Source organism: Amycolatopsis japonica (assembly GCF_000732925.1).
Classification (GTDB): domain Bacteria; phylum Actinomycetota; class Actinomycetes; order Mycobacteriales; family Pseudonocardiaceae; genus Amycolatopsis; species Amycolatopsis japonica.
In genome coordinates this window covers 6,702,830-6,812,704 of record NZ_CP008953.1, presented here as the reverse complement: position 1 = coordinate 6,812,704, position 109,875 = coordinate 6,702,830, and the positions used below count along the sequence as shown (strand labels likewise).

Below are 109,875 nucleotides of genomic sequence, written 5' to 3'. Positions count from 1 at the left end.
CCAGAGCAGATCGCCGCGCTGGCCAAGAAGGTCGGCGGGCTCAAGGAGGGCTACACCGGCACGGGCAAGGACCTGGGCGACGGTGATCCCGGAGCGGCGTTCGGCGACCTGAAGAACGCGGCCAGCACGGGGACCACGATGAAGGGTTTCCACCGCGGTGTGAACGCCGAACTGGCGGCCGCCGCGAAGCTCGTCGACGCCGCGTCGAACGCGCTGGCCAACGCCGCGCAGCGGATGCGCAACGACGAGGCCGCGGGTGTCGACACCCTCCGCGGCCACGCTCGCGAGCGGGACTGATCGGACTGAAGACGGGAACCAGGGGGATTTACCGATGACCACCGCGGAGCGGAATCCGAGCACGCTCGACGACCCGTCGCACGACCGCCCGAAGTCGCTGGACGCCATCGACAAGCACGCCCAGCAGACGCAGAAGCTCAACTCGGGCGCGGTCAACGACCAGGCCAGGAAGGTCGGCGGAGCCGCCACCCGGGCCAACGACCTCGGCGACGACCTCAAGGTCTTCCGTGACGACGTCCTGCGCCACTGGGAGGGCAAGGACGCCGACGCCGTCGCCGACCATCTCGAAAAGCTCGGCAAGGCCAGCTACAAGGTGAGTGACAAGGCCGAGGCGGCCAAGAACATCCTCCAGCGGGTCTCCGAGATCATGGACGAGGTCAAGAAGAAGGTCGCACAACTCGCCCAGGAAGCCAACGACAAGGACGCGGACAACCGCAAGCTGATCGACTCGGCCCGCCGCCGGAAGAACAGCTCCGAAGACGACAACGAGATCGCCGCGGCCGCGTCGGACATCGAGCGGCTCCGGCAGCTCAACGAAAAAGACTCGAACGGCAAGAAGGACGAGATCGAGAAGGCGCTGGACGACGCCGAGAAACAGATCGACGATCTCCTCAAGCCGCTCGGCCTGGAGATCGAAGGCGGTTTCCTCGAGCTGATCCCCGCCGACGACGGCCAGACCACGGCGTCGAGCGTCCACGCCAAGCCGGTCAACCAGCAGCTGAGCGGCACACCCAGCTACGGCGGTGGAGACGGCGGCGGTGGCGGAGGCGGCGGTGGCGGCGGCGGAGGCGGAGGCGTGCCGGGCGACGGCAGGCCCGCCAAGCCGATCGACGCCCGAGGCGACAACCCGGCGAAGATCGCGGAGAAGTTCCTCGGCCGCAACGCCGGCGACCTCAAGGGCAGCGGTGAGCTTCCCGCCATGCAGTCGTGGGTGCCCAACAACGTCAACTGCGCGAACTTCGTCTCCGGCTGTCTCGAGGCGGCGGGCCTGATCGACAAGGGGCAGGCCAGTGCCTCGGTCGCGGGTCTGACGGCCAACCTCGAAGCGGACGGCTGGCGGTCGGTGCCGCTCTCCGAGGCGAAGCCCGGCGACGTGGTGATCTCGAACAACGGCGGGCACGTCGTGCTGTACGCGGGCGATGGCCAGTTCATCGGCTCGAACAACGTCAACCCCGACGGTTCGCAGAAGATCAGCATGGGCGGCGGTGGCGGCCTCGTGAAGATCCTCACCCCGCCGACCTGATCCGACAGAACGCCGTAGCAGCACCGGGCAGGCGGACGCGATCGCTCGCGTCGCCGCCCGCCAGTGGGAGGTAGCTTGATGTACACCCCGTCCGCACGACCGTTTCCGGTGGCGCTGAATCCCGGCGACCCGGTCCGGGAAGCGGTGCTCCAGGCCGCCACCGCCCGGCTCGACGAGGAGTTCGGCGATCAGGTCCGGGTGGCCGTGGAACAACTCGACCGGCTCGGTCCCTGGGTCTTCCTGCAGGGCACGATGCGCCCCGCCGAAGCAGGCCGTCCGTACTACGCCGGCACCATCTACGAGAACCGCCGGGCCGACGGCGTCATGTCCGACGTCTACGTCGCCCTGCTCAAGAAGAAGAGCGAAACGGGCGTCGACGACGACCCGCGGTCCTGGCGGGTGGCCAACTGCGCCATCGGCCCGACCGACGTCGCGTGGCTGACCTGGCCGGACGACTACGAAATCCCGCAGGAGCTGTTCGGGTTCTGACCACTCACGAGGCCTGTGTCCATTCCGGCAGGGTGCGGGCGACCTCGTCGGGCGAGGGCATCCGGGCGATCTCCTCGGCGATCGCCCGGGCGGCCTCGCGATGGGCGTTCCGCCCCAGCAGGGTCCGTGTGTGCGCGGCGACGGCTTCCGCGCTCAGCTCGCCGGGCTGAAGGCTCAGCGCGGCCCCCGCGGTGCACAGCGCTTCGGCGTTGGCGAAGTGGTCGGCTCCCTGGGGGAGGACCAGCTGCGGGACACCGGCGGCGAGCGCGCCGAGCGTCGTGCCGCTTCCGCCGTGGTGCACCACAGCGTCGACGTGCGGCATCAAATCCGTTTGCGATATCCAGGCCTGCAGCGTGACGTTGTCCGGGACTGCGCAGAGTTCCTCCGGGCGGATCCGTCCCGAGGCGACGACCACGTGCGCGCCGAGCGTGGCCAGCCCCCGGATCGCCGTGGTGAGCACTTCCGGCGTGCCGAACGCGGTGCCGAGCGTCAGGTAGATCAACGGTCGCGCGGTCGTTTCGAGCCGCGCCGCCGGTTCGGAGAACGGAACGGGACGCAGTTCGACGCGTTCGGCCGTCGCGAGGAAGTCCTTGTCCTGCAAGGAAGGCGGGCAGATGTCGAGATGCGGCCGGTCGGGTCGCGTCGGCGGCTGAAGCCCGATCCCGTCGGGGAACATGCGGCCGAAACCGTGCCAGAGTCCCGGTATCCCGGCGCGTTCCGCGGCGACGGCCACCCCCGGTTGTCCCCATTCGTGCACGACGAGGTCGGGCCGTAGCCGTGCCAGCTCCGGTTCGAGGTCTTCGGCGTAGATCTCGTAGAAGGCGTCCGCCGGCCGAAACGGTCGGAGGCCGTTCCTGAGCAGTGGCGGATGGACGTTCTCGCCGGCGGCGAAGAACACCTCGTGCCCGGCGTCCCTGGCGGCGATCGCGAGCGGGATCAGCGGATAGGTGTGACCGACCGACGCAAGGCTGGCAAAGAGGACGCGCATGGTCGAGATGTTAGCATCAGATGTTCTGGACATCTGAAAGCAGGCGACCGGGTGGCCCGGCCGCCTGCTGGTGGGTTCCCTGGTCAGGGGCGGTAGATCTCCTTGACCGTGGCGATCTGGTCGGCGCCGTTCACGCTCGATGGTGACCGACTCGCCGGGGCACAGGGTGGCCGCGCTGATCTACTCGACAGGCGCCTTCCCCGAGCCCGCGGGCCTGGTCTCCAGCTGCAGGGAGCTGTTCGGCACGCCGCAGACCACCTCGGTCCCGGATTCCGTCAGGCGGGCGCAGGTCCACTTGCCCTGGACGTCGAGCACCCGCTCGCCGGGGCCTTCGGCCTGCGGCAGTTTCTCGTAGTACTCGGTGATCACGTTGTACGCCTCGGTGCAGCCCGGAGTGGTGCCGTCCGTGGCGGCCACCGCGATCAGGTCCATCTTCGGCCGCCCGGGGGCGCCGACCTGGCCGCCGTGCTTACTGCAGTTGACGTCCCCGTTCGACGACTCTCCGGCAGCCGCCCCTTGGCCACCGCCCGGCTGAGCCTGCTCGACGGCCGCGTTCTTCACCGGAGAACCATTTCCCGCGACATTGTTCCCGGTGCACGCGGAAAGAAGTGCGGTGGCGGCGAGTGCACCGCCCACAATGGCGGTCTTGACGGTCTTCTTCGCGGTGAATTTCATTTCAGCGCCCCTCTCGCGTCCATTGTTGAAGCTTTGTCTCCGAAGACGCCGGAAGCGGAATGGGGTTGCGTCGAAATGGGGTCGCGGCGCAGGGCTGCCCGAAGGTCCGGACCGTCGTGTCCGCACGGGCACGACCGCGGCCGGCCACGCAACCCTTCCCGGCGCACCGGCCGGGAAGGGCCGCGGAGCGGGTTACGGGATGACGCGGTTGCGCAGGTTGTTCGGGTACGGGCCTTCGCCGTGGATGTTCAACTCGTTGGCCACTTCGAAGCTGTAGTACGGGTGCGAGCTGAAGTAGCTGTCCAGATTGGTGCCGCCGAAGCAGATCAGATCCGCGCCGCCCGCCGCGTTGGGGCCGTTGCAGAGGCTCAAGGTCGGGTAGCGGAACGAATCGACCGGCCGGAAACCGGCGCCACCGGGACCGGGAACGGGCAGATGCCCGATCAGCCCGCCGGGATCACCCGGCCAGTTCGACTCGACGGGCTGCCGCCGCCCGTCGGCGAACAGCACGCCCTGGATGTTCCGTCCGGGCGGCTCGGTCTCCAGCACCGTGCCCGCGACGAGCGCGCCGAGGCTGAACCCGACGATGTACACCTTCGTTTCGAGGTCGCAGCCATAGGTGACATAGAGGTTGTAGAGCGCGGTCCGGAGATTGGCGACACCGGCGTCGACGTCGGCGTACAGATTGACGTCCCCCGCGCTGTTCGGATACGGAATGCGCACCGGGTCGGCGCCGCCCGGCGCGAGTCCCCGGTCGAGAAGCTTTTGCGCGCCGCCGTCCTGATATCCCGGGACGACGAACATGACGGGCCCGCACGGACCGTCCGGGCGGGCGGGTGCCGCCTGAGCCGCTCCCGTGCCGGCGATCGCGCCGGCCAGGGTGACGACGGACAGGACGGCGGTCGCGAGCAAACGCGCTCCGGTTCTTTTCATCGGTTTCTCCCCACTGTCGTATTGCCGCGCCGAACGTTAATGAGCGCGGATGAAATACCGATGAAATGCGGAGCTGTACCCACTTTCGGGTGAAGTTTCGGTGAGAGGTAGTTTTCCGTCATGACGAAAAAGCGTGGGATTTCGATGCCGGCACTGGCCGCACTGTTCGCGTGCTTGGCCATCGCCGGTTGTGGTGGTGATCCGCAGCCGCCCGCTCCCGCGGCAGGTCCGGGATCGAGCCAAGCCTCGACCACGGGGTCGGCGTATCCGATGCCCGCGGGCTGGCCGTTGACGGAGTTTCCGCTGCCGCCGGGCGGTACGGCGCCCGCCTCGCGCGCGGATGACAGTGTCGTGTCGTTCCGGGTCGACGGTGTGGACACCGAGAGCGCGAAGACCTTCTACGCGGAGACGTTGCCGAATCTCGGCTACGCCGACACCCACAACGCGAACCTCGCCATCGCCCGCTATGAAGGCAACGGGCTGAAGATCCTGGTGCAGGACGAACAGACCGGCTCGGCGCGCGTCACCATCACGAAATCGGACGGCTGACGGGGGAGCACCCGCGGCGCCACGGGTGTCCTGCCGGATCCGGCGCTCAGGCCCTGGTGTTGACGCTGACCGGTCGCGAACCGGTCGGCGGGCTCCAGCCCTGCAGGGTGGAGCGGATGCTCACGCGGTTGGCGCAGTTGATCACCTGGTAGTGCAGGTGGTAGTCGGTGGCCGCCCCGGTCTTGCCCGACCAGCCGATGATCCGGCCCTGCGGGACCCAGGTGCCCGCGTTGTAGATGGCCCGGTTCAAGTGGATGTATTGCGTGCAGGTGCCGTTGGAGTGCCGGATGATCACCTCGATGCCGTTCGACGAGTACGGCGACCAGCCCGAGACGAGGATCTGGCCGCCCTGTGCGGCGGACACCTCGTAGTTGGCCGGGAGTGCGATGTCCCAGGCGTACTCGTTGTAGGGGCCGGTGTGGGAGAAGGTGCCTTCCGGTCCCTGCGAGATGGTGTAGGCCTCACCCGCCGGGTACGGCATTTCGTAGTAGTAGTCCACGGCCGAAGCCGTGGCGGAGCCGGTGATCGTGAGGCCTGCCGCCGTCAGTACGGCGGCCGCCATCGTGATCAGCTTGCGCGGTAACGCTTTTCCGCTCATGTGTCCCTCGCTTCCGTGCGTTCGACGCCCTGCCATCGGCTGGGCGTCCCTGACTAAACAGGCAGGCCACGGCTCGGACAATGGTTTGTTCAGGGCTTGCGCGAAGGCGAGGAACGGGTTATCCGGTCAGCGACGGCCCGCGGCCAGGATGACGAGGAACTGGCCTCCGCCCGGCTCGACGGCGGCGGTCACCGGCAATCCCGGCACCAGCCGGGAGAAGCGGTCCACCAGCCAGTCGGCGGCTTCTTGCGCGTCCTGTTTCGTCGGGCACCGGGCCACCATTTCGCGGCCGCCCTTGCGCTCCAGCCGTCCGGCGACGGTGATCAGCGGCGCGGGCTCGACCACGTGCAGCCGATCCGGCCAGGCGATGACCACCTTGACCGCGCCCTTGCGGGTGTTGCAGCCGCGGTGCGCGAGCCGCTCGGCGATCTTGGCCTTCCGGTCCGCGGTCCGGCTGTCGACGCTCGGGCCCCGCGGGTCGTTCACCGACATGTCCGGGTCGACCGGTTCGTCGCACACCCAGCATCGCCAGCCGTCGCGTTCGGCCACGTCGTCGAGGAGACTCACCCGGCCAACCTAGCCTGAACGTCCGTGAAGGCCTCCTTAAGGGACCCAGAGTCCCTCAAGGAGGCCTTCACGGACCGCCTACTTCGTGCAGTGGATCCCGGCTTCACCCCGGTACATCACGAAGCTGATCTTCACCGAGTACAGGTGGATGATCACGCACTGGTCCTGCGTGTACCCGTAGGCGGAAGCGTGGTCGTAGGCCTGCTGCAACGCCGTCCGCTTGGCCGAGGCCGACGTCTTCTCCACCGTGGTCCCGAGGAACGCCCGGGTCTCCTCGGCGCTCGCCGTCGACGGCGCGAGTGTCATGAGTCCCGCGAGGACCACGGCGGCCCCCGTGGCGCGGGCGATCGTCCTGTTCATGCTTTCCCCTCCTGGTTTCAGCGCTGGCAGTAGAGCCAGACGCGCGCGCTGTAGTAGTCGAAGTGCGACCGGATGTCGGAGCCTCGGACGTAACACTGCGAGTCCTGCCAGCCCGTGTTGCGCGCGTACAAACGCGCGACCTTTTCCGCCGACGCGACGGCGGCCGACGGTCCCGGGCCGATGCCGGTGGCGTAGAAGTCCCCGGTCTCCACGGCGAGCGCGGGTTGCGCCGACATGGTCACCGCGGCCACCACCAGAGCGGCCGCGGTCAGCATCTTCTTCATGGGAGATCCCCCTTCTGGTTGTCAGCCAGGATCGACCGACTCCCCTTGGTCATTCATCTCAGCTAACGTGGAAACCGTAGAGCGACGGCCTCCGGGCTGTCAACCCACGTGAACGAAGCGCCACTACTCATTCATTTCAGCTAACGGAGGTGAAGATGACCGAACCACGGGCGACCACGCTCACCGACCGGATCGACCGCCTCTTCCAGGTGGTCCGGCGACCCAACGGCGAGCAGCACAGTCACGAGGAGGTGGCTCGGGCCTGCCGGGAGAGCACCGGCGAGTCGTTTTCCGCCGCCTACCTGTGGCAACTGCGGACCGGTCGCCGGGACAACCCGACCAAACGGCACCTCGAAGCGCTCGCGGCGTTCTTCCAGGTCCCGCCTGCGTACTTCTTCGACGACGAACAGGGGAGGGCCCTTGCCGAGGAGGTCGAATTGCTGGGAGCGTTGCGCAACAGCGCGGTGCGCGACCTGGCGTTGCGCGCGGTGACGCTGTCCGAGGAGGGGCTCGGCACCGTGACCGACATCGTCGAGGCGATCAAGCGGCGCGAGTCCAAGCGTGACCAGGGGGAGTAGCCATGCTGGGCAGGAAGAGTGCGCTCTGGCGCAGATGTGAGCGCATCGCCGGCGGTGTGCGGCTGCCGGAGCCGTTCGACGTCACCACGTTGTTCGGCGAGGTCGCGGCGATGCGGGGGCGGCCCATCGAACTGGTGCCGCTCGAGGCGCGGCCGGGGGCGCCGTGCGGGGTGCTCGCGGCCACCGATCGGGCGGACTACGTGTTCTACACGAGGGACACGTCCCCGTTGCACCAGCGGCACATCCTGCTGCACGAACTCGGTCACCTGCTCTGCGGGCACGTCGAAGGCGAGGTGCGGCCGGAGGCGATCGCGGAGCTCGTCGCGCCCAGCCTGTCGGTGGACCTGGTCCGCCGCGTCCTCGGCCGCACCACCTACGCGCGGGAACAGGAGAAGGAAGCCGAACTCGTCGCTTCGCTGCTCATGCGCCGCGCCGCGCGCACCGGGCCGGAGAACGATCGGCTGCGTCACGCCCTCGGTTCATGATCAGCTATCTGTCCGCCGCGCTGCTGGCGCTGATCGGCCTCACCCGGCTGATGACGGTCCGCACCGGGCCGAGGTATCTGGCCACGTTCTTCCTCAGCATGGCGGTGGCCCTCGCCGTCTCGGCCGAGGGCACGGTCCGGCTGCTCGGCGACGAACTGCTCCCGCGGCTGGTCACCAACGCGCTGCAACTGCTCGCGATGCGCGCGTTGCTGCAACTGGTCCGCAGCACCCGGTCGCCGAAGAAGCCGACGCCGTTCTGGCCGATCGCGGTGTGCTGGACCCTGATGGTGGTGTGCTACCTGGACTTCGCGCCGCATCGGTCCGAGGCCGGCACACCTGAGTTCCAATGGCGCTTCAGCATCGTGGCGTATCAGGTGATCCTCACGACGTACGCGGTCACGTGCCTGGTGCTGTTCATCCGCACGCTCGTCCGCAGCGCCGCGGGCCGTCCACGAGGCGCGTTCCGGACCGGGCTGCGGATCCTGATCTGCGCCGCGGTGGTCACCATCGGCTGGGCGCTGTTCTCCGGGCTTCCCTCGCTGTGGCTGGAGATCACCGACCTCGCGGACCTCGACTTCCTGCCCCGCGCCCGCCTGGTCGGGCTCTGCGCGATGGTGTTGTGGGTCCTCGGCGGACTGTGCACCACCTGGGACGGCGCGCTCCGGCTGGCGCGCGCGTGGCGAAGGATCCGGGCGGTGACACCGTTGTGGAAGGAACTGGTCGCCGCCCACCCGCAGATCGCGCTGCCCGTGCGGCACGATCTCGAATTCACCTTGTACCGCAGGGTGATCGAGATCCGTGACGGCCTGCTCGCCTTGCGGGCACACGTCCCGCCGCAGCTCGGGGACTGGCTGCGCACCCCGGTGGACGAACCCACGCGCGCCGCCGCCGAACTCGCGGCGGCGCTGGTGATGCGGGAGGCCGGCCGGAGCTGGCCGAACCACCCGGCGGGGCCGCATCCCAGCGCACGGGACGAAAGTGCCTGGCTGAGCGCGGTTTCGTCCGCGTTCACGCGGTCCGGGGTCGTGCGGGAGGTACGCGAACGCGCGCTGGCGGAGGTCAAGGCCTCTTGAGTTCCAGCGTGGCGTTGTGCAGCGACGAGTACAGCGGGTCGGAAGTGAAGTCCGGCCCGGTTTCTTCGCCGAGGTAGACGTCGATGTGCCGGTCTCCGCCGAGCCCCGGGGTGAACTCGTCCATGATCCGCCAGGAGGCGGACCGCAGCCGGTCGCAGACACCCCGGTCGATCGCCGTGCCGTCCTCCGCGGTGCCGCAGCCGGTGATCCGCAGTTCGCGGCCCGCGGCGAGGACGGCCGGATCCGCGGCGGCGGAGACGAAGGGTTCCAGCGGACGGCCGTGGCTGTCGCGGGGCGCGTCGTCCAGCCAGAAACCGGTGTCGTGCGACCAGTTCAGGTACCGGCCGGCGTGACGGCCGCTGACGATCCGGCCGGTGCCTTCGTCCTCGACGGCCTGCACGAAGTCTTCGGGATAGCTGCCCAGCGGGTCTTCGCCGCGTTCGCAGTCGAGCACCAAACAGCCGGTGACCGGCACCGGGGCGTCGTGGTGATGCGACTCGACGGCGGTGTAGTACACGGTCACGTACCACCCGGCGGACGACTCCTTCCCGGCACCGTCGCGGTCGATGGTGGAGGCCGCGGCGAGGGCCAGCCCGGCGGCCGCCAGGACGAGAACGATCCTGTTCCGTTTCCGGCGGCGCCGGTGCCGGCCTTCCATCACACCCGCTCCAGTCGTTGGGTCGGTTCGGTTTCGGCCAGCGGATGCGGGACCGGCCGGGTCGGCTCGGCGGCGGCCAGCGCCGCCGCGGGAATCGGCTGGGTGACGCTCGGGTCGACCGTCACCGGCGGCGCGGTGGGCCGCGGCAGCGGGAGCCGCACGGGGGCCGCCATCGGAACCGGCATCGGCGGCATCGGCGGTATCGGTGGCGTGGCTTGGCCGTCTTCGGTCAGCCGTTCGGTCTTCGCCCAGCCGTTGCGGCCGGACATCAGCCGGAACAGCGCGCGCCACGTCGCGATGATGCCCAGCGCCAGGAACCATGGATAGAGCAACCCGGCGAACAGGCACCGCAGGATGTTCTCGTCGCGGAGCCGGACCCAGTAGACCAAGCCCCAGAGCAGGCTCGGCAGCATGGCCAGCCCGACCAGCATCGCGGCCGACGTCGGCAGAGTGTCCACAGTGGCCACCAGCCCGCCGAGCGTGCTCCCGGTGACCAGCGCGATCGCGGACGCCGCGACCAGGCCGACCAGCAGCAGCGACATGGGCACGGTCAGCCACGGCGAGAGCAGGTAGATCAGGAAGTCGGTCAGGCCGAGACCGCTGACGAACCGCGACGTGGTCAGCTTGCGCAGGTGCCGGAAACATTGCAGGTTGCCCTGCGCCCACCGGGTTCGCTGACGCAGCAACCGTTTCACGTCGGTCAGGCCCTGCTGGGTGACCCACGCGGATTTCGTGTAGCGCACGCGGATCCCGGCAAGATGCAGGCGCAGACCGAGTTCCAGGTCTTCGACGAGACAGGCCGACCACGGTCCGGGATGGAACCGGGCGAGGACGGACAGCCGGGTGAACTGGCCGTTGCCGCCCAGGCCGACGCTGCCGACCAGATCGCGCAAGGATTGCGCGGAGTCCGCGATGGCGCCGAATTCCAGATCCTGCAATAGTGCCAACGTCTTGTGCCGGTTGTGGATGCGCACCCGGCACTGCACGGCGCCGACGTTCTTCTCCGCCATCAATTCGGCGATCTCGTCGAGCATCCCCTCACTGCACCGGCCGTCGCCGTCCACGATGCCGACGATCGTCTGCTCGACCGTGCCTTCCCGGCGAGCGATTTCGAGGATGTAGCGGTACGCCGTGTTGAGGCCTTCGCCCTTGCCTTGCCGGGCGATGGGCAGTTCGCGGCGCAGCACGTGCAGCCGCGGATCCCTGATACCGGCGAGGATATGCGGCGTCGCGTCGTCCGAGGCGTCGTCCACGACCACGACGCGGACCGGTGTGTACCGGGTCCCGGTGGCCAGCGCGTTGCGCACCGTGTTCGCGATGACGCGTTCCTCGTTCAGCGCCGGGATGACGATCCAGAACGGCACGGGATCCGGCGTCCGGCGCACACTGCGCGGCCGTTGCGGGGACCGCCAGGCGAACACCGCGAGGACGAGGTTCTGCAACGGCCACCAGATCAGCACGCCGACCATGATGGTGGCGATGACGGACAGGCTGGTTTCCATTTCGCTAATTCCCCCTTTCCGGCGCGGGTGCGATGCGCACGAGAATCGAGCGAATCGCGAAAAGCAACAGAATGAACGCGGCGAGTGACAAGAGCGGCCAGGCGCCCGCCCCCGCGGTGACCCCCAAGGTCGCGGTGGCGCCGACTGCCGGTCCGATTCGGATGACAGACATTTCTCCCCCAAAATGAGCGTGCTCAAACCCTTGTGTGTAAAGGATTGTGCGTGATGCGTCGGGCCCCCCGGCCGATCCCGCATCCTCGACTACGACGTGAAGAGTCACCTCGCGGTTCCCTCGATCGGGTGAGGAAATTCGACGGGAACCGGACAGAACCACTCTGCGTCGCATCGGGCACAGCGCGCCGCACAAATGATCATGAGAAGTGCGCGGAATCGCGAAAACATCATTCGAACCTTGGGGGAGTCATGGTTTGGAATCAACGCGAAAACGAAGCGACACGGCCGCGGGTGTGGCTCGTGATGGGTACCCGGCCGGAGGCGATCAAACTGGCGCCGGTCGCCGAAGCGATCGCCGAGGCCGGGCGGATGGAGCCATGCCTGGTCGCCACCGGGCAGCATCCGACGATGGTCGATCAGGCGCTGGAGACGTTCGGCGTCCGCGCGGACGTCACGTTGCCGCTGCATCGCCGCGACGGCGGCCAGCCCGAACTGCTCGGGCAGATGCTGACCGGCCTGGACGCGCTGGCCGAACGTGAACCGCCCGCGGCGGTGGTGGTCCAGGGCGACACCACGACCACACTGGCCGGCACGCTCGCCGCGTTCTGGCGGCGGGTTCCGGTGGTGCACCTGGAAGCGGGCCTGCGTTCGTTCGATCTGGCCGCGCCCTTCCCGGAAGAACTGAACCGGCGGCTGGTCACCCAGGCCGCCTCCTTGCATCTTCCGCCGACCTCGGCCGCGGCGGACAACCTGCTTCGTGAGCAGGTTCCCGCCGAGCAGATCTTGGTCACCGGCAACACATCGGTGGACGCGATCCGCGCGATCGCCGACCGCGGCGCGGTGGACTTCCAGGACGAGCGGGTCGCCGCGGCGGTGGAAGCGGCCGCCCGCGGTGAACGGCTGGTGCTGGTCACCGCGCACCGCCGCGAGTCCTGGGGCGAACCCCTGCGCCAGGTGCTGCGCGCGGTCACCGAACTGGTCGCCCGCCATTTCGACGTGTCCGTGGTGCTGCCCGCGCATCCGAACCCGGCCGTACGCGAGCTGGTCGACGAGGAGTTGGGCGGCCTGCCTCGCGTGGTGGTCACCGAGCCGCTGAGGTACGAGGAACTGGCCGGTGTGCTCGCGGCCGCCACGCTGGTGCTGTCTGACTCCGGCGGGATCCAGGAGGAGGCGCCCACGTTCGGGGTGCCGGTGCTGGTGTTGCGCGAGGTCACCGAACGGATGGAAGCGGTCCACGCGGGTTGTGCGCGGCTGGTCGGCACCGATCGCGAGCTGATCGTGCGGACGGCGTCGGAACTGCTCACCGACCCGCGGGCGAGGGCGGCGATGATGGGCGAGGGCAATCCCTTCGGCGACGGAAGGGCCGCGTCGCGCACCGAGCGCGCGCTGGCCAGGCTGCTCGGGCTGAGCGCCGAGCCGGTGGACGAGTTCGCCGCGGTGTCCGGGGGTGTGCTGGTATGACCCGGAAGCGCAAGGTGGACAGGCGACGGCGTACCCCGGCCGGGCTGCGGTTCGCGGTGCTGGCGGTCGTCGTCGCGACCGGTTTGGTGCTGCTGGTCGTGTACACGCGCCCGGCGAGCGCGATCCTCGCTTCGCCCGCGGCGGCACCGGTTTCGCTCGGCGACCGGCTGGCGATGAGCAGCGAAGTCGGCAGCCCCGGCCCCGGCGGGAACCGCGCCCACCGGACGCTGGTGGTCTACGACGCCGGTGAGCGGGACGCGCCGAATCCGCCCGCCGACGCGGACGAAGCCGGTATGGCCGAAGCGTTCGCGATGCAGACCGCGAACCTGGTCTCGCGGGCGGGCGGCTGGACGATGCGTGCCGCGGCGGACTACCGGCCGGGCGAGATCGGCGGATACCAGGCGCTGGTCTACGTCGGTTCGATCAGTGACGCCGTGTTGCCCGCCGCACTGCTCGCGGACGTGGTGACCGCGAAGGTGCCGGTGGTCTGGCTGGGGGAGAACGTCGACCGCCTGGTGGCGCACGACCCGGGTGTCACCGCGCGCTGGGGCTGGACACCGGCGGGGCGGACGCCGGCTTCGCCCACCGAGGTCCGCTACAAGAACGTGTCGCTCGAACGCAATCCCGAGATCGGCTCGGTTCCGTTGGTGCGGCGGGAAAACCCGGCGGTCAACGAGGTGCTCGCGGACAGCGTCACGGCCGGCGAGCACACGCCGTGGGCGGTGCGCTCGGGGAACTTCACCTACGTCGCGGAGGCGCCGTTCTCCTACGTCAACGAGGGTGACCGGTACCTCGCCGCCGCCGACATCCTGCTCGGCACGCTCGCGCCGAAGACCTCGGAACGGCACCGTGCGCTCGTGCGGATCGAGGACATCGGCCCGCGCACCGACGCGGGCCAGATCCGCCGGATCGCCGATCTCCTTGGCGGGCAAGGGATCCCGTTCTCCCTCGCGGTCTACCCGTATTACGCGGATCCGCACGGTGTGGCCAACGGCGGCAGGCCGACGTTCGCGCGGCTCGTGGACAGCCCGGCCTTGGTGGACGCGCTGCACCACGCGATCCGGCGCGGCGCGACGTTGATCATGCACGGCTACAGCCATCAGTTCGAGGAACTGGCGAACCCCTACGGCGGGGCGAGCGCGGCGGACTACGAGTTCTACACGGCGATCGTCGACAAGAACAACCACGTCGTGGAGACCGGCCCGGTCCCCGGCGATTCCGCGGAATGGTTCCGCGGGCGGATCGCCACCGGGCTCGGCGAGTTCCGCCGGGTCGGGCTGCTCGAGCCGGAAGTGTTCGAGTTCCCGCATTACGGTGGTTCCGCGGTGGACTACAAGGAAGTCAGTTCGCACTTCGCGGCGCGCTACGACCAGGGCAGCTATTTCGCGGGATACTGCCCGCGTGGTGCCTGCGGATCCACGTCGACGGTGTCCTATCAGAACAAGTACGGTCAGTATTTTCCTTACCCGGTAAGGGATGTCTATGGCGCCGTGGTGATCCCCGAGAATCTGGACCACGTCGCTCCGGAGCCGTTCAACCAGCATCCGGCCCGGCTGCCCGCCGACCTGCTCGCCGACGGCGCGAAGTCCAAGGTGGTCCGTGACAACGTGGCCAGCTTCTTCTTCCACCCGTTCCTGCCACTGGAGCACCTGAACACGGTGGTGCTCGGGCTGCGGGCGCAAGGATACGAGTTCACCACGGCGAGCGAGGTCGCTCGCGGCTGATCACCCTGCAGCCGATCGCCCGGCAGTTTCGTCATCTCGGCGGGGACGGCGTCCTCATTGCCGGAATTGGTTTCACGTTATTGGCTGGTGATACAGACCTTGTCGTGGTGCAGAGGCATTGCCGAAAATCGGCAATGCCTCTGCCGCTCGTGGGGCCGGGAATTGTCGGTGGTGGGTCGTATGTTCGTGGGGTGGATACTCATTCCGCGCCTGTGGCGCTCTTGGAAAGCCTCGTCGATCCCGAGGTGCTGGCCGCGGTGAACGCTGCCGCGATTGTGTTGGACGACAGGGATTCCGTGGCGTTGGCGCAGGCCGCGTCGGCGGGGATCGCGCGCTTGGAGGCGGTGCGGGTTCGTGCGTTGGCGCAGTTGAACCGGCATCGTGAGGGCGTGCGGAGTGTGGCGCAGGAGGTCGCGCTTGAATTGTCCCTTGTGGACAATCACGCGGGTTCGCTGGTCGCCGCCGCGGACGCGCTGACCACCCGGCTGCCTCGCACGTTGAATCTGATGGATGAGGGGAAGCTTGGCGGGTTCAGTGCGATGAAGGTCGCGACGGCCACCGCGTGGCTGTCCGATGAGGACGCTCTTGCGGTGGACGCCTTGTTGGAGGATCGGATCGGGGACAAGAATCCGGATCAGGTCCGGAAAGCGGCCAACCATGCGGCCAACACCATCGATCCCGAGGGCGCCGGTAAACGGGCTGAGCGGCATCGTGAGGGTCGTCGTCTGTCGTTGCGGCAGGGTGAGACCGGGGTGGCGTCGATCGAGGTCGAGGATGGGCCGGTGGAGAAGGTCGCTGCCGCGTATCAGCGGATCGATCGTGAAGCGCGGGCTCTCAGAACCGGTGGTGAAACCCGTACTCTCGACCAGTTACGGGCGGATGTCGCGCTCGATCTTTTGCTCGGCGGCCAAGGCGGCACGAGCGAACGCAGTGAAGTGTTCCTGTACATGGATTTGTTCACCTATCTCGGCCTGAATGACGATCCGGCGGAACTGGCGGGGCATGGCACGATCCCCGCCGCGCTGGCGAGGGAGATCGCCGAGGGCGGGAACAGTGTGTTGCGGCGGATCGTCACTGATCCGCTGTCCGGGCAGGTTCTCGATCTGGGCCGGGACCGGTACCGGCCGACGGTGGGTTTGGCCGAGTTCGTGCGAGTGCGGGATCGTGAGTGTCGAAGACCTGGCTGTCATCGTCCGGCGCAGGCGTGCGATCTCGATCATGTGGTGCCGTGGCAGCACGGCGGGCATACCGCCGACACCGATCTCATCGATCTCTGCCGCCGAGATCACCGGTTGAAGGACGAACCCGGCTGGATCTACTACCTCGCCTCCGATGGCACGCTGACGGTCACTACGCCCACGGGGCAGCGCTACGACAGCACACCACCGCCGCTGCACGAACCTCGCCCGGGAAGCGACGAGCCGCCACCGTTCTGAGTCCGTCGCCGGAAAGCGGCAACGGGGGCTTCGGCGTTCCGGTCTGTCGCCGGAAGGCGGCGGCAGGCGAGTTGTGCGTGACGGGGCTGGACCTAGTCGGAGCCGACAAGTCCCGCTGTTCCGGTCCGTCGCCGAAATGCGGCGACGGGCGGTCACGCCCGGAGGGCTGTGCTTCCGTCTGAAACCGTCGATAAGGCTCACTGTTCCGACCTGTCGCCGGAAAACGGCAACGGGCGGCCTTTGCCCAAGGGCCGACCCGTCGCCGGAAAGCGGCGAGCACCAGAACGGCACCTGCCGCCGCTCAAGCGCCGGTGACGTAGATCCGGGCGATACTCCCGTCAGCCCAGGTCAAGCCGAGCCGATTCCCGGCGAAGTCGTAGACGACCGTGGCTTCGCCGTTGGCACGGTTCACCCAGTTGTTGTGCGGAACGGCTCCATGCTCCCGCACGTAAGCATCGACGGACCCACGATGCCCGCCGAGGTCGAGCCCGGAGATCAGCCGGTCCGCGTCCGGGCAGACCCCGACATCGACACTGACCCTCGTCACCAGCCCGTCGAGCGCCTCGATGTAGACGCCGTCGGCGCTCGGCTCGTCGGGGACCAGTTCACTCCGCCGGACGGTCGAGCCGGGGAAGAGCCGCCGCAGTTCCGCGTAGGCCGGGGAGTCCTCGGGCGCGCCCAGTGCGGCGCACATCGTGACGATGACGCCGGTCAGCGGCGTCCCGGGCGCCGGAAGCGGATCGGTCTTCAGCGGTGCCGGCCGTGGGTCTCGCCCGCCGAACCCGGCCACCCGGTCCCAGATCCAGTCGGCCATCGACTCGGCGACCGGCTCGTCGGGAACTCCGGGACGGCGTTTGACCAGCGCCCCGAACGCGACGGCGACCAGGTACGCGCCGTCGTCGTCGGTCATCACCTGTTCCCAGAGTTCGTTCTCCGGCCACTCCGGATGGCCCGCCTGGTCGGCGTCGATCGCGGCGTCCATGGCGATGATCTCCGCGGCCGACATCAGGCGGAACGGCTCGTCCAGGCCCCACAGCGCACCGGAGCCGGGCCGCTGGCCGTCGTGCCAGCTCACCATGTCCTCCGCGACCATGGGGCCGACCTTGTCGCCCTCGGCCAGGTCGCCGACCGAGATTCCCGGCCGCAGCGCGGCACGCAGGTCGGCGGGCAGCACGGCGTCCAGGGCCGCCAGCGCGGAAGCCAGGTCGATACCGAGTTTCTGGTCGCGGAGCTGCCGCCACGCCAGCTCGATCGTCCCGGTGCCGCGGATGTCGTCCAGTGAAATGTCCTGGGCCTGGGCCTTGTCGACGATCCGCAGCATCTCCCGGGCGGACCCGACCAGGCTCTGCGCCAGGTCATCGGTCGGATCCTCGCGCAGCAGCCGCAGGCCGAGCTGTTCGGCGTCGTCGAACCGGTACTGCACCAGGTAGGACCAGCCGAGCATCATCGCGATCCAGGAGTCCGCCGCGTCCACCCGGATGGCCTCCTCGGCCGCGGCGATGAACCGCTCGGGTGGGGCGAGGCTCTCCATCAGGTACTCCGCACGCCTCCCCAGCGCCTTGGGGAGCGCGCCCGGCGCCGTCCGCGCGCACAGTGCGACCGCCTCGTCGAGCTGGCGCCACCCGTCCTCGTGCTCACCGGCGAGTGCCTGGGCGGAGCCCAGCTTCATCCAGTCGTCCCAGTCCTCGTGGGTCTCGGCGAGCACGATATGCGCCCACCGCAGGGCCTCGGCGTGATCGTGCTCGGCGAACGCGAGACGCCGCAGCGAACGAGCCGCCCAGATGAACTGGCTGTCGCGGCGGGCGGTGATCCCGACGTACAGACGCCGGGCCTCGTCCGGGTCCCCGCAGGACTCGCGGTGATAGGCGAGCACCATCGACGCGCTGCTCCGCTCCGGCTGGGCCGCGAGCACCTGCAGTGCCAGTTCGGGGATCTTGGGATGCGTCGGCTGGGCTTCGAGGAGTTCCCAGGCCAGGTCCAGGGTCCGTTCCACGGAATCGGTGTCGCTCATCGCATGCCTCGCTTGACCCGGTACGCCCGGAGCTGGTCGAAGGTGCCGTCGTCGACGCCGAACTCCAGCACCGGCGCCACCTGGTCGAACCAGGATGTCGTGGACGGGGTGATGCCGCGGACGGCGGCCAGCAGCGCGCCGGTCGTGACCGGTACCAGTTCGCCCTTGCTCATCGATTCGACCATCGCCTGCTGCAGCACGGTGGTCGTCAGGTGGCTGAGATCGGCACCGGAGAACCCCTCGGTCGCCGCCGCGACGGCCACGACGTCGACATCGTCGGCGGGCTTGCCGTCCAGCGCGCCCTGGACGATCGCCGCCCTGGCGACGGCGTCCGGTGGCAGCACCAGCACCGTCTTGTCGATCCGGCCCGGACGGCGCAGCGCGGAGTCGATGTCCCACGGCCGGTTCGTCGCGGCGAGGAAGTAGACCCCGTCGTTCGCGCCCGCCACGCCGTCGAGCTCCTCCAGGAGCTGGGTGACGAGCATCCGCATCGCCTGCGAACCGCCGCCACCGGAGGTGCGCCGTCCGCCGAGCGCGTCGAACTCGTCGAAGAAGATCACGCACGGTGCCGCCGCGCGGGCGTGGCGGAACACGCTCTGGATCGCTTTCTCGCTCTCACCGATCCATTTGCTGAGCAGGTCCGCGAGGGTCACGTGGATGAAGGACGCGCCGAGATCACCGGCGATCGCCCTGGCGATGAACGTCTTGCCGCAGCCGGGCGGGCCGTACATCAGCAGTGAGCCGCCCGGTTTCTGGCCGAACGCCGCCGCCAATTCGGGATTGCGCAGCGGAGTCAGGAACGCGGTGTTCAGATGCTGCTTGACCTCGGCGAGCCCCACGACGTCGGCCAGCGTCACCGCCGGACGCTCGGTGTCCCACAGCGACTCCGAAGCGGTGGCGCTCACGGCGTGACGGTCCTCATCGGACGGGGCAGCCACGGCCTCGGCGGGCGGTGGGGCCGAGGTCCGCAACCGCGCCGCCATCAGCCGGGCGCGCAGCAGGCGGATCCGCGCCTGATCGCCGCCGTGGGCCTCGAACGCCGTCAGTTCGGTGGCGGCGCGGTCCGGGTCCTTCTCCAGCAGCAGCGTGATGAAGTCCTCACGCAGCGCCAGATTACCGGGGTCGGCCTCCACTTCGCGGGCGATCACCTCGATGAAGCCGTCATCGCTCACCGCGCACCTCCTTCCGCGAATGGTCCAATGTCAGCTCAGAGACAATCATCCCGGCGATCGTGGCGGACAGGCGGTCCGGCGAAGATCCCTGTCAGGGGTGAATCGGGGACGGTCCCTGATGTGCGCCGGCCCCGCGCGATGGACCGTGATGGGGTGACAGCAAGGACAACGGAGTTACCCCAGTCTCTTGATCGTGGAATGTTCTTCGGTGGCAACGTGCCGATGGAAGGCGTGCTGAACGCGCTGGCCATGGAACCGTTCATCACCGGGGCGAAGCCGCATGCACGGGCCGCCGAAATCACCGAGGTCTCACCGGACGCGACACTGCTGCCCCCGGGAGTCACCGCGGATCTGACGTACGAACTGGACGGTCGGCACTCGCATCTCGCCTACGGTCCCGAGTGGACACTCGTCGCGATGCGCCGCCGTGCCGGTGCTGCGACCGTGTGCGTATGCGCCACTTCCGGCGACCTGGCGGAGGAGGTGCTCGCGGCCGCGGTCGGGACCGCGCGGACGGGGGTGCCCGGGGAATCGGCCGTACCGGTCGGTTTCTGGCACGTGCAGGGGTGCGGTGGCGCCGGCGTGCGCGCGCCCAGGACGATGGACTTGCCGCCGTGGCAGGCGATCCGCGGCAACTACCCGCGTTCGGCGGTGACCGCGCTCGACACGCTCATGGCGGCGCGTCCGGAGGACATCACCGGCAGGCTGATCCTTCTCCACGGCCCCGCGGGCACCGGCAAGACGACCGCCGTGCGCGCGCTCGCGCACGAATGGCGGGACTGGTGCCAGGTCGACAACGTCCTCGACCCCGAGGTCCTGTTCGCCGATCCGGGCTACCTGACCTCGGTGGTGCTCGGTGAGGAGCGAGCGGACAAGCGGAAATGGCGTCTGCTGATCCTCGAAGACTGCGACGAACTCGTCGGCGCGGACGCGAAACGCGACTCCGGGCAGGCACTGTCCCGCCTGCTCAATCTGACCGACGGGCTGCTCGGCCAGGGCCTGGACATCCTGGTGTGCCTGACCACGAACGAGAACGTCGCACGGCTGCATCCGGCGGTAGTCCGGCCAGGCCGCTGCCTCGCGGAGATCGAGGTCTGCCCGCTTCCGCGAGACGAGGCGGCCACGTGGCTGGGCACGGAGAACGGCGCGGACATCGGCGCCGAGGGCGCCACACTGGCCGAGCTGTATCGCCTGCGAGCCGCGGTCTAGCCGAGGGGTGGGTGGGATTCGGTCGTTCGGCCGGATCCCCGGGCGGCGGACTGTTAAGGTCCGCGCCATGCGGGTGTGGCTATGTGGGCTGGTCGTGGGCGTGGTGGCGCTGCTCGGCGCGTGTTCCGGGGGCGGGCAGGGGCGAGGCCAGGTGGTGCCCCCGGCGACGACTTCGCTGACGACCCCGACGACGGCTCCGGCGACGACCGGTCCGGTCACGACGGCCTCGCCGCACACCCCGGCGACCACCACGACCCGGATCACCCCCGAGACCACACGGACCACCACTTACCGCGCCCCGACGACCGCGAAGCGCCCGACGACCCCGCGTCGCTCCACTCCTACCCGCAGACGCTGACGACCCCAGGCGCTTTCACGCGGATGAAAGCCGCGTGAAAGCCGCGTTCCTAACCTCTTCGAAGGGGCAGGGACGAGAGGGGATCGCGTGGGGTACGAAGTCGATCCAGCGAAGTTGCTGGACGTGAGTGACGAGCTCGGGACCATCGGTACGGGGCTTCGGTCGGTGAGCGGGCAGGTGGCGCACACCGTGGTGGTGCAGCCGGACTTCGGCGGCGACCGCTACCGGGAACACGGTGCCGCGTACGTCGCCGCGAACGGGGAACTGGCGAGTGCCGCCGTCCGGCTGGTCGGCGACATCGACGAGATCGCCAGCTTGCTGCGGGAGTCCGCCGGTGTCTACGGGGACACCGAGTCGGACTTCGCGTCACGGCTCGACGCCCTGCGTGACAGGGGCGAGTGATGGCCTGGTGGGACGAGGCCAAGGCGAGGTACCGGCCGGCGGGGGAGAACGGCCAGGTCAGCCCGACCGACGAGGAGATCAGGGCGATCCTCGACGACCCCGACGTCTCCGACGAGACGAAACGGGAGCTCATCGCCGCGTGGAGCTACGACTACGCGACGGGGTACATCTGGGGTGACGTCCTCATCCAGGAACGGACCGGGTACGACCCGGACACCGTGCCGGAAGAGGTCAAGGAGTACATCGAGGAGTACGACGCCCAAGAGTACGTGGACAACTACGCCGCGAACGCCATCAACAACGGCGCGTTGAGTCAGGCGGTCAACGACGCCGCGACCATCGCGACGTACGGCGAGGAGCATCCCGGGGGCCCCGGCGCGCTGCCCGGATCCGGCAACCCGAGCGCGGACATGCGGGCCGCGATCGACCAGGCGGAGAACGAGCGCAGGTACGCGGACGATCTGGACGAGCAGCGAGAGAACGCCCATCGGCTCCAGTCCTATGCGGACAACCTGAAGGCGACCGGCGGTTCCGGCGCCGCGAGCTCGAAGGAGATCTTCGACTCCGGCGAGGTCGGCCTGGACTTCTTCAAGCTGTTCTGGGGGAAGTACTGCCGATACCGAAGCGGGGGAGGCGGATCGAGGGCGGCCTCTCGTGGTTCGGGCGATGGCGGCACGTCCTTGACCGGAAACCCGTTCGTGGACAAGTGGATCTTCAAGGCCCGGTACGGCGAGCAGCGTGAAGTGGAGTTCAAACGCATCCGCCTCCAGGCCGACCAGTACGTACAGGCGGCCGGCCGCCTCCAGCACCATGTCGACGAGCTGATCACGGCCCAGGGCGACTTGTTCGCCGAATGGGAGGGGGAGGCCGCGGACACCGCGTCGTCGCGCTACGACGACGCGGTGGACCGGGCCAAGGCCTTGATGAAGGAGCTCGACAACGCCGGCAAGGTGCTGACCGAGGTCCGCGGCGCATTGGAGCAGTTGTGCGTGACCAAGGCACAGACCGTGAACGGCCTGTTCTCGCCGGCCATCAACGGGATCGTGCCGGACATCGTCGACCGGCTGGTCACGGTCGCCAAGGGAGGGGCGAGCGACGAGGACATCCTTTATGTGGCCTCGCAGTTCGGCATTCCGGCCGACCAGGAGTGCCTGAACATCAGCGACGACGTCAAGGCCGAAGTCCGGCAGTCGGCGTCCGAGTGGTGCGACGGCAACCTGGTGCCGGTGGTGGAGACGAGGGTCGAGGCGTTCTGGGACGTCTGCGACGCCACCGACGAGGGGTTCGAGGAGATCCTCGGTGTGATGCGGGAAATGCTCGAACAGGGCGCGCGGGAAAGTGCCGGCGGGCGGCGGGAGGTGATGCCGCGATGACGGGGGAGGAGCGCATCGAGCGGATGCGCGAGCGGTTCGCCGACCGGATCGAGGGCAACCGGCACCGGATCGCGGCCAGGGCCGAGCGGTGCTACGCGGCGGAGAGGGCCGGCGCGGAGCGATCCGCGGCCCTGACACAACGCTGGCACAAGCGCGTCGCCGCGATCCGGCGCAGGGCGGAAGACCGTCGCAACGCCTTCGCGCCGCCGAGTTCACGGAGGCCCCGGCAGTTCGATTTCGAGCCGGACTGGGACGACGATCCGGGCCCTCGGCGGTCTGGGATGTCCCGATAACGACCCACGGAACCCGTTCAGCCGTGGCCAAAACGGCTGAGCTTCGCCCGGATTTCGGCGGCCTGAGGGACGTCGAGGTCGCGGTAGAAGTCGAGTACTCGCAGCCAGTGACGGCGGGCCTCGTCGTGCTCGTCCCGTTCGGCGTGGACGTCACCGATACCGGCGTGGGCGTGCGCCAGTTGCTCGCGGTGGCCCGCCTCGGTGGCCACGGCCAGCGCATCGCCGTAACTGTGGAGGGCTTCGGCATGCCGTCCCGCGGCCGCGTGGGTGGCGCCGAGCGCGTTGAGGGCCTCGGTGATCAGTTCCGTGTCACCGATGGCACGAGCGAGTGCCGCCGCTTCCTCATGGTGGCGCAAGGCCTGTTCGCCGTCGCCCCGGCGCCGGTGCACCGCTCCCAGAACCCTCAGGCAGTCGGCTTCCTGAGTGCGAAAACTAGCGGCCCTGGCGAGGGCCAAACCGCGCTGAGCGTGGTCGAAGGCATCGTCGTCGTGTCCGCTGTGGAGATACATCTTGGCCAGGAGGTTGACCGCGTTGCATTCGATGTGTTCATCGTGATTTTCCTGGCACAGGGCGAAAGCCACGTCGAGGTGTTGCTTGGCTTCTTCGGGAAGGCCGAGGCTCAGCAGGTTCTGCGAATGGTTGATCCTGACCGCGCAGTGCAGATACCAGCTTTCGTCCGGGTCGGTCAGCGAGAGTGCTCGCTCGAATCTGCGATGGGCCTCCTCCAGCTCACCCCTCTTCCCGTACACACAGCCGAGAAAGCTCAGCGTCGCGGCCTCGAACCCCGCATCCCCGGTGCGCTGGAACGCGGCCATCGCCCACTCGAGATGGTCGATCGCTTCGCGGTCCCGGCCCCTGCGGGACATCGTGACACCGAGCGCGCGTCGCGCCTTCGCTTCCGCGCGTTCGTCTTCCAGCTCGCGGGCGGCGTCGACCGTACGAGTGTGCAGGGAATCGGCATCGTCGTAGAAGCCGCCGGTGTCGAGGTAACGCCACACGGTCTCCGACAGGTGGATCACCGACGCCGGTCCGCCGTGCCCGCAGACCTCCAGCAGGTTGGCCCGCTCGGCGTCGAGCCAGCGCCACGCGTGGTCGTAGGTCGAGAACGCCGGTGCTTCCCCGTGGGGTGCGGGCGCTTTCGGCCTCGGGGCGTAATCGTCTCGCGCGATGACGTCCATCGCGGCCGAGGCCGTGAACAGGTAGTGGTCGAGCAGCCTGCTCGACGCCGCTTGGCGTTCGTCCGCGCTGTCGGTGGATTCGGCGAGTTCGGCGGCGTACGCCCGCAGCAGGTCGTGGGAACGGTAGCGGCCGTCGGGAGACTGATCGACGAGATGGGCCCGCCGCAGCACGTCCAACGCGCGGCGAGTCTCCCGCGGCCCGATACCGGCGAGGGCCGCCGCGGCGTGATCGTCCGTGTCGTGCCCGGGGTGCAGGCCGAGCAGCCGGAACATCCTGGCCGCCACCGCGTCCAGCTTCCGGTACGACCACGAGAACACGGCGCGCACGGCGGTCTGCGGATCACCGTCGACGTCCAGCAGATCGAGAGCGTCCTGCTGACGGGAAAGCTCGTCGACGAATTCACCGAGGCCGCGCGCTGGCCGTGACCGGATCAGCTCGGCGGCGATCCGCAGGGCCAGGGGCAGCCGGGCGCACCGTTCCACCAGCGCGGCGGCGGCTTCGGGTTCGGCGTCCACCCGGTCGGTGAGCAGTTCGCGGAGCAGGACGCGGGCGTCCTCGCCCGGCAGCCGATCGAGATCGAGCCGGTGGGCGCCCTCGCGCGCGACGAGGCCGGCCAGCGCGTCGCGGCTGGTCGCCACCACGAAACAGGACGGGCTACCGGGCAACAAGGGGCGCACCTGCTCGACCGTGCGGGCGTTGTCCAGCACGATCAACATCCGGCGCCGGGCGACGAGGGTGCGGAACCGCGCGGCGCGCTCGGCGAGGTCCTGCGGAATCGCCGCACCGTCCAAATCCAGCGCGCGCAGGAAGCCCGCCAGCGCGTCTTCCGGCGAGACCGGCTGGTCGGGGCCGTAGCCACGCAGATCGACGTACAGCTGGCCGTCGGGGAACCGGTCCCGCACCCGGTGTGCCCAGCGCACGGCCAGCGCCGTCTTGCCCACTCCGGCGGTTCCGGCGACAGCCGAGACCACCGCGGTCTCCCCGGTGGCGAGGAGGCCGTCGAGCTCCGCGAGTTCGGCGTCCCTACCCACGAAACCGCGCACATCCACCGGCAGCTGAGCGGGAACGCTCGCGAGCGGGGCCTTCTCGTCCGGCCCCAGCGACTCTCCCGCGAGGATGCGCTGGTGCAGTTCACGCAACTCCGGCCCCGGGTCCACGCCGAGTTCTTCGACGAGCGTGTCCCGTGCCGTGCGATACGCCTGCAACGCTTCGGCCTGCTGCCCGGCGCGGTAGAGGGCGGTCATGAGCAGGCCGTGCAGCCGCTCGCGAACCGGATACCGGCGCACCAGCTCCGTCAGTTCGCCGATGATCGCCGCGTTCAGCCCGCAGGCGAGTTCGGCCTGGTAGAGCGTCTCCAGCGCGACCGACCTGAGCTCGGCGAGCCGCTGCGCCCAGTCGGCGAGCAGCGGGACGTCCACGTCGCGGAACGGGTCGCCCTGCCACAGGCCCAGCGCCCCGCGCAGGACGTCGACCGTCCTTTGCGGATCCTCGTCCGCGACTTCGCGCGCTTCCTCGAACAGCGAGGCGAACCGCTCCGAGTCCAGCTCACCCGGCAGCACCCGCAGCCGATAGCCCGCCTCGCCGAACGACAGCCGCTCCGGCTCCGCGAGCAGCCCACGGAGCCGATGAACGTGCAGTTGCAGCCTCTGCGCGTGCCGAGGATCTCGCCGGTCGCCCCACAACGCGCCGGTCAGCACGTCCACCGGCACCGGCTGGTTCGCCCGCGCGAGCAGCACCCCGAGCAGGATGCCCTGCAGCCTTCCCGCCGGCGCCTCGTCCCGCCCGTCGCGTCGGACCCGCAGGGGACCCAGCACCTGAAACTCCACCGCACCCTCCCCGCAGGCCGATCACCGTCACCAGTGTGGCGCACGGGCGCGGGCGAGGGCGGACCTACCCGTCGCGCCAGTGCCGCAGGGTTCCCATTTTGTATTCGCGGATACCGTCCCAGGCGAAGAAGATCACCGTTTTGAATCCGACGTATCCTTCGGGCCAATCGAAGTCGCACACCTTGGTGGTTCCACCACCCGAATGGTTGTAACACGTCCAAAGCCGCGGGGTTCCGTTGACGGTCATCTGCACCCGGGCCATGACCGGATTCCCGTCGGCACAGTGGTCTCGCACCGTGACGCGGTCCCCGTTCAGCGTGACCCACGCGTCACCCACGGATCTGCGTTCACCCCAGCAGTTCATCGAGGTGGCCATGCTGACAGGTCCGACATCGATGCTGTCGGCGCCCGCCGCCGCGGCACTGGCGTTCGTGGCGAAAACCTGCGACAAAAGAATCAGCGCTGTCGCCGCGACCGGCGTGACAAGGCGCGAAAAACGGGCCATGGTGTTCCCTTCGAATTCGGAAATCGCTTGCCCGACGGTAGATCGCGCCCGGCACTGGGCACAGGGGTCATTCGAACCACCGTTCGTGACCGCGGGATGCGGGCCCGCTACGGTTACCGTGCGGGGCCGACCTTCCAGGGGGACGAATGAGCGAGACGTTGGACGAGACCGTCGCGGGCATCATGGCCGGGGTCAGCACGACGATCGCCGAAGACGACAGCATGTTCGCGGGCAACAACACCGAGCACTACATGAGCGTGTCCAGGGACGCCTTGCGTGCGGTGCTCGCCGCGTTGCAGGTCACGGGGCGGCCGGTACCGAAGCGGGTCTTGGACTTCGGGTGTGGTTACGGCCGGGTGATGCGTTCGCTGCGGGCCGCTTTCCCGGCGGCGGAGCTGATCGGGTGCGACATGGACCAGGCGGCGCTGGCCGGTTGCGCGGAGGCGTTCGGCGCGCGGCCGGTGATCGGCGCCCCTGATGTCGACGACATCGAGCAGGTGACCGATGTGGACCTGCTGTGGTGCGGTTCGGTGCTGACTCATCTCGATGCTCCGAACTGGGGTCCGCTGCTGCGCTACTTCTCGCGCGCGCTGGCTCCCGGCGGCGTCGCGGTGGTCACCACGCACGGCCGCCGGGTGGCGATGCGCGCCGAGGCGGGCAAGGACTACGGGCTGGACGCTCGTGCCACCGACCGCGTGCTCGCCGCGTACAAGGCGTGCGGGTTCGGCTACAACGACTACGCGGGCAACGACGGTTACGGCATCTCGCTCAGCTCGCCCGGCTGGGCGGTGCAGCGCGCCCTGGAGGCTCCCGGCCTGCGTCTCGCCGGGTACGACGAGGCGGCGTGGGATCGCCATCAGGACGTGATGGTGCTGGTGAAGGACGCCGACGAGCTCCTGAAGTCCGACCTGTAAACCCCTACCCCGTATCAGCTGTCCGTGAAGGCCTCCTTGAGGGACCCTGAGTCCCTTAAGGAGGCCTTCACGGACTTTGCCGCGTCCGCACCCTGTGAGATACCCTACGGGGGTAAAGTAACTCGAACCGGAGGGTGAAGGCGGATGGACACCACCGTGTACACGGTCAAGGGCATGACCTGCTCGGGCTGCATGAACAAGGTGACGACGGCGGTGAACGGTGTGGCCGGGGTCAGCGACGTGGACGCGGACATCGCGACCGGTGAAGTGACCGTCGTGAGCGAGGGGCCGGTCGACGCGCAGCTGGTGCGATCCGCGGTCGAAGAGGCAGGCTACGAGGTGGTCGGCTGAAGGCGATGGCCGACAACGAAGTTGAGCCGGCCGTCGTCATCAAGGTCGTGGGCAACGGGCCGTATCAGGCGAAGAAGCCGTTCTGCGACGGAGCCCATGTCCGGACCGGGTTCACGGCGACCAGGGCGGAATGAGAAGCGGGCGGGTGCCGTGAGGTCACCCGCCCGCTCTTTTGTGCCTAAGGGTCAGGAGCGCACCAGGCGCGCGATCGCTTCGGAGGCTTCCCGGATCTTCCTGTCCGCCTCGGGGCCACCCTTCGCGGCGGCTTCGACGACGCAGCCCGCCATGTGCCGCTCGAGGAGTTCGAGCGAGAACGATTGCAAGGCGCGGGTCGCCGCGGAGACCTGGGTGAGGACGTCGATGCAGTACTTGTCCTCCTCGACCATCTTCTGCAGCCCCCGGATCTGCCCCTCGACGCGTCGCAGGCGTTTGAGCTGGCGCTCCTTGTCGTCGCCGTGATCGGCCACGCTCACTCCTCGAGTCGGGATTCGCGGACGTCCCAATCATGCCCGCCCGGGGGCGGTGCGTCGAAGGCGGCTGCCGTGCGAGCGCGTGGTGACATACGCCACCGGGGTATGCCTGTTGCCCTACCCCCCTAGGGTATGTAGAGTCCTCGTCAGGAGGTCGAGATGCACGGATACACGCAAGGCAAGGATGAATACCTGACCCGGCTGCGGCGGATCGAAGGACAGATCCGGGGCCTGCAGCGAATGGTCGAAGAGGACAAGTACTGCATCGACATCCTCACGCAGGTGTCCGCGGCCACGAAGGCGTTGCAGTCGGTGTCGCTCGGGTTGATGGACGAGCACCTCAGGCACTGCGTGTCCGACGCCATCGCCAAGGGCGGCGACGAGGCCGACGAGAAGATCAAAGAGGCGACCGACGTCATCGCCCGCCTCGTCCGTTCCTGAAGCACCGCAACGAATCCGGAGGAGAACAGAGATGAGCGAGACCACCTACACCGTCACCGGCATGACCTGCGACCACTGCGTCCGCTCCGTCACCGAAGAGGTCGGCAAGATCGACGGCGTCACCGGCGTCCGCGTGGATCTGCCCACCGGCGCGGTGACCGTGACCGGCTCCCGGGAGCCCGCTGTCGCGGATGTGCGCGCCGCCGTCGAAGAAGCCGGATACGAGCTGACCGCCTGAGCCGCGGTTCGCTCCCGATCGCGGGCCACGGCCCGCACTAAGGACTTCACGATGAACACAGTTGCGAAGCTCTCCGCCTACGGTGTGGCGCTTGCCCTGGTCGCCGGTGGCGCCTGGGCCGCAGGCACCGCTGTCGGTCCTTTCGCCGGCGCTGCCGGCCTTCCCGGCGGCGAGGACGCCGGGCATGGGGACGCTCACAGCGGCACCGTCGCGGAGGCGGCGCCGACCGACGAGCCCGGCGGGCTCGCGTCGTCCAGGGGCGGCTACACCCTCACGCCCACCACCACGACGCTCACGCCGGGGACGAACCAGCCCTTCTCCTTCAGGATTCTCGGCCCCGACGGCGCACCGGTCACCGCGTACGACGTCGAACACGAAAAGCGGATGCACCTGATCGTCGTCCGTCGCGACACGGCGGGATTCCAGCACGTGCATCCCGAACTCGCGCCCGACGGCGTGTGGAGTGTCCCGCTGGCCCTGCCCGAGGCAGGCAGCTACCGCGTCTTCGCGGACTTCAAGCCGACGGGCGGCTCGGCCTCGACACTCGGTGTCGACGTCGCTGCCGCGGGTGATTTCAAACCCGTCGAGTACCAGCCCTCACGTGTCGCGAACGTCGACGGCTACCAGGTCCGCCTGGACGGCGAGCTGGCGCCGGGCAAAGCGTCGAAGGTGACCTTGACGGTGACCAAGGACGGCCGTGACGTGACCGACCTGCAGCCGTATCTGGGCGCCTACGGGCATTTGGTGGCACTGCGCGGTGGCGACCTCGCCTACCTGCACGTCCACCCGGACGGCGAGCCCGGAGACGGCCGCACGAAACCCGGCCCCACGGTGACCTTCTTCGCCGAAGTCCCCTCGGGCGGGACCTACCGGCTGTTTCTGGACTTCCAGCACCAGGGCAAGGTCCGCACCGCCGAATTCACCGTCGCCACCGCGGGCACACCCGCCCCGGCCGCTTCGGCGCCCCAGAACCAGACCCCACCCCCGGCGGCCGGCGACGGCCACGGCGGACACGGCTGAGGCCGAGCCGGAAAGGAGTGACCACGATGACTTCCGATCTGGACCAGGCCACCACGGCCGAGGTCGAACTCGCGATCACCGGGATGACCTGCGCGTCGTGCGCGATGCGCATCGAGAAGAAGCTGAACAAGCTGGACGGCGTCACCGCCACGGTCAACTACGCCACGGAGAAGGCGAAAGTCACCTACAGCGGGGACATCGAACCCCAGCGGCTGATCGAGCAGGTGGAGGTGGCCGGTTACGCGGCCGCCCTGCCGGCTCCGCCGAAACAGGAGCAGCCGGACGGGCCCGCCGAAGAGGCCGACCCGATCGCGCCGTTGCGGCAGCGGCTCATCGGTTCCGCGGTGCTGTCGGTGCCGGTGATCCTGCTGGCGATGGTGCCGGCGTTCCAGTTCACCTACTGGCAGTGGATCTCGCTGACGCTGGCCGCGCCGGTGCTGGTGTGGGCGGCGTGGCCGTTCCACAAGGCTGCGTGGGCGAATCTGCGCCACGGCGCGGCCACCATGGACACCCTGATCTCGATGGGCACGCTCGCCGCGTTCCTGTGGTCGCTGTACGCGTTGCTGTTCGGCAGCGCGGGGACGCCGGGGATGACGCACGCCTTCGAGCTGACCGTCGAGCGGATGGCCGGGGACGGCAACATCTATCTCGAGGTCGCCGCCGGGGTGACGACGTTCATCCTCGCCGGACGGTACTTCGAGGCGCGGTCCAAGCGCCAGGCCGGTGCCGCGCTGCGCGCGTTGCTGGAGCTGGGCGCGAAGGACGTCGCCGTGCTCCGTGACGGCAAGGAAGAGCGGATCCCGGTCGACCGGCTCGTCGTCGGGGACCGGTTCGTGGTCCGGCCGGGGGAGAAGATCGCCACCGACGGCGTGATCGCCGAAGGCAGCTCCGCCGTCGACGCGAGCATGCTGACCGGTGAGAGCGTCCCCGTCGAGGTCGGGCCCGGCGATGCCGTGGTCGGCGCGACGGTCAACGCGGGCGGGCGGCTCGTCGTCCGTGCGACGCGGGTCGGCGCGGACACGCAGCTGGCGCAGATGGCGAAACTGGTGGAGGACGCGCAGACCGGCAAGGCCCAGGTCCAGCGGCTGGCCGACCGGGTTTCGGGTGTGTTCGTGCCGATCGTGATCGCGCTCGCCGTCGGCACGCTGATGTTCTGGCTCGGGGCCGGCGGTTCGGTCGCGGCGGCGTTCACCGCGGCGGTGGCCGTGCTGATCATCGCCTGCCCGTGCGCGCTGGGGCTGGCGACGCCGACGGCGCTGCTGGTGGGCACCGGACGGGGCGCACAGCTCGGGATCCTGATCAAGGGCCCGGAAGTGCTGGAGTCCACACGCTCGGTCGACACGGTCGTGCTCGACAAGACCGGCACCGTGACCACCGGGCAGATGTCGCTGGTGGCGGTCCACGTCGCCGAAGGTGTCGACGAGGAGACGACGCTGCGCTTGGCCGGTGCGCTGGAGAACGCTTCGGAGCACCCGATCGCGCAGGCCATCGCCCGTGCGGCGCGGGAGCGGGTGGGCGAGCTGCCCGCGGTCGAGGAGTTCACCAACGTCGAAGGCCTTGGCGTGCAAGGGATCGTCGACGGAAAGGCGGTGCTGGCCGGACGCAGCGCGCTGCTGGAGGAGTGGGCGCACCACCTGCCGGCGGACCTCGCGGAGATGAAGGCGTCCGAGGAGAAGGACGGCCGCACCGCGATCGCCGTCGGCTGGGACGGGAAGGCTCGCGCCGTCCTCGTCGTCGCCGACACGGTGAAGCCGACCTCCGCCGAAGCCATCACGCAGCTGCGGGCGCTCGGCCTGACCCCGGTCCTGCTCACCGGGGACAACGAGGCCGTGGCCCGTGCGGTGGCCGCGGAAGTCGGGATCACCGAGGTGATCGCGGAAGTCCTGCCCAAGGACAAGGTCGACGTGGTCAAGCGGCTGCAGGGCGAGGGCAAGGTGGTCGCGATGGTGGGCGACGGCGTCAACGACGCGGCCGCGCTGGCGCAGGCCGACCTCGGCCTCGCCATGGGCACCGGCACGGACGTCGCCATCGAGGCGTCGGATCTCACCCTCGTCCGCGGTGACCTGCGGGCGGCGGTGGACGCGATCCGGCTTTCGCGGCGGACGCTGCGCACCATCAAGGGCAACCTGTTCTGGGCCTTCGCCTACAACGTCGCGGCGCTGCCACTGGCCGCGGCCGGGCTGCTCAACCCGATGATCGCCGGTGCCGCGATGGCGTTCAGCTCGGTCTTCGTGGTGACGAACAGCCTGCGGCTCAAGGGATTCCGCAGCACGGCGAGCCTCCGCTGACGTTGCGAAAGCCACTTTCGCAACCTTCAACGTTGCGAAAGTGGCTTTCGCAACCGGCCCACCGTCGATCAGAACGCTGTGACGACAAAGGGCCGCCCCCGGTACCGAAGCACCAGGGGCGGCCTTTGTCCGTCGTGAATCAGTGGTGGTAAGCGTGCACGACCGCGTGTCCGGCGCCGCGGCCGATGAGCCACTTGTTGACCGGCGTGGTGAGCAGGAAGGCGACGAAGAGGGCGAAGGCGAGCGCGCCCCAGAACAGCCCGCTGGCGAGACCGGCCTCCATCGCGCCGGGGACGACGAGCATCACGCCGTTGTCGATGATCTCCATGACGATGATCGAGACGGTGTCGGCGGCGAGCGCGACCTTGAGGGCCTGCTTGAAACCGACGCCCGCGCGCAGGACACCGCGCATCGTCAGGGCGTAGCCGAAGACGAACGCCAGCGCGACGGCGAGCACGATGGTGGCGAGGTTGCCCCAGCCCAGCGCGGTGCCGATCACCATGCCGAGCACTTCGCCGATGGCGCAGCCGGTGAGGCAGTGCAGGGTGGCCGACGCCGCCATACCCCAGGAGACCTTGCCCGGCCGGTGGTCTTCATGGCCCGCATGTCCACTGTGGTCACCGTGGTGCTGGTGCTCGTGGTGCGAGTGGTCGTGCTCAGCCGACATGATCGTGTTTCTCCTTTGTGGACTGCTCGGCAGGCGCGGGTTCGAGTCCTGCGACGAGATTGAACGAACCGGTGAGCAGGTTGAGGGACACCAGCCCCACCGTGTCGGCGATGTGCTGGTCGCTCCAGCCGTGTCGCCGCAATTCGGCGACGTCCTCGTCGCCGATCGACGACGGTTCGGCGAGGACTCGCACGGCATACGCGATCAGCGCGGCCTCGCGCCGATCGGTGGAGGTGCCCTGGCGGGCCAGCGCGATGTCGTTGTCGCCGAGCCCGGCGGCCCGCGCGGCCCGGGTGTGCGCCTGCAGGCACAGAGCGCAACCGATCCATTCCTGCAGGGCGAGTGAGATCTTCTCGCCGAGCGCCCGGGGAAGCTTGGCCCGCTTCATGGCGCGCGAGAGGTCGAGGTAGCCCTGAAGAAGGGCGGGGGAGTTGGCCATCACGGAGACCATCGGGCCCACCGAGCCACGTCGTTCGATGATGTCGCCGAGCAACGCGGCGGACTTCGACGGCGCGTCGGCCGGATCAAGCGACTTGAGACGCTGCACGGCTCCTCCTCGTCTGTCGGTCGCCGGAACCTTATACCTGTAAGGGGTAACTGTCGACCTACTTGCTGCCGCGCAACGGTTTGCCGCCAAGAATCGTCTGTGACCACCGCTACATTAATACCCCCTGGGGGTACTTGTGCGACGACGTCGATCGGGTCTACCTTCAACTCCGCAATACCCCCTAGGGGTAACAAGATCCTGAAAGGACGGTCGTCATGGCGGAGACAACCCCGGACCCACGACGGTGGTGGGCACTGGGACTCATCGCGTTGGCCCAGTTCATGGTCATCATGGACACCTCGATCATCGGCGTCGCCCTCCCGGCGATGCAGCAGGACCTCGGGTTCTCCCCGGGTGACCTATCGTGGGTGTTCAACGCCTATGTCATCGCGCTCGCCGGGCTGCTCCTGCTCGGCGGACGTCTCTCGGACCTGTTCGGCGCGCGGAGGATGTTCACCGCCGGCTGGGTCGTCACCCTCGGCGGTTCCGTGGTCGCCGCGGTCGCGGGCACCGCCTGGGTCGAACTGCTCGGCCGGGTGCTGCAAGGCGCCGGAGCGGCACTGATCGCGCCGTCCGCGCTGACCCTGCTGATGATGCTGTTCGGCGCGCGTCCTCGCGAACTGACCAAGGCGCTCGCGCTCTACGGTGCGGCGGCTCCCGCGGGCGGCACCGCAGGCGTGTTCCTCGGCGGCGTGATCACCGAATGGTTGTCGTGGCCGTGGATCTTCTGGCTCTACGTCCCGATCTCACTGGTCGCGATCGTGGCGACCGGCAAGCTGATGCCGTCCGCCCCGGCCCGGCGTGGCTCGGTCGACATCGCCGGCGCCATCGCGGCGACCGCGGGCCTCGGCCTGACCGTGTTCGGCGTCGTCCGCGCACCGGAAGCGGGCTGGGCCTCGGCTGGTACGTGGGGCGCGCTGGCCGGCGGTATCGCCCTGCTCGTGGTGTTCGTCGCGATCCAGCGGAAGCGCGAAGTCCCGTTGGTGCGGCTGGGTATCTTCCGGACGCCGAACCTCGGCGGCGCGAACCTGGCGCAGTTCCTGCTCGGCGCGGCGTGGATCCCGATGTGGTACTTCCTCAACCTGTACCTGCAGCAGGTCCTTGGCTACGGCGCGTTCGCCAGTGGCGCGGCGCTGCTGCCGATGACGGTGCTGATCGTCGTGCTGATGGTCGCGGTCGCGCCGAAGCTGATCGGCCGGTTCGGGCCGAAGAAGATGATCATCGGTGGGCTGTGGGCGCTGGCCGCGGGCCTGGTGTGGCTGTCCTTCGTCAGTCCGACGGGGAACTTCGTCGTGGATGTCCTGCCCGCGTCGCTGGTCGCGGCCCTGGGTCAGGCGCTGGCGTTCATCCCGTCACTCGGCACCGCGATCTCCAGCGCGAAACCGGAGGAAGGCGGCCTCGCGTCCGGGATCGTGAACACCTCGTACCAGATCGGGTCGGCGCTCGGCCTGGCCGCGATGACCGCGGTCGCCGTGTCGGCCGGTGCGGGGCGGGCCGGCGACCCGGTCGCGCTGACCGGCGGCTACTCGGCCGCGTTCCTCGGCGCCGCCGGGATCGCGATCGCCGGTGGCTTCCTGGCCATGGCGACGCTGCGCACTCCCAGTGAGGTCGGCGGAGGTGAACCGGCGGTCCGGCGATGACCGGCTGTATCCCCGTGTGGAGGGCGAGACCGATCCCGGTCCGCCCTCCACACGGCGTTTCAGGCAGGGGGCTCCTCCTGGAGCGCACGGACCTCGACCCGGCTCCGCAACGCACGCGAGGCCTGCTTGGTCCATTCGATCGCGACGTCGTCGTTTTCGGCCTCGATGATCCAAAAGCCGCCCAGGTACTCCTTGGCCTCGACGAACGGACCCGGGGTGAGGACGGGGCTGTCGCCGGAGTAGTCCACCGTGGTCGCGGTCGACGGCGGCTGCAGACCACCGGCGGTCACGAACGCGCCCGCCTCCTCGAGGGCGGTGTTGAACGCGCCGACCTCGGCCATGATCTTTTGCAGCTCGGCGGGGTCCATGTCCGCCATCGTCGGCTCTTCGGCGGCGTCGTGGGGGAGGCTCAGGAAGTACTTCGTCATGGTCGTCTCCTCGTCGTCGGTGCTGTGCCGCAAAGCTATGCGGGAGACCCCGGTCGGCGAATCAGTCATCGTGACCGGTATCCGGGGACCGGATGATGCCTGCCAGCTCGGCACGACCGGTGACGCCGAGTTTCGGATACGCCTTGTAGAGGTGGTGGCCGACGGTCCGCGGGCTGAGGAAGAGCTGCGCGGCGATCTCCTTGTTCGTGTGACCGGTGGCGGCCAGCCGGACGACCTGAAGCTCCTGCGGGGTCAACAGGGTGAGCGGGCCGCTGCGCCGGGGCTCGTCGCCCCGCTCGCCGAAAGCGGCCAGCTCGCCGCGAGCGCGTTCGGCCCAGAGCTCCGCGCCGAGGTCCTCGAACGCGGACACCGCCGCCGCGAGATGGGCGCGGGCCTCGGTCCGGCGGCGCTGACGACGCAACCACTCGCCGTAGACCAGCTCGGTGCGGGCGTGCTCGTACGGACCGCCGTGCCGCTCCTGGATCCGCAGCGCTTCGGTGTACAGCGCGTCGGCGTCTTCCGCCAGGAGGGCCTGGCAACGCAACGCGAGTCCGGTGGCGACCGGGCGGTCGACGTGCCCGGCCCAGTGCAGGAAGGCCGCCAACGGTTCGCGGGCGCGATCCGGCTCGCCAGTGCGCACGGCGGCCTCCACCAGATCCGGCACCACGCGCATCAGGAGATCGCGGCTCGCGGGTCCCTGGAACACCTTCTCGAGCCGGTCGGCCGCTTCCTTGAACCGCCGGGCGGAAAGGTCGAGCACGCCGAGACCCCAGTCCGCGATCTCGGCGTTGACCCGGTGCCGGGCCCGGGCTCGCGGGAGCACCTCCTCGGCGAGCGCCCGGCAGCGCGGCTCGTCGCCCGAGACGGCGTGCAACCACACCTCGATCGACCGGTGCGCCAGGCGCTCGGTCGTGTTCCCGAGTTCGGCGGCCACGGACGCGCCTTCCGCCACACACGCGCGGGCGTCCGCGAACTCACCGCGGAACAGCCGCGCGACGGCGAGCACGTTCAGGGTGTACGGGACCCAGCCCAACGCCCCGGTGGCCCGCACCTCGGCCAGCATGTCCTCGGTCCCGGCGACGACGCCGTCGTCGTCCGCGATCATGAGCCCGCCGAACCCGGCCGTGACGCGATGCATCAGGTCGTTCCCGCCGCCGCCCGTGGTGGTGTAGAGGTCGCGCATCGGGCCGACGGCCGCTTCCGGGCGCCCGGCGAAGAGCTCGGCCCAGCCGAAAAGGGCGGTGACGACGGGTGCCCAATGCTCCGGTGGGGTGAACCCGCGCATCAGCTCCGTCGCACGCCGCAGCAGGTCGTGCGCCGCTCCGTGCCGGGCGGCGTGCACGGCCTCGAAGAAGTTGAGCGCGGCGCGCTCCGGATCGGTGTCGCGCACCAGCTCCGCGGCTCCGATCGCCAGCTCCGCGTCGGCCCGAGGGGAGGTGCGTTCGTACTCCACGGCACCACGTGTGTAGATGGCGTCGGCCCGGATGCCGGGCTCGGTGGTGAGCGAGAGCGCTTCGGCAGCCAGCCGGGCGGCGCGGTCGGCCTTGCCCGCGTCGAACGCGGCCTGGCTGGCGCGGGCGATACGCCGGGCCTTCAGTTCGCGGTCGGCGCTGAGCCGGCCGGCGCGGTCGTAGGCGACGGACACCGCCATCGCGCCGCCTCGGTGCCAGGCCCGCTCCGCCGCGCGTTCGAGTTCGGCGGCCACCGTCTCGTCGGGGCTCGTGGTGGCGGCGGCGAGATGCCACGCGCGGCGGTCCGCGTCGGCCTCCAGCGCGTCGGCGTACGCGCGATGTACTTCGATCCGCCGGTGCAGCGGCGCGTCCTGGTAGGCGGCCGCCCGGACCAGCGGATGGCGGAACGTGATCCGGCTGCCGATCCGGAGCAGCCGGTAGCGTTCGGCGGGCGCCAGGTCGCCGGGGACGCCACCGAGCGCTTCGATCACCCGCAGGATCGTCGCGAGCGGCGCCGCCGTGTCCGCCGCCGCTGCCAGAAGCGCGCGTTGGGTGGGTTCGGGAAGCTCGACGATCTGGCGGCGGAACGTTTCCTGAACGCGGCGGGTCACCGGCAACGGACCGACCTGCTCGGCCGGATCGGGCTCGTCGACGTCGCGTGCGGCGAGCCGCGACGATCCGAGTTCGATGATCGCCAGCGGATTGCCGCCGGACTCCGCGAGGACCCGGGCCCGCACCGGTTCGACGAGATCCGGCGCGTGGTCGTCCAGCAACCGGGCGGCATCGGGCGCTCCGAGGCCCGACAGATCCACGACCTCGATGCCGGCCATCTCGAACGGCGCCGACGTCTCGCGCACCGCGAACAGCATCGCGATCCGGTCGGCCACGAAACGCCGGGCCGCGAACAACAGCGCCTCCACGGAACCCTGGTCGAGCCATTGCAGGTCGTCTACGACGCACAGCAGCGGGGCATCCTCGGCCAGATCAGCGAGCAACGACAGGGTGCCGGCGGAGATCAGGAACCGGTTGGCCTCATCTCCTTCGGCCAAGCCGAAAGCACACCGCAGTGCCGTGGCTTGAGGAGCGGGCAGGGCGTCCAACCGAGTCAAATGCGGGAACAGGAGTTGGTGCAGACCGCCATACGCCAGCTCGGAATCGGACTCGACCCCCGCCCCGCGGACCACGCGCACGCCCTCGGCTTCGGCGATCGACACCGCGTGGTCGACAAGGACCGATTTCCCGATGCCCGCCGCGCCCCGCAACGCCAGTACACCGCTCCGTCCGTCGCGCGCGTTCGCCAGCAGACCGTGCACCCGCGCCAGCTCGACGTCTCTTCCCACCAGCGACATGCGGTCACCCTAAAGGGGCGGTCCGGTCGAGCGGCGCCGAATCTTTCAAGTCGAGCTGTGGACAGGAGTACCGCGGACATGTTGGGCTGAGACCGGGCCGAACCTGACGTGGTCGGCTTTTTTCTGCCCCTGCGACGTCGAGGAGCGGCGCCCTGAGCCTGTCGGAGTACCTCCGGGAGAACTGGATCGACGTCGTGAACGACGCGATCCTGCACGTGGATCTCACTCTGGCGGCGATGGCGCTGGCCGTGCTGATCGGGATGACGATCGGCCTGCTCACCTACCGGCGGCGGTGGCTCGGCGCGATGGCGACCACGACGACGGCGGCGTTCCTGACCATTCCGTCGATCGCGCTGCTGGGCATCCTGATCGGCCCGTTCGGGCTGGGGCTGACGAATGTCCTGTGCGCGCTGGTGCTCTACGCGCTTTTGCCGATCACGCGCAACACGATCGTCGGGCTGAGTGGTGTCGATCCGGCCGTGGTGGACGCGGCGCGCGGGATGGGATTCGGCCGCGCGCGGCTGCTGTTCCGCGTGCGCCTGCCGCTCGCCTGGCCGGTGATCCTTTCCGGTATCCGGGTCTCCACGCAGATCACGATCGGTATCGCGGCCATCGGCGCGTACGTCAAAGGTCCCGGCCTCGGCAACGAGATCTTCGACGGGCTCGGCCGGTTCGGTTCGGTCAACTCGCTGAACCAGGTCCTCACCGGAACGCTCGGGATCATGGTGCTGGCGTTGCTGTTCGACCTGGCCTTCGTGCTGGCCGGGAAGCTGACCACACGACGACGTCCCCGTGTCCGCGGAACGGCGGCCCCGGTGACTTCGGGGGCGGCGGCCGGAATGGGCGGCGAGACGATCGAGCTGCGGGGCGTCGGCAAGCACTACCCCGGACGAGCGGTACCGGCGGTCGAAAACCTGACGATGCGCATCCCCGCGGGCGAAATCGTCGTGCTGACCGGTCCGTCGGGATGCGGCAAGACGACGACCATGCGGATGATCAACCGGCTCGTCGAGCCGACTTCGGGCGCCGTCACGATCGGCGGCACCGACGTGTCGGCGCTCGACGTCGACGAACATCGGCGCAACACCGGCTACGTCATCCAGCAGATCGGGCTCTTCCCGCACCTGCGCGTGGACGCCAACATCGGCGTCGTGCCGCGGATGCTCGGCTGGACCCGGCGACGCGTCGCCGACCGCGTGCGCGAGTTGCTCGACGTCGTCGGCCTGACCCGCGAGCACGGTATCCGGTACCCGCGTGAGCTTTCCGGCGGTCAGCAGCAGCGCGTCGGGGTGGCGCGGGCGATGGCCGCGGACCCGCCGGTCCTGTTGATGGACGAGCCGTTCGGCTCCACCGACCCGATCACGCGCGCCCGGCTGCAGGACGAATTCCTTCGCCTGCAACGGGAAGTGCGCAAGACGATCGTGTTCGTCACGCACGATTTCGACGAGGCGCTGAAGGTCGGCGACCGGATCGCCGTGCTGCGGCCGCGGTCGGTGATCGCTCAATACGACACGCCCCAGGCGATCCTCGCCGCGCCGGCGGACGACTACGTCGCGAGTTTCGCCGGCTCGAAGCGGAACCTGAAGCGGCTCGCGCTGATCCGGGTGGCCGACCTGGACCTCTGGCAGGAAGAAGGGCCGGACGGTCTTCCGCCGGTCCGGCCCGACGCCACCTTGCGGGACGTGCTCGACGTGATGGTGCGGACCGGCAGCACCGCCGTCGTGATCACCGAAGGCGTCACCGCGCCGCCGCTGGGGGTGTGCGACGTGTCCATTCTGGTCGCGGCGCTGAGGTCCACCGACAAGGCGCCCGCGGTCCCGGATGTGGAGGAGGTGCCTCGGCCGGACACCACGGTGCCCGCGCGGCCTCGTCGGCGCCGGCTCGGGCTGCTGATACGCCCGGTTCTGCTGACGTTCGCGTTGCTGGCGCTCTTCATGATCGTGCGCGCGCATCCGATCGACTCGATCGAACAGCGTTTCCTCAACGCCGGCGCGATCTTCACCGAACTGGGCGAGCACCTGCGGCTCACCCTGATCTCGACGGCGTGCACGATCGCCATCGCCCTCCCGCTCGGCGTCCTGCTCACCCGCGCCGGTGCCCGCTGGGCCCGGCCCATCGGGCTGGGTCTGGGCAACCTCGGCCAGGCGATCCCGTCGATCGGCCTCGTCGTACTGCTCGCGCTCTGGATGGGCACGGGCACCGCGACCGCGGTGACGGCGCTCGTCGTCTACGCGACTTTGCCGGTGCTGCGCAACACGATCGTCGGGCTCGACGGCGTCGATCCGACCCTTGTCGACGCCGCGCGGGGGATGGGCATGGGCAAGACGGCCATCCTGTGGCGGATCGAACTGCCGCTGGCCGTCCCGGTGATTCTCGCCGGGATCCGGACCGCGCTGGTGCTCACCGTCGCGAGCGCGACGCTGGCGACGTTCATCGACGGCGGCGGTCTCGGCGGCGGGCTCGTCGCCGGGATCGGGCTGGACCGGCCGATCCTGAGCCTGACCTTCGGCATCATCGTCGCCGCACTGGCGCTTTTCGCCGACTGGCTGGGGCTGGTCGCCGAGGAGGTCCTGCGTCCGCGCGGAATGTAGCTCGACCGACTTCAAGGAGGACTCACCCATGCGGATGCTCCGGCGCACGACCGCCGCCGTACTCGCGCTCGTCGCGTCAGCGTCGCTCGCGGCGGGCTGCACCATCGGTAAGGAAGAGACCGGTGCCCAAGTGGGCGCGGGATCCATCAAGAAGATCGACGCGCTGAACGGCGCCCAGATCCGCGTCAGTTCCAAGGAGTTCGACGAGCAGCTGCTCCTCGGCCAGATCGCCATCGTCGCCCTGCAGGCGGCCGGGGCGAGCCCGGAGGACAAGACCAACATCACCGGTTCGAGCAACGTCCGACAGGCGCTGACCAGCGGCGCGGTCGACCTGTACTGGGAATACACCGGCACCGCCTGGATCAGCTACCTCAACCAGACCAAGCCGATCAGCGACCCGCAGGCGCAGTACGACGCGGTCAAACAGGCCGACGCCGCCAACGGCGTCACCTGGTGGGCACGCTCGCCGGCCAACGACACCTACGCCCTCGCCGGAAACCCGGCGACACTGACCCGGACCGGCGTGAAGACGCTGTCCGACTACGCGGCCCTGGTGAACCGGGACCCGGCCGCGGCCTCGACCTGTATGGGCCCGGAGTTCAAGAGCCGGGACGACGGGTTCCCAGGCCTGGCGAAGGCCTACGGGTTCAGCCTGCCCGACCCGCAGGTGCACCTGCTCAACGACGCCGTCGTCTACCCGAGCATCGGCAAGGGGGACCCGTGCGGCTTCGGCTCGGTCGCCTCCACCGACGGTCGCGTGGCCGCGCAGCACCTGACCGTGCTCGAGGACGACAAGCACTTCTTCCCGACGTACAACCCGGCCATCACGATCGCCACTCCGCTCGCCCGGAAATACCCGCAGCTGGAGCAGGTCTTCACGCCGATCGCCGCGAAGCTCGACACCGCGACGCTCACCGACCTGAACAAGAAGGTCAGTGTCGATGGGCAGAAAGCGGCTACGGTCGCCCGCGACTGGCTCAAGTCGGCGGGCTTCATCAGCTGAGTCGTTTGCGTGGTCGGCGAACGAAAAACCCTCCCTGGTCAGCGGAAGTACGAGCTCGGTGACCGGTTCGGCATCAACCTCGGCTGGTCCCTCGCGCGAGTCAGCGACCACCTGGGCGTCAACCACACCACGGTGCTGAACAAGCAGCGCGAACGAGGCATCCCCACCCGAGACCCGTTGTGCAGCGGTGTCGACGCGAACGGCTTCGGACGGGTCACCGTCGTGCAGGCCGTCACCGTGGTCATGGGCGTCGTCGTCGGCTGCTGATCTTCGCCAGCGTGGTCACGCTCGCACTGAACGTGGCAGAGCCCCTTGTCGCGAGCGAATTCGGTAAGGCGGCGTTCGACGCGGTAGGGCCGCTCCTGTTGATCGGATGGTCCGAGGTCCGCCCCGGCCTGTTGCGGCTGGATTCGCGGTGGTCACCAGTCGCCACCACGAACCGGTGCGTTCACCGGATCTTCTCGGGGATCTCTTCGAGCGTCCGCGGCAACCGGATCGCCAGCGCGGGCTTCTTCGGCGGACAGCGGCGAATTCTCCTTCACCGTGTGCTCGACGAGGTTCACTCGCTGCTCGTAACGGGACAAGCACTTCGTCCCGAAGGACCGATGTCACCGCCGGGCGCGGCCGGACGGGTCGTACGCCCGCTTGCCGGACGCAGCAGACCGGCGATGCGGAAAGCGTTCGCTCTCGTCTCCGGAAGCGGGGGCCGGGGTGCACACGGGCTGGCGGAACAAGCTCCCGTACCGGCTGTCCTGGGGTGTGGTGAGCGTTCCGGGGCTGGGTCGCTCCGCGATGGACCTACTACGCCGTCGACCACAGCCCGTCCTACCCGTGGAACTCCGCGACCTGGGAGATCAGCGAAGCCCTGCTGCCACACCTGCGGACAGTCCTTTCCAGACGGTCCACTTGGGACGGAGAGGCCGCAACGACCCGCCCGCCTCCGCGGCACGCTGCCGTCGCCCTGCGGACCCGGCCGAAGCGGCGGTCGCGCTGGTCGTCGACGGCCGTGGCCCCACCCTCGGTGTGGCGGCCCTGCTGCTCCAACAGCTCGTCGTCTCGGCCGAACACGAAGGCGTGCGGATGCTCGTCGCCGACACCGACGCGGAAAACGCGGAAATGCTCGGCGTTTTCGCGGCGCTGGACATTCCGTTCCGACCGGGACCGCAGCGTGAACAGCCCGCTGCCGCGGAACGAAACGCCCCTCCCCCGGAGTAGAATGGACATTGTCCGAGAGCATTTCGCACGCCGGCGATCAAGCCCGCGTCGTTCTCGGCCCCCAAGTCCGGCCGGTGCCCTCCGGCCGGGGACGGGAGCACCGGCATGAAGTCGGTCCCGCACACCACCCACGCCATGCGCTTCGCGCAAGCGGCCGACGAACTCCGCCACCACGCGCCGCGGCTGCGGCTGAAGCCGGAAGCACCCACCACGGGGTGGGTCGACGGCGCCTGGTGGCCCCGTTCCCTGGACCTGACCGTCGAACTGCCGTCGCTGCTCCCGGCACTGACCGCCCGGCTGGGCCGGATCGAACGGGTCACCTACCACCTCGCGGCCTGGCCACCCACCCCGCGCCGGCTGCGTTCCGGGGACGAGCACGGCGACGTCCGCCTCGAAGGCTTCCGGTCGCCGCACACCGCCACCCTGACCGTGATCGGGCTCGGCGCACGCCGCCGGCTGACGCTGCTGGTGATCCCGCCGGACGCCGATCCGGACCTCGCGCACCACGCGCTGCTGACCGCGACGCGCCGGGGCAACGCCGACACTGTCGATACCTTGCTCGCCGCCCTCGACGAGGACACGGCGGTGCAGCGCTGGGAGGTCGAAGGCGGCCGGATCCCCGCCCGGCCGGAACCGGTGGACGCGTAGCCGTCCTCAGTTCGCTTCGCCGCCGGATCCGGGCGGCGTGGCGTCGAGGCGGGCGTGCTGCCCGCGGGCCGCCGGCCGAACTGGTACGACCCGGGTCGTTTCTGGAGCGGCGACCACCTCGAGCTGGCGGGCGGTGCCACCCTGGGTGACGAGGTCGCCGTGCGCTTGCCGGGGGTGACCTCAGTCCATTGTGGACCTCACCGTGGGACCTCGGTCGGCAGGCGGGGATCGCGGTGCAGCAGTTCGAGCGCGTCAGTGTCGGCGACCGCCGGGAACTTCCGGTAGCTGTTGCGGACGGCGTGCAGCCAGGGCAGCGGGCGCAGGCAGACGAACTGGTCGACCTCGCGGGCGAGCCGGTCGAGGACGGGCGCCTGAGCGACCGGGACCGCGAGCACGATCCGGCGCACCTGGCAGGCGCGCAGGACGCGGATCGCCGTGTGCGCGGTCGTGCCGGTGGCGGCACCGTCGTCGGCGAGTACCACTGTGCGGCCGGCGATCGGCACCGGCGCGACGTCGCGCCGGTAGACGGCGACCTGCCGGGCCAAGCCGTCCCGTGCCCGGCCGGCGAGCCGGGTGAGCCCGTCCGCCGAGATGTCGAACCGGCGGATGGCGCCGTGGTCCCAGACGACCAGGCCGCCCTCCCCGACGGCACCGAGCAGCACCGGCGGCGGTCCGGCGGCCTCGATCCGTGAGGTGAGCAGGATGTCCAGCGGCGCCCCGAGGACGTCGGCGATCTCGGCGGCGACCACGAGCCCGCCCTCGGACAAGCCGAGGACCACGGCGCGGTCGCCGCGCAGCGGGCGCAGGCGGAGGGCCAGTCGTTCGCCCGCCTCCCGGCGATCACGGAACCGCATGGGCAACTCCTGCCGTCGGGAGCCGGTCGGCCGTCTCGCAGCATGACCGCGCCGCGTCCGCGGGCGCGAGGGCCGTTGGTCACACCAGCGGACCGTTCGGCACCTTTCGCTCGACAGTCCACAAAGGATTCAGTGCGGGCGGCTCACCGTCGACGGCGCCAGCACGAGCGCCGGCGCGAGGGTGCGGTCGGCCAGGGCGCGGGCCACGTCGCTGAGCCGGCGGTTGTTCCGCCGCGCGTAGCCGCGCAAGGCCGTGAACGCCGCGTCCATGCTCAGCTGCCCGCTGACGGCGAGCACGCCCTTGGCCTGCTCGATGATCACCCGGCTGTTCAACGCGGTCTGCAGCTGCTCGGAGAGGATCTCGCCCTGCCGGAAGGCCCGTTCGTGGAGGATCCCGATGGTCGCGGTGTCGGCCAGTCCCTGCGCCAGTGCGACGTCGTCGGCCGACAGCTCACCGGGGGAGTGACCGAAGAGATTCAGCGCCCCGATCGTCTGCCGGCGCAGCCGCAGGGGCACCGCGTGCACCGACGCGAACCCGTCCCTGGCCGCCTCGGCCGCGAACCGCGGCCACCGCCCCGCCGCCGCGGCGATGTCGGCCACCAGGACCGGGGTGCTGGTGGTGAAGCACTCGATGCACGGGCCTTCGTCGATGTCGAGCTGGAACAGCTCGAGCAGCCGCGCCTGTTCGGTGGACGAGGCCAGCACCTGCAGCCCGCCCCGCTCGTCGGCCAGCGTCAGCCCGGCCGCCGCGACGTCGAGCAGTTCCACGCACTGCACCACCAGCGTATGCAGCAAATCCGCGACGTCGTAGTCGTCGACCAGCGTGTCCGCCAGCGCGACGAACGCCTGGGTCACCTGTCGTTCACGGTCGGGCATGCCCACCATCTCCTGAATCCTCAGCCGCCTTCATGGTGCTCCTCACCGGAACTCCTCGTCCAATCGCAGCCGCCTGGCGACGATGTCGGCCGCGACCTCCAGCAGGGAACGCCCGTGGCCGAACGCGTAGGCCCGCAGCCGCGCCAACGCGGCCGAGGCGGGCAGGTCCAGGTGCGCGATCAGCATCCCGGTGGCCTGGTGCACCTCCCGGAACCGCATCCCCGCGCCGTCCATCCACTGCCCGTCGCCGTCGAGCCAGCGTTCGCCTCCGTCCGGTAGCCCCGACAGGGCGAGTGCCGCGATGTCGGCCACCTGCAATGCCGTCGACAGGTCGGTGGCGTCGAGCGAGCCCGGCGTCGACCGGTAGGTGTCGAGGGTCGCCACCCACACCGCCCCGATCTGCACCGGGAACGTGAACAACGCGGCCACCGGCTGCGCCGCGGCCTCCGCGGCGAACACCGGCCACGCCGGCGGCGGCCCGGCGGCCAGATCCGGCACCAGGACCGGCCCGCCCGCGGCCTGAGCCTCGAAACACGGACCTTCACCGAGGGAAAACTGCAGCTCCGCCAGCGCCGTGCTCACCGCGTCACTGGCGTAGACGATCTCGCGGTTCCCGGTACCGGCCACCACCGACACCGCCGCGCCGTCCACCGGCAGCAAGCGCACACACGCCCGGCACACGCGGCCGACGACGTCGACCCCGCTGCCGATTCCGTCCTCGCCCAGCGCGGCCAGCACGCTCGCGCGCAGGTTCTCGACCTCAGCCACCGCGCACCCACCACCGGCGAGCGCCGCGTTCCCGCATCGGGTTCCCTCCGGGTCGGTGTTCGAGAGCGCCCCACCAACGCGGACGCCACCGGGCCCGGATCAGCACCGCTACCGCGGCTGCGTCCACCGAGCGTACCCGCCCGGCCACCAGGGCACCCGGCGAGCGGCGACGCTTCACGTGGTCAGGGCCGGCCCGGGTGCGCCGCCGGCGGCGCACCCGGGCCGGCGAGAATGTCCTCGGCGCTGGTCGTGGTGTCCGGCGCCACCACGACCAGGATCAGGCGCCGCTGCTGCGTGCCGACGAGCGCGAGGGTGTCCGCTTGGTCGCGCACCGCCGCGAGCACGCCGGGGAACTCGACCCCGGCGTCGCGGGAGCGCGGCCACCACGCGCCGTCGACGTACCCGCCGGCGGCGGCCGGTTTCAGCTGCAGGCGGACCTCGTCACCAACGGCGGTCATGACCGGCTCCCGTGCTGCCGGTCCGGGGTCTCGGTGAACAGGCCGCGCTCGAGCTTGCCGAACCCGCGGGGTGCCGCGAAGTAGCCGGGGTTGAGCTTGCGTGCCAGGCGTTCCGGCTTGGGCCAGCGGACGTCGGTGGCCCAGCCGAGCTTCTCGAACAGCCAGATGAAGCGCGCGGACATGTCGAGCTGGCCGCGGCGGACGCCGTGGCGGGCGCCGGTGGGGTCGGCGTGGTGGGAGTTGTGCCACGACTCACCCATGGAGGCGATGGCCAGGGGCCAGAAGTTCGCCGACTTGTCGCGGGCGGCGTAGGGCCGGTCACCGATCATGTGGCACAGGGAGTTCACCGACCAGGTGACGTGGTGCAGCACGGCCACCCGGACGAGGCTCGCCCAGAAGAACGCGGTCAGCGCGCCCCACCAGGACATCGTCACCAGCCCGCCGATCACGGCCGGGGCCAGCAAGGTGACCACGGTCAACGCCGGGAACCAGCGGTCGATCCGGGCGATGTCGCGATCGGCGAGCAGGTCGGGGGCGAACCGCTGCGCGTTGGTCTTCTCCCGGTCGAACAGCCAGCCCATGTGGGCGTGCCAGAAACCCTTCGCGAGCGCGGCGGCCGAAGTGCCGTAACGCCACGGGGAATGCGGATCACCCTCGCGGTCGGCGAAGGCGTGGTGACGGCGGTGGTCGGCGACCCAGCCGATCACCGGACCCTGCATGGCCATGCTGCCGGTGACGGCGAGCGCGATCCGCAGGCCGCGGTTCGCCTTGAACGCGCCGTGGGTGAAGTAGCGGTGGAAGCCGATGGTCACACCCAGGCCGGTCAGGAAGTAGAACCCGATGGTCAGGGCGACGTCGGTCCAGCCGAGGCCCCAGCCCCACGCGAAGGGGACCGCCGCGGCCAGTGCCAGCAGCGGAACGACGGCGAACAGCTTGACCAGGAAGGTTTCGGTGCCGGACTTTTCGCCCGCGAGCATCGGCTCCACGGTGTTGGGTGGCCGTTGCAGCGTTTGTGTCATGTCGATCGCTCTTTCCGTGACGTATCTGGCCGCCAGGGTCCGGGGCGATCAAATTCCGGGTAGCCCGCTGACGGCGGTCTAAACCGGGAGATGGTGGAGGTTGCCGGAACGTTCTCACGCTGAGAGCTCGCTGCATGTGCGAGAGCAACCAATTCCCCTAACGAACGGGCCTCCGGAATGGTTCCTCTTCGAAGGCGGATGGGCCCCGGGCCCATCCGGCACGCCGGTCGGAGGCCCTCTAGCGTGGCGGTCATGGAACACCCCGAACCCGACGCCCGAACGCTCGAGCGCGCCCTCGGCGCGTATGTGCGGGCGGTGGCGGCCGCGGTCGGTGTCCCGGACGAAAGCACCACGGTGGAGATCAGCGACACCGCCACCGCCTACCTCGGGCTGCCGCGGCGATGGCCCGGCCGGCCCGGTCACGACGTCATGCTGGTCTGGAACGAACGCCGGGGGTGGTCCCTCGCGGTGGAAACCGACCCCGGCGCGGCCCCGATCGTCCTCGCGCACCACGGCGACGACGTCGTACCCGCCCCGGACGCGGTGGCGCGGTTCGTCGCCGACACCGCCGTCGGGCGTCCCCCCGGCCATGCGCCTGCCGAACCGCCCGCCGCGGTGCCCCGCCGGGTGCTGGCCGAGCGGCTGCGGCCCTACCTCGGCGACACCCCGGACGGCTGCCGCGGCCCGGCTCCCGGGTGCTCCACCGGCCCGCGGGGGCACCCGCCCGGCGGTATGCTCGGGGAACAGCGCGCCCGGACCCCGCTCTCACCCGGCCGGCCTCGTGCCCGGCCACCGCCAGGAGCAGGATCTTCATGAATTCCCCCTCACCACAGCGCGCTGATCCGCCGGACGGCCCCGGGTCTTCTCCGGTGCCGTACGGGCTCCGCGTCGCCGCCGCGGTCTCGTGGCGCCTGCTGGTCGTGGCGGTGGCCCTGACCGTCCTCGGCTTCGTGGCCACCCGGCTGGCCTCGGTGGTCGTCCCGGTCGCGGTGGCACTGCTGCTCGCCGGGCTGTTCTCGCCCGCTGTCACCTGGCTCGCGGCCAGGAAGGTCCCGCGCGCACTGGCCACCGCGATCGTGCTGATCGTGGGCATCGCGCTGGCCGGCGGGGTCGTGACGTTCGTCGTCATCACCGTCACCGTGGGCATGCCCGCGCTGATCGACCAGATCACCGTGAGCCTGACCGACCTGCACACCTGGCTGCGGACCGGCCCGCCGCACCTGAGCCAGGGCCAGCTCGACCAGCTGCTCGGCAACTTGACCGCCATGCTCGGCCGGAACAAGTCCGTGATCGCCTCGGGCGCCCTCACGACCGCGGTCACCGTCGGGGAACTGCTCGCCGAGGCCCTGCTCACGGTGTTCTGCCTGATCTTCTTCCTCGCCCAGGGAAACACGATCTGGGCGTTCCTCATCCGGGGTGTGCCCGCCCGCCTGCGGGAGCGCGTCGACGCCGCCGGGCGCAGCGGGTTCACCACGCTGGCGCACTACATCCGCGGTACCGCCGCCGTCGCGTTCGCCGACGCCGCCGGCATCGGCCTCGGCCTGGTGATCCTCGGGGTCCCCTTGGCGGCTCCGCTGAGCACGCTGGTCTTCCTCGGCGCGTTCGTCCCCGTCATCGGCTCGGTGATCGCCGGCGGGATCGCCGTCCTCGTGGCCCTGGTGGCCAACGGCGTCTGGACGGCCGTCATCGTGCTCGCCGTCGTCGTCGGCGTCATGCAGGTGGAAAGCCATGTCCTGCAACCACTGCTGCTCGGCCGGGCCGTCCGGCTGCACCCCCTGGCCGTCGTCCTCGCCCTCGCCATCGGGCTCGTCACCGCCGGGATCGTCGGCGCGTTGCTCGCCGTGCCCCTGCTCGCCGTCTTCAACTCGGGTGTGCGCAGCCTGACCACCCGGCCGGAGAACCGCTCGCCTGCGGGAGCCGCTCCTCCTGCCGAGCCGGAAGACCGCGCCCCGGACCCCGGCGACCGATGACGTGCACGCCGCCGGGCCTGTGGTGGTCTGGTGAGGACAGTCAGGAGCCGGCGGCTCGGCCTGGTGCCGGACGGAGTCCCCGCCCTTGCGCAGCCGGGGCGATGCCCGTCCGCCGAGCCTCCCTTCGGGCACCGGGCGATGAGGTGGTGGCCCATCAGCAGCAGTGCTCGCCACGCCCGGTGTCGTTCACCAACCAACGCAGCGGAAAGAGCCGTCCGCCCGGTCGAAATCCGGCAAGGTCTCCTCGACTTCGCCGTCGTCCGGTCCGCTCTGGACACCGCGACCGGGGCCGAGACGAACGCCAGCTGAATAGCGTCGGCGGCCGCGCCGGCCGCCAGGCCGCGCAACCCGGCAGCTCTGTCCGGAGCTCGTCGAGGCCGGTGTGGACGACGGTGGCGGTTTCGATCCGGAAGCGCAGGAACTCCGCCATCACCGCGGATTCACCGTCGAGCAGTTCCAGGACGCGGGACGCCGCGAGCGCCACCGCGCCGGTCACGGGGTCGGCGAGGACGAATTCCTCCTCCACACCAAAGGTGAGTGCGTCACCCTCCAGCCGCAAGAGTCGCGCGTCCACGGCCCGGCTCCGTCCCTCGGCCGGACTGCCAATCCTCACGCCGGTCCGGCTCCGCCGGAGGCGCGAAACGCCATGGCCATGACGAAGCGGTGGGCAGCGGTGCCATCGACCTGACCCCGGTGGAGCTGACGGACTTCGCCGTCCGCACCTTCGGTACCTACAGCAAGTGGCAGCATCCCGCCGGCCCGCGTGCCGAGACGCCGGTGAGGGCTTAAGCTGTGGGTACCGCGCCGGGAGGGCCGAGACCACGCGCTCGCGACGATCACCGATCGACAGCTGGCCGTCTTCCGCGCCGCGGAGGTCAGCGTAGGAGCTGATCGTGAACCAGTCCGAACTTGGCTATGGCCTCAGACCACGCCTGGGCACCTCTGTTTCCCGGCCGCTGCTGCGGCTCACGTCGATGCGCCACGGAGACGTCCTCGTGCTCACCGCGGCCGGCGCAATCGACCTGTCCACCACCCCCGCCCTGAGTGAATCGCTGGCCGACGCCATCGCTCAGCGGCCAGTGGCGCTCGTCGTGGACCTCGCTCCGACCACGTTCCTCGCCTGCGCCGGCCTGTCGGTCCTCCTCACGGCGCATCAGCTGACGGGTGATCGGACCCGTTTCGCCGTGGTCGCCGGCTCACGGGCCTCTTGGCGGCCGATCCACCTCACCGGGGTGGACCGGTTCCTGACCGTGCACCGCCACCTGGCCGACGCGGTGGCCGACGCCATCCCGATGGTCGTGCGGACGGTCGTCGCGGATGCGACGATCCTGGTCACCGCCACCGGCGGAGCGCGGGCCGGTGCGGCTGAGTCGCTTACGGAAGAACTGCGGCGGGCGTCCGAACTCTGCCCCGGCGCCGTCCTGGTCGACGTGTCGGCCTGCACGCTCACGGCCGCGGATGTCGTCGGCAGCGTGCGGGCCGCCTTCACCCGGGACCGGCGTGGCATCCGGGTCCTGACCGCCGACGAGGACCTGAGGAAGGCGCTGGAAGCCGCGGGTATCGCCTGCTGCGTCCCAGCCGGGACGGGCCGGTGACCGGGGCGGGGGACCACCGCCCCGTCGAACCTCCGCGGGTCCGCAGCGCCGAGGCCAGCGACGTGGATCGCATCCTCGACATGGTGTACGTCCTCGCGCGCCGCACCGGCCGGTCGCCAGGTGCCGCCGCTCGGCTGTGCACCCGCCTGGTCCCCGAACTTGTGGTCTCGTCCGCCGGCGCTCCGGATTCCCACGGTCACCGCCTGGCCACGGCGCGGCATGGCCGGGTCGCCGTGGCGACCGCCCTGCGGGCCCGCAGCCGTCGGTGTGACCCGGCGGTGTTCGACGACGCCCTGGCCGACGCCGTGGTGCGGGACGAACTGGAGCTCCTGCCGCCCCGCCAGCGCTTCACCGTCTGGTCGGTGGCGGTCCGGCACCGGCCGATCGCCGAGGTCGCCGCGGAGACGGGCTGGTCCCGGGCCCAGGTCGTGCGCCTGCTCAACTCCGGGCTGGCCACCATGACCAAGTGGAGCCGGAAGTCCATCCCGTTCGCTTGAGACGCCGGTCCGGTTTGGTCGGCGGCGCGGCCGGGAATCCGGATCCGGTATTGAGGGGCCGCCCCAGTCCCCGGCGCCGCAGGACTCGGGAAGGACCCCCATGGACGTATCTTCGGTGCTCTCAGCCGCCTTGTGCGGCGTGAAGGCCTGCTTGACCGGCGCTACGGCTACTACGCGGCGGAGATCAGCCTGACCTTGCTGGCGTTCGCCGGCGGCTGTGCGGCGTTCGTGCTGCTGGGCGATTCTTGGTGGCAGCTGGTCACGGCGGTGTTCTTCGCGTGATGTTCGCGCAGATCGCGTTCCTCGGTCACGACGCCGGGCACAACCAGGTCTTCCGCACCGGGCGGGCCAACGACCGCGCCGGTTACGCGTTCGGTGGGATCGTCGGCATGAGCTATGGCTGGTGGATGGGCAAGCACACCCGCCACCACGCCAACCCCAACCACGAGGGCGACGATCCCGACATCGAGTAGCTGAGACGTTCCCCTGCCTCGCTTCACCGCGAGCCCCGCGCGCCCTCGGCCTGGCGCCTGCTGCTGGTCATCGAGCAGGCAGAGCAGCAAGATCGATCCTCCAGCAAAGGTTCCTGAATCGATCCGTAGTGGATCTTCAGGTGATCACCGAAGATCATCGATCAAACGAGAAAACCCTCCCTGATCTGCGGAAGTTTCCGCAGATCAGGGAGGGTTTCCGTACTGTGGAGCTAAGGGGACTCGAACCCCTGACCCCCTCACTGCCAGTGAGGTGCGCTACCAGCTGCGCCATAGCCCCGGAGCGGATTTGCACTCCGCATCTCGTGTGTCCATACATTACACCGCCCGCGGAGGCCGTTCACGCGGGGGTCACTCTATGCGTCCATGGGTCAGGCAAACGTCGTTGACCTGCATCTTTGCGACTTATTTTTAGCCGTGTATTGACTCCGCGTGTGACCGCCGTTACGTTTTCGGGCATCGTGACGCCGAGGTCCCCGCCCGCTACGCCGCGTCTCCACTGGGCTCCGCCTCAGCTCGCCCTGCCCGAATGACGCGGAGGAGATCCTGATGAGGGCCAGAGCAGCCCTGATAGCCCTGTTTTCCCTGGTCGGAGCACTGTTGGTGGTGGCTCCGGCAGCGCAGGCGGCCATCGTTCCCGACACCTGGTACACCGTGTCGACCACCGGCGGGAAATGCGTGGACGCGCGCGCCGCCGGGACGGCGAACGGGACGGTCGTCCAGCAGTACGCCTGCAACCAGACCTTTTCCCAGCAGTGGCAGTTCCAGCCGACCTCGGGCGGCTACTACCGGGTCAACACCCGTAATGCCCCGGCGCAGGTGTGGGACGTCGCCGAGGTGTCGACGGCCGACGGTGGGCTGATCCACCTGTGGGCCTACGGCGGCGGGAACAACCAGCAGTGGCAGCCGGTCGAGGAATCGGGCGGGACGTATCACTTCGTGAGCCGCAACAGCGGCAAGTGCTTGGACATCCCGGGCCTCTCGACCCAGGACAGCACCCAGCTCCAGCAGTACGCCTGCAACGGCACCGGCGCCCAGTCCTTCCGGCTCACCCCTGTCACCGGTACCGCGAATCCCGACCTCGGGCCGAACGTGCTCGTCTTCGATCCGGGGATGTCGCAGTCGGCGATCCAGTCGCAAGTGAACAGCGTGTTCTCGCAGCAGGAGACCAGTCAGTTCGGCTCGAACCGGAAGGCGCTGCTGTTCAAGCCGGGCTCGTACAACGTCGATGTGAACGTCGGGTTCTACACGCAGGTGCTGGGGCTCGGCTTGTCTCCCGACAACGTGACGATCAACGGCGCGGTGCACGCGGAGGCCGACTGGTTCCAGGGCAACGCGACGCAGAACTTCTGGCGTGGCGCGGAAAACCTGTCCGTCAACCCCAACGGCGGCACCGATCGGTGGGCCGTTTCGCAGGCTGCGCCGTACCGCCGCATGCATGTCCGCGGCAACCTGCAGCTCGACGACGGCGGCTGGTCCAGCGGTGGGTGGATGTCCGACGTGAAGGTCGACGGTCAGGTGCGGTCCGGCTCGCAGCAGCAGTGGATCTCGCGCAACTCGCAGTTCGGGAGCTGGAGCGGCTCCAACTGGAACATGGTGTTCGCCGGGGTCGGCGGCGCGCCGTCGACCAGTTTCCCCACTCCGCCGTACACCACGGTGAACACGACACCGGTCGTGCGGGAGAAGCCGTTCCTCTACGTCGACGCCGCGGGTGCGTACCAGGTCTTCGCGCCTTCCAAGCGCACCAACGCCTCCGGCATCACGTGGGGCGCCGGCCAGCCGGGATCCTCGCTGCCGATCAGCCGGTTCTTCATCGCGAAGCCCGGCACGACGGCGTCGCAGATCAACGCGGCCCTCGCCGAAGGCAAGGACCTCCTGATCACACCGGGCGTCTACCACCTCAACGAGACGCTGCGAGTCACCCGGCCGGACACCGTCGTGCTGGGCCTCGGCCTGGCGACGTTGATCCCGGACAACGGAATCACGGCGATGACGGTGGCCGACGTCGACGGCGTCAAGATCGCCGGGGTGCTGATCGACGCGGGCACCACGAACTCGACCACGCTGATGGAGGTCGGCCCGGCGAACTCCGCGCAGGACCACGCGGCCAACCCGACTTCGCTGCACGACGTGTTCTTCCGCATCGGCGGGGCGGGCGTCGGCAAGGCCACGAACAGCCTGGTGGTCAACAGCGACGACGTCATCGGCGACCACCTCTGGATCTGGCGCGCCGACCACGGCAGCGGGGTCGGGTGGAACACCAACACCGCCGACACGGGCCTGATCGTCAACGGCGACGACGTCACGATGTACGGCCTGTTCGTCGAGCATTACCAGAGGTACCAGACGATCTGGACCGGCGAACGCGGCCGGACGTACTTCTACCAGAACGAAATGCCTTACGACCCACCGAATCAGGCCGCCTGGATGAACGGCTCGACGCGGGGTTACGCGGCCTACAAGGTGACGGATTCGGTGACGAACCACGAGGCCTACGGGCTCGGCAGCTACTGCTTCTTCAACGTGAATCCGAGTGTGGTGGCGGATCGTGCGATCGAGGTGCCGAACAACGCGAACGTCCGGTTCCGCAGCATGGTCGCCGTCTCCCTCGGCGGGAACGGGACCATCGCCCGGGTGATCAACGACCGCGGTGGACCGGCCAATTCGGGATCGAACGTGGCCAATCTGGTCGCTTATCCCTGATGGCCCGGTGCGCGCCGTGATGGCGGTCGCGGCGCGCACCGGCCTCACCCCAACGGGTGGCGTGCCGCGCGCTCCCGCGCGGGCGCTCCGATACTCGGCACATGCCTCTCGTCGGTCTCACCGTCGTCGAACCCCGCCTGGCCTGGCCGCTCGCCGCCGTGCGCGGGGTTTTCGCCATCCTGTTCGGCATTCTCGCGTTGATCTGGCCGGGAACGACCGTGCTGGCCCTCGCGATCCTCTACGGCATTTACGCCATCTTCGACGGCATCGGCGGCATCATGCAGGCCTTCCGGCCGGGCGACGCCGCTCATCGCGCCGCCTACGGTGTCCTCGGCGCGTTCGGGATCATCGCCGGTGTCCTCGTCCTGATCTGGCCGGGGATCACGGTGCTGGTGCTGGCCCTTCTGGTCGGCTTCTGGGCGATCTTCACCGGCATCGTCGAGATCGTCGCGGCGATCCGGCTGCGCAAGCAGATCGAGGGCGAGGCGTTCCTCATCGCGGCGGGCGCGCTGTCCCTGATCGCGGGCATCGTGATCGTGTTCAACCCGATCGCCGGCGCGTACGGGATCGCCCTCCTGGTCGGGATCTACGCCCTGCTGTACGGCGTGATGCTGCTCGTCCTGGCCTTCCGGCTGCGGAAACTCACCCAAGCCTGAAGGCCCGCCGCGAGTGGACCCGGGCTCCGGCGCGGCGCAGATTCGACAGGCTCGGCGAACCTTCCACCGCGGTCGCGACGGCGAACCGGTGACCCTCGCGAGCGGCCGTCGCCAGGCCGTGGAGTAGCAGCCGAGCCTGCGCGCCCTTGCCGCGGTGGGCATGAACGCCGTCACCGTGTCTCCGCTTTCGTATCCGTCGAGCAGGACGCGGAGGAAGACCTCGAGGTCGGGAGAGTCGTCGACGTCCGATTCCGGCTCCGCCAAGGTGAGCGGGAGTGTCGCGATCGGACGGACACCGGCGGGCACGAGACCGGTGCCGTGGGGGACCAAGCCCTCCGGGAGCACGAGCGTCGGCGGGTCGCCGTCCCAGCACGACGCCCTGGCCAGCCGGACGGCCCGCGGCAGGTTCTCCTCGGTGACCCCGGAGATCGTGCGCAGGAACCGCAGGTCCGGCGCCGTGGCCAGGACCACCAGCAGGCCGTCTTCACCCCAAGCCTCGAAACGGCCGGGAAGCCCTGCGGCGGTGGCCGCCTCGCACGCGACGGCGGCACGGGCGTGAATCACTTTTTCGGCTTCGGTCTGCATGGACCGAACGTAATAGGCTGATCCGGTGAGCCAGCCGATCCTGTTGACCGTCGACGACGATCCCGCCGTATCCCGCTCGGTCGCCCGTGACCTGCGCCGAAGGTACGGAAAGGACTACCGGATCATCCGGGCCGATTCCGGCGCCGACGCCCTCGACGCGCTGCGCGAGATCAAGCTGCGCGGCGACGCCGTGGCCGCGATCCTCGCCGACTACCGGATGCCGCAGATGGACGGCATCGTCTTCCTCGAGAAGGCGATGGACCTGTTCCCGAACGCGCGCCGCGCGCTGCTGACCGCGTACGCCGACACCGACGCGGCGATCCAGGCGATCAACGTCGTCGACGTCGACCATTACCTGCTCAAGCCGTGGGACCCGCCGGAGGAGAAGCTCTATCCGGTCGTCGACGCGCTGGTGGAGACGTGGCGCGCGGTGGGGGAGCGGCCGGTCGACGAGATCAAGCTCATCGGCCACCGGTACTCCTCGCCGTCGTTCCACCTGCGCGACTTCCTGGCGCGCAACGCCGTGCCGTACCGCTGGTACTCCGTCGACGACGACGAGGGCCGCCGGATCCTCGAGGCGGCGGACGCGGCGCCGCACGACATCCCGGTGCTGGTCACCCCGGGTGGCACGGTGCTGCGCCAGCCGTCCGGTCCGGAACTCGCCGACGCCGTCGGCCTCTCCACCCGGCCCACCCAGGAGTTCTACGACCTGATCGTGATCGGCGGCGGACCCGCCGGGCTCGGGGCGGCCGTGTACGGCGCGTCGGAGGGCCTGCGCACCGTCATCGTCGAGCGCAAGGCGACCGGCGGGCAGGCGGGCACCAGCTCCCGCATCGAGAACTACCTCGGTTTCCCGGACGGCGTTTCCGGCGCACAGCTCACAGACCGCGCACGGCGGCAGGCGCTCAAGTTCGGCGCCGAAGTGCTCACCGCCCGCGACGTCGTGGGCCTGGAGGCACGCGGTTCCGCGCGCGTGGTCATGTTCGGCGACGGGACCGAGATCTCCGCGCATTCCGTGGTGCTGGCCAGCGGCGTCACCTACCGGGCGCTGGAGGCCCCCGGCGTCGCCGAGCTCGCCGGCCGCGGCGTGTACTACGGCTCGGCCGCGACCGAGGCGCCCGAGTGCAAGGGCGAGCACGTCTACATCGTCGGCGGCGCGAACTCGGCGGGGCAGGCGGCCGTGTTCTTCTCCAAACACGCCGCCGACGTCACCATCCTCGTCCGCGGCCAGTCGCTCGAAGCGTCGATGTCGCACTACCTGATCGAGCAGATCGCCGGGATCGGGAACATCCACGTCCGCACCCGGACCACCGTGGTCGAGGCGCACGGCGACGATCACCTCGAACGGCTGACCCTGTGCGAGAACGGCGGCGCGACCGAGACGGTGCCCACCGGACACCTGTTCATCTTCATCGGCGCCGCCCCGCGCACCGACTGGCTCGGCACCGAGATCCAGCGGGACGACCACGGTTTCGTCCGCACCGGGCCCGATCTGCTCACCGACGGCGGCCCGCCGCCGGGCTGGCCGCTGGACCGCGACCCGCACTACCTGGAGTCGTCCATTCCGGGCGTCTTCGTGGCGGGTGACGTCCGGGCGGCGTCGGTGAAGCGTGTCGCGTCGGCCGTCGGCGAAGGCGCCATGGCGGTCACCCTGGTCCACCGTTATCTGGAGGAGCAATGAGCGTTCTGCCCAGGGAAGAACTGCGCGGGCTCTTCCTCTTCGAGCACCTCAGCGAGGAGCAGCTCGACTGGATCGACGAGCACGCCGTGCTGGAGCAGTACACCGGCGGCACCACGGTCATGCGCGAGGGTGAACCGGCCACCTGCTTCTATCTCCTGCTGTCGGGCGCGCTGCGGATGACACGGCTCGTCGGCGGCACCGAGGTCGAGACGATCCGGTCCGACCAGCGCGGCGCGTACTGCGGCGCGACGCAGTTCTTCGTGCACCAGGAGACCGAGCACACCTACGGCGCTTCCGTACACGCGGTCAGCGACCTCACCTTCCTGACCCTGCCCGCGGCCGAGTTCGCCACCGAGTTCCGCCGCTGGTTCCCGATGGCGACGCATCTGCTGGAGGGTATGTACCTCGGCTGGCGCAACAGCGACACCGTCATCGGTTCGCGACGGCGGCTGCTGGCGCTCGGCGAACTGTCCGCCGGGCTGACCCACGAGCTCAACAATCCGGCGGCCGCCGCCGTCCGCGCGACGGCGTCGCTGCGGGAGCGGGTCGCCGGGATGCGGCACAAGCTCGCGATGCTGGCGAAGAAGAACGTCGACCCGACGCTGCTGGAGCAGCTGCTCGACATCCAAGAACAGCTGGTCAAACAGGTCGCGTCGGCGCCGAAGCTGACCGCCATGCAGCAGGCCGACCGCGAGGACGAGATCGGTGACTGGTTCGACGACCACGGTATCGACCAGGGCTGGGACCTCGCCGACATCTACGTCCGCGCCGGGCTGACGGTGCCGGATCTCGACCGGCTGCTCGACGCGGTCGGCGAGACCTTCCTCGACGGCGCAGTCCGCTGGCTCGCGTACGCGCTCGAGACCGAGATGCTGATGGGCGAGATCGAGGATTCGACCACCCGGATCTCGGTGCTGGTCGGCAAGGCCAAGCAGTACTCGCAGATGGACCGCGCCCCGCACCAGTGGATCGACGTCCACGAAGGCCTCGACTCGACCCTCGTGATGCTGGCGGGCAAGATCGCGCCGGGGATCCGCGTGGTGAAGGAGTACGACCACACGATCCCGAGGATCCCGGCGTACGCGGGCGAACTGAACCAGGTGTGGACGAACGTCATCGACAACGCGCTCGGCGCCATGGGAACCGAGGGCACGCTGACCCTGCGGACGTCCAGGGTGGACGATCACGTGCACGTCGAGATCGGCGACACCGGACCCGGTATCCCGGCGGAGGTGCGGCAGCGGATCTTCGAGCCGTTCTTCACCACGAAACCGGTGGGGCAGGGGACCGGCCTCGGCCTGGACATCTCCTGGCGCATCGTCGTCGAACGGCATCAGGGCGACCTGCGGGTCGATTCGGCGCCGGGTGACACGCGGTTCACCGTGTGCCTGCCGGTCTCGGAGCAGTCCGTGATCTGATTTTCCTTATCCCCCAAGGTTTCGACAGAAAGTACCGACGGCTTCCGTTCATCGATCGTTCACTTCGAAATGGCTCGCCCGCGCGTCAAAAGAGTCGTACGGGCTGAAAGATCGAGCCTGTGAACGAGGGGGTTGGCCGGTGAAACGCCGTCTGTCGATCGGTCTGGCCGTGGTGCTGCTGCTGGCCGTGGCCGCGGTGATCGTCTGGGGCCGGGACGGTGACGAGAACACCGCGCAGGGCACGGATCTGACCACGGTGCGCGGGGTCATCGGTTCGGAGAAGCTCGCCTTCTTCTCCGACAAACGGGTGGCGGACGCGTTCGCGAAGCACGGGCTGAAGGTCGAGGTCGACACCGCGGGCTCGCGGCAGATCGCGAGCATGGACCTCGGGAAGTACGAGTTCGCGTTCCCGTCCTCGTCGCCCGCCGCGCAGCGGATCCAGCGCGATCACCAAGTGACCGGCGTGCACACGCCGTTCCAGTCGCCGATGGCCGTCGCGACCTTCGAACCGATCGTGAACCTCCTGAGCGCCAACGGGATCGTGCGCAAGGGCGCCGGCGAGTATCAGGTGCTCGACATCGCGAAGTACCTCGAAGCCGCCCAGAAGGGCACGCGCTGGGACCAGCTTCCCGGCAACACCGCGTTCCCCGCGCGCAAGAACGTGCTGGTCACGACCACGGACCCGCGCGAATCGAACTCGGCGGCGATGTACCTGTCGATCGTCTCGTTCGTCGCCAACGGGAACAACGTCGTCAGCACGCCGGAAGCCGAGGCGAAGGTGCTGCCCGCGGTGTCGAAGCTGTTCATCGACCAGGGGTACACGCAGAACAGCACCGAAGGCCCGTTCGAGGACTACCTCGCGGCGGGGATGGGCAAGACGCCGATGGCGCTGATCTACGAGTCGCAGTTCGTCGACCGGCTGGTGCGCGCCGACGGGTCGATCCGGCCGGACATGCGGCTGCTCTACACCGCGCCGACGGTGTACTCCAAGCACACGCTCGTGCCGCTGAAACCGAACGGCGACCAGGTCGGCAGGCTGCTCGCGACCGACCCGGAGCTGGGGAAACTCGCCGCGACGTTCGGTTTCCGTACCGGGGATCCGCGGTTGTTCGCCGACGTCGTCGCCGCGGCCAAGGCGCCGGTGCCCGCGGACCTGGTGGACGCAGTCGAGCCGCCGTCGTACGAAACGCTGGAGCGTCTGCTCGACGCGGTGAAGAAGCAGTACTGATGGACGATTTCACGCTCACTCCACCCGAACCGGTGGAGGCGATCCCGGCCGAGCGGGCGGCCGGCCTGGTCACCCTCGCGCCGGAGGTCCACGCCGAAGTCACGAAGCGCGCGGAGGGGTTCGCCCGGCGTCTCGAAGCACTCGACGTCCGGTCGCCCGACTTCACACGCGTCCTGGACGAACTGCTCGCGGTCGGCGAGTCCGACATGCGCGCGGCGGCGACCGTCGCCGGTGCGCTGCTGGACCGGTCGACGCGGGCGCTCACGGAAATCGGGTCGCCACAACACCAGGCGACGGTGAGCCTGGCCGGGCTCCGGCGGGCCGTGGCGGAGATCGATCCTGCGAAACTGCCGATCACCGGCCGCAAGCTGATGGGGCTGATCCCGGTCGCGGGCAGCGCGAAGAAGGCTCTGGACCGCTATCGCGCGGCGAACGAGCCGGTGAACGCGCTCGTGCTGGACCTGCGGGCGCGACAAGACCATCTGCGACGGGACAACGCCGCGCTCAAGGGTGAACGAGAACGTCTGTGGGCGACGCTCGGCAAGCTGTCGGAAGCGGCCGCGTTCGCCGAAGCCGTCGACACGGCCGTCGACCGTCAAGCCGGGATCTTCGACTTCACCGACCCCGCGCGGGCCAAGGCCTTGCGGGCGGACGCGGTGCATCCGATCCGGCAGCGGCACCAGGATCTGCTGACCCAGCTCGCCGTCAGCGCGCAGGGCTATCTCGCGCTGGATCTGGTGCGGCGCAACAACGACGAGCTGATCCGCGGGATCGAGCGGGCGGTGTCGACCACGGTCGCGGCGCTGCGGGTCGCGCTGGTGGTGAGCGGGGCACTCGCCGGGCAACGCGACGTCCTCGACGAGATCCAGGCCGTGCAAGCCACGACCGACGGCCTGATCAGGGCCAACGCCGAAATGCTGGAACTGCGCAGCGCCGAGATCCAGCGTGCGGGCAGCGATCCGGCGGTGGCGGTGGCGACGATCCGTGAGTCGTTCGAGCGGATCTACCGGAGCATCGACGCGATCGACGAGTTCAAGGCGGGGGCCGTCTCGACGATGGCGGCGACCGTGGAGGCGCTGTCCGGGGAGATCCGGCGGGCCGAAGACCATCTGCGCCGGTCACACGAGACGGCGGCGGCCGAGGGGGCATCGTGAAACGCTGGGCTGTGCTCACGGTGGCGGCGATCTGCGCGCTGTCACTGGTTTCCTGCGATTCGAGCGAAGGCGGGACGGGGCTGGGAGAGGCCGAGGCAGGCACCCTGCGGGTGCTCGCGGGCAGCGAATTGGCCGATCTGCGGCCGCTGCTGGAACAGGAGGCGGCGGCGACCGGCGTCAAGGTCAAGTTCCAGTTCACCGGGACGTTGGAAGGCACCGAGTCGTTGGCGAACGGCAAGGTGGACGGTCAGTACGACGCCGTCTGGTTCTCGTCGAACCGGTATCCGGCGGCGGTTCCGGAGGCAGCCGAACGGTTGGGCGAGCAGGTGAAGATCATGAGCTCGCCGGTGGTGCTCGGCCTGTCCGCGTCGGCGGCGCAACGGCTCGGCTGGACCGGACGGCCGGTGGGCTGGGGTGAGATCGCCGAGCAGGCCGGGAAGAAGGCCTTCACCTATGGCATGACCGACCCGTCCGCGTCGAACTCCGGTTTCTCGGCGCTCGTCGGGGTGGCGTCGGCGCTCGCGGGGGCGGGCAACGCGATCGACGCTCAGCAGATCGCTTCCGTCACCCCGAAACTGACCGAGTTCTTCAGTGCGCAGGCGATGTCCGCGGGCTCGTCGGGCTGGCTTTCCGAGGCCTACCAACGACGGGCGAGCGGCCAGGATCCCGGCAAGAAGGTCGACGGCCTGATCAACTACGAGTCCGTCCTGTTGTCGATGAACGCGAGCGGGAAACTCCCCGAACCGCTGACGCTGGTGTATCCCTCCGACGGTGTCGTGACCGCGGACTATCCGCTGACTTTGTTACAGAGCGCGAATTCCGACGCGCGGGACGCGCACCGCAAGCTCGCCGAACGGCTGCGGACGCCGGACACCCAGCGCAAGATCATGGAGACCACGCAGCGTCGTCCGGTCGTGCCGGGAGTCCAGCTGGGGCAGCAGTTCGCGCGAAAGGATCTCGTCGAGCTGCCGTTCCCCGCGACGCAGCAAGCGGTCGACGCGTTGCTGGGCGCCTACTTCGACAAGATCCGGCGGCCGTCGCGGACGCTGTACGTGCTCGACACCTCCGGTTCCATGTCGGGCGACCGGATCGAGTCGCTGCGCGCCGCACTGATCGGGCTGACCGGCGCCGACGGTTCCCTGACCGGGCGGTACCGCCGGTTCCGCAGCCGTGAGGAGGTCACGATGCTGCCGTTCGACACCGTGCCAGGCAGTCCGGAGACGTTCACGGTGCCGGAAGGCGATCCACAACCCGCGTTGGACAAGATCAAGCGTTTCGCCGAAGGCCTCGACGCGAACGGTGGCACGGCGATCTACGACAGCCTTCAGCGCGCGTACGACATCATGGGACCTTTGGTCGCGCGGGACCCCGACCGCTTCAACTCGATCGTGCTGATGACCGACGGACAGAACGCGAACGGCGCCAAGTTCTCGGATTTCCAGCTCAGGTTCCCGTCGTTGCCGGAGGCGATGCGGCAGATCCCGGTGTTCACCGTGATCTTCGGCGAAGGCGACTCCGCCGAACTCGGCGAGGTCGCGAAACGCACCGGTGGCAACGTGTTCGACGCGCGAGGCGACGTGCTGCCCAAGGTGTTCCAGGAAATCCGCGGGTACCAGTGATCGGGTACCTCGGCTCCACGAAGAACCTCGCCGGTTGTGTCGGCGGGCTGATCGGGCTGGCCCTGTACCTGACCGGCGTCGTCGGCGGGTTGTGGCCGCTGGTCGTCGCGGGGCTGTACGCGGTGTTCGCCCTGCTCGCGCCGCCCGAGAGGGTCCGGCTCGTCTCGGTGGACGCCGTCGCCGAGGCCGGGCAGCTGCGGGCCGACCTCGAATCGCTGGTGGGCAAGGTGACCGAACGGGCGCAGCGGATGCCCGAGTCCTCTGTGGACGGTGTGCGGCGGATCGCCGAGGTGCTCGAAGATCTCCTATCGCGGCCGGAGCGGTGGTCGGCGAACCCGGACGTCCAGCACGCCGTCACCCGGTTGGCGCGAACGGATCTGCCGCTTTCGGTGGAGACGTATCTGAATCTGCCCTGGTGGTTCGCGGCCAAACGGCCTGCCGACGAGCTCCTCGCGCAGCTGGAACTGCTGGAGATCGAAGCGCACCGGATAGCGGAACGCTTCTACGCCGGCGACGTCCATCAGCAGGCCGATCACACGCGTTATCTGCGTGAGCGCGGCGAATCGGCCTAGCGGTCCCGTTCAGTGGTAAGCGAAAAACAGTCTGCCGGTCGTTCTGCATGGGCAAGCCGGTTTCCCCGTGGTGGACTCGTGACGCCGATCCGATCATGGTCGGTATTCCGTCTTCCCCAGGGAGTTCAGACGTGCACAAGTACAGACTCGGGGCGGCCTTCCTGGCCGCTGTGGCGATGTGTCTCGCCTGCGTCGTCCCGGCGAACGCCGCGGAACGTGACGAGCACTGCGTCGCCGACACGATCACCGGAGCTTTCCGGTGCTTCGACAGCGTGGGCGAGTCCCTCGCCGCGGCGTCGGCGGGCGAGGTCGGCGCGTCCGCGACAGTGATCAGCGTGCTCTACGAACACGCGAACTTCGGCGGCGCGAGCGTCGCCGTCACCGGATCGCCGTGCGTCGAGGGGACGAACCAGACCATCGGCTTCCTCGGCTCGATGAACGACAAGGTCTCCTCGTTCAAGACCTTCTACAACTGCTACATCACGATGTACGAGCACGCCGAATACCAGGGCGCCACCCAGGAGTGGTACGCCAACGACAGCGCCAACTACGGGTCGAACATGAACGACCTCGGCAGCTCCGTCGTGTACTCGCGCGGGCCGTCCCGCGCCGAACTGCTCAAGGACTGCGGCCGCGCCACCAAGACCTGCAACGCCCACGTCGACCAGCGTGGCCAGGACTTCTACGGCGAGTGGAACCGGGTGGACACGGTCTTCAACTGCAGTGCCAACAAGATCACCCAGGTGATCGGCAAGCGGGACACCCGCAGCGGGAAGAACACGGTGTCGAACGAGCTCAGCGTGAGCGCGGGCTTCGAGTTCCTCGTCCAGTGGACGGTGGCCTACAAGCGCACGTGGGGCCAGGAGTGGGGCTGGGAGACCAGCGAGAACGTCGAGACCCGGATCGAGGTGAATCCGGGCTACTGGGCGGGTCTGGACCGCTCTCCGGTGATGCGCGTGGGCTACGGCTCGTACGACATGTGGTACGACAAGCGCCGATGGGGTCACCACCAGTGGTACGTCTGGAACTTCAGCGGTGAGGGCCCCGCGCCCGGTGTCGTGGGCCAGACCAGGACCGTCGGCAAGAAGATGACGTCGGCCGAGAAGAAGAAGGCGTGCGGCACGAAGACCGGTCTCGTGCGGTCGTCCGCCCTCGCGGAGGCGGATACCGCCGCCGCGTCCGTCGCGAAGCCCGCCGCGCCCGCGGTGCGTGTCGCGCAGGGCGCGTTGCACAGCTGATCCGATGATGGCCCTCGTCACCGCGGCGAGGGCCATCGCCGGTCACCGTCCGCCGAGTCTCGGCAGGGTCAACGTGGTCACGGCCGTCGTCACCCAGCCCAGCAGGTCGCCGAGCGGGATGGTGGACAGCTTCTCCGGCCATTCCTCGGCCAGCGCGTGCAGGACCAGGTGGCCGTCGTGCGCCTCGACCGCGGTGAGCCGGATCCCTTGCGGGAGTTCGGGCAGCGGCAGCACGATCGGCTTCAGCCGGGCCGGCGGGCCGAACCGGCGGCGTCCGATGTGGACGGACATCGGCCGGAGGACGACGGCGTCGTGCTCCACAGTGGACTCCAAGGCGAGATGTCCCCAGCGGGGCCGCTTTTCCCAGCGGATGTGGAAATGCCCGTCGTCGCCGGGGGTCACGATGATGCCCGGCCGGACCTCGGCCACGCGCGCCTGGAGGACTTCCGGCGATACCCGGATCGCCATCTTCACCTGTTCGGGGATGGCGGCAGGGGAGGGGAGTGAGCGAAGGCGCACGTTCGACGCCAGGACGGTGATGCGTTCGAGCGGGGTTTCCGGCCAGTCGACGTCCTCGACGACGATGCGGACGTCGCCGACCCGGCCGGTGGCGGCCAGGCTGAGGCTGTCGGTCCGGTAGTCGAGGTCGGTCAGGGTGAGGCCGACGTCGTGCCCGTCCACCTTGGCCGTCAGCCTGCGCCCGACCAGCTGCTCGGTCACGGTCTTCAGGATCGCGGCCGGGGTCACGGGCACGTTCGGCAACAGCGCCCGCCCGGCGGCGGCCAGGCCGAACAGCTCGGGAAGCGGGTTCAGGTCGAACCATCTGCCGTCGCTCATCCGTCCAGTGTCGCCGAACGGGACGCCGATCGCCGCCGCAGGGGGTCAGCGGGCCGCGAAACGGGCGATGACGCCCGCCAGGATCACCCAGAACGCCGCGGCCAGACCGTAGTCGAGGATGACCGCGAGATTCGGGTCACTCACCGGGAAGAGACCCGGCCAGAACAACGCCAGCGGCCTGGCCAGCGCCTGGATGAAGATGAAGAAACCGTTGCCCGCGTTGGCACCCGCGAGCACCATCACCATGTACAGCAGCTCGATGAAAGCGAACAGCGCGCCGATGCCGGTGATGACGCGCACGGCGGTGTTGCTCCTACTGGTGGTTCGCCATCTGGACATGCCGGAAAAGTTCCCGCGCTCCGGCGTGACAAACGCGTCAAGGGCCAAGTTGCGCCGATCGGCCGTACCTCGCTTACTACCCGGAGACGGATCGTGACGCACTGGTTGATTGATGATATCGATTATCATTGCCGATATGAAGACTGGGGACTGGAGTGACAGCTGGGATCGCCTCATGGCGCGGTATCAGCCAGGACGTGAGCAGGCGATCGAGCGGATGATCGACCTGATCGCGGCGCGCTGCGACGGGCGGGCGCCGAGGGTGCTGGACGTGGGTGGCGGCACGGGCACTCTCTGTTCCCGTCTGCTTGCCCGTTTTCCCGAGTCGGAGGTCACGCTGGTCGATCTCGACCCGGTGATGCTGGCGATCGCTCGCGCGTCGCTGCCGTCTTCGGTGGAGGTGGTCCGGGCCGATCTGCGTGATCCGGGCTGGGCCGCCTTGTTGCCGTACGGCGGCTACGACGCCGTTCTGGCGATCATGGCGTTGCACTACCTGCCACCGGACCGCCTGACGGCGTTGTACGCCGAACTAGTCGGGCTGGTGCGGGCGGGCGGTTTCGTGGCGAATGTGGACGACATGCCGGAAGGGGAAGCCGCGGCGTCCGTGAGCGATGACGGCTCTTGGGGCGCCTGGTGGGCTCAGGTCGCGGCGGATCCCGTGCTGGGACCGGCCGTGGTGGAACGGGCTCGGCTGTTCGGCGATTCGTCTTCGGCGGAATGGCATCCGCCCGCCGAGTGGCATCTGCGGGCCGTGAAGGCCGGGCCGGTCGACGAGGCCGCCGTGGCGTGGCGGAACGGCGACCAGGCCGCTGTTGTGGCCTTCAGGCCTCGCTGAACGGTGGATCGTCGAGCGGGGTGCCTCGCCATTGCCACCCGGCGCGCGACGGCCGTCCCCGTAGCTCCGTCCGGTCCGTCGCCCACAGCAACGCCGTCCAGGGATCGACGCCGGTGACGTCGACATCCGGGAACATCCGGGCGAGCACTCGCGAGCAGACGTCGCGCGGCGGATCGAGGGTGACTTGGAGCCCCCTGGCCATGTCCTCGCCATGGACCAGGACTTCGACGCAGCCCATCCCGGCGAAACCTTCGAGGTCGGCGCGGCCGCTCGGGTGGTACGCGCGGACGTCCGGGGCCACCGTGCGGAGCGTGGCACCCAGGATGCCGCCGGCGACCGTGACGAACTCCAGCATCTCCGACGGAGTCGCGGCCTGGTCGGCGACGGATTCGAAGCAGACGAAACGCGGCGTCGACGGCCGCGCGATCAGCAGGCCCGCGTAGGAGATCAAGCAGTCGCCGAGGTGTTCGGCCGTGCGCCAGGCGTTCAGGTCGCCGGTGCCCGACGCCGCCGACCAGTCACGGCCCGACGCCTGGCGTAGTTCACCGACCACACTCGTGATCGCGGCGTCGAGGTCGCCGGGGGTGACTGTCATCGTGGCATCAACTCAGCGACCTCAACTCAGCGACCTCAACTCAGCGATCTCAACTCAACGGTGTCGGAAACGCGACCGGACCGCGGTGGCCGTTCTTCCCGACCGCGCGGACACCGAAGAACACGTTGTCCTTCGACAGATCCACTTTAGCCTCGGTCGTGTCGCCGACCCTGACGACGTGCGTCCAGTCGGCCGCCGTCGTCTCCCGCCAGACGACCTCGTAGCCGGCGAGGTCCGGGTCCGTTCCGCGCCGCCACACCAGATCCGTCTCGTTCGTCAGCCGGTTCGTCCGGATCCGGACGTCTTCGGGGGTACCGGGCGCGGTCGCCAGCGACCACATCGTCGCGGCGTTCACCCGCGCGACCCTGGCGATGAACGCGAAGTCGCAGAACTCGGGCAGATCGCCGAACCGCTTGCCGTTCTCCACCCGGACGTCCTGGTGCTGATGGGCGTAGTCCTCGTGCGGTTCGGTGAACCGCACGGCGGGATACCCCTGCTCCAGGAACGGGATGTGGTCGCCGCCGCGGAGGTAGCGGTCGCGCCGGTGGATCACCCGTACGGTCATGCCGGTCGCTTCGTTGTCCGCGACCGAGCGTACGAACCGCGCCAGCTGACGGGAGGGCGAATCGTTCTCCCCGCCGACCGCGCGCCGGATGTCGGCCTGTGCCGGGGTTTCCGACGTCGGCACGCCCTCGGCGAACAACCGGATCGTCCGCGGGTCCCGCGTTCCGTCGTCCGCCCGGCTCGAACCGACGATGTCGTTGGTGAACATCGCCTGCACGTTCGTTCCGGCCGTCTTGAACAGCGTGGCCATGTGCCGTGCGCCGAACAGGCCCTGTTCCTCACCGGCGACCGCGGCGAACACGATGGTCGCGGCCGGACGGCGAGTGGCGAGCACCCGGGCGAGTTCCATCGCGATGGCCACTCCGGAGGCGTCGTCGTCGGCGCCCGGCGCGTCGTTCGTCGCGTCGAGTGGATCCGAACACCGCGAGTCGTAGTGACCGGACACGACGTAGACCCGTTCCGGGGTGGTGGAGCCGCGCAAGGTGGCGACGACGTTGGTGATGGTGGTCGCCACCGGGATCCGCGGTGGAGCGGGCTGCTGGAGGTACGCCTGTGCCTCGACCGTCATCCGGCCGCCCGATCGCTCCGCGGATTTCGTCATCTCCGCGAGGATCCAGTCGCGGGCGGCGCCGATTCCCCGGACAGGGTCGGTCTGCGAGGACAACGTGTGGCGGGTTCCGAAGGCCGCGAGTCTGCGTACGGTGGCTTCGATGCGGTGTTCGTCTATCTCCCGGAGTATCGCTCGGAGTTCCGCGTCCGGTCGTTGTGGGGTGAGGCGTTCGCCGGATTCCTCGGCGCCGGCGCTCGGTGCGAGAGTTGCGGATGACAGGGCGGCCGCCGAGAGTGCGGCCGACGTGGACAGGAAAACTCGTCTGGACCTTTCCTCAGCCATTCTCTTGTTCCTACGCGTTCCGTGATCGGGCGTCTACCCGCGAAAAGGATGAGCGCGGTGGGCGGTGGATCGGGGAAGATCGCCGAGTGATCTTCGGAAGAAGCAAGACCGTGGCCGAGGCACTCCAGGAAACCTTGGAGAGCAGGGGACAGCGCGTCGGCGTACTCATCGATGCGCTCATGCGTGTCGACAGTTCCGGTGACGCCTCCGAAATCAAGGCCGCCTTCGAGACGATCACCGAGACACCGGCGCTCGTCGCGACTCTCGATGTGTACTGCCGGTCTCAGCGGGCCTTGGCCGACGTCGATCTTCGACTCACGGGGCGTGGGGCCGGGCCGTTGACGACGGCGATCGCCGCTTCACACGGCAACGGTCGAGTCCGCGAGGTGGCGGTCACGAAGATGCTGGCGAGCCCGCGCGCGGAGATGCTTCCGTTCCTGCTGGTGCGCATGACGGATTGGGCGTCTCCGGTCCGCGACGCCGCCCGCATGGGTGTCGTCCGGCTGTTGCACGACAAGCCATCGACGTACCTCCGGCCCGCCGCCGAAACGATGCTTCACCTGCGGCGCCGTCGTCGCGGGGGCTTCGGCGTCCAGCAGTTGTACGCGGCTGCTCACGACGCCCCCGTGGCGGTGCTCGAGCAGCTGATGTGCTCGGCGACCTCCGCTGTGCCGAGGTTCGCGTTCGAGGTCAGAACCCGGCGTGGCGATCTCAAACTCGACGAGATGGTTCGGCTCGCCGTGACGAATTCCGACAAGGGTCTTCGCGCCCGAGCCGGTGAGGCCGCCGCCCGCGAGGCCGTGTGGACTGGTCGCGTGGACGTCCTGCGCAAGCTGGCCGCCTGCCGGCACGGCGAGGTACGGATCAGCGCGCTGACCGGACTCGCTCGCCTCGGCCACTGGAACGAAATCGCCGGTCTGCTGGACGACCGTTCCTCGCTGATCCGTGCGCTCGCGCGGGATGCTGCCCGGCGTACGGGCGTCGACGCTGTCGACTGGTACCGGTCGGCCGTTTCCGCTGCGAGCCCTTCCTTGGGCACCATCGCGGGACTTGCCGAGTCGGGGCGGCAAGAGGATGGGCAGCTGCTGCATCCGTTGCTGAGCCACCCTGCGGCCAGAGTGCGAGCTCAAGCCGTTGGGGCCCTTCGGATTCTGAACGCCGTTCCGGTCGATTCGGTGAGGCCGATGGTCGAGGATCCTTCCCGTCGGGTTGTCAGGGCGGTCTTGAAGGCTTTGGGGACACCGGCTCAGGTCTGAGTTTCATCGTCCTCGGGACCTGTGCGTGGTTCGTGGAACGGCTCTGGCGCTGACTCGTAGGTATGGCCGCTCGGCGTGGTGATGATCATGCCGCCGTCGCCGGTGGGTACGGCCGACCACCCGGGTTCCTCTTTGAGCAGGTTGTGGTTCTTGCAGTGGATATGGCAGTTGTGGTGATTGGTCTTTCCGTTGCGAGCCCGCGGGACGATATGGTCGATCTCGGAGACCTCGGCCGGCAGGTGACAGCCTGGTTGGGTGCACTCGCGATCCCTCGCCTTGATCAAGCGGGCCAAGGACGCCGGTGACCGGTACTTGTCGCCGCCCGCCTCGAGCAGTTGGCCCGTGGCGGAGTCGGTGATCAGCCGGGACCAGGTGGACCCGGGGTCGGAGGCGATTTCGCGGACCAGCCAGTCGGGGATGGGTCCGTACCCGGCCAGTGTCGCGGGATCGTCGCGTGCGCCGACGAGTGTCAAGAAGTCGACATAGACATGGATGTGGGCTCGCGGCTTGCCCCGGCCGTTCTCGGCCAGCAGTCGTTCGGCGAAGATGTCGGCGCGATGCTGGTCGAGCGTCCGGGATTTGTCCTTGTTCCGCCGGGAGCGCGCGGCACGGCTCATCGAGGCGTAGATGGAACTGGCGACTTCCGTGGGAAGGTGGCCGGAGAGTGTGGACATGGTCTCGTCGTCGTGTTCCAGCGAGATATGCCGCAACGCGCGTTTCTTGGCCGCTCGTTCGCGGTAGCCGTCGGGATCGAATTTCTGCACGGCATGTCTCACCGAACCCCGGATCGCTCCGGGATCACGGTCGGCGAGACGTTTGGTCAGCCAGGCGTCGACCTGTGCCGCGACTTCGTCCGACACCTCCCTGGTCAGTTGCATGACCTTGGAAGCCTTGTATAGGTCGATATCACCACGTTCCAATGCCGCCAGCGTGTTCGGCAGGCGGGCGACGAGGGCGCAGGAAGTCTCGACGAGCAGGAAAGCGTGATTGCGGGTGACCGAGAAGCGCAAGGCGACCTCCTCGGTCACGGATCTTCGTGATCCGCCGCGAGCGGCGAAATCGGCTAACGCTCGTACCTGACGTCCCTGCGTCCGCCGAAGCGAAAGCTCTTCGTCGAACGCGGCGTCAAGAAAGCGAGCGGCTTTCGGGTTATAAGCGAGAGTTGTGGTCATGCCCATGATCATACTCGAACTGACGTTCGAATGGCGGCGAGAGCGTGATCGAATTTACGCGGAGAGTGAACGGGCCAGTCATGGCTCTTCGTTCAGGCTGGGACACGAGCGTCGCCGCGGCTGATTGAATGGGAGGGTGAGCGACTACCCGAGGCTGCTGGAAGACCGAGAAGTGTCGGTGGCGCGTGCCGGTGAAGGGCGACGAGCGCGGCTGCGGGGCTGGCTGGACGGTTACGACGGGCCAAGGCCGCTCTATCGGATCGAGCTGTTCCTCGATGGTGACCGGTTTACGGCCACCGCCGAGGACATGTTCGAGTCGCTCGTCCGGCTGCGTCGTCAGCTGGAACCCGGGGGCTGGGCGATCGCCGTTCAAGGCGCCCGCCGCGACACCTACCCGAGCGGCATGTGCAGGGATATGGGCGGCGGAATGCAGATCTACGTGATGCGTACCGGCGAAAAGACCTCGGAAGCGGACCTCGTCGATACGCTGGCCGATGCGGATCTCGACCAGATCGTGAGTGTCGCGGAACAGGAGGCCTGGCACGCCGAATGGTGGGAAGCGGCCACGGGTCGCCGGCTCTGAGCGCACGTGAAGGGAACCGTCATGAGCCGGTCGCCAGCGCCTTGACCTCTTGGGCGATCTGCGACAGTTGCTCACCTGGCTCGATCGTCAAGTCACCGGTCGCGGGCCAGCCGTCGTTTCCCCAGTCAGGTTGAAACCTCTGGATGGTGACCCGTAGCTGCACGTGGCCGTACTGGTGGGACGCGTCGATTTTCAGGTCCCTTTCGAGCGACTCCCAGGTTCGGACTCCGTCCCATCCACGCCAGTCGTTCACATGCTGCTGGAAGAACTCCGCGAGATCGGCGAACCCGGTCGCATAGTGGTGCACGACCTGAACTGACGCGGACAAGCCCTGGAGTCGCAGCTCGGCCAGCAAGTACTGTGGCGCACCGTCGTCGAAGCCATCAGCCGTCAGCCGCAGAAAGTCATGGTCGGAGCCAATCCGTGCCTGGATCATGGTCGAAGCATGGCGTTTCGGGCGCGGAGACGGCAACCGGAATTCCCGTATAGCGCAATAAGGCGTGCCGTCAATAATGATAGGTGGTAGTCGTGCCGGGCGCTGTCGATATGGTCAGGTTCTTTCCGACTCGTTCCGTGTTCGGAAACGCCACGTCTTCCGGCCCTGTATCAGGTTCTCCTTCAACGCTGGATCGCGAACACCCGAACGTAAGAAGCCCCATGGTGAATGGCGCGGAAAGGGAGTACAACCGTCTCGTGGCGAATACGCATGACTCACCTCGCGGATCCGGCGAGCCGGACCCGCCGGAGCCGTCAGATCTGCCGCGGCTCCCCGGCGTGAGCCATACGTTCCTGACGCTCTCTACCGGTCTGCGGATGCACGTCGCCGAGGCCGGCCGACCAGAAGCCCCGACGGTCCTGCTCTTGCACGGCTTCCCGCAGCATTGGTGGGAGTGGCGCAAGGTCATCCTTCCGCTCGCCGAGCACTACCGGGTGATCGCGCCGGACCTGCGCGGCGCGGGCTGGACGGACGCCCCGGCTCAGGGGTACTCCGTGAAGGAAGTCCTCGCCGACGTGCTCGCGTTGCTGGACCGGCTCGGCCGGCGCCGGGTCGGCCTCGTCGCGCATGACTTCAGTGCCTTCGTCGGGTTCCGGCTCTGCTTCGACCACCCGGAACGGATCGCGGCTTTCCTCTGCCTCGGCCCGCACCCCTACCTGCGTTTCAAGCCGTACATGCTGGCTGGTATCCCGCAGTTGTGGTTCCAGCCGGTTGTCGCCACACCACGCCTGGGGCCGTGGGCCCTGGCCACCGACCGGCTCGCCCGCCACCTGCTGCGCGGTGGTTTTGCCACGGCCGAGTCGATCACCGACGAAGATCTGGCTGTCTTCACCACGCGCCTGCACGAACCGCGGCATCCTGAGGCCGGCTCGGCGCTGTATCGAAACCTCATCCTCCCCGAGATGGGGCGCTTCTCCTCGGGCGTCTACCGCAAGCGGCGGCTCACGGTCCCGACCGTGGCGCTCGTGGGCGGCGCCGATCGAGGGGTCCGGCCAGGGATGCTCGACGTCCACGGTGACCGGGCGGACGACCTGGCCGGCCATGTCGTCGACGGCGCGGGTCATTACCTCGCGGACGATCGGCCCGATGCCGTCACGGCTCATGCGCTGGAACTGTTCGGGCGTGTCCTCTGACCAACGCCGGCGCGCCTCTGCGACGGCGGCACGTGACAGTTCAGTGGGAAGAAGAAACCGGCCTGCGGCGAAGTGATGGTGAAAGCCGACTGCCGACGGGAAGGACCACATGTCAGAGGCGGACATATGACAGCGGGGACGGGCCAGCAGGTGACCGACGCCGACCTCGCCGCCCGGTTGCCGCAGGACCCGGAACTGTTCACCGAAGTGCATGATCGCTACTTCGCTGCCATCTATCGGTATGCGGCCGGTCGTCTGGACGCGCAGACCGCGGAGGACATCGCCGCGGAGACGTTCCTCGTCGCGTTCGACCGGCGCGGCACGTTCGACGCCGAACGCGGTGAGGTGCGGGTCTGGCTGTTCGGCATCGCCACGAATCTGGTGGCCAGGCATCGCCGCCGGGAGGCTCGCCACTATCGCGCGCTGGCGCGGGCGAGTGTCGCGCCAGTGGCCGAGGGACACGAGAGCAGGGTGGTCGCGTCGGTGGCCGCCCGGCGGCTGCTTCCTCAACTCGCGAAGGCGCTGTCCCGGCTGTCCGCCGGGGAACGCGACGTGCTCCTGCTCGTGGCGCTCGGCCAGCTCGGGTACGAGGAAGTGGCCGCGGCGCTCGGCATTTCTTCCGGCACGGTCGGTTCCCGGCTCAGCCGCGCACGCAAGAAGCTCAACTCCATCCTCACTCCGGAGGCACTCGATGAATGACCTGCAGACATTGCGCGCCGCGCTGGCCGTGGAGGAGCCGCACCAGGACGTGGTCGACCGCAGCCGTCACCGGCTCCAGAACCGGATCCGCGGCGGCCGGGTCTCCCGGCGGCGGACCGGCCGGCTGATCGCGGGGGCCGGGCTCACTGTGGCCGCTGCCGCTGTGGCGATCGCGGTCATGCCCGCCGCACCGGTCGACGGTCCCGCGGCGGTGCGAACGATCAGTGGTCAGGAGGTCCTGCTCGTGGCCGCCACCGCCGCTGAGCGATCCCCCGAGGGATCTGGCACCTACTGGCACGTGAAGGTGACTGTGGCGCACGGCGTTGCCGCTTCGAGTGAGTACGAGTACTGGATCAAGCCGGACGGTCAGTCGTGGATGCGGGGAGCGAAGACAGGTGGCAAGGTCACGCCGCTGAAGGCGCATTCAGCCAACCCGTTCTCGCTGGTCGCGGTCGATCTGACCCTCGAGCAGTTGCGTACCCTGCCGACGGCCCCGGATGCGTTGAAGGCTTGGATCGCCGAGGCCCTGGAGCGTAGCGACGCCAGGACGAGCGCGGGCGAGTTCACTGCGAGCGATCGGGAACAGGCAGGCTTCCAGTCGTTGATCTCACTGGTGTCCACACTGCCGGCCACGCCGGAGGTCCGGGCCACGGCCTTCCGCGCGATCGCCGGCTATCCAGGTGTCGAGAACCTCGGCACGGTACCGGGCGGGCTTGGCCTGTCGCTGCCCAACGGCGAGCGGCTCGTCGTCGATCCGGCGACCGGGCGGGTGAACAGGACGTCGGTGTTCGTCACCATGGACGGGGCGGTGGCCAAGGTGGCCGACCCCGCCGGCGCCACGATCAACGCCGAGTGGACCGACACTCTGCCCGCGTAGCAGATCAGTGGCCGGGAGTGTCTCCTGCTCCCGGCCAACTCCGGGCGCCACGTGCGAACGAGTCGGTGGTGCTGCTGTCCCAGAGCGCGTAGAACGTGGAACGGGAAACAGACGTGAGACCGGGGTCGAGTGCTTGATCGGTAAGCCCACCGGCGTCGTCCTCGATGTTCTGCCACCAGTAGCGACGAATGGCCCCGGACGAATCCAGCTCGATTTGCTTGACGGCCACTGTCTCGTGCTCGACCACGACCGCTTCCCACAGCCAGCGAGCGCCTTCGTCGACCAGGCCTTCATGGTCCACGTACTCGTAGTACTGGCGAGGCCCAGCGCCCTCGTCCAATGCCCGATACCTCGCGACGCTTGCCCGGAAGGCGGCTTCGGTCTCGTGCGGCCAGTGCCGTTGGGCTGCCAGACGGCGGTAGTGCGCCTCAACGTCCGGCGGGAAATCGGTCACTACCGGAGTATGCCGGTCGTTGCCCGAATGGCCCGCACCCGCGCACGGATGGCTGCCCCCCAGAGGTACCGACGCGGCGACCAAGCGGCTGTCACTCACCGACTCCGGAGCCGAGCCCTTGGCCACCCGCGCGGCCGCGGCGCGAACGCACCCGCCCGCGCTCCCCGGGCAACGCGGCGGTGGCCGGCAGCGTAGCGGCGCAACGGACGACGGTCGGCCCGATCCTCGACGAGTACTTCTCGCCGCTGTCGTCCCCGCGGGTGTGGGTCATGGAGGAGAGTGACCCTTACACGGTGCTCGTCCGCGGCTGGCAGCCGGTGATCGACGGCGAGGCGTGGCTCCTGAACCACCTCGAGCAGAACGCGGCGGAGTGGGACACCAGGCACCGCACGACGCCGAGCTGGAGCCCCGGCATGACGGGCCACGACCCCGCCGCGGCGTCGAACTCCGTACCCCACCCGCCGGGCACGGATCCGGCGACGTGCCGCAACGCGTTCATCCCGTACGTCGCCGGGGAGGTCGGGCGCGGCCTGGCGGGTCCCGTGGGGCCGCTCCTCCCGCGGATCGAGACATGGGAACTGCACACTTGCGCGATAGGCTCGTTCGTCCTGCGCGCGACGGTCGACGCGATCGACCAGACCGCCGGGACCGCGACGGTGAACATCTGGATGCAGAACGAGATGAGCCGGTCGTCGTTCGGGAGGTTCGCCAGCCGGGCCGTGGTGAGTGGTCAGGCGACCCAGTACATGTGGTGGCTGTGCTCCTCGCGGAGGACGGGTCGCTCGCAGGTCGGCTGCACGCGTCTGGGCGCGGCGAGTCGGAACCGGTCGACACCAACCGCACTCCGGCGGGCCGTCGGCGCAACCGGAGGGTCGAGCTCGACTCGACGCCGTGATCCCCGGTCGCGCTCAGGGGTTGGCAGCTGAGTCGTCGAAATCGAGCGGCGGCATCATCGCTACGTCCTGGGCCCAGGCGTCGCGAAATCCCGGCTGCACCGCGAGATCGACAGTTCGATCCGTGCTCCGATGCTGTCGAGCCGGTGGTAGGTGAAGGAGCGACCGTAGGGGCAGGAGTCGAACTCGATCGGCGCGCCTCGATCCGCCAGACGTTGTTTATCCGTCACGACGTCCTTGGACCAGTAGCCGATGTGGTCGAAGCGGGACCCGTCGGTCGCGTCCCACGGACTTCCGGCGGGACCATGGATCACCTCGAAGAACGGGGGCCCGCCGGTCGAGAACACGATGTCGTAGTCCCAGTCCCCGAGGGTGCCCGCACGGACCGGGCTCCAGGTCACGCCGAGGGTGCGGGTGAGGTCTTCGGTCGCCTGTCGGATATCTCGGACGACGAAGCACAAGTGGTAGAAGGCGTTCACCCGTCCTGTCTATCAACCCTAGGCGGACGAAGGGCGTTATCGTTGATCGATGTCGCACGCGGTCGTTCTCGGTGGGACCGGGCTGATCGGTCGCGCCGCGGCACGGCGGTTACTGGCCCGCGGCTGGGAGGTGACCGTTGCCGGCCGGGACTCCTCGCGTATGCCCGAGGACATCGCGGTCGCAGGTGGCCGGTTCGTCGCCGGGGACCGCGGCGAACCCGGCAGTCTCGCGGCCGCGCTCGGCGCGGGAGCGGATCTGGTGGTCGACTGCCTGTGCTTCACCGCCGCACACGCCCGTGATCTGCTGCCGCTGCTGGACGATGTGGGGTCCACGGTGATGATCTCCAGCAAGGCCGTGTACGTCGACGCGGCGGGCAACCACGTGAACTCGGCCGCCGCGCCGGCTTTCGACGGGCCGATCCACGAGTCGCAGCCCACCATGAGCCCACGCGAGGACATCGACTACCGCACTCGTGACGGCTACGGCGCCAACAAGGTGGCGGCGGAACATGCCCTGCTCGACAGCGGATACCCGGTCACCGTTCTGCGGCCGTCCAAAGTTCATGGAGAGGGCGCGGCCAAGCCCGGCGAATGGGTGTTCGTCAAACGCGTGGCCGACCGGCGCGAAGTCCTTCTCCTGTCCCGCGGTGGCCGTGGCGTCGACCAGCCGAGTGCGGCCGAAAACATTGCCGCGCTGATCGAAACCGCCGCGGGAAACCCGGGCAGGCGTGTCCTCAATGCCGCGGACCCGGACGCGCCCGACGCCCTGGGCATCTCGAGAATCGTCGCGAACCACCTCGGCCATCGGTGGGAGGAAGTGCTCCTCGACGACCATGCCCCAGCCGGACTCGGCCGGCACCCCTGGGACCGCCTGCCGGGTATCCGGCTGGACATGTCCGCGGCCGGGCGACTGGGCTACCTGCCGGTCGGCGACTATGTCACCACCGTGACCGCCGAGCTGGATTGGCTGGGCTCCACCGATCGGCTCCCGGCAGACTTCGACCACGACTATTTCGCGCCGATGTTCGACTACGCCGCGGAGGACGCCTACCTCGCGGAGCGGTAGCCAGGCCCCGAATCCATTACTCAACCCTCGCCCGCCGCAAGCAACTCCCGCAGCATCGCCAGCAGCTCCCGCCGGTCCCCGGCCCCGAGTTTCCCCCGGATCCGTGCCATGTGGTGTTCCACGGTCTTCCCCGAGATGAACAGTTCGCTCCCGGCCTGCTTGTACGTCAGCCCGCCGACGACGAGGCGGGCGACTTCCAGTTCCCGTTCGCTCAAGGCGTTCAGCCCGGTGGCCGCGACGGGTTCCGGTGCCCGGCCTTGGAACTGCCGGGCCGCTTCGAGCAACTGGACCATCGCCTTCCGGTCGGAGGTCCGGATCGCCGCCTGCCCGGCCAGCCGGGAGGCGTCCCAGCAGAGCCCGAGTTCGTGCAGTTCCGACGCGGACGCGGTGATCGATTCCGGATCGAAGCTGCCGGTCAGGACCGCGAGCCAGCCGGTCGCGGCGGCGGCGAGGGCGGCGGGATAGCGGCCGCAGGACGCGAAATCGTTCAACGCGGCCAGACGTTCCCCCGCCGACGTGTGGTCCTCGACGGTGATGGCGGCGTGCAGTTCGTGCCAGCGCAGGGTTGCTGTCCACAGTGGAGGGTTGCCGAGCGCGTCGAGTACGGCGTGTGCCCGCTCCAGCTGCCCGGCCAGTTTGGCGCTCGCGCCGCCCCGTGCGGCCGCGATCGCGAGTTCTCCCAGCGGCAGCAGCGAATACAGGTCCGGCTGCTGGCGCATCGAAGCCTGATACGCCCGGTCCCAAGAACGTTGCAGGCCGGGAAGATCGCTCGCCCGCCGCGCCAGGCCCAACTGCAGAGTGGCGGCGAAGAGTTCGTCACGCGCTTCGAGGCCGTCCGGCGGCATCAGGGCTTCGGCGGCGGTTTTGAGGTCGCCCGCGGTCATCGCCACCCAGCCGAGCAACAGCCGGTGCCGCTTCGCGAGCAGATCGCCGCCGATCCGGCCGTTCGCCGCACGGCTCAACACCGACTCGGCCAGCGCGAGTTCGCCGGAATGCAGGCCCACCAACGCCGCCAGGGCCGCCGGGCTGTCCGGCAGCGGCGCGGGCGCACCCGCCGATTCCAGCATCGACGCCGCGCCCAGCAAGGCTGACAGGGTTTCGGCACCGCAGCCCGACACCGAATCGGTGATCGCCCGCGCCATCCGCGAGGCGGCACCGGCGAACAACGTCGGGACTTCGGGAGTTTCCAGCACACCCCGGGCGGCTTCGAGTTTTCCGGTGCCCAGCAACGCGATCGCGGCGAACGCCTTCGACGCCGCCCGCCCGGACCATTGGTACAGCTCCGCGCTGTGCGCCAGTTCGCCGCGATGCGCCAGCACGGTCGCGGCCACTTCGGCGCCCGCGGCCCTGGCGTCCGTATCCGACGTGCTGCCGAGCATGCCGTCACCGAGCCGCAGTGCGGTGTCGAGGTCTCCGGCCAGCGCCGCGGCGTGCGCCCAGCCGACGGTGAGCGCCGCGCCGCGCCCACCGGCCTCGGACGCAGCTTCGTAGAATCGCGCCGCGAGTTTCGTGTCGTCGGGCATCGCCTCGCGGGCGGCGGCTTCGAAGGCCGCCGCCGCGCTCGCGCCCGAACTTCCCGTGCCCAGCAACGACTTGGCGAGGTCCAGCACCGGAAGCCCGTCCCGTAACTGGAGTTCCACCAGCCGCTGCAGCACCGTCAGCCGCCGCCCCGGCGAACCCCAGGTCCGGATGGCTTCGGCCGCGATCGGCAGCAGGACGTCGTCCTCGCCGAGGAGGCCGGTCGCCCTGGCACTGTCGAAGACCTCGGGGAGACCTTCGCGATCGCGGTTCAGAAGCGCGGCGAGAAGATCGAGATTCCGGCCCGCGCCCGCTTCCGCCGCGATCAGGTAGCGGTGCACGTCGTCGTCCAGCTGCTCCAGTTCGCCGCGGAAGTCCGCGAGCCGCCCGGTGACCGCGCGCACCACGAGCCCAGGCACACCACCGGTTCTGAGGTGGACTTCGGCCGCGGTGGCCGCGTCGCCGCCGGACTGCTCGACGAGCTTCCGGACGTCGTCGAGGCCGAAAGCGCCCAAGGACACCGATCTGCCGAAGGAATCGGCGAGCGTGCGCAACGCCTTCGTGCGCGCCGCCGTCCGGAAGGCCAGGACCACGGGTGCCGTCGTTTCCTCCGTCCGCGCCTTGATCTTCGCGAGCTCGTCGTCGTCGAGCTGGTCGGCGTCGTCGATCAGCAGTGCCTCGACGCCGGCGTCCGCGTAGCGACGTCCGAGCAGGCCGAGCAGATGGGTCTTGCCGTGCCCGCCGGGGGCGACGACGGTGACCCGCACCGGGACTTCCGGGGCGGTGGTCACCTCGTCGAGCAGGCGGCGGGCACCCGGATGGATGATGCCGGGCTGGTCGAGCAGTGCGTTCAACAGCGACCTTCGGGGGGCAGGGTGGCACCGGGGGTGGGCGGCGCGCACGAGCTCGAAGTGGTGGGAGGGGCTTCGGGACCCTTGTCGGCGGTGGCTTCTCGAGTGGTCAGGGTGAGCAGCAGGGTGGTCGCGGCCAGCACCACGACCGCGGCTCCGGCGACGAGGGGCTTGCGCCGGCTGAGCAGTTTCGCCGCCCCGGTGCGTTCTGGCAAGGGGAACGGGGTGATGTCCACCGGCGGCCGTTCGGGTCGCTCGGTGAGCTCTTCGGGGGTGTCGACCCGGGGGAGCAGGGTGGTTTCGACGGTCGCGACGGCGTGCGATCCCGCGCCGCCGGGTTGAGGAAGGTCACGTCGCGCGGCGATGTTGGCCGCGCCGGTCGCCACCGTCAGCACCGGGTCGCTCGACGCGAAGACGGGGCACGGTGTCCGGCCGGGAACCGGCGGTGCCTCGCCGCAGAGCACGATGCCCGCCAGCGCCTGGGGCGGGACCCCGGCGCCGTGCGCGAGTTCGAAGACCTTGCCGACGGCTTCTGCGGGGTCGACACCTTCCAGCGTTTTGATGGGTTGCCAGCCGTTGACGGCGGTGGCGGCGGCGATCGTGACGACCGCGCCGTCCGGGCCGAATTCGCAGACACCGGCGGTGACATCGCCGTGCGGGGCGAGGTACGCGTGCAGCGCGGCGACGGGCGCCGCCACCAGCGCGGCACGGGGGAATCCGGCCTCGGCCAGCGCCCGGCGCAGCAGGTCGCGACGGAACGAACCCCAGCCGACGGGATGCGTGAGCACGATGTGGTGCGGTTTCTCACCGAAGCGTTCGGCCGCTTGATCCACCGCCGCGTCGACGAGGACCGCGCTGAGGGATTCGGCGGGGAACCGTTCGCCACCGACGATCACGGGAACGTCGTCGCCGACCCGTTCGTGGAACCCGGTGAGCAGGCGGGCGGGCGCGGATCGACCGGCTTCGACCGCGGCGTCCCCGGTGAGCAGGTAGCCGTCGTCGTCGAGGAACACCGCCGACGCCGCCGCCGGGCCGCGCGCGCCGAGCCACGACGGCTCGGGCACGCTCCAGCCGTCGCCGGAGTTCACGCAGGTGGCGGCGGTGGTGCGGGTCGAGGCGATATCGATGCCGAGGACGTAGGGCAACGAGCATCCTCCTTCGCTTGACCAGCCCCTAAGGACCAAATAGGGCCACTCACCTGAATGGCTTGACCCATCCGGGTGAGGGTTGGCATTAAACCCAACCGAGTGCGTCTCGGTTAAGCCCCTAACGCCCTAACGATGTCATACCGATCCCCTATTGGCTGAGTGAGCGACGACCAGGAGTGATCCCCGATGTGCCCACGGGTACCGGCTCACTAGCTTCGGTGACCTGCGCTCAGCCGTGCCCTCCGGCCGCTGGGCGCGCCCCACCGACCTAGACCCCCAGGAGAGTCCTTTCATGGGTTCCGTCCAGACCCTGCACGACTTCACGCTGAACCTGCTGAACGACACCGCGGCCCGCGCGGCGTTCGCCAACGACCCGCAGCAGGTGCTGGCCGACGCCGGCCTCGGTGACATCAACGCCGCCGACGTGCACGAGGTCGTCCCGCTGGTGCTCGACTTCGTCCCGGTCGGCACCGCCACCGACCTCACCGGAACCACCGCCGCCACCGCCGACAACCTGGCCGGCTTCGGCGGCGTCACGAACGCCGTCAACGGCACCGACGGCGAGTGCGCCGACGGCGTCCAGGGCGCGATCGACCAGCTCACCGCGCTGACCGCCGGTCTGCCGGTCGCGGTCCCCGGTGCCGACGCCCTGCCGGGCCTGCCCGAGGCCGGTCTCCCGGCCGTGCCGGGTCTGCCGGAGCTCGGCGGCCTGCCGGAGCTGGGCGACCTGCCCGCCGTCCCGGCCGTGCCCGCCGTGGGCGACCTGCCGGTCGACGTCCCGGGCCTGTCCGCCGTCCCGGCCGTCTCCGACGTGACCGACGTGTCGAACGCGGCCGCCGGCGTGACCGCCCTCGCGCAGAACACGGTCGGCAGCTTCGGCCTGACCGACGACCTTTCGCGTGGCCTCGACGCCGCTTCCGTCGGCCAGGCCGGCGATCTCGCCACCGGCGCCGTCGACACCGCGACCGACCTGGCCCACGGCGTCCCGGCCGTGGACACCGCCGGTCTGCCCGCCGTCGACTCGGTCCCGGCCGTCGGCGACCTGGCCGGCGACCTGCCGCGCGCCGACGGTGTCGCGGGCGACGCCCCGAACTTCCTCTCCGAGGTCGGCGACCTGACCAGCACCATCGGTCACGTCGACGTCGCGGACGTCACCACCAAGGTGCACGACGTCGCGAACAACTACGGCAACGGTGACATCGCCAACAACGTCGGCCACCACGCCGGCGACGTGACCGGCAACGTGGCCAACGAGGTCGGCAACGTCGCGGGCGTCACCGAGGTCCACGACACGGTTTCCGAGGTCGGCAACGACATCGGCCACACCATCGGCAACATCGGCGACGTCAACATCGGCACCGGCGACATCGGTTCGGGCAACGACATCCACATCGGCTGATCCGAACATTCTTCATATCTGTGCCAGGGCCCCGCGACCGCCGCAGGTCGCGGGGCCCGCACGGCATGTTGGCCCATGCCACATTGATTCCGCGCTTGGTTAAGGGAACACTGCATCCCCGTGACAGCCCCCGCCTGGCTCGACGTGCTCAACGAGACCTTGGACGCCTGTGCCGCCCACGGTCGCGCCGACCTGGCCGAACGGCTCCGGCGCAGACGTGACCAACGGGCGCCGGGCACCCGGATCGCGGTGGTCGGTTTTCCCAAGCAGGGCAAGGGATACCTGCTCAACGCACTGCTGAACGCGCCGGTCTGCGCGGTCGGGGACGCGAGTACGCCCGCCGTTCCCACGGAGATCGGGTACGCCGCCGACCCCGCCGCCATCCTGGTCGGGCACGCGCGGGAGAACGTGCCGGTCGGCGACCTCGCCAAGGAACTCGAGGTCCGGCCGCCCGGTTCGCTGCGCAGGGTCGAAGTCGGCCTGCCGCGCGAACTCCTCGGCACGGGCCTGGTGCTCGTGGACACCCCGGCGATCGGGGATCCCCGGTCCCCGCGCACGGCGGCCACGCTCGACGTCCTCGCCGACGCGCACGCGGTGATCCTCGTCTCCGACGCGACACAGGAACTCCAGCCCGCCGAACTCGCGCTGGCGAGGCACATCCGGACCTGGTGCCCCGCTTTGGTGCTGGCACTGACCAAGATCGACGTGAGCCCGGACTGGCGCGAACTCGCCGCCCGCAATCGCGCCGCACTGTCGGAGACCGGTGTCGTCGCCGACGTCTTCCCCGTGTCCGCGACGGTGCGGCAAGCCGCCGCGAAGGCCGGTGACGCGGCCCTCAACGGGCGGTCCGGCTTCCCGGAACTCCTGAACTGGGTGGGAGAACAGGCCGCACGCCCGATCGAACGCACTCGCGCGCTCGCCGCCGCGGTGAGTGTGCGCGCGGCTGCGGTCGAACTGGTCGAGACGCTGCAGACCCGGCTGAACGCCGTCTCGCAGGACAACGGCGTCGACCAGGTCACCCTGCTGCACCAGGCACAACGGCGCACCGAGGAACTGCGGCGGCAGAACGTCCGCTGGCAGAACATGTTGTCCGACGAGATCACGGACCTGATCTCCGACGCCGAATACGATCTGCGCGAGCGGACCCGGGTGATCGTGCGGCATGTCGACCGCACCTTCGACGAAGGCGACCCGGTACAGATCTGGCCGGATTTCCAGACCTGGCTGGAAGAGAACCTCGCCGAGGCCGTCGAGACGAACTACAACTGGGTGTCCGACCGGTCGGAGTGGATCGCGCAAGCGGTGGCGTCGACCTTCGGGCCGCATTACGGCCACGCCCCGGAACTGCCGCTGACCGGGTCCGGAGTGGACTCGATCCCCGAGGTCGGCACGCCCAAGATCGAGCGGTTCAAGATCGGGCAGAAACTCTTCACCGGCTTGCGCGGTTCCTACGGCGGCGTGCTGATGTTCGGTCTGGTCACCAGTCTCGCCGGGCTGCCGTTGATCAACCCGGTGTCGCTCGGCGCCGGTGTCGCGTTCGCCACCAAGAGCGTGCGCGACGAAGGCGGGATGCGGTTGCAGCGCCGCCAGGCGTTGGCGAAGGCCGCGGCGCAGCGGCACGTCGACGACGTGTTCATCCGGTTCAGCAAGGAGATCAAGGACGAGGTCCGTCAGGTGCAGCGGCGCCTGCGCGACCATTTCGCCGCGCTGTCCGACCAGCTTTCGGAAGAGCTGACGCGGCAACGGGAGCTGATCATCGCGGGCTCCGCCGAACGGGACCGGCGTACCCAGCGGGTCAAGAAGGAGATCGACCGGCTGGCCGCCCTGCACCGGAAGGCGGGAGCTTTGGGCGCGACCGCCCGTGATATCCGGGAGCTGTCGGCGTGACCACGCTGGACGTCCGGGAACTGCTGAACGAGGCCGCCGCGCATTACCGGGATCGCCCGCACGCGGTGGCGATGCTGCGGGAATGCCTGGAGCGGCTGGACGAACCGCTGCGCGTCGGTTTCATCGGCACGCCGGGGACCGGGAAGTCCACTTTGGTCTCCGCGCTGGCGGAATGGCCGACGCGGGCCTTGCGCGAGATCGATCTGTTCGATACTCCGGCTTTCGCCGAACACGTCGACGCGACGGTGCGTTTGGTGCGCCATCTCGAACCCGACGAACTCGCCGGAACGCGGTCGGTGGGCGGTTCGGCGTTCGCGCGGCAGACCGCGGTGAACTCGGTTCTGGTGCTCGGCAGGGCGGACGAGGTCGGCGCGGGCCGGATCGACGCCCTGCTCACCGCGAAACAGCTGGCGCGCCGGGCCTGGCGCGAGGACCCGGATTGCGCGGGATTCCAAGGAGTCATCGCGGTCGCCGGTCAGCTGGGTTACGCGGGACGAGCGTTGCGGGACGACGAATTCGAGGTGCTGCGCGCGCTGGCGTCGATCTCCCGGCCGGAGCTGGAGCGGTATCTGCTGTCCGTGGATTCCTTTGTGGACGATCCGTTCCCGGTGCGGGTCTCGCCGGAGTCGCGGAGACATCTGGTGTCGCGGTTCGGGCTCTACGGGGTCCGGCTGGCGATCACCCTGATCCGCACCGGCTGCGACAGCAGGCTCAAACTTTCGGCGGAACTCGTGCACCGAAGCGGTCTCGGCGACCTGAGGGACACGCTCGCCGGATGTTTCGTCGCGCGGGCCGAAGCGTTGAAGGCGCGCACGGCGGTGTTGCGGTTGGAAGGCCTTCTCGCCGCGGAACCTCTCCCGCACGGTGACCGGCTGGCCGCCCGCGTGGAACGCTTCGCCGCGGCCGCGCACGACTTCCGGGAACTGCGGCTCATCGCGGGCATCCGCGGTGGCCGCACGGCGTTGTCCGGCGAGGACGCCGAGGAGGCCGTCCGGCTGCTCGGCGCGCAGGGACTCGCGCCCACCGAACGGCTCGGTCTCGAACCCGACGCGGATCCGGCCGAGATCCACGCGGGTGCCGAAAGCGCCCTGGTCCGCTGGCGGCACGAGGCGGAACGCGCCGACGCCGCGCACGCCGAACGCGCCGCCGCCCGGGTGATCGTGCGCTCGGCCGAGGGACTGCTCAGCCTGTTCGTGGCTTGACGCCTGCCGGTCACCGAGTCACCATAGAGCACTCTATGGCGGCTCTGACCAGGCGAAAGGGGTCCGGCATGCCCGACGACGCGCGTCCGGATGTGCGGCTTCTCGGTGAACTTTTCGCGCACTGGGCGAAGGCGATCCCCGAGCGGGAGGCCCTCTCGTTCCAGGGGCGGCGGCTCACCTGGGCCGAACTCGACGACCGGGCGAGGCGCGTCACCGGCGCGCTCGCGGCCGCCGGAATCGGCAGAGGCGACCGGGTCGTCTTCGTCGACAAGAACACGCCCGCCTGCCTGGAGGTGACTTTCGGCGCGTCCTCGCTCGGAGCGGCGAACGCGGTCGTCAACTGGCGTCTCGCCCCGGAGGAACTGGCGTACGTCCTCGGTGACAGCGGCGCACGGATCATCTTCGCCGGGCCGGAACTGCTGCCCGCCGTCGAGGCGCTGCGCGATCGGCTGCCGTCGGTCGAGCGCGTCATCGTCGTCGGGGGAGAAGACGACCAGTACGAGGACTTCCTGGCCGAGGCGACGCCCGCCGAGGTCTCGCCCGAGGTCGACGAACACGACGGCGCGCTGATCATCTACACCAGTGGTACCACCGGTTTTCCCAAGGGCGCCGTCCTGACGCACCGGAACCTGCTGGCGCACAGCCGCAACGCCGGTGCCGCGTTCCCGATGGGCGACGGCGACCGCAACCTGGTCGCGATGCCGCTGTTCCACGTCGGCGGGAGTTGTTACGCGATCATCGGTTTCCACTACGGGCAGCCGACGACGATGACGCGCGAGCCCGACGGCAAGTCGCTGCTGGGCGCGCTCGCCGAAGGGGTCACGCACGCGTTCCTGGTGCCCGCCGTGGTCGCCGGCATCATGCAGGCGGGGGAGCAGGCCGTCGCCGCGTTCGCGCGGTTGAAGTACCTGGGCTACGGCGCTTCACCGATGCCGCTCCCGTTGCTGCGCAAGGCGCTCGCGGCCTGGCCGGACACGAGGTTCGTGCAGGTCTACGGCATGACCGAGCTGTCCGGGGTGGTGACGACGCTCGATCCGGACGCGCATCGCGACCCCGCCCGGCCGGAGCGGCTGGCGTCGGCAGGCACGGTGCTCCCCGCGGTGGGGATGCGCGTCGTCGACCCGGCGACGCTCGAAGACGCCGAGCCGGGGACCCCCGGCGAGCTGTGGTTCCGCACCGATCAGGCGATGGCGGGCTATCTGGGCAAACCGGAGGCGACCGCCGAGACGATCGTCGACGGCTGGGTCCGCAGCGGTGACGTCGGCAGGGTCGACGACGGAGGTTTCGTCTTCATCGAAGACCGCGTGAAGGACATGATCATCACCGGTGGCGAGAACGTCTACTCGCCCGAGGTGGAGCGGGTCATCGCCGAACATCCCGCGGTCGGCGAGGTCGCCGTGATCGGGGTTCCCGACGATCGCTGGGGTGAGCAGGTCAAGGCCGTCGTCGCCCCGGCTCCGGGAGAGCGCGTCGACGCCGACGAACTCGTCGAGTACTGCCGGGAACGCCTGGCGCATTACAAATGCCCGCGCACGGTCGAGCTCGTGGAGGCGTTGCCGCGCAACGCGACCGGCAAGATCCTCAAGCGCACCCTGCGACGCCCGTACTGGGAGGGGCGGGAGCGCGCCGTCTGATGCCGTCGACCGTCAGCCGCGAGCAGTACTTCGACGCGGCGCTGGAGATCCTCGCCGAGTCCGGGTTCGCCGGGCTCAACGTCGGCGCGCTCGGCAGACGCCTCGGCGTCACCAGCGGATCGTTCTACCACCATTTCGGCGGCTGGCCCGGATTCGTCGGCGCCCTGCTCGACTTCTGGGCGCAGCGGCAGGTCCGGATCCTGCGGGAACTGGACTTCGGTTCCGGCGGTCCCGAGGCGGATTTCGCCGCGCTGATGAGCCTGACGCGCGGACTCCGCCATCGCGCCGAGGCGGCCATCCGCGCTTGGGCGGCGAACGACGAAACCGTTCGTGTGGCACAGAAACGCGTCGACGATGCCCGGGTCAAGACGGTTGGGAGGGTGGTGGCCGAGCTGATTCCCGACCGCCGTCGCGCGGAGGTCGTGACCTCACTCGGGCTGGCGATGCTGGTGGGCTACCAGCAGGTGGCCTCGGCGGGCGGATTCACCGACCTCGGCGAGATCCTGGACGAGTACACGCGGCTGGTGCTCGCCGGTTAGGCGTTGCCGAGCACCCGCGTCACGGTGATCTCGATGACCACCCGTTCCGGGTTCGGCTTGGGCTGCCGATAGCGTGCGGCGTAGCGATTCTCGGCGTCGTGCACGGACTCCGGGTCTTCGCGCAGTACCGCGCGTCCCTCCAAAGTGGACCACCGAGGCCCGTCGATCTGGCAGGCGGCGACCGGAATGCCGTTTTCGCCCGCTTCCTTGACCAGGCGTGCCTTCTTGGATGAGCGGAACGTGATCACCCGGGCGATCCCGGCCTCGAAGTCCACCGTGACGCCGACCGCGACGACGTGCGGGGTGCCGTCCGGGCGGACGGTGGTCAGGGTGGCGAGATGCCGTTCGGTCCAGAATTCCCGGAAGGCTTCGCCGCGTTCGCTCAGGTCGATCTTCATGGTGTCAACGCTAGGCCACTGTTCACGTAGGCGTCATTTGAGGTAATAGTAAGGAAACTTTCTTAACTCTCTTGTTTTTGCCCGATCCGGATGTCACTCTCGGAACGCGCCGCCGCCACCAACGACGTTTCCGGAGGAGCCATGAGAAAGACCGTTCGGACAGTGCTGGCCGCGGCCGCGCTGACCGCCGGGCTGGTCGCCACGACCGCCCCCGCCACCGCGGCGACCACTCAGGGGACCCCTTACCTGCCGGGCGTCCTGCGTCCGTCGGCGAGCCAGTCGGCGCAGGACGCGGCGCTGGCCAAGTACTACGACTTCTGGAAGAAGAACTTCCTGACCACCAAGTGCGGCACGGGCACCTACGCGGTCAAGGCGCCGGACGCCGACCACGCGTTCGTCGCCGAGGGTCAGGGCTACGGCATGACCATCGCGGCCATGATGGGCGCCAAGGACCCGCAGGCGCGCACGGTCTTCGACGGCATCCTCAAGTTCGTGAAGGCGCACCCGTCCGTCATCGACAAGGACCTGCACGCCGCCGAACAGGACCCGAACTGCAAGAGCGTCAACGGCGGCGACTCGGCGACCGACGGCGACCTCGAGATCGCCTACGGCCTGCTCATCGCCGACAAGGTCTGGGGAAGCGGGGGCTCGGTCAACTACAAGGCCGAGGCGCTGCGGATCATCAAGGCGATCAAGCGCAGCGAGGTCAACCCCGACACCAAGTTCATGCGGCTGGCGGACTGGGCCGACAGCGGCAAGTACATCAACGGCTCGCGCTCCTCGGACTGGATGCCGGGGCACCTTCGCGCGTTCGAGAAGGCCACTGGGGACTCGTTCTGGGGTCAGGTCCGGACCCGGCAGGAGAAGGCGGTCACGCAGCTGCAGCAGCAGTACGCGCCGAAGACCGGCCTCATCCCGGACTTCGTGGTCAACACCAACTCCACGCCGAAGCCCGCGCCGTCGGACTACATGGAGGACCACCCGCAGCACTTCAGCTGGAACGCCTGCCGTGACCCGTGGCGCCTCGGCGTCGACGGCATCACCGTGTCGGGCAGCCCGGCGCAGGGTCAGGTGCGGAAGATGAACACCTGGATCCAGCAGGCCACCGGCGGTGACCCCGCCAAGATCAACCAGGGTTACACGCTGTCGGGCTCCAAGATCTCGGGCGAGTCCGGCGAGCACCCCTGCTTCACCGCGTCGTTCGCCATCGCGGCGATGAACGACCCGGGCAGCCAGGCCTGGCTGGACAAGCTGTGGACCCGCGTCACGTCCTGGTCGCCGCAGGCCGACGACTACTACGGCACCGGCATCACCGTGCAGGTCCTGATCATCCTCTCGGGGAACTACATCGCGGTCTGATCCCGCGGCAACAGCCGCTCGCTGAAGTGTCATGAAAGGGTCGTTCAGGACATTTTTTGTCCTGAACGACCCTTTCATGACATCCGACAGGACAAGATTTCAACACGCAGTTGACCTCTTCAACACCCAGTTGTAGCGTCGGCGACCACCCGAAGCCCCCGTGGAGGTCCGTCATGCCGTCGACGCCGCTCACCCTGAACCGAACCTGGCGCCTGGCCGTGCTCACCGGCCTGGCCGCGCTCGTCACCGCGGCCTGCGGAGGCGGGCCCGACGGCGCCGGCGGCCAGGAACCCGCGGCCCCCGGCGCGCCCGCCGCGATCCCGGACACGACCGCGCTGATCGAGTCCGTCCAGAAGGACGCCGCCGTCGCCGGCACTCTGCCCGCGAAGTACACGCAGGCCGGGATGCTGCACCTGGCCTCGAACCTGCAGTCCGCGCCGAACAACTTCTACGCCGCCGACGGCAAGACCCCGATCGGCTACGAGGTCGACCTCGCCAAGGCCATCGGCAAGAAGCTGGGCGTCACCGTGCACCACCAGGACATGGCGTTCGGTTCGCTGATCACGAGCCTCCAGTCCGGCCGCGTCGACCTCACGATGGCCGCGATGAACGACACGAAGACCCGGCAGGCGCAGATCGATTTCGTCGACTACTTCTCGTCCGGCATCACGATCATGGTCCGCAAGGGCAACCCCGACCAGATCTCCGGCCCGGACACGTTGTGCGGCAAGAACGTCGCGGTGGTGCAGGGGACGAGTCACCAGAAGTTCGCCGAAGAACAGAACGGCAAATGCGCTCAAGCCGGCAAGCCCGCGCTGACCGTCACCGCGACCGATTCCGACACGCAGAACCAGAACCAGCTCCGCACCGGCCGGGTCGCCGCCATCCTCAACGACCTGCCCAGCGCGGTCTACATCTCGCGGACCGCGGGCGAGGGCAAGTTCTTCGAGGTCGTCCCCGGCGAGCCGATCAACGGCGGGCCGTACGGGATCGGCGTCAACAAGGAGAACAAGCCGCTCGCCGAGTCGATCCAGAAGGCACTGCAGTCGCTGATCGCCGACGGCGGTTACGGCAAGATCCTCCAGGCCTGGGGCGTCGAGCAGGGCGCGCTCAAGGAGGCGAAGCTCAATGGCGGAAGCTAGGGAGCCGTTGCCGATCGTCCGGCGTAAACACTGGGGCCGGTGGGTCAGCGCCGTCGTCATCCTGGCGCTGCTGATCCTGCTCGGGATCGCGCTCGGCAACGCGCAGATCCAGTGGGATTCGGTCCCCGAGTTCCTGTGGTACCGCGTGATGGCGGTCGGCCTGCTCAACACCGTGCTGCTCGCGGTGATCGCGCAGGGTTCGGCGATCGTCATCGGGATCGTGATCGCGCTGATGCGCCGCTCGGCGAATCCTGTGGCGCGCTGGTTCGCGGCGGGCTACATCTGGCTGTTCCGCGGGCTTCCGGTGCTGCTGCAGATCCTGATCTGGTACAACCTGGCGATGGTCTTCGAGTTCATCTCGATCCCGCTGCCGTTCGGCGGCCACCTGCTGCACGAGCAGACCAACGTGCTGATCACAGCGTTCACCGCCGCGCTGCTCGGTTTGGCGCTCAACGAAAGCGCGTACATGGCGGAGATCGTCCGCGCCGGGCTGAACAGTGTCGACAGTGGACAAACCGAGGCGGCGAAGTCGATCGGGATGTCGCCGGGCGCGACACTGCGCCGCGTGGTGCTGCCGCAGGCGATGCGGGTGATCATCCCGCCGACCGGCAACGACTTCATCAACATGCTCAAGGGCACGTCGATGGCGTCGGTGATCGGCGTGACCGAACTGATCCACGCCGCCAACAACATCTCGTCCAACAACCTGCTGGTGATGGAGACCCTGCTGGCCGCCGCCGTCTGGTACATGGTCGTGGTGACCGTCGCCGGGGTGGGGCAGCATTACCTGGAGCGCGCCTTCGACTCCGAAGACCGGTCGCGGAGCGCGTTCTCCCGCGCCGCCAAGGCCCTGCGCACCGCGCCACTGGTGAGGAGTGAACGTGTCTGAGCCACTGCTCAAGGCCGTCGGCGTCCGCAAGAGCTACGGCCACACCGAGGTGCTGGGCGGGATCGACCTCGAAGTCCACAAAGGACAGGTCGTCTGCCTGCTCGGCCCGTCCGGCGCGGGGAAGAGCACCTTCCTGCGCTGTGTCAACCATCTGGAGACGATCGACGCCGGGCAGGTCTGGGTCGACGGCGAGCCGATCGGGTTCCGGCTGCGCGACGGCAAACTGTACGAGCTGAAGGAACGCGAGGTCGCCCGGCAGCGGCGCGACATCGGCATGGTGTTCCAGCGCTTCAACCTGTTCGGGCACCGGACGGCGCTGCAGAACGTCGTCGAGGGGCCGGTGCGCGTGCTCGGCGTCCCCATGGAGGAAGCCCGGGAGCAGGCACTCGACCTGCTCGACAGGGTCGGCCTCGCGCACCGCGCCGACGCGTACCCGGCGCAGCTTTCGGGCGGGCAGCAGCAGCGGGTCGCGATCGCCCGGTCGCTCGCGATGAAACCGAAGCTGATGCTGTTCGACGAGCCGACGTCGGCGCTCGACCCGGAACTCGTGGGCGAGGTGCTGGCGGTGATGGGTACGTTGGCCGCGGAGGGGATGACGATGGTCGTGGTGACGCACGAGATGGGGTTCGCGGCCGAGGCCGCGGACGAGGTGGTGTTCATGGCCGACGGCACGGTCGTCGAGACCGGTCCGCCGGGGGAGCTCCTGAGCTCCCCGAAACACGAGCGGACCAAGCAGTTCCTGGCCAGGGTCCTCGCATGACGCGGATCTCGCCGCGGTACCTGCTGCAGTTCGGCGAGCCCGCCGGGTACCTCGATTTCGCCCGGTTCGGTCCGCCGTCGCACGCCGTGCTCGACACGACGGCGAGCCTGCTGGACGCCTCGACCAAGGCCGGTCCGTCCACTGTGGACGACCTGATGCGGCAGGAGACCAGGGCCAAGGCCGCCGCGGCGCGGCTTTCCGGCAGCGACACCGACCACACGGTGCTGTTGCCGCACACCAGTCTCGGCTTGTTCCAGGCCGCGTTCAACGCGCCGGGTGGCGAGGCGCTGGTGTCGGCGGCGGAGTTCCCGGCCAACACCTACCCGTGGGCCCGCGCGGAACAGGCGGGACGGCTGACCGTGCGGCGGCTGCCGCTGGGCAACGTCACCGCGGACGCGATCAAGGCGGCGCTGACCTCGGAGACGTCGCTGGTGAGCGTGAGCGCGGTCGACTTCCGCACCGGGTACCGCGCCGATCTGGCGGCCATCCGCGAGGTGGCAGGGGACCGGCTCCTCGTGGTCGACGGGATCCAGGGCTTCGGCGTGACCGAGGCGCCGTGGGACGTCGCGGACGTACTCGTCGTCGGCGGGCAGAAATGGCTGCGGGCGGGCTGGGGCACCGGTTTCGCCGTGCTGTCCGATCGGGCGCTGGAGCGGATGGAGCCGATCCTCTCCGGCTGGACCGGCGCCCGCGACCCCGGCCTGTTCGACGACGAGATCCATCCGGCCGACGACACCGCGGCCGCGTGGTCGATCTCGAACCTGAGCCCGATCACCTCGGGCGCGTTCGCGGCCGCGCTGGAACTGGTCGAGGAAGCGGGCGTCGGCGCCATCGCCGGGCGGATCGCCGAGCGGGTCGGCGAACTCGAAGACGTCGTGAAATCCGTTGGTGGCGAGGTGGTTTCGGCCGTCGAGCGACGGGCCGGGATCCTCGCTTTCACACTGCCGGGGCACGCGGCCGAACAGGTGGGTTCCGCGCTGGCGAACGCCGGGATCGCCGCGACCGTGCGGCCGGAACACGTCCGCCTGTCGCCGCACGCCTCCACGCCGGCGAGCGCGGCGGAACAGGTGCGTTCGGCGTTGGAGCGGCTGAAGAAGCCGGCTCGTGTCTTCGAGACGCCGGTCGTCGCGTCCGCGGCCTCCGGCGATCTGCTCACCGCGCTCGTCCCGGCGGTGCACGCGCTCGCGGCGATGCTGGGGCCGGGCAACGAAGTCCTGCTGCACGATCTGAGCAGGCTGCCGGACTCGATCGTCGCCATCGCGGGCGATCTCACCGGCCGGACGGTCGGCGGGCCGATGACGGATCTGCTGCTGGGGCTCGTCCGCCGGGGTACGACGCAGGATCTGACGAACTACGAGACCCACGGCCCCGACGGGCGCGCGATCCGCTCGTCGACGTTGTTCCTGCGGGACGCCGACGGGGTCGCGATCGGCTGCTTGTGCGTCAACCGGCTGTCCGACGGAGCGCCGAAGGCCAACGGGCACGAACCCGAGACGTTCCCGCCGGACGTCGACAGCCTGCAACGGTTCCTGGTCGGGCGCGCGGTGGCGAAGGCGGGAATCCCGGTGGACCTGATGAAGAAACGGCACAAGGCGGCCGTGGTGCGGGAACTGGACGAGGCGGGGTTCTTCCTCATCAAGGACTCGGTGGACCACCTCGCCGGGGAACTCGACGTCACGCGGTACACCATCTACAACTACCTGAACGAGATCCGGGGCACCTGACGCGCGTGCCATGAAAGGTCCTTTCCTTGCAAAATTTGCAAGGAAAGGACCTTTCATGGCGTTCTTGAGGGCTACGGGAGGGCTACGGGAGGAACGACTCCACGGCATCGGCGGCCCGCTCGATCCCGCCGTTCCCGCGGGTCTCGGCCCGCACCTCGGCCAGCCGCGCGGCCACCGAGGGCGAACCCGCCACCCGCTCGACGGCGGCACGCAGCGTCGAGGCCGTCACCTCGTCGGCCGGAAGCTGTTCACCGACGCCGAGTTCGGCCAGTTTCGCCGCGTTGCCGAAACCGTCGGTCGCCAGCGGGATCGCGACGGTCGGCACGCCGTACCACAGCGATTCCGTGCTGCCGCCCATACCGGCGTGCGTGATGAACGCCGACGCGGCCTCCAGCACCGCGAGTTGCGGCACGAACGACCGCACTTCGATGTGCTCCGGCAGCGGGCCGAGCGCGGCCGGATCGGTCTGGCCGATCGAGATGACCACGTGCCAGTCCGAGTCGCGGAACCCGTCGACGCACGCGCGGAACAGGTCGAGCTGATCGGTGAACGCCGTGCCGAGCGACATCAGGAGGACCTTCCGGCCGCTCGACGGCGGGGTCCAGCTCCGATCGGCCAGGCGCTCCGGGTCCAGCGCCGGGCCGACGAACCGGACCGACGACGGCACCCGTTCGACGTTGGGCTGCATCGCCTTCGGCAGCAGCGCGAGCACCTGCTCCGGATGGGAGATCCAGTCCCAGGCGTCGGCCTCGATGCCGTTCTCGTTCAGCCAGCGGGTGAAAGTGGCGAAATAGTCCTTTCCGGACGGTGAGGTCCGGATCGCGGTGACGATCTCACCCATGTCCTCCTCGTAGCCTTCCCAGGCGACATACGTCGGGGAAAGCTGCACCGCGGGAACGCCGTAACGCCTCGCCAGCACCGGCCCCGGAAGCCCGCCGATGTCGTACAGCACCAGGTCCGGGCGGTTCTCGTCGTAGAAGTCGGTGAGCACCGGCATCGCCTGGATGCCTTCGTCGAGGAAGACCCGCATCTGCGACGCCGGATCCTCCGGCCACGCCGACTGGTCGCCGAGCGGGAGGATCGAGGGGTGCGAGACGACCTCGGCCCCGGTCGGCGCGACCAACCCGGTGAGCGGCTCGCCCACGGCGTAGCTGACCCGATGCCCGCGAGCGACGAGCTCGCGGATGATCGCCAACGAGGGATAGATGTGACTCGGCGCGGTGGAGCCGATCATGGCGATGTGCTGGTTCTGCATGTGTCCTGTCCGGATCCGTGAAGTGGGGTCAGAGGGTGTGAACGCGGATGCGGCGGATCATGATCGACAGCCTAACGAGGCCCCCGAGGCCTCCCAACCGATTAACCGGTTGCCCGGTTTGCCGCGATCGGGACCCGCCGTTGGTAGGGACCTTCGCCGGAAGGCTTCCGCAGGTCATGGACGTGGATAGGGTTTCGGGGCTTTCACCTTTGGAGGGAAAGGGAGAAACCTTGAGACGTGTTCTCATCACCGCGCTGACCGCGGCCACGCTCGCCTCGGTCGCGGTGACCGCGCCCGCCGGCGCGGCGGAGGCGGCGCAGCCCGTCGAGACGATCACCTGGGGAGCGTGCACCGACCCGACGTTGATCAACGCCGGTGCCGAATGCGGTCACCTGTCCGTTCCGCTGGACTATTCGAGGCCGCGCGGCGAGAAGATCCAGCTCGCGCTCAGCCGCGTCAAGCACAAGACACCCGAGGCGCAGTACCAGGGCGTCATGCTCACCAACCCCGGCGGCCCCGGCGGTTCCGGGCTGCTGCTCGCCACCCGCGGCACCCGCGTGCCGAACCACGCGGGTGACGCCTACGACTGGGTCGGCTTCGACCCGCGCGGTGTCGGCTCCAGCAAACCCGCGCTTTCGTGCATCCCGGACTACATGGACTACAACCGGCCGAACTACGTGCCGACGACGCGGCAGCTGGAGAAGACCTGGCTGCAGCGCTCGAAGTCCTACGCCGACGCGTGCGCGGAGAAGAACAGCCGCGCGCTGCTGGAGAACATCAAGACGACCGACACGGTCAAGGACATGGACAGTATCCGCAAGGCGCTCCGCGTGGAGCAGCTGAACTTCTACGGGTACTCCTACGGCACTTACCTCGGCCAGGTCTACGGGACGCTGTTCCCGCAGCACGTCCGCCGGATGGTCCTCGATTCCACTGTGGACCCCCGCAACGTCTGGTACCAGGCGAACCTCAACCAGGACGTGGCCTTCGACGTCAACCTGAACATCTGGTTCGGCTGGGTCGCGCAGCACGACGACGTCTATCACCTCGGCAAGACGCAGGCCGCGGTGAAGCAGGTCTTCAACGAGCAGTTGAAGAAGGTGGCCGCCGTTCCGGCCGGTGGTTTCATCGGACCGGACGAGCTCCTCGACGTCTTCCAGCAGGCGTCGTACTACCAGCTGCGCTGGACGCTGCTCGGTGACGCGCTCGCGAAGTTCGTCAACAAGGGCGACTGGCAGACGATGAAGGGCCTGTTCGAGGCCTTCGGCGGACGTGGCGACGACAACGGGTACGCCGTCTACCTCGCCGTCCAGTGCACGGACGTGAAGTGGCCGCCGAGCTGGCAGCAGTGGAAGCGCGACAACTGGCGCACGTACGAGAAGGCGCCGTACTTCACGTGGCAGAACGCCTGGTTCAACGCGCCTTGCCTGTACTGGCCCGCGAAGCCCGCCAAGCCGGTGAAGGTCGACGGCTCGAAGGTGCCGAGCGTGCTGATGATCGGCGAGACGCTCGACGCGGCGACGCCGTACGAAGGCAGCCTCGAGGTGCGTAGCCGGTTCCCCGGCGCTCGCCTGATCGGTGAGCCGGGCGGCACGAGCCACGCCATCACCCCGCGCGGAAACGCTTGCGTCGACAACCGGATCGCCGACTACCTGGCGACAGGGGCTCTGCCCGACCGGAAGCCGGGACGCACCGCCGATGTCGAGTGCGCGCCGTTGCCGCTCCCGGTGCCGCCTCCGGCACCCGCTTCGGTCCCTGACGCGGCGCTCTCCCGGGTGCCCGCCTAACCCCAGTCCGTGAAGGCCTCCTTGAGGGACCCAGAGTCCCTCAAGGAGGCCTTCACGGACTTCTGGGGTTTTCAGGGCAGGGGACTTTGTGTTACAAAGTGCAAGTGAGCTTTGTAATTCAGAGTGCTCGAAGGGGGAGAGTCATGGCGGACGCGTTCAGCCTCGAAGGGCTGGTCAAGCGCTTCGGTGACGTCCTGGCCGTCGAAGACGTCAGTATGCGGGTCGCGCCAGGGGAGGTGGTGGCGCTGCTCGGGCCGAACGGCGCGGGCAAATCGACCACCATCGACATGCTGCTGGGGCTGAGCAGGCCGGACGACGGCCGGGTCCGGGTCGCCGGGCTCAGCGCGGCCGAGGCGATGGACCGGGGGATGGTCGGCGCGATGGCGCAGAACGGGACGCTGCTGCGGGACGCCACGGTCGCCGAACTCGTCGGCTTGTTCGCGTCGTTGCACCGGAATCCGCTGCCGGTCCGCGAGGTGCTCAAGCGGGCGGGTGTCACCGAGTACGCGAACCGCCGCTGCGGCAAGCTTTCCGGCGGCGAGCAGCAGCGGGTCCGGTTCGCGCTCGCGCTGGTCGGCGATCCGGATCTGCTGGTGCTCGACGAACCCACCGCGGCCATGGACGTCGACGGGCGGCGCCGGTTCTGGGCGTCGATGCGCGAGTACACCGAGACGGGCCGCACGGTCCTCTTCGCGACGCATTACCTCGCCGAGGCCGAGGATTACGCGGACCGCGTCGTGCTCATGCGGCACGGCCGGGTCGTCGCGGACGGTCCCGTCGGCGAGGTACGGGCCGCGGTCGCCGGGCGGGTGCTGCGCGCCGTCGTCCCGGATGCCACCCAAACCGCGCTCGCCGCGCTGCCCGGGGTCTCGCGAGCCGTGCTGCGCGCCGGCCACGCGGAACTGACCTGTGCCGACTCCGACGCCGCCATCCGCGGCCTGCTGCGCGAGTTCCCGCTCGCCGCGAACATCGAAATCACCGCTGTGGGACTGGAAGAAGCCTTCATCGCGCTGACCACGGACGCGCCTGAAGGGCAGAACACAGCTGAGGCCGAAGGAGCTTTGAGATGAACCCGGCCTACCTCGCGCTGGAGATCAAGCGCATCGTCCGCAGCCCGCAGTTCGCGTTGTTCACCATCGGCATGCCGTTGGCGATGTTCCTGTTGTTCGGTGGGATCTTCGGTGCCCAGGAGATCGCTCCGGGTATCTCGACCGCGACGGTGACCATGGTGAACATGGCCGCGTACGGCGCCATGACCGCCGCGCTGTTCACCGGCACCCGCGTCGCCACCGAGCGCACCGACGGCTGGCAGCGCACCCTGCGGCTGACACCGTTGCGGGCGCCCGGCTACCTGATGGTCAAGGTGGCGGCCGGACTGTTCGTCGCCTTGCCCGTCCTGCTGGTGATCTTCGCGGCCGGGATGATCCGCGGCATCCGGCTCGAAACCGGCCAGTGGCTCACGATCTTCGGCACGCTGTGGCTCGGGACGCTGCCGTTCGCCGTACTGGGCCTCATGATCGGCCTGTTCGGCAAGGGCGACACCGTCCAGGCCGTGACCGGCGCGCTGATGCTGCCGCTGGGCATGTTCGGCGGGTTGTGGATCCCGCTGCAGGTGCTGCCCGGCTGGATGAACACCGCCGGGCATCTCATGCCGACGTACTGGCTCGGCGAGATCGGCCGCGCGCCGGTGCTCGGCGGCTCGGGCACGGTGACCGCCGTCGGAGTGCTCGCGGCGTGGCTGGTGGTACCCGCGCTCGTGGTGATGGCGAGGTTCCGGCTCGACACGGCGAGACTGTGAACCCGTGTTAGTTTTCCCAAGTGGTGGAGGATGAACGGGACGGCGACGAGCGGCCGATGACGCCCGAGGAGTCGCTCGCGCTCATCGCCACGCAGTCGGAGCGGACCCGGCGCGAGATCGGGCCGAATCCGGCCGTACTGCTCGCCGTCTGGGGTCTGGTGTGGCTGTTCGGTTTCGGGCTGATCTACGTCTCCGCCCCGCCGACGGCGTTGCTGCCGCTGTGGGTCGCCGCCGTGATCACCGTCGTCGGTTTCGCCGGGGCCATGACGTACTCGGCGATCTACGGCATCCGCGCGGGCCGCGGCGTCCACGGCCCGTCCCGGCTCGTCGGGGCGATGTACGGGTGGAGCTGGATGATCGCGTTCGGCGGGCTGACGGTGGTGAACACCGCCCTGATCCGGCTCGGCCTCGACGCCGACCTGGTCCCGTTGCTGTGGTCCGGGACCTCGCTCATGCTGACCGGCCTGATGTACCTCGCCGGCGGCATGCTGTGGCAGAGCAAACTGCAGTACGGCCTCGGCGTGTGGATCATCGCGTGCGGCGCGGCGAGCGTGCTGGCCGGGGGACCGTACAACTTCCTCGTGCTGAGCGTCGCGGGCGGCGGTGGCTTCCTGGTGGCGTCCCTGGTCTTCCTGGTGCGGGCGCGATGAGCGAAGACGGGCTGCCCCAGCTGGATCCGGTGATCCACGCGCAGGCGCGGCTGCGGGTCACCGTGGCCCTGTCGAGCCTGGGGCCGGGGGACAGCATCACCTTCCCGCGGTTGCAGCAACTGCTGGACATGACGCCGGGCAACCTGTCGACGCATCTGCGCAAACTCGAGGACGCCGGCTACGTCGGGATCACCAAGGCCTTCGAACATCGCACGCCGGTGACACTGGTCGAGCTGACCACGCGTGGCCGGGCCGCGTTCGAGGAATATACGAAGGCCCTGCACCGTCTTCTTGAGGTACCGGGCGATGGGCGGGCATGACCGGTGGGTCATCCACCTCGACATGGACGCGTTCTACGCCTCCTGTGAACAGCTGACCCGGCCGACCCTGGCTCAGCGTCCGGTCCTGGTCGGCGGCGCGGGTCCGCGCGGAGTGGTCGCCGGGGCGAGTTACCAGGCGCGCGAACACGGGATCAAATCGGCGATGCCGATGTCGCAGGCGCGGAGGCTGTTGCCGCCCAACGGGGTCATCCTGCCGCCGCGGTTCAAACTGTACGAACTGCTGAGCACCCGGGTGTTCGACCTCGTCGCCACGTACGCGCCCGTGCTGGAACGGATCTCCCTCGACGAGGCCTTCGCGGAACCGCCGTCACTGGCCGGGGCGTCGTCGGAGGACGTGCGGGAGTTCGGTGCGCGCCTGCGGGAGCACATCCGGTCCGACATCGGCCTGGTCGCGTCGATCGGGGCGGCGTCGGGGAAACAGGTCGCGAAGGTCGCTTCGGATCTGGCGAAACCGGACGGGCTGCTCGTCGTCGACCAGGGCACCGAACGCGATTTCCTCGCGCCGCTGCCGACCAGGGTGCTGTGGGGGATCGGCCCGGTGGCGGAGGGGAAACTGCGCGCGATCGGCGTCCGGACGCTGGGGCAGCTGACCGCGCTCTCCGACGCCGACGCGGTGTCCACTTTGGGCAGTGTGGTCGGGCGGGATCTGCGGCGGCTGGCGACCGGCGTCGACGACCGGCCGGTGTCCGACCGCGCGGAACTCAAGCAGGTCAGCGCGGAGACGACGTTCGACCGGGACCTGATCGACCTGCCGAGCCTGCGGCGCGAGGTCCGCGACCTCGCCGTGCACGCGCACCGGCGGCTCGTCAACGCCGGCCGGGTCGCGCGGACGGTGGTGGTGAAACTGCGGCACACCGATTTCAGCACGGTGACGCGTTCGGAGACGATGGCCTCGCCCACCGACGAATTCGACCAGCTCGCCGCGATGGCGGAACGGCTGCTGATCGACCCGACCGAATTCGGCGGGGTGCGGCTGGCCGGTGTCGCGTTGTCCGGGCTTTCGGTGCCGCATCAGGATCCGCTGTTCACGCTTTCCGTTCCGGCGCCGGACGTGCCGGTGGTCGAGCGGGCGCCCGCGCCGGTGGCCGTGGTTTCGTCGAGCTGGCGGCCCGGCGACGACGTCGTGCACGACGAGTTCGGCACCGGCTGGGTGCAGGGCGCCGGGCACGGCCGGGTGACCGTCCGGTTCGAGACGCGATCCAGCGGGCCGGGGGTCGCGCGGACCTTCACCCAGGAGGATCCGGCGCTGCGCCGGGGAGAACCCGGCGACTGCCTGGCCTGATCACGCGAGATCGGCGTTCAAGCACGCGAGATCGCCGGGCGTGACGATGTCCAGTAAGTGCCGCGAAGCCGATTCCGCCCCATCGGCGTCCTTCCCGAGCACCGCCGCCAGGACGAGCGAATGCGCGGCCAGCACGTCGTCGCCGGGAACCTCGTCCAGCGCCGCGACGACCGGCACGTGCAAGCGCGCGATCAGGGGATTGCCGGACGCGCGAAGCAGGGCCGCGTGGAAGGCGCCGTCGGCCTCCCGGAAGGTCCGGACGTCGGCGGCGTCCTCCAGCAATCCGTACGCCGCGACGAGGACCGCGAGTTCGTCCGGGCGGCGATGCCACGCGGCCATCCTCGCGGCCTGCGGTTCGATCGCCCACCGCAGTTCGCGCAGTTCCGCCAGCTGCCGGGTGCGCTCGGGCCCCTCGACCCGCCAGGCGATGACGTCCGGATCGATCGCGTCCCAGTGCTCCGGCGGCCGCGTCCAGGTGCCGACCCGCGGCCGCGCCACGACCATGCCCTTGGACTCCAGCACTCGCAACGCTTCCCGCACCACCGTGCGCGACGCGGAGAACCGGCGTCCGAGGTCTTCGGGGACGATCGGCCGCCCCGCCCCGAAGGCACCGGAAACGATCAGCCTGCCCAGCTCGTCGACGATCCGGGCATGCCGGGTCATACCGGCAGACCGACCCGGCGTTCCCCGCCGCGGACCTGCTGGAGCACGACGGCGACGACGAGCAGGGTCCCGGTGGCCATGTTCTGCCAGAACGGGTTGACGCCGAGGCCGGACATCCCGTTGTTGAGCACGCCCAGGATGATCACCGCCAGCACCGTGCTGACGATGGATCCTTTGCCGCCCTTGAGCATCGTGCCGCCGAGCGCGGCGCCGGTGACGGCGAGCAGTTCGAGCCCTTCGGAACCGGACGTCGGCTGCCCGGAGCCGGTGCGCGCGGTGATCAGCAGTCCCGCGATCGCCGCGACGACACCGACGAGGGCGTAGACGCCGATGATGTAGCGGTTGATGTTGATCCCGGCCAGCCGCGCGGCGGTGTCGTTGCCGCCGATGGCGTAGATGTTGCGGCCGATGTCGGTGTAGCGCAACAGGAAGTGCAGCACCGCCGCGACGAGCAGGAACACCCACACGAGTGTCGGCAGCCCCGCGATCGAACCCTTGGCGAGGAAGATGAACAGGTCGTCGGCGCCGGTGTAGCCCTGCGCCTTGCCGTCCGAGATCACCTGCGCGATGCCCTTGTACGTCGCCAGCATCGCCAGCGTCGCGACCACCGGGTTCACCCGGCCGAAGATGATGATCATGCCGTTGACCAGGCCGCACACCACGCCGACGCCGATCGCGGCGAGCGTGCCGACCGCGGAACTCCCGGTCGAGGTGAACACCATCGCCGACACCACCGACGCGAGCCCGGCCATCGAGCCGACCGAGATGTCCAGCGCGCCGAGGATGATCACCAGCGTCTGCACCAGCGACAGCAGGCCCATGATGGTGATCGCGCTGCCGATCAGCAGCAGATTGTTGGTACGCAGGAAGTTCTCGTTCAGCGAGCTCATCAGGATCACGAGCGCGATCAGGGTGAGCAGCAGGCTCGAGTTCTGCACGCCGATCGCGGTCACCGTCCGGCGGAACGGGGACACCGGGTGGGCGATGGTGGTCACGAGGCGATCTCCTCGGTGTCTTCGGTGGCTGGGATGGCCAGGGTCAGCACGGCTTCTTCGGTCGCGCCGTCACGGTCGAGCGCACCGGCGACCCGGCCCGCGCGCAGGACGACGATCCGGTCGGCGAGGCTCAGCACCTCGGGCAGATCCGACGAGATCACCAGCAGCGCGATGCCTTCGGCGGCGAGCCCGTCGATGATCCGGTAGATCTCGGCCTTCGCGCCGACGTCGACACCGCGGGTGGGTTCGTCGAGGATCAGCAGTTTCGGACGCCGCGCGAGCCAGCGCGCGAGCACCGTCTTCTGCTGGTTGCCGCCGGAGAGCTTGCGGACCTCCTGCTCCATCGACGGCGTCCGCACGCGCAGTTCGCGCACGTATTCGGCGACGAGTTCGCGTTCCTTGGCCCGCCGCACCACGCGGAACCGGCGCAGGCGGTCCAGTACGGCGATGGACACGTTGTCCCGCACCGATCGCTGCATCAGCAACGCGTCGGTCTTGCGTTCCTCCGGCGCGAACCCGATCCCCGCCTTGACCGCGTCGCCCGGAGTGCGGGCACGCAACGGTTTCCCGTCGAGTTCGACGGTTCCCGAGCGCACCGGCAGGTCGCCGACGATCGCGTGCGCGAGTTCCGAACGTCCGGCGCCGACCAGCCCGGCGAGGCAGACGACCTCACCGGCGCGGACCTCCAGGGAGATGTCCGCGACGTCGTCGGTGGTGACCCGGTCGAGCCGCAGCACCACACGGCCGGTCTCCTGCGTGGCTCGTCGCTCCAAAGTGGACAGGTCGCGGCCGATCATCATGCGCACCAAACGGTTCTCGTCGGTGGAGGCAGCGTCCTCGACACCGATCAGGCTGCCGTCGCGCAGTACGGCGACCCGGTCGGCGAGCTGGAAGATCTCCTTCATCCGGTGGGAGACGTAGACGACCGCGACGCCGCTGTCGCGCAACCGCCGGATCAGCGCGAACAACGCGTCGACCTCGTGCTCGGACAGCGACGACGTCGGCTCGTCGAACGCGACCACCTTCGGCGGCGACTTGGCGGTGAGCACCCGCAGGATCTCGACCAGCTGCCGTTGCGCGGGCGACAGCCTGTTCCCGAGCGTCTCCGGCCGCAGCACCCCTTCGAATCCGTACTCCCGCAACGCTTCCTGCGTCATCCGGTGCAGGGTCCGGCGGTTGACCAGCCGTCCCCGCGCCGGCAGTTCGCCGACGAAGACGTTCTCCGCCACCGAAACGTGCGGGATGATCTCCGGCTCCTGGTAGATCACCCGGATCCCGGCGGCCATCGCGGCCCGCGGGCTGTCGAACGTCACCGGGGCGCCGTCGATCAGCAGCTGCCCGTCGTCGGGACCGTGGTCGCCGGAGAGCACCCGGAGCAGGGTGGACTTGCCGGCGCCGTTCTCGCCCATCAGCGCGAGGACCTCGCCGGGCCGGAAGTCCAGTGTGACGCCGTCGAGCGCGGTCACCCCGGAGAACCGTTTGCCGATTCCTTCGGCGGTCAGCACCGCCGCGGGTTCGGATGTGGCCATGGAACCGCCTCCACGCGGGATCAGATGCAGTTGACGCCGGCCTGCTTGTAGTTGTCCTTGGTGACGATCTGGGTCTTCGCGATCGTCTCCGGGGGAAGCTCCTTGGAGTTCTTCACCTTGTCCACGAGCAGCTGGATCGCGGTGCGGCCGACCTCGGCGCCGGAGATGAACAGCGCCGACTTGTTCCCGGTGTCCTTGCCCGCGGCCCAGTCCTTGCAGGTCAGGTAGGCGCCGAGGCCGACGCCGATGATGTCGGCCGCGGGGACGCCGGAGTTCGCGAGCGCGGTGACGGCACCGGTCTCGTTCTCGTCGTTGCAGCCCCAGACCACCCAATGCTTGACGCCCGGATTCGAGCCGATCACCGCGCCGGTGCGGTTCTGGGCGTCGACCGGGGTGTTGTCGGTGCCGACCTCGATCACCGGCACCTGGGCGCCGGCGTCCTTGTCGAATGCGGCTTTGGCGGCGGTGACGCGGTCGGAGCAGACCGTCAGATCCTGTTTGTAGGCGCTGATGATCTTGGTGTCCGCGGCGGCCCAGCCCGCCGCCTTGAACAGCTTCGCGGCCTCCTTGCCGACCGAATCGCCCATCTGCGAGCCGTTGAAGCCCACGAACGGCGACTTCGTCCCGGCGCCGTCCTTGATCACGTCGTCGGAGGCGATGATCGGGATGCCCGCGCTCTTCGCCTTGTCGAGCACCTGCGGGCCGATGGCCTGGTCCGGGACGACGATCGCGATGCCGTTGGCGCCCTGGGCGACCGCGGCGTCGAGTTCGGTGATCGCCTTGTTGGCGTCCTGCCCGAGGTTGACGACCTTGAGTTCGACGCCGAGTTCCTTCGCCTTCTCCTGCGCTCCCTGCGCCTGCTCGACGAAGTACTGCTGGTCACCCTGTTTCTGCAGGTAGAACAGGGTGATCTTGCCGCTCGCGGGAGCCTGCTGCTGGGGTGCGGCGGTCTCTTTTCCGGAGGAGCAGCCGGTCAGCACGACACCGGCAATCAAACAAGAACCAACAATGCGCCAGGGCAGGGACCTGTGCGAAGCTGTGGACATCGGATGCTCCCAAGACGAAGCGGAAGAGTGTGACTTGTATTACTAAACACTCTTCCGGGTGACGTCAAGGCGCGATCCGGTCACGACGACCGGCTCTGATCCGACTAATCGCCGGTCAGGAACGCGATCGATCCTGTGGAACTTGTCCGAAGTCTGTCCGATCGTTCTTGTTGACTTCGGTTGAGTGTCGCGCCTACAGGGCGTAAGGCAGGATGGAGGGACCGTCACCCGATCGAGGGAATCGATGTTCAGCTCCCGCGTCCGCCAGACCACCGCCCTCCTCGGCGCCGCCGTCCTGCTCGCCGCGTGCAGCGGCACCCCTGAGCACCAGCCGCCGCCCGCCGCGTCCGAAGCGCCGCAGTCGAGCCAGGCGCCGGACGGGTCCTTCACCGTGGTCGCCACCGGCGACGTGCTGATCCACCCCGCGCTGACCGAGCAGGCGAAGGAGGACGGCGGCGGCAAGATCGATTACCGGCCGCTGCTGGCCGGGATCAAGCCGCTGATCTCCGGGGCCGACCTCGGCATCTGCCACCTCGAAACGCCGCTCGCGCCGAAAGGCGGGCCGTACAGCGGCTACCCGTCGTTCAGCGCGCCGCCGGAAATCGTCGACGCGCTCAAGGACACCGGGTACGACAACTGCTCGACCGCGTCGAACCACACGATCGACCAGGGCGTGGACGGCGCGACCCGCACGCTCGACAAGCTCGACGAGGCGGGGATCAAGCACACCGGTTCGGCACGTTCGGCCGAAGAGGCGAAGAAGCCACTGATCGTCGACGTCAACGGCGTCAAGGTCGCCCAGATCTCCTTCGCCTACGGGTTCAACGGGATCAAGGTGCCCGCGGGCAAACCCTGGCTGGTCAACCAGATCGACGCCGAAGACGTGATCGCCCAGGCCAAGGCCGCGCGGAAGGCGGGCGCCCAGGTCGTCCTCGCGAGCCTGCACTGGGGCACCGAATACCAGCACGATCCGACCGCCGAACAGCGCACGCTGGCGAAGAAACTCCTCGGCGACGACTCGATCGACCTGATCATCGGCCACCACGCGCACGTCGTGCAGCCCTTCGAACAGATCAACGGCAAGTGGGTCGCCTACGGCCTCGGCAACAGCGTCGCCCGGCATTCGGAACCGAAGGGCTCGACCGAACAGGGCGCCGCGGCGCGGTTCCGGTTCGTGCGCGACGGAGACCGCTGGAAGGTCGACAAGGCCGAATACGTTCCGACGCTGGTCCAGCTCGGCCCGCCGATCCGGCTGCTCGACCTGACCGCGGGTCAGGCCGGGAACGCCGGCGCGGAAGCGCTCAAGGCCACCGACGAGGTCGTTCTCAGCCGTGGCGCCGCGGACAAGGGCCTGACCCGGCCCGGTCGCTGATCTGAGGGGACAGGGGTGGGCTCTTCCCCGCCCACCCCTGCCTTACCGCGCCCGACTTCAATACCGTCGCCGCACCACCAGTTTCGCGAGGGCCGCGAGCTCGGCGCCTGGGCGGGGCACCGGGTTCGCGACGGCGAGATGGTGCAGCGCGCCGGTCAGGAGCGCGTCGGCCTGCTCCTGGCTCCACGTCCGGCCGCCCGCCCGTTCCACCAGCTCCGCCGCGTGGGGCAACTCCGCGGCGTCGAGGTTTTCCTTGCGGTACAAGGCATCCAGCTCTCGCCCGGCGTCCGTCCCCGAGTGGAGCGCGGCCACCACCGGCAGAGACTTCTTCCGGTTGGAGAGATCCGAGTGGACCGGTTTCCCGGTCACCGCCGGATCGCCCCAGATCCCGAGGAGATCGTCGATGTGCTGGAACGCCAGCCCGAGTGCCCTCCCGTACTCGGTCAGCCGGTCGACCTGATCCTGCCTCCCTTCTCCGGCCAGCGCTCCGAGCGTGCACGACGCCCCGAGCAACGCGCCGGTCTTCCCCTCGGCCATGCGAACGCATTCGGCGGTGTCGACGTCACCGCGTTCCTCGAACTTCAGATCGGCGCTCTGCCCTTCCAGCAGGTCGATCACGGCGGTGCTGAGCACCCGCAGCGCGGTCTGCCCGAACGGCGCCAGGACCTCGAAGGCCCGGCACAGCAAGGCGTCCCCGGCGAGGATCGCCGCACCGGTGCCGAAAACGGTCCAGGCGGTCGGGCGATGCCGCCGCGTGGTGTCGGAGTCCATCACGTCGTCGTGCAGCAGGGAGAAGTTGTGCACCATCTCCACCGCGACGCCCACCGGGACGGCGATCTCGGCGTCCCCGCCGACCGCCTGTGCCGACAACAGCGCCAGTGCGGGCCGCAGCGCCTTCCCGCTGTCCGAAGTGGACGGACGGCCGTGTTCGTCCCACCAGCCGAAGTGGTAACCGGCGATGAGCCGCATCGACTCGGGCAATCCGTCGACGGCTTCACGCAAGGCCGGGTCGAGAAGATTCCGGCTCCAGGTCAGTACCTCACCGGCGGGCCGGGCGCCGGTATGGGTCTCGATGGTCGTCAACGGACTCCCTTTCAGTCGACCCGGTGAACCGCGGTTTTTCACAATTCGCGGATACCCATTCGAGTGGGTGGGCGCAAAGTCAACATAGCAAGGCGTAATGCCCGGTCAAACAGCTCGATCGGGTCTACGGAGAGGTTCACCTGTTTGCCGGATTGGGCCGGACGCGCGTTCTCCGGCGGCCGATCGGGTGCCGTCACTGCGCGAAATGCCCGTATGCGACCAGGTCGGTGACGTCTCGTGGTGGCCGCTCACTCGGTCGTGAAGCGGGGTTCTCCGACCGGTGACAGGCCTTTCCGGCGCGTGTCGGAAATTGTTTCGAGTCGTGGGAAATTGGGCCGAGCCGGTGATGATCGACTTGTCCCCGTCCGCCGCTGGTATGAATTGATTCAACCGGTCTTTTCCGTTCGTCGAAGGGTGAACTAGTTTCAGCAGTCTCCAGCCTGGAAGGACTCGAATGGGTATTTACCTGACCGGCATCGCCTGGGTCGTCGGCGCGGCGGCCCTCGCGGGACTCGTCGGCTACCTCGTCCGCAGGTTCGGCTGGGACGAAGGACGGCCCGACAACAACGACGCCGCCGGCCAGGTGTTCACCATCGTCGGCGGGCTGCACGCCGTCCTGGTCGCGTTCATCCTGATCTCCCTCTTCGATTCCGCGAGCGCGGCGCGCGAGGGCTCCTACCACGAGGCGGACAGCCTGGTCGCCGCCGTCTGGGCCGCCGATTCGCTGGGGACCGAGGTCAAGGACGAGGTGCGGAAACTGAGCACTGAGTACATCAGCACGGTCGAGCAGAAGGAATGGCCGCTGATGGCCGGAGGGCAGACGACCCTCCCGGACGCCGGCTGGACGCAGCTCGACCGGTTGCGCAAGGCCGTGGACAAGGCCCCAACGGACGACGACTGGCTGCGCGAGCGCAAGACCGAGGCGAACACGCAACTCTGGCAGGTCTACGAGGCCAGGCAGGAGCGGCTCAACGCGGTCGTGGGCGGCCGGGTCGGCGGTGTCGTGTGGTTCGCGCTCATTCTCGGCAGCCTCATCTCGGCCCTGCTGCCCAACCTGTTCGGCGGTACCCGGCTGGCCGCGCATCTGGTGATCGTGTCCACCCTGGCCGGCACGGTCACGTTGCTGCTGTTCGCGATCTACCAGCTGCAGAACCCGTTCGGCGGTGGGGTGCGGATCCCGCCGGACGCGTTCACCGCCGCGCTGGCGAGGATCTCTTGAGCCGGTGAGCACTGTGGACGGGGTGACCCGGGCGGCGGCGACGGTGGCCGTCGCCGGGCTGGTGGGGGCGTCGGCGCTCCTGGCGCCGATGGCCGCGCGGGCCGCCGAGTCCTGCTTGGTGGTGCAGGCGGAGACCGGGTCGTACGGGAAGTCGAAACTGCGCTGGCTCGATGTCGGCTCGGGCACGACG

At 69.3% G+C, this 109,875-nt stretch carries 116 protein-coding genes, 1 tRNA gene and 2 pseudogenes (2 of these 119 only partly in view); 75 read left to right on the top strand and 44 right to left on the bottom strand.

Annotated features, from left to right (window positions below; translation table 11 throughout):
- From AJAP_RS31495 to AJAP_RS31485, 3 genes are all read left to right on the top strand, one after another.
- On the top strand, positions 1–297 hold the 3' portion of the coding sequence (locus AJAP_RS31495; RefSeq protein ID WP_038518188.1) for a hypothetical protein. The gene continues 18 nt to the left of window position 1, outside the view; only the last 297 of its 315 coding nucleotides appear in the window; its start codon lies off the left edge, out of view; it ends in the stop codon at positions 295–297.
- A gap of 34 nt (positions 298–331) precedes the next feature.
- Positions 332–1,540 (top strand): NlpC/P60 family protein, encoded by a 1,209-nt coding sequence (locus AJAP_RS44295; RefSeq protein WP_038518185.1) that lies wholly within the window; start codon positions 332–334, stop codon positions 1,538–1,540.
- A 78-nt stretch (positions 1,541–1,618) separates the two neighbouring features.
- On the top strand, positions 1,619–2,029 hold the full coding sequence (locus tag AJAP_RS31485; protein ID WP_037346455.1) for a hypothetical protein: 411 nt from the start codon (positions 1,619–1,621) through the stop codon (positions 2,027–2,029).
- 4 nt (positions 2,030–2,033) lie between these two features.
- Here AJAP_RS31485 and AJAP_RS31480 read toward each other — a convergent pair whose 3' ends face one another.
- The 3 genes from AJAP_RS31480 to AJAP_RS31470 form a co-directional block, all read right to left on the bottom strand.
- On the bottom strand, positions 2,034–3,017 hold the full coding sequence (locus tag AJAP_RS31480) for a glycosyltransferase (protein ID WP_038518180.1): 984 nt from the start codon (positions 3,015–3,017) through the stop codon (positions 2,034–2,036).
- A gap of 180 nt (positions 3,018–3,197) precedes the next feature.
- Positions 3,198–3,692, bottom strand: coding sequence for a hypothetical protein (locus AJAP_RS31475; protein ID WP_228694656.1), 495 nt, complete (start codon positions 3,690–3,692; stop codon positions 3,198–3,200).
- A 192-nt stretch (positions 3,693–3,884) separates the two neighbouring features.
- Positions 3,885–4,625 (bottom strand): alpha/beta fold hydrolase, encoded by a 741-nt coding sequence (locus AJAP_RS31470; protein WP_038518176.1) that lies wholly within the window; start codon positions 4,623–4,625, stop codon positions 3,885–3,887.
- A 120-nt stretch (positions 4,626–4,745) separates the two neighbouring features.
- Between AJAP_RS31470 and AJAP_RS31465 the strand changes: the two genes are divergently transcribed.
- Complete coding sequence (locus tag AJAP_RS31465; RefSeq protein ID WP_148311603.1) at positions 4,746–5,174, top strand: hypothetical protein; 429 nt, start codon at positions 4,746–4,748, stop codon at positions 5,172–5,174.
- 46 nt (positions 5,175–5,220) lie between these two features.
- On the opposite strand, the gene AJAP_RS31460 is transcribed toward AJAP_RS31465, so the two are convergent.
- The 4 genes from AJAP_RS31460 to AJAP_RS31445 form a co-directional block, all read right to left on the bottom strand.
- Positions 5,221–5,772 (bottom strand): M23 family metallopeptidase, encoded by a 552-nt coding sequence (locus tag AJAP_RS31460; protein ID WP_038518170.1) that lies wholly within the window; start codon positions 5,770–5,772, stop codon positions 5,221–5,223.
- Between the two features lie 126 nt (positions 5,773–5,898).
- Entirely contained in the window at positions 5,899–6,339 is a 441-nt protein-coding gene (locus AJAP_RS31455) for a hypothetical protein (RefSeq protein WP_037346462.1), read from the bottom strand.
- A 78-nt stretch (positions 6,340–6,417) separates the two neighbouring features.
- Positions 6,418–6,699 (bottom strand): hypothetical protein, encoded by a 282-nt coding sequence (locus tag AJAP_RS31450; protein ID WP_037346464.1) that lies wholly within the window; start codon positions 6,697–6,699, stop codon positions 6,418–6,420.
- Positions 6,700–6,716: 17 nt separating this feature from the next.
- A complete protein-coding gene (locus AJAP_RS31445; protein ID WP_038518165.1) occupies positions 6,717–6,983 on the bottom strand; it encodes a hypothetical protein in 267 nt (88 codons plus the stop codon).
- A 155-nt stretch (positions 6,984–7,138) separates the two neighbouring features.
- Between AJAP_RS31445 and AJAP_RS31440 the strand changes: the two genes are divergently transcribed.
- From AJAP_RS31440 to AJAP_RS31430, 3 genes are read left to right on the top strand one after another with little or no spacing between them, the layout of a single operon-like run.
- A complete protein-coding gene (locus AJAP_RS31440) occupies positions 7,139–7,561 on the top strand; it encodes a helix-turn-helix domain-containing protein (RefSeq protein ID WP_038524247.1) in 423 nt (140 codons plus the stop codon).
- A gap of 2 nt (positions 7,562–7,563) precedes the next feature.
- Complete coding sequence (locus AJAP_RS31435; RefSeq protein ID WP_051972659.1) at positions 7,564–8,046, top strand: ImmA/IrrE family metallo-endopeptidase; 483 nt, start codon at positions 7,564–7,566, stop codon at positions 8,044–8,046.
- Positions 8,043–9,119: an MAB_1171c family putative transporter gene (locus tag AJAP_RS31430; protein ID WP_038518162.1), complete on the top strand. Its 1,077-nt coding sequence runs from the start codon at positions 8,043–8,045 to the stop codon at positions 9,117–9,119. The genes AJAP_RS31435 and AJAP_RS31430 overlap by 4 nt, the downstream gene beginning before the upstream one ends.
- Here AJAP_RS31430 and AJAP_RS31425 read toward each other — a convergent pair.
- Together AJAP_RS31425 and AJAP_RS31420 are read right to left on the bottom strand one after the other, a co-directional pair.
- Positions 9,106–9,777 carry a hypothetical protein gene (locus AJAP_RS31425; RefSeq protein WP_051972658.1) on the bottom strand — a complete coding sequence of 224 codons (672 nt, stop codon included), beginning with the start codon at positions 9,775–9,777 and terminating at the stop codon, positions 9,106–9,108. The genes AJAP_RS31430 and AJAP_RS31425 overlap by 14 nt on opposite strands.
- A complete protein-coding gene (locus AJAP_RS31420) occupies positions 9,777–11,279 on the bottom strand; it encodes a glycosyltransferase family 2 protein (RefSeq protein ID WP_051972657.1) in 1,503 nt (500 codons plus the stop codon). Before AJAP_RS31420 ends, AJAP_RS31425 begins: the two co-directional genes overlap by 1 nt.
- Positions 11,280–11,756: 477 nt before the next feature.
- Between AJAP_RS31420 and wecB the strand changes: the two genes are divergently transcribed.
- The 3 genes from wecB to AJAP_RS31405 all read left to right on the top strand — a co-directional run bounded on the left by wecB (position 11,757) and on the right by AJAP_RS31405 (position 16,074).
- On the top strand, positions 11,757–12,914 hold the full coding sequence (wecB, locus tag AJAP_RS31415) for a non-hydrolyzing UDP-N-acetylglucosamine 2-epimerase (protein WP_038524235.1): 1,158 nt from the start codon (positions 11,757–11,759) through the stop codon (positions 12,912–12,914).
- Positions 12,911–14,638, top strand: coding sequence for a DUF2334 domain-containing protein (locus AJAP_RS31410; protein ID WP_038518159.1), 1,728 nt, complete (start codon positions 12,911–12,913; stop codon positions 14,636–14,638). Before wecB ends, AJAP_RS31410 begins: the two co-directional genes overlap by 4 nt.
- Before the next feature lie 212 nt (positions 14,639–14,850).
- Positions 14,851–16,074, top strand: coding sequence for an HNH endonuclease signature motif containing protein (locus AJAP_RS31405; RefSeq protein WP_038518156.1), 1,224 nt, complete (start codon positions 14,851–14,853; stop codon positions 16,072–16,074).
- 301 nt (positions 16,075–16,375) lie between these two features.
- On the opposite strand, the gene AJAP_RS31400 is transcribed toward AJAP_RS31405, so the two are convergent.
- Both AJAP_RS31400 and AJAP_RS31395 read right to left on the bottom strand, forming a co-directional pair.
- Positions 16,376–18,085: a tetratricopeptide repeat protein gene (locus AJAP_RS31400; protein ID WP_038518154.1), complete on the bottom strand. Its 1,710-nt coding sequence runs from the start codon at positions 18,083–18,085 to the stop codon at positions 16,376–16,378.
- Positions 18,082–19,257: an ATP-binding protein gene (locus AJAP_RS31395; protein WP_038518151.1), complete on the bottom strand. Its 1,176-nt coding sequence runs from the start codon at positions 19,255–19,257 to the stop codon at positions 18,082–18,084. Before AJAP_RS31395 ends, AJAP_RS31400 begins: the two co-directional genes overlap by 4 nt.
- A gap of 222 nt (positions 19,258–19,479) precedes the next feature.
- On the opposite strand from AJAP_RS31395, the gene AJAP_RS31390 reads away from it, so the two are divergent.
- From AJAP_RS31390 to AJAP_RS31370, 5 genes are all read left to right on the top strand, one after another.
- Positions 19,480–20,466: a DUF5925 domain-containing protein gene (locus AJAP_RS31390; RefSeq protein ID WP_228695022.1), complete on the top strand. Its 987-nt coding sequence runs from the start codon at positions 19,480–19,482 to the stop codon at positions 20,464–20,466.
- Positions 20,467–20,533: 67 nt separating this feature from the next.
- A complete protein-coding gene (locus AJAP_RS31385; RefSeq protein WP_148311602.1) occupies positions 20,534–20,824 on the top strand; it encodes a hypothetical protein in 291 nt (96 codons plus the stop codon).
- An 87-nt stretch (positions 20,825–20,911) separates the two neighbouring features.
- Positions 20,912–21,226 carry a WXG100 family type VII secretion target gene (locus tag AJAP_RS31380; RefSeq protein ID WP_038518142.1) on the top strand — a complete coding sequence of 105 codons (315 nt, stop codon included), beginning with the start codon at positions 20,912–20,914 and terminating at the stop codon, positions 21,224–21,226.
- On the top strand, positions 21,226–22,599 hold the full coding sequence (locus tag AJAP_RS31375; protein ID WP_038518139.1) for a WXG100 family type VII secretion target: 1,374 nt from the start codon (positions 21,226–21,228) through the stop codon (positions 22,597–22,599). The genes AJAP_RS31380 and AJAP_RS31375 overlap by 1 nt, the downstream gene beginning before the upstream one ends.
- Positions 22,596–22,892: a hypothetical protein gene (locus AJAP_RS31370; protein WP_038518136.1), complete on the top strand. Its 297-nt coding sequence runs from the start codon at positions 22,596–22,598 to the stop codon at positions 22,890–22,892. Before AJAP_RS31375 ends, AJAP_RS31370 begins: the two co-directional genes overlap by 4 nt.
- Positions 22,893–22,909: 17 nt before the next feature.
- Here the strand turns inward: AJAP_RS31370 and AJAP_RS31365 are convergent, their stop codons facing one another.
- The gene (locus AJAP_RS31365; protein WP_038518133.1) at positions 22,910–25,897 is read right to left on the bottom strand and encodes an AfsR/SARP family transcriptional regulator; all 2,988 of its coding nucleotides are present in this window, start codon (positions 25,895–25,897) and stop codon (positions 22,910–22,912) included.
- A 64-nt stretch (positions 25,898–25,961) separates the two neighbouring features.
- Positions 25,962–26,402, bottom strand: coding sequence for a hypothetical protein (locus AJAP_RS31360; RefSeq protein ID WP_038518131.1), 441 nt, complete (start codon positions 26,400–26,402; stop codon positions 25,962–25,964).
- Between the two features lie 146 nt (positions 26,403–26,548).
- Here AJAP_RS31360 and AJAP_RS31355 point away from each other — a divergent pair, with 146 nt between their 5' ends.
- The 3 genes from AJAP_RS31355 (at position 26,549) to AJAP_RS45140 (ending at position 27,801) form a co-directional block, all read left to right on the top strand.
- Positions 26,549–27,316, top strand: a complete 768-nt coding sequence (locus AJAP_RS31355) for a class I SAM-dependent methyltransferase (protein ID WP_038518128.1) — start codon at positions 26,549–26,551, stop codon at positions 27,314–27,316.
- 144 nt (positions 27,317–27,460) lie between these two features.
- Complete coding sequence (locus AJAP_RS31350) at positions 27,461–27,667, top strand: heavy-metal-associated domain-containing protein (RefSeq protein ID WP_038518125.1); 207 nt, start codon at positions 27,461–27,463, stop codon at positions 27,665–27,667.
- Between the two features lie 5 nt (positions 27,668–27,672).
- The gene (locus tag AJAP_RS45140; RefSeq protein WP_267284105.1) at positions 27,673–27,801 is read left to right on the top strand and encodes a CDGSH iron-sulfur domain-containing protein; all 129 of its coding nucleotides are present in this window, start codon (positions 27,673–27,675) and stop codon (positions 27,799–27,801) included.
- Between the two features lie 51 nt (positions 27,802–27,852).
- Here AJAP_RS45140 and AJAP_RS31345 read toward each other — a convergent pair whose 3' ends face one another.
- On the bottom strand, positions 27,853–28,134 hold the full coding sequence (locus AJAP_RS31345) for a metal-sensitive transcriptional regulator (protein ID WP_016331924.1): 282 nt from the start codon (positions 28,132–28,134) through the stop codon (positions 27,853–27,855).
- Positions 28,135–28,296: 162 nt separating this feature from the next.
- Between AJAP_RS31345 and AJAP_RS31340 the strand changes: the two genes are divergently transcribed.
- Genes AJAP_RS31340 through AJAP_RS31325 form a run of 4 tightly spaced genes read left to right on the top strand, consistent with a single transcriptional unit; the run spans position 28,297 to position 32,124 of the window.
- Complete coding sequence (locus AJAP_RS31340) at positions 28,297–28,578, top strand: metal-sensitive transcriptional regulator (RefSeq protein ID WP_037346488.1); 282 nt, start codon at positions 28,297–28,299, stop codon at positions 28,576–28,578.
- Positions 28,579–28,609: 31 nt separating this feature from the next.
- Positions 28,610–28,816 carry a heavy-metal-associated domain-containing protein gene (locus tag AJAP_RS31335; RefSeq protein WP_037346490.1) on the top strand — a complete coding sequence of 69 codons (207 nt, stop codon included), beginning with the start codon at positions 28,610–28,612 and terminating at the stop codon, positions 28,814–28,816.
- Positions 28,817–28,867: 51 nt separating this feature from the next.
- The gene (locus tag AJAP_RS31330) at positions 28,868–29,836 is read left to right on the top strand and encodes a hypothetical protein (RefSeq protein WP_038518122.1); all 969 of its coding nucleotides are present in this window, start codon (positions 28,868–28,870) and stop codon (positions 29,834–29,836) included.
- 26 nt (positions 29,837–29,862) lie between these two features.
- Positions 29,863–32,124: a heavy metal translocating P-type ATPase gene (locus AJAP_RS31325; protein WP_038518119.1), complete on the top strand. Its 2,262-nt coding sequence runs from the start codon at positions 29,863–29,865 to the stop codon at positions 32,122–32,124.
- A 139-nt stretch (positions 32,125–32,263) separates the two neighbouring features.
- Here AJAP_RS31325 and AJAP_RS31320 read toward each other — a convergent pair whose 3' ends face one another.
- Together AJAP_RS31320 and AJAP_RS31315 are read right to left on the bottom strand one after the other, a co-directional pair.
- Positions 32,264–32,791, bottom strand: coding sequence for a DUF4396 domain-containing protein (locus AJAP_RS31320; protein WP_038518116.1), 528 nt, complete (start codon positions 32,789–32,791; stop codon positions 32,264–32,266).
- On the bottom strand, positions 32,781–33,338 hold the full coding sequence (locus AJAP_RS31315) for a carboxymuconolactone decarboxylase family protein (protein WP_038518113.1): 558 nt from the start codon (positions 33,336–33,338) through the stop codon (positions 32,781–32,783). The genes AJAP_RS31320 and AJAP_RS31315 overlap by 11 nt, the downstream gene beginning before the upstream one ends.
- A 215-nt stretch (positions 33,339–33,553) precedes the next feature.
- On the opposite strand from AJAP_RS31315, the gene AJAP_RS31310 reads away from it, so the two are divergent.
- On the top strand, positions 33,554–34,978 hold the full coding sequence (locus AJAP_RS31310; protein WP_038518110.1) for an MFS transporter: 1,425 nt from the start codon (positions 33,554–33,556) through the stop codon (positions 34,976–34,978).
- 59 nt (positions 34,979–35,037) lie between these two features.
- On the opposite strand, the gene AJAP_RS31305 is transcribed toward AJAP_RS31310, so the two are convergent.
- Together AJAP_RS31305 and AJAP_RS31300 are read right to left on the bottom strand one after the other, a co-directional pair.
- The gene (locus AJAP_RS31305; RefSeq protein WP_228694654.1) at positions 35,038–35,475 is read right to left on the bottom strand and encodes a YciI family protein; all 438 of its coding nucleotides are present in this window, start codon (positions 35,473–35,475) and stop codon (positions 35,038–35,040) included.
- On the bottom strand, positions 35,468–38,206 hold the full coding sequence (locus tag AJAP_RS31300; protein ID WP_038518109.1) for an ATP-binding protein: 2,739 nt from the start codon (positions 38,204–38,206) through the stop codon (positions 35,468–35,470). The genes AJAP_RS31305 and AJAP_RS31300 overlap by 8 nt, the downstream gene beginning before the upstream one ends.
- A 236-nt stretch (positions 38,207–38,442) precedes the next feature.
- Here AJAP_RS31300 and AJAP_RS44935 point away from each other — a divergent pair.
- The 5 genes and pseudogenes from AJAP_RS44935 to AJAP_RS44920 all read left to right on the top strand — a co-directional run.
- A pseudogene (locus AJAP_RS44935) lies at positions 38,443–38,904 on the top strand (ABC transporter permease); the annotation flags it as partial.
- Between the two features lie 141 nt (positions 38,905–39,045).
- Positions 39,046–39,837, top strand: a pseudogene (locus AJAP_RS44930) (ABC transporter ATP-binding protein); the annotation flags it as partial.
- Positions 39,838–39,900: 63 nt separating this feature from the next.
- Positions 39,901–40,797, top strand: a complete 897-nt coding sequence (locus tag AJAP_RS44925; protein ID WP_321167134.1) for an ABC transporter permease — start codon at positions 39,901–39,903, stop codon at positions 40,795–40,797.
- Between the two features lie 28 nt (positions 40,798–40,825).
- Positions 40,826–41,800, top strand: coding sequence for a glycine betaine ABC transporter substrate-binding protein (locus AJAP_RS31290; protein ID WP_038518103.1), 975 nt, complete (start codon positions 40,826–40,828; stop codon positions 41,798–41,800).
- Positions 41,801–41,809: 9 nt separating this feature from the next.
- Positions 41,810–42,067 carry a hypothetical protein gene (locus tag AJAP_RS44920; protein ID WP_038518100.1) on the top strand — a complete coding sequence of 86 codons (258 nt, stop codon included), beginning with the start codon at positions 41,810–41,812 and terminating at the stop codon, positions 42,065–42,067.
- 152 nt (positions 42,068–42,219) lie between these two features.
- Here AJAP_RS44920 and AJAP_RS44170 read toward each other — a convergent pair whose 3' ends face one another.
- A complete protein-coding gene (locus tag AJAP_RS44170; RefSeq protein WP_267284104.1) occupies positions 42,220–42,384 on the bottom strand; it encodes a DUF6307 family protein in 165 nt (54 codons plus the stop codon).
- A 322-nt stretch (positions 42,385–42,706) separates the two neighbouring features.
- On the opposite strand from AJAP_RS44170, the gene AJAP_RS31280 reads away from it, so the two are divergent.
- Positions 42,707–43,015, top strand: coding sequence for a GNAT family N-acetyltransferase (locus AJAP_RS31280; RefSeq protein ID WP_228694652.1), 309 nt, complete (start codon positions 42,707–42,709; stop codon positions 43,013–43,015).
- A 105-nt stretch (positions 43,016–43,120) separates the two neighbouring features.
- Positions 43,121–43,663, top strand: coding sequence for a DUF5994 family protein (locus AJAP_RS31275; protein WP_228694650.1), 543 nt, complete (start codon positions 43,121–43,123; stop codon positions 43,661–43,663).
- Between the two features lie 197 nt (positions 43,664–43,860).
- On the opposite strand, the gene AJAP_RS31270 is transcribed toward AJAP_RS31275, so the two are convergent.
- The 5 genes from AJAP_RS31270 to AJAP_RS31250 form a co-directional block, all read right to left on the bottom strand.
- A complete protein-coding gene (locus AJAP_RS31270; RefSeq protein WP_038518097.1) occupies positions 43,861–44,517 on the bottom strand; it encodes a phosphoribosyltransferase in 657 nt (218 codons plus the stop codon).
- Between the two features lie 129 nt (positions 44,518–44,646).
- Positions 44,647–45,393, bottom strand: coding sequence for a GAF and ANTAR domain-containing protein (locus AJAP_RS31265; protein WP_038524221.1), 747 nt, complete (start codon positions 45,391–45,393; stop codon positions 44,647–44,649).
- Between the two features lie 42 nt (positions 45,394–45,435).
- On the bottom strand, positions 45,436–46,161 hold the full coding sequence (locus AJAP_RS31260; protein ID WP_038518094.1) for a GAF domain-containing protein: 726 nt from the start codon (positions 46,159–46,161) through the stop codon (positions 45,436–45,438).
- A gap of 182 nt (positions 46,162–46,343) precedes the next feature.
- Positions 46,344–46,619 carry a DUF5994 family protein gene (locus AJAP_RS31255; RefSeq protein WP_038518092.1) on the bottom strand — a complete coding sequence of 92 codons (276 nt, stop codon included), beginning with the start codon at positions 46,617–46,619 and terminating at the stop codon, positions 46,344–46,346.
- A complete protein-coding gene (locus tag AJAP_RS31250) occupies positions 46,616–47,638 on the bottom strand; it encodes an acyl-CoA desaturase (RefSeq protein ID WP_174492057.1) in 1,023 nt (340 codons plus the stop codon). Before AJAP_RS31250 ends, AJAP_RS31255 begins: the two co-directional genes overlap by 4 nt.
- Before the next feature lie 252 nt (positions 47,639–47,890).
- On the opposite strand from AJAP_RS31250, the gene AJAP_RS44915 reads away from it, so the two are divergent.
- Entirely contained in the window at positions 47,891–48,454 is a 564-nt protein-coding gene (locus AJAP_RS44915; RefSeq protein ID WP_228694648.1) for a DUF6292 family protein, read from the top strand.
- A complete protein-coding gene (locus tag AJAP_RS31240) occupies positions 48,451–49,608 on the top strand; it encodes an AI-2E family transporter (protein WP_051972655.1) in 1,158 nt (385 codons plus the stop codon). The genes AJAP_RS44915 and AJAP_RS31240 overlap by 4 nt, the downstream gene beginning before the upstream one ends.
- A 154-nt stretch (positions 49,609–49,762) precedes the next feature.
- On the opposite strand, the gene AJAP_RS44910 is transcribed toward AJAP_RS31240, so the two are convergent.
- Entirely contained in the window at positions 49,763–50,182 is a 420-nt protein-coding gene (locus tag AJAP_RS44910; protein ID WP_038518085.1) for a hypothetical protein, read from the bottom strand.
- 89 nt (positions 50,183–50,271) lie between these two features.
- On the opposite strand from AJAP_RS44910, the gene AJAP_RS45135 reads away from it, so the two are divergent.
- The 5 genes from AJAP_RS45135 (at position 50,272) to AJAP_RS45385 (ending at position 52,173) form a co-directional block, all read left to right on the top strand.
- Positions 50,272–50,397, top strand: coding sequence for a hypothetical protein (locus AJAP_RS45135; RefSeq protein ID WP_267284103.1), 126 nt, complete (start codon positions 50,272–50,274; stop codon positions 50,395–50,397).
- A gap of 104 nt (positions 50,398–50,501) precedes the next feature.
- Positions 50,502–51,203 carry an STAS domain-containing protein gene (locus AJAP_RS42615; protein ID WP_051972654.1) on the top strand — a complete coding sequence of 234 codons (702 nt, stop codon included), beginning with the start codon at positions 50,502–50,504 and terminating at the stop codon, positions 51,201–51,203.
- Positions 51,200–51,700: a hypothetical protein gene (locus AJAP_RS31225; protein WP_038518082.1), complete on the top strand. Its 501-nt coding sequence runs from the start codon at positions 51,200–51,202 to the stop codon at positions 51,698–51,700. The genes AJAP_RS42615 and AJAP_RS31225 overlap by 4 nt, the downstream gene beginning before the upstream one ends.
- Positions 51,701–51,832: 132 nt before the next feature.
- A complete protein-coding gene (locus AJAP_RS45390) occupies positions 51,833–51,982 on the top strand; it encodes a hypothetical protein (protein WP_407639385.1) in 150 nt (49 codons plus the stop codon).
- Positions 51,982–52,173, top strand: a complete 192-nt coding sequence (locus AJAP_RS45385) for a fatty acid desaturase (protein WP_051972653.1) — start codon at positions 51,982–51,984, stop codon at positions 52,171–52,173. Before AJAP_RS45390 ends, AJAP_RS45385 begins: the two co-directional genes overlap by 1 nt.
- Positions 52,174–52,398: 225 nt before the next feature.
- Here AJAP_RS45385 and AJAP_RS31215 read toward each other — a convergent pair.
- Positions 52,399–52,471: transfer RNA gene (locus AJAP_RS31215), tRNA-Ala, on the bottom strand.
- Positions 52,472–52,740: 269 nt separating this feature from the next.
- On the opposite strand from AJAP_RS31215, the gene AJAP_RS31210 reads away from it, so the two are divergent.
- From AJAP_RS31210 to AJAP_RS31170, 10 genes are all read left to right on the top strand, one after another.
- A complete protein-coding gene (locus AJAP_RS31210) occupies positions 52,741–54,894 on the top strand; it encodes an RICIN domain-containing protein (RefSeq protein WP_038518079.1) in 2,154 nt (717 codons plus the stop codon).
- A gap of 101 nt (positions 54,895–54,995) precedes the next feature.
- Positions 54,996–55,550: an HdeD family acid-resistance protein gene (locus tag AJAP_RS31205; RefSeq protein ID WP_038518076.1), complete on the top strand. Its 555-nt coding sequence runs from the start codon at positions 54,996–54,998 to the stop codon at positions 55,548–55,550.
- A gap of 265 nt (positions 55,551–55,815) precedes the next feature.
- Positions 55,816–56,109 carry a hypothetical protein gene (locus tag AJAP_RS44165; RefSeq protein WP_158509810.1) on the top strand — a complete coding sequence of 98 codons (294 nt, stop codon included), beginning with the start codon at positions 55,816–55,818 and terminating at the stop codon, positions 56,107–56,109.
- Between the two features lie 51 nt (positions 56,110–56,160).
- Positions 56,161–57,816, top strand: coding sequence for an FAD-dependent oxidoreductase (locus tag AJAP_RS31200; protein ID WP_038518073.1), 1,656 nt, complete (start codon positions 56,161–56,163; stop codon positions 57,814–57,816).
- Positions 57,813–59,234: an ATP-binding protein gene (locus tag AJAP_RS31195; RefSeq protein WP_038518070.1), complete on the top strand. Its 1,422-nt coding sequence runs from the start codon at positions 57,813–57,815 to the stop codon at positions 59,232–59,234. The genes AJAP_RS31200 and AJAP_RS31195 overlap by 4 nt, the downstream gene beginning before the upstream one ends.
- 139 nt (positions 59,235–59,373) lie before the next feature.
- Positions 59,374–60,462, top strand: coding sequence for a hypothetical protein (locus AJAP_RS31190; protein ID WP_037346518.1), 1,089 nt, complete (start codon positions 59,374–59,376; stop codon positions 60,460–60,462).
- The gene (locus AJAP_RS31185; protein WP_038518067.1) at positions 60,462–61,616 is read left to right on the top strand and encodes a toxic anion resistance protein; all 1,155 of its coding nucleotides are present in this window, start codon (positions 60,462–60,464) and stop codon (positions 61,614–61,616) included. Before AJAP_RS31190 ends, AJAP_RS31185 begins: the two co-directional genes overlap by 1 nt.
- Positions 61,613–63,235 carry a VWA domain-containing protein gene (locus tag AJAP_RS31180; RefSeq protein ID WP_038518064.1) on the top strand — a complete coding sequence of 541 codons (1,623 nt, stop codon included), beginning with the start codon at positions 61,613–61,615 and terminating at the stop codon, positions 63,233–63,235. Before AJAP_RS31185 ends, AJAP_RS31180 begins: the two co-directional genes overlap by 4 nt.
- Entirely contained in the window at positions 63,232–63,807 is a 576-nt protein-coding gene (locus tag AJAP_RS31175; RefSeq protein ID WP_038518061.1) for a hypothetical protein, read from the top strand. Before AJAP_RS31180 ends, AJAP_RS31175 begins: the two co-directional genes overlap by 4 nt.
- A 131-nt stretch (positions 63,808–63,938) precedes the next feature.
- Positions 63,939–65,045, top strand: a complete 1,107-nt coding sequence (locus tag AJAP_RS31170; RefSeq protein ID WP_038518059.1) for a peptidase inhibitor family I36 protein — start codon at positions 63,939–63,941, stop codon at positions 65,043–65,045.
- 42 nt (positions 65,046–65,087) lie between these two features.
- Here the strand turns inward: AJAP_RS31170 and AJAP_RS31165 are convergent, their stop codons facing one another.
- On the bottom strand, positions 65,088–65,882 hold the full coding sequence (locus AJAP_RS31165; protein WP_038518057.1) for an LmeA family phospholipid-binding protein: 795 nt from the start codon (positions 65,880–65,882) through the stop codon (positions 65,088–65,090).
- Between the two features lie 45 nt (positions 65,883–65,927).
- Positions 65,928–66,182: a hypothetical protein gene (locus AJAP_RS31160; protein ID WP_016331969.1), complete on the bottom strand. Its 255-nt coding sequence runs from the start codon at positions 66,180–66,182 to the stop codon at positions 65,928–65,930.
- Positions 66,183–66,357: 175 nt separating this feature from the next.
- Here AJAP_RS31160 and AJAP_RS31155 point away from each other — a divergent pair, with 175 nt between their 5' ends.
- Positions 66,358–67,056 carry a class I SAM-dependent methyltransferase gene (locus AJAP_RS31155; RefSeq protein ID WP_038518053.1) on the top strand — a complete coding sequence of 233 codons (699 nt, stop codon included), beginning with the start codon at positions 66,358–66,360 and terminating at the stop codon, positions 67,054–67,056.
- Here AJAP_RS31155 and AJAP_RS31150 read toward each other — a convergent pair.
- Both AJAP_RS31150 and AJAP_RS31145 read right to left on the bottom strand, forming a co-directional pair.
- Positions 67,043–67,651 carry a maleylpyruvate isomerase mycothiol-dependent enzyme family protein gene (locus tag AJAP_RS31150; RefSeq protein WP_038518050.1) on the bottom strand — a complete coding sequence of 203 codons (609 nt, stop codon included), beginning with the start codon at positions 67,649–67,651 and terminating at the stop codon, positions 67,043–67,045. The genes AJAP_RS31155 and AJAP_RS31150 overlap by 14 nt on opposite strands.
- A 49-nt stretch (positions 67,652–67,700) precedes the next feature.
- Positions 67,701–68,816 carry a M28 family metallopeptidase gene (locus AJAP_RS31145; protein WP_228694646.1) on the bottom strand — a complete coding sequence of 372 codons (1,116 nt, stop codon included), beginning with the start codon at positions 68,814–68,816 and terminating at the stop codon, positions 67,701–67,703.
- A 66-nt stretch (positions 68,817–68,882) separates the two neighbouring features.
- Between AJAP_RS31145 and AJAP_RS44905 the strand changes: the two genes are divergently transcribed.
- Complete coding sequence (locus tag AJAP_RS44905) at positions 68,883–69,041, top strand: hypothetical protein (RefSeq protein WP_228694644.1); 159 nt, start codon at positions 68,883–68,885, stop codon at positions 69,039–69,041.
- A gap of 17 nt (positions 69,042–69,058) precedes the next feature.
- On the top strand, positions 69,059–70,363 hold the full coding sequence (locus AJAP_RS31140; protein ID WP_148311600.1) for a HEAT repeat domain-containing protein: 1,305 nt from the start codon (positions 69,059–69,061) through the stop codon (positions 70,361–70,363).
- Here the strand turns inward: AJAP_RS31140 and AJAP_RS31135 are convergent.
- Positions 70,354–71,535, bottom strand: a complete 1,182-nt coding sequence (locus AJAP_RS31135; RefSeq protein ID WP_084098735.1) for an HNH endonuclease signature motif containing protein — start codon at positions 71,533–71,535, stop codon at positions 70,354–70,356. The genes AJAP_RS31140 and AJAP_RS31135 overlap by 10 nt on opposite strands.
- Positions 71,536–71,671: 136 nt before the next feature.
- On the opposite strand from AJAP_RS31135, the gene AJAP_RS31130 reads away from it, so the two are divergent.
- Positions 71,672–72,118, top strand: a complete 447-nt coding sequence (locus AJAP_RS31130; RefSeq protein WP_038518041.1) for a hypothetical protein — start codon at positions 71,672–71,674, stop codon at positions 72,116–72,118.
- 19 nt (positions 72,119–72,137) lie between these two features.
- Here the strand turns inward: AJAP_RS31130 and AJAP_RS31125 are convergent, their stop codons facing one another.
- Positions 72,138–72,554, bottom strand: a complete 417-nt coding sequence (locus AJAP_RS31125) for a DUF6228 family protein (RefSeq protein WP_038518038.1) — start codon at positions 72,552–72,554, stop codon at positions 72,138–72,140.
- Positions 72,555–72,775: 221 nt separating this feature from the next.
- Here AJAP_RS31125 and AJAP_RS31120 point away from each other — a divergent pair, with 221 nt between their 5' ends.
- From AJAP_RS31120 to AJAP_RS31110, 3 genes are all read left to right on the top strand, one after another.
- Positions 72,776–73,747: an alpha/beta fold hydrolase gene (locus AJAP_RS31120; RefSeq protein ID WP_051972650.1), complete on the top strand. Its 972-nt coding sequence runs from the start codon at positions 72,776–72,778 to the stop codon at positions 73,745–73,747.
- Positions 73,748–73,873: 126 nt separating this feature from the next.
- On the top strand, positions 73,874–74,446 hold the full coding sequence (locus tag AJAP_RS31115) for an RNA polymerase sigma factor (RefSeq protein WP_038518035.1): 573 nt from the start codon (positions 73,874–73,876) through the stop codon (positions 74,444–74,446).
- Complete coding sequence (locus AJAP_RS31110) at positions 74,439–75,323, top strand: CU044_5270 family protein (RefSeq protein ID WP_038518032.1); 885 nt, start codon at positions 74,439–74,441, stop codon at positions 75,321–75,323. Before AJAP_RS31115 ends, AJAP_RS31110 begins: the two co-directional genes overlap by 8 nt.
- A gap of 4 nt (positions 75,324–75,327) precedes the next feature.
- Here the strand turns inward: AJAP_RS31110 and AJAP_RS31105 are convergent, their stop codons facing one another.
- A complete protein-coding gene (locus AJAP_RS31105) occupies positions 75,328–75,777 on the bottom strand; it encodes a hypothetical protein (RefSeq protein ID WP_051972649.1) in 450 nt (149 codons plus the stop codon).
- A gap of 91 nt (positions 75,778–75,868) precedes the next feature.
- The gene (locus AJAP_RS43820; RefSeq protein WP_148311599.1) at positions 75,869–76,048 is read right to left on the bottom strand and encodes a hypothetical protein; all 180 of its coding nucleotides are present in this window, start codon (positions 76,046–76,048) and stop codon (positions 75,869–75,871) included.
- Here AJAP_RS43820 and AJAP_RS31100 point away from each other — a divergent pair.
- On the top strand, positions 76,047–76,703 hold the full coding sequence (locus AJAP_RS31100) for a hypothetical protein (protein WP_148311598.1): 657 nt from the start codon (positions 76,047–76,049) through the stop codon (positions 76,701–76,703). The two genes, AJAP_RS43820 and AJAP_RS31100, sit on opposite strands and share 2 nt — an antisense overlap.
- 29 nt (positions 76,704–76,732) lie before the next feature.
- Here AJAP_RS31100 and AJAP_RS31095 read toward each other — a convergent pair whose 3' ends face one another.
- A complete protein-coding gene (locus tag AJAP_RS31095; RefSeq protein ID WP_228694642.1) occupies positions 76,733–77,149 on the bottom strand; it encodes a VOC family protein in 417 nt (138 codons plus the stop codon).
- 49 nt (positions 77,150–77,198) lie between these two features.
- Between AJAP_RS31095 and AJAP_RS31090 the strand changes: the two genes are divergently transcribed.
- A complete protein-coding gene (locus AJAP_RS31090) occupies positions 77,199–78,215 on the top strand; it encodes an NAD-dependent epimerase/dehydratase family protein (RefSeq protein WP_038518026.1) in 1,017 nt (338 codons plus the stop codon).
- A 20-nt stretch (positions 78,216–78,235) separates the two neighbouring features.
- Here the strand turns inward: AJAP_RS31090 and AJAP_RS31085 are convergent, their stop codons facing one another.
- Together AJAP_RS31085 and AJAP_RS31080 are read right to left on the bottom strand one after the other, a co-directional pair.
- Positions 78,236–80,587: a helix-turn-helix transcriptional regulator gene (locus AJAP_RS31085; protein ID WP_038518023.1), complete on the bottom strand. Its 2,352-nt coding sequence runs from the start codon at positions 80,585–80,587 to the stop codon at positions 78,236–78,238.
- Complete coding sequence (locus tag AJAP_RS31080) at positions 80,584–81,729, bottom strand: Hsp70 family protein (protein WP_038518020.1); 1,146 nt, start codon at positions 81,727–81,729, stop codon at positions 80,584–80,586. The genes AJAP_RS31085 and AJAP_RS31080 overlap by 4 nt, the downstream gene beginning before the upstream one ends.
- Before the next feature lie 295 nt (positions 81,730–82,024).
- Between AJAP_RS31080 and AJAP_RS31075 the strand changes: the two genes are divergently transcribed.
- The 5 genes from AJAP_RS31075 (at position 82,025) to AJAP_RS31055 (ending at position 88,393) form a co-directional block, all read left to right on the top strand.
- The gene (locus AJAP_RS31075; protein WP_038518017.1) at positions 82,025–83,131 is read left to right on the top strand and encodes an IniB N-terminal domain-containing protein; all 1,107 of its coding nucleotides are present in this window, start codon (positions 82,025–82,027) and stop codon (positions 83,129–83,131) included.
- 120 nt (positions 83,132–83,251) lie between these two features.
- On the top strand, positions 83,252–85,018 hold the full coding sequence (locus AJAP_RS31070; protein WP_038518014.1) for a dynamin family protein: 1,767 nt from the start codon (positions 83,252–83,254) through the stop codon (positions 85,016–85,018).
- Positions 85,015–86,220, top strand: a complete 1,206-nt coding sequence (locus AJAP_RS31065; RefSeq protein ID WP_038518012.1) for a GTPase — start codon at positions 85,015–85,017, stop codon at positions 86,218–86,220. The genes AJAP_RS31070 and AJAP_RS31065 overlap by 4 nt, the downstream gene beginning before the upstream one ends.
- A 68-nt stretch (positions 86,221–86,288) precedes the next feature.
- The gene (locus AJAP_RS31060; RefSeq protein WP_038518009.1) at positions 86,289–87,854 is read left to right on the top strand and encodes a long-chain-fatty-acid--CoA ligase; all 1,566 of its coding nucleotides are present in this window, start codon (positions 86,289–86,291) and stop codon (positions 87,852–87,854) included.
- Positions 87,854–88,393 carry a TetR/AcrR family transcriptional regulator gene (locus tag AJAP_RS31055; protein WP_037346548.1) on the top strand — a complete coding sequence of 180 codons (540 nt, stop codon included), beginning with the start codon at positions 87,854–87,856 and terminating at the stop codon, positions 88,391–88,393. Before AJAP_RS31060 ends, AJAP_RS31055 begins: the two co-directional genes overlap by 1 nt.
- On the opposite strand, the gene AJAP_RS31050 is transcribed toward AJAP_RS31055, so the two are convergent.
- Positions 88,390–88,791: a PPOX class F420-dependent oxidoreductase gene (locus AJAP_RS31050; RefSeq protein WP_037346550.1), complete on the bottom strand. Its 402-nt coding sequence runs from the start codon at positions 88,789–88,791 to the stop codon at positions 88,390–88,392. The genes AJAP_RS31055 and AJAP_RS31050 overlap by 4 nt on opposite strands.
- Before the next feature lie 141 nt (positions 88,792–88,932).
- Between AJAP_RS31050 and AJAP_RS31045 the strand changes: the two genes are divergently transcribed.
- From AJAP_RS31045 to AJAP_RS31025, 5 genes are all read left to right on the top strand, one after another.
- Positions 88,933–90,150: a glycosyl hydrolase family 8 gene (locus AJAP_RS31045; protein ID WP_038524200.1), complete on the top strand. Its 1,218-nt coding sequence runs from the start codon at positions 88,933–88,935 to the stop codon at positions 90,148–90,150.
- 173 nt (positions 90,151–90,323) lie between these two features.
- On the top strand, positions 90,324–91,292 hold the full coding sequence (locus AJAP_RS31040) for an ABC transporter substrate-binding protein (protein WP_038518006.1): 969 nt from the start codon (positions 90,324–90,326) through the stop codon (positions 91,290–91,292).
- On the top strand, positions 91,279–92,181 hold the full coding sequence (locus AJAP_RS31035) for an amino acid ABC transporter permease (protein ID WP_038518004.1): 903 nt from the start codon (positions 91,279–91,281) through the stop codon (positions 92,179–92,181). Before AJAP_RS31040 ends, AJAP_RS31035 begins: the two co-directional genes overlap by 14 nt.
- The gene (locus AJAP_RS31030; protein ID WP_038518001.1) at positions 92,174–92,941 is read left to right on the top strand and encodes an amino acid ABC transporter ATP-binding protein; all 768 of its coding nucleotides are present in this window, start codon (positions 92,174–92,176) and stop codon (positions 92,939–92,941) included. Before AJAP_RS31035 ends, AJAP_RS31030 begins: the two co-directional genes overlap by 8 nt.
- Complete coding sequence (locus tag AJAP_RS31025) at positions 92,938–94,665, top strand: aminotransferase class V-fold PLP-dependent enzyme (protein ID WP_038517998.1); 1,728 nt, start codon at positions 92,938–92,940, stop codon at positions 94,663–94,665. The genes AJAP_RS31030 and AJAP_RS31025 overlap by 4 nt, the downstream gene beginning before the upstream one ends.
- A gap of 82 nt (positions 94,666–94,747) precedes the next feature.
- On the opposite strand, the gene AJAP_RS31020 is transcribed toward AJAP_RS31025, so the two are convergent.
- Positions 94,748–95,920: a macrolide family glycosyltransferase gene (locus tag AJAP_RS31020; RefSeq protein ID WP_038517995.1), complete on the bottom strand. Its 1,173-nt coding sequence runs from the start codon at positions 95,918–95,920 to the stop codon at positions 94,748–94,750.
- 230 nt (positions 95,921–96,150) lie between these two features.
- Here AJAP_RS31020 and AJAP_RS31015 point away from each other — a divergent pair, with 230 nt between their 5' ends.
- The 6 genes from AJAP_RS31015 to AJAP_RS30990 all read left to right on the top strand — a co-directional run bounded on the left by AJAP_RS31015 (position 96,151) and on the right by AJAP_RS30990 (position 101,778).
- Entirely contained in the window at positions 96,151–97,707 is a 1,557-nt protein-coding gene (locus AJAP_RS31015; RefSeq protein ID WP_148311597.1) for an alpha/beta hydrolase, read from the top strand.
- A gap of 143 nt (positions 97,708–97,850) precedes the next feature.
- Positions 97,851–98,777 (top strand): ABC transporter ATP-binding protein, encoded by a 927-nt coding sequence (locus AJAP_RS31010; RefSeq protein ID WP_038517992.1) that lies wholly within the window; start codon positions 97,851–97,853, stop codon positions 98,775–98,777.
- Positions 98,774–99,505 carry an ABC transporter permease gene (locus AJAP_RS31005; protein ID WP_038517989.1) on the top strand — a complete coding sequence of 244 codons (732 nt, stop codon included), beginning with the start codon at positions 98,774–98,776 and terminating at the stop codon, positions 99,503–99,505. Before AJAP_RS31010 ends, AJAP_RS31005 begins: the two co-directional genes overlap by 4 nt.
- A gap of 20 nt (positions 99,506–99,525) precedes the next feature.
- Positions 99,526–100,155, top strand: a complete 630-nt coding sequence (locus AJAP_RS31000; protein ID WP_083650053.1) for a hypothetical protein — start codon at positions 99,526–99,528, stop codon at positions 100,153–100,155.
- Positions 100,152–100,475, top strand: coding sequence for a transcriptional regulator (locus tag AJAP_RS30995; RefSeq protein WP_016332004.1), 324 nt, complete (start codon positions 100,152–100,154; stop codon positions 100,473–100,475). Before AJAP_RS31000 ends, AJAP_RS30995 begins: the two co-directional genes overlap by 4 nt.
- Positions 100,462–101,778 carry a DNA polymerase IV gene (locus AJAP_RS30990; protein ID WP_038517986.1) on the top strand — a complete coding sequence of 439 codons (1,317 nt, stop codon included), beginning with the start codon at positions 100,462–100,464 and terminating at the stop codon, positions 101,776–101,778. Before AJAP_RS30995 ends, AJAP_RS30990 begins: the two co-directional genes overlap by 14 nt.
- Here AJAP_RS30990 and AJAP_RS30985 read toward each other — a convergent pair whose 3' ends face one another.
- Genes AJAP_RS30985 through AJAP_RS30970 form a run of 4 tightly spaced genes read right to left on the bottom strand, consistent with a single transcriptional unit; the run spans position 101,779 to position 105,960 of the window.
- Positions 101,779–102,441 carry a FadR/GntR family transcriptional regulator gene (locus tag AJAP_RS30985; RefSeq protein WP_051972648.1) on the bottom strand — a complete coding sequence of 221 codons (663 nt, stop codon included), beginning with the start codon at positions 102,439–102,441 and terminating at the stop codon, positions 101,779–101,781.
- Positions 102,438–103,436: an ABC transporter permease gene (locus tag AJAP_RS30980; protein ID WP_051972647.1), complete on the bottom strand. Its 999-nt coding sequence runs from the start codon at positions 103,434–103,436 to the stop codon at positions 102,438–102,440. Before AJAP_RS30980 ends, AJAP_RS30985 begins: the two co-directional genes overlap by 4 nt.
- Positions 103,433–104,965, bottom strand: coding sequence for a sugar ABC transporter ATP-binding protein (locus AJAP_RS30975; protein WP_038517984.1), 1,533 nt, complete (start codon positions 104,963–104,965; stop codon positions 103,433–103,435). The genes AJAP_RS30980 and AJAP_RS30975 overlap by 4 nt, the downstream gene beginning before the upstream one ends.
- Before the next feature lie 20 nt (positions 104,966–104,985).
- Positions 104,986–105,960: a substrate-binding domain-containing protein gene (locus AJAP_RS30970; RefSeq protein WP_038517981.1), complete on the bottom strand. Its 975-nt coding sequence runs from the start codon at positions 105,958–105,960 to the stop codon at positions 104,986–104,988.
- 295 nt (positions 105,961–106,255) lie between these two features.
- Here AJAP_RS30970 and AJAP_RS30965 point away from each other — a divergent pair, with 295 nt between their 5' ends.
- Positions 106,256–107,383, top strand: coding sequence for a CapA family protein (locus AJAP_RS30965; protein ID WP_038517978.1), 1,128 nt, complete (start codon positions 106,256–106,258; stop codon positions 107,381–107,383).
- 57 nt (positions 107,384–107,440) lie between these two features.
- Here AJAP_RS30965 and AJAP_RS30960 read toward each other — a convergent pair whose 3' ends face one another.
- A complete protein-coding gene (locus tag AJAP_RS30960) occupies positions 107,441–108,466 on the bottom strand; it encodes a family 2 encapsulin nanocompartment cargo protein polyprenyl transferase (RefSeq protein WP_038517975.1) in 1,026 nt (341 codons plus the stop codon).
- A 454-nt stretch (positions 108,467–108,920) separates the two neighbouring features.
- Here AJAP_RS30960 and AJAP_RS30955 point away from each other — a divergent pair, with 454 nt between their 5' ends.
- Together AJAP_RS30955 and AJAP_RS30950 are read left to right on the top strand one after the other, a co-directional pair.
- Complete coding sequence (locus tag AJAP_RS30955) at positions 108,921–109,685, top strand: bestrophin-like domain (RefSeq protein WP_038517973.1); 765 nt, start codon at positions 108,921–108,923, stop codon at positions 109,683–109,685.
- A 4-nt stretch (positions 109,686–109,689) separates the two neighbouring features.
- Positions 109,690–109,875: the 5' portion of a DUF6923 family protein gene (locus AJAP_RS30950; RefSeq protein WP_051972646.1), read on the top strand. The gene runs 1,032 nt beyond the window's last position; 186 of the gene's 1,218 nt are visible here — the first part of the coding sequence; the start codon lies at positions 109,690–109,692; its stop codon lies beyond the right edge, outside the window.

Excerpts from the sequence above, each read along its gene's own strand:
- AJAP_RS44295 (WP_038518185.1), top strand. The coding sequence starts at position 332 with ATGACCACCGCGGAGCGGAATCCGAGCACGCTCGACGACCCGTCGCAC.
- AJAP_RS31485 (WP_037346455.1), top strand. The coding sequence starts at position 1,619 with ATGTACACCCCGTCCGCACGACCGTTTCCGGTGGCGCTGAATCCCGGC.
- AJAP_RS31480 (WP_038518180.1), bottom strand. The coding sequence starts at position 3,017 with ATGCGCGTCCTCTTTGCCAGCCTTGCGTCGGTCGGTCACACCTATCCG.
- AJAP_RS31475 (WP_228694656.1), bottom strand. The coding sequence starts at position 3,692 with ATGAAATTCACCGCGAAGAAGACCGTCAAGACCGCCATTGTGGGCGGT.
- AJAP_RS31470 (WP_038518176.1), bottom strand. The coding sequence starts at position 4,625 with ATGAAAAGAACCGGAGCGCGTTTGCTCGCGACCGCCGTCCTGTCCGTC.
- AJAP_RS31465 (WP_148311603.1), top strand. The coding sequence starts at position 4,746 with ATGACGAAAAAGCGTGGGATTTCGATGCCGGCACTGGCCGCACTGTTC.
- AJAP_RS31460 (WP_038518170.1), bottom strand. The coding sequence starts at position 5,772 with ATGAGCGGAAAAGCGTTACCGCGCAAGCTGATCACGATGGCGGCCGCC.
- AJAP_RS31450 (WP_037346464.1), bottom strand. The coding sequence starts at position 6,699 with ATGAACAGGACGATCGCCCGCGCCACGGGGGCCGCCGTGGTCCTCGCG.
- AJAP_RS31445 (WP_038518165.1), bottom strand. The coding sequence starts at position 6,983 with ATGAAGAAGATGCTGACCGCGGCCGCTCTGGTGGTGGCCGCGGTGACC.
- AJAP_RS31440 (WP_038524247.1), top strand. The coding sequence starts at position 7,139 with ATGACCGAACCACGGGCGACCACGCTCACCGACCGGATCGACCGCCTC.
- AJAP_RS31435 (WP_051972659.1), top strand. The coding sequence starts at position 7,564 with ATGCTGGGCAGGAAGAGTGCGCTCTGGCGCAGATGTGAGCGCATCGCC.
- AJAP_RS31430 (WP_038518162.1), top strand. The coding sequence starts at position 8,043 with ATGATCAGCTATCTGTCCGCCGCGCTGCTGGCGCTGATCGGCCTCACC.
- AJAP_RS31425 (WP_051972658.1), bottom strand. The coding sequence starts at position 9,777 with ATGGAAGGCCGGCACCGGCGCCGCCGGAAACGGAACAGGATCGTTCTC.
- AJAP_RS31420 (WP_051972657.1), bottom strand. The coding sequence starts at position 11,279 with ATGGAAACCAGCCTGTCCGTCATCGCCACCATCATGGTCGGCGTGCTG.
- wecB (WP_038524235.1), top strand. The coding sequence starts at position 11,757 with ATGGGTACCCGGCCGGAGGCGATCAAACTGGCGCCGGTCGCCGAAGCG.
- AJAP_RS31410 (WP_038518159.1), top strand. The coding sequence starts at position 12,911 with ATGACCCGGAAGCGCAAGGTGGACAGGCGACGGCGTACCCCGGCCGGG.
- AJAP_RS31400 (WP_038518154.1), bottom strand. The coding sequence starts at position 18,085 with ATGAGCGACACCGATTCCGTGGAACGGACCCTGGACCTGGCCTGGGAA.
- AJAP_RS31390 (WP_228695022.1), top strand. The coding sequence starts at position 19,480 with ATGGAAGGCGTGCTGAACGCGCTGGCCATGGAACCGTTCATCACCGGG.
- AJAP_RS31385 (WP_148311602.1), top strand. The coding sequence starts at position 20,534 with ATGCGGGTGTGGCTATGTGGGCTGGTCGTGGGCGTGGTGGCGCTGCTC.
- AJAP_RS31375 (WP_038518139.1), top strand. The coding sequence starts at position 21,226 with ATGGCCTGGTGGGACGAGGCCAAGGCGAGGTACCGGCCGGCGGGGGAG.
- AJAP_RS31370 (WP_038518136.1), top strand. The coding sequence starts at position 22,596 with ATGACGGGGGAGGAGCGCATCGAGCGGATGCGCGAGCGGTTCGCCGAC.
- AJAP_RS31360 (WP_038518131.1), bottom strand. The coding sequence starts at position 26,402 with ATGGCCCGTTTTTCGCGCCTTGTCACGCCGGTCGCGGCGACAGCGCTG.
- AJAP_RS31355 (WP_038518128.1), top strand. The coding sequence starts at position 26,549 with ATGAGCGAGACGTTGGACGAGACCGTCGCGGGCATCATGGCCGGGGTC.
- AJAP_RS31350 (WP_038518125.1), top strand. The coding sequence starts at position 27,461 with ATGGACACCACCGTGTACACGGTCAAGGGCATGACCTGCTCGGGCTGC.
- AJAP_RS45140 (WP_267284105.1), top strand. The coding sequence starts at position 27,673 with ATGGCCGACAACGAAGTTGAGCCGGCCGTCGTCATCAAGGTCGTGGGC.
- AJAP_RS31340 (WP_037346488.1), top strand. The coding sequence starts at position 28,297 with ATGCACGGATACACGCAAGGCAAGGATGAATACCTGACCCGGCTGCGG.
- AJAP_RS31335 (WP_037346490.1), top strand. The coding sequence starts at position 28,610 with ATGAGCGAGACCACCTACACCGTCACCGGCATGACCTGCGACCACTGC.
- AJAP_RS31330 (WP_038518122.1), top strand. The coding sequence starts at position 28,868 with ATGAACACAGTTGCGAAGCTCTCCGCCTACGGTGTGGCGCTTGCCCTG.
- AJAP_RS31325 (WP_038518119.1), top strand. The coding sequence starts at position 29,863 with ATGACTTCCGATCTGGACCAGGCCACCACGGCCGAGGTCGAACTCGCG.
- AJAP_RS31320 (WP_038518116.1), bottom strand. The coding sequence starts at position 32,791 with ATGTCGGCTGAGCACGACCACTCGCACCACGAGCACCAGCACCACGGT.
- AJAP_RS31310 (WP_038518110.1), top strand. The coding sequence starts at position 33,554 with ATGGCGGAGACAACCCCGGACCCACGACGGTGGTGGGCACTGGGACTC.
- AJAP_RS31305 (WP_228694654.1), bottom strand. The coding sequence starts at position 35,475 with ATGACTGATTCGCCGACCGGGGTCTCCCGCATAGCTTTGCGGCACAGC.
- AJAP_RS31300 (WP_038518109.1), bottom strand. The coding sequence starts at position 38,206 with ATGTCGCTGGTGGGAAGAGACGTCGAGCTGGCGCGGGTGCACGGTCTG.
- AJAP_RS44925 (WP_321167134.1), top strand. The coding sequence starts at position 39,901 with ATGGTGCGGACCGGCAGCACCGCCGTCGTGATCACCGAAGGCGTCACC.
- AJAP_RS31290 (WP_038518103.1), top strand. The coding sequence starts at position 40,826 with ATGCGGATGCTCCGGCGCACGACCGCCGCCGTACTCGCGCTCGTCGCG.
- AJAP_RS31275 (WP_228694650.1), top strand. The coding sequence starts at position 43,121 with ATGAAGTCGGTCCCGCACACCACCCACGCCATGCGCTTCGCGCAAGCG.
- AJAP_RS31270 (WP_038518097.1), bottom strand. The coding sequence starts at position 44,517 with ATGCGGTTCCGTGATCGCCGGGAGGCGGGCGAACGACTGGCCCTCCGC.
- AJAP_RS31265 (WP_038524221.1), bottom strand. The coding sequence starts at position 45,393 with ATGCCCGACCGTGAACGACAGGTGACCCAGGCGTTCGTCGCGCTGGCG.
- AJAP_RS31255 (WP_038518092.1), bottom strand. The coding sequence starts at position 46,619 with ATGACCGCCGTTGGTGACGAGGTCCGCCTGCAGCTGAAACCGGCCGCC.
- AJAP_RS31250 (WP_174492057.1), bottom strand. The coding sequence starts at position 47,638 with ATGACACAAACGCTGCAACGGCCACCCAACACCGTGGAGCCGATGCTC.
- AJAP_RS44915 (WP_228694648.1), top strand. The coding sequence starts at position 47,891 with ATGGAACACCCCGAACCCGACGCCCGAACGCTCGAGCGCGCCCTCGGC.
- AJAP_RS31240 (WP_051972655.1), top strand. The coding sequence starts at position 48,451 with ATGAATTCCCCCTCACCACAGCGCGCTGATCCGCCGGACGGCCCCGGG.
- AJAP_RS45385 (WP_051972653.1), top strand. The coding sequence starts at position 51,982 with ATGTTCGCGCAGATCGCGTTCCTCGGTCACGACGCCGGGCACAACCAG.
- AJAP_RS31210 (WP_038518079.1), top strand. The coding sequence starts at position 52,741 with ATGAGGGCCAGAGCAGCCCTGATAGCCCTGTTTTCCCTGGTCGGAGCA.
- AJAP_RS31205 (WP_038518076.1), top strand. The coding sequence starts at position 54,996 with ATGCCTCTCGTCGGTCTCACCGTCGTCGAACCCCGCCTGGCCTGGCCG.
- AJAP_RS31195 (WP_038518070.1), top strand. The coding sequence starts at position 57,813 with ATGAGCGTTCTGCCCAGGGAAGAACTGCGCGGGCTCTTCCTCTTCGAG.
- AJAP_RS31185 (WP_038518067.1), top strand. The coding sequence starts at position 60,462 with ATGGACGATTTCACGCTCACTCCACCCGAACCGGTGGAGGCGATCCCG.
- AJAP_RS31165 (WP_038518057.1), bottom strand. The coding sequence starts at position 65,882 with ATGAGCGACGGCAGATGGTTCGACCTGAACCCGCTTCCCGAGCTGTTC.
- AJAP_RS31155 (WP_038518053.1), top strand. The coding sequence starts at position 66,358 with ATGAAGACTGGGGACTGGAGTGACAGCTGGGATCGCCTCATGGCGCGG.
- AJAP_RS31150 (WP_038518050.1), bottom strand. The coding sequence starts at position 67,651 with ATGACAGTCACCCCCGGCGACCTCGACGCCGCGATCACGAGTGTGGTC.
- AJAP_RS31145 (WP_228694646.1), bottom strand. The coding sequence starts at position 68,816 with ATGACGAAATCCGCGGAGCGATCGGGCGGCCGGATGACGGTCGAGGCA.
- AJAP_RS31135 (WP_084098735.1), bottom strand. The coding sequence starts at position 71,535 with ATGACCACAACTCTCGCTTATAACCCGAAAGCCGCTCGCTTTCTTGAC.
- AJAP_RS31125 (WP_038518038.1), bottom strand. The coding sequence starts at position 72,554 with ATGATCCAGGCACGGATTGGCTCCGACCATGACTTTCTGCGGCTGACG.
- AJAP_RS31120 (WP_051972650.1), top strand. The coding sequence starts at position 72,776 with ATGGTGAATGGCGCGGAAAGGGAGTACAACCGTCTCGTGGCGAATACG.
- AJAP_RS31115 (WP_038518035.1), top strand. The coding sequence starts at position 73,874 with ATGACAGCGGGGACGGGCCAGCAGGTGACCGACGCCGACCTCGCCGCC.
- AJAP_RS31110 (WP_038518032.1), top strand. The coding sequence starts at position 74,439 with ATGAATGACCTGCAGACATTGCGCGCCGCGCTGGCCGTGGAGGAGCCG.
- AJAP_RS31100 (WP_148311598.1), top strand. The coding sequence starts at position 76,047 with ATGGAGGAGAGTGACCCTTACACGGTGCTCGTCCGCGGCTGGCAGCCG.
- AJAP_RS43820 (WP_148311599.1), bottom strand. The coding sequence starts at position 76,048 with ATGACCCACACCCGCGGGGACGACAGCGGCGAGAAGTACTCGTCGAGG.
- AJAP_RS31090 (WP_038518026.1), top strand. The coding sequence starts at position 77,199 with ATGTCGCACGCGGTCGTTCTCGGTGGGACCGGGCTGATCGGTCGCGCC.
- AJAP_RS31075 (WP_038518017.1), top strand. The coding sequence starts at position 82,025 with ATGGGTTCCGTCCAGACCCTGCACGACTTCACGCTGAACCTGCTGAAC.
- AJAP_RS31060 (WP_038518009.1), top strand. The coding sequence starts at position 86,289 with ATGCCCGACGACGCGCGTCCGGATGTGCGGCTTCTCGGTGAACTTTTC.
- AJAP_RS31055 (WP_037346548.1), top strand. The coding sequence starts at position 87,854 with ATGCCGTCGACCGTCAGCCGCGAGCAGTACTTCGACGCGGCGCTGGAG.
- AJAP_RS31050 (WP_037346550.1), bottom strand. The coding sequence starts at position 88,791 with ATGAAGATCGACCTGAGCGAACGCGGCGAAGCCTTCCGGGAATTCTGG.
- AJAP_RS31045 (WP_038524200.1), top strand. The coding sequence starts at position 88,933 with ATGAGAAAGACCGTTCGGACAGTGCTGGCCGCGGCCGCGCTGACCGCC.
- AJAP_RS31040 (WP_038518006.1), top strand. The coding sequence starts at position 90,324 with ATGCCGTCGACGCCGCTCACCCTGAACCGAACCTGGCGCCTGGCCGTG.
- AJAP_RS31035 (WP_038518004.1), top strand. The coding sequence starts at position 91,279 with ATGGCGGAAGCTAGGGAGCCGTTGCCGATCGTCCGGCGTAAACACTGG.
- AJAP_RS31025 (WP_038517998.1), top strand. The coding sequence starts at position 92,938 with ATGACGCGGATCTCGCCGCGGTACCTGCTGCAGTTCGGCGAGCCCGCC.
- AJAP_RS31020 (WP_038517995.1), bottom strand. The coding sequence starts at position 95,920 with ATGCAGAACCAGCACATCGCCATGATCGGCTCCACCGCGCCGAGTCAC.
- AJAP_RS31010 (WP_038517992.1), top strand. The coding sequence starts at position 97,851 with ATGGCGGACGCGTTCAGCCTCGAAGGGCTGGTCAAGCGCTTCGGTGAC.
- AJAP_RS31005 (WP_038517989.1), top strand. The coding sequence starts at position 98,774 with ATGAACCCGGCCTACCTCGCGCTGGAGATCAAGCGCATCGTCCGCAGC.
- AJAP_RS30995 (WP_016332004.1), top strand. The coding sequence starts at position 100,152 with ATGAGCGAAGACGGGCTGCCCCAGCTGGATCCGGTGATCCACGCGCAG.
- AJAP_RS30990 (WP_038517986.1), top strand. The coding sequence starts at position 100,462 with ATGGGCGGGCATGACCGGTGGGTCATCCACCTCGACATGGACGCGTTC.
- AJAP_RS30985 (WP_051972648.1), bottom strand. The coding sequence starts at position 102,441 with ATGACCCGGCATGCCCGGATCGTCGACGAGCTGGGCAGGCTGATCGTT.
- AJAP_RS30975 (WP_038517984.1), bottom strand. The coding sequence starts at position 104,965 with ATGGCCACATCCGAACCCGCGGCGGTGCTGACCGCCGAAGGAATCGGC.
- AJAP_RS30965 (WP_038517978.1), top strand. The coding sequence starts at position 106,256 with ATGTTCAGCTCCCGCGTCCGCCAGACCACCGCCCTCCTCGGCGCCGCC.
- AJAP_RS30955 (WP_038517973.1), top strand. The coding sequence starts at position 108,921 with ATGGGTATTTACCTGACCGGCATCGCCTGGGTCGTCGGCGCGGCGGCC.